Annotated in this window: 94 protein-coding genes and 1 pseudogene (1 of these 95 running past the window's edge); 44 read left to right on the top strand and 51 right to left on the bottom strand. The window is 69.7% G+C overall.

Translation table 11 applies throughout. The annotated features are described in order from the left end of the window. The first annotated feature begins 498 nt into the window (after positions 1 to 498). The gene (gene mprF / locus GGR71_RS06125) at positions 499 to 3063 is read left to right on the top strand and encodes a bifunctional lysylphosphatidylglycerol flippase/synthetase MprF (protein WP_160961141.1); all 2565 of its coding nucleotides are present in this window, start codon (positions 499 to 501) and stop codon (positions 3061 to 3063) included. Positions 3064 to 3797: 734 nt separating this feature from the next. On the opposite strand, the gene GGR71_RS06120 is transcribed toward mprF, so the two are convergent. The 5 genes from GGR71_RS06120 to GGR71_RS06100 all read right to left on the bottom strand — a co-directional run bounded on the left by GGR71_RS06120 (position 3798) and on the right by GGR71_RS06100 (position 7427). Then, a complete protein-coding gene (locus GGR71_RS06120) occupies positions 3798 to 5222 on the bottom strand; it encodes a virulence factor family protein (RefSeq protein WP_184451735.1) in 1425 nt (474 codons plus the stop codon). 123 nt (positions 5223 to 5345) lie between these two features. Continuing rightward, positions 5346 to 5531 carry an oxidoreductase-like domain-containing protein gene (locus GGR71_RS06115; protein ID WP_048490986.1) on the bottom strand — a complete coding sequence of 62 codons (186 nt, stop codon included), beginning with the start codon at positions 5529 to 5531 and terminating at the stop codon, positions 5346 to 5348. 79 nt (positions 5532 to 5610) lie between these two features. Next, a complete protein-coding gene (locus GGR71_RS06110) occupies positions 5611 to 6210 on the bottom strand; it encodes an HD domain-containing protein (protein ID WP_160963132.1) in 600 nt (199 codons plus the stop codon). Beyond that, positions 6207 to 6827: an RNA 2',3'-cyclic phosphodiesterase gene (thpR, locus tag GGR71_RS06105; protein WP_160963130.1), complete on the bottom strand. Its 621-nt coding sequence runs from the start codon at positions 6825 to 6827 to the stop codon at positions 6207 to 6209. Before thpR ends, GGR71_RS06110 begins: the two co-directional genes overlap by 4 nt. Before the next feature lie 144 nt (positions 6828 to 6971). After that, positions 6972 to 7427: a PA2169 family four-helix-bundle protein gene (locus tag GGR71_RS06100; RefSeq protein ID WP_041500455.1), complete on the bottom strand. Its 456-nt coding sequence runs from the start codon at positions 7425 to 7427 to the stop codon at positions 6972 to 6974. Positions 7428 to 8058: 631 nt separating this feature from the next. Between GGR71_RS06100 and GGR71_RS06095 the strand changes: the two genes are divergently transcribed. Next, positions 8059 to 9054 (top strand): tetratricopeptide repeat protein, encoded by a 996-nt coding sequence (locus GGR71_RS06095; protein ID WP_160963142.1) that lies wholly within the window; start codon positions 8059 to 8061, stop codon positions 9052 to 9054. A 79-nt stretch (positions 9055 to 9133) separates the two neighbouring features. Here GGR71_RS06095 and GGR71_RS06090 read toward each other — a convergent pair whose 3' ends face one another. After that, positions 9134 to 10336, bottom strand: a complete 1203-nt coding sequence (locus tag GGR71_RS06090) for an MFS transporter (protein WP_160963128.1) — start codon at positions 10334 to 10336, stop codon at positions 9134 to 9136. 266 nt (positions 10337 to 10602) lie between these two features. Here GGR71_RS06090 and GGR71_RS06085 point away from each other — a divergent pair, with 266 nt between their 5' ends. After that, positions 10603 to 11691, top strand: coding sequence for an alkene reductase (locus GGR71_RS06085; RefSeq protein WP_160963126.1), 1089 nt, complete (start codon positions 10603 to 10605; stop codon positions 11689 to 11691). 41 nt (positions 11692 to 11732) lie between these two features. Here the strand turns inward: GGR71_RS06085 and GGR71_RS06080 are convergent, their stop codons facing one another. Both GGR71_RS06080 and GGR71_RS06075 read right to left on the bottom strand, forming a co-directional pair. Continuing rightward, positions 11733 to 14255 (bottom strand): alpha/beta hydrolase family protein, encoded by a 2523-nt coding sequence (locus GGR71_RS06080; RefSeq protein ID WP_160963124.1) that lies wholly within the window; start codon positions 14253 to 14255, stop codon positions 11733 to 11735. Positions 14256 to 14588: 333 nt separating this feature from the next. Continuing rightward, complete coding sequence (locus GGR71_RS06075; protein ID WP_048490980.1) at positions 14589 to 14930, bottom strand: zinc ribbon domain-containing protein YjdM; 342 nt, start codon at positions 14928 to 14930, stop codon at positions 14589 to 14591. Positions 14931 to 15012: 82 nt separating this feature from the next. Between GGR71_RS06075 and GGR71_RS06070 the strand changes: the two genes are divergently transcribed. The 8 genes from GGR71_RS06070 to GGR71_RS06035 all read left to right on the top strand — a co-directional run bounded on the left by GGR71_RS06070 (position 15013) and on the right by GGR71_RS06035 (position 20988). Beyond that, a complete protein-coding gene (locus GGR71_RS06070; RefSeq protein ID WP_160963122.1) occupies positions 15013 to 15969 on the top strand; it encodes a cation diffusion facilitator family transporter in 957 nt (318 codons plus the stop codon). A gap of 125 nt (positions 15970 to 16094) precedes the next feature. Then, entirely contained in the window at positions 16095 to 16565 is a 471-nt protein-coding gene (locus GGR71_RS06065; protein WP_017908237.1) for an FKBP-type peptidyl-prolyl cis-trans isomerase, read from the top strand. A gap of 121 nt (positions 16566 to 16686) precedes the next feature. Then, positions 16687 to 18045 carry an Hsp70 family protein gene (locus GGR71_RS06060; protein WP_160963120.1) on the top strand — a complete coding sequence of 453 codons (1359 nt, stop codon included), beginning with the start codon at positions 16687 to 16689 and terminating at the stop codon, positions 18043 to 18045. 326 nt (positions 18046 to 18371) lie between these two features. Next, positions 18372 to 18698: a YkgJ family cysteine cluster protein gene (locus GGR71_RS06055; protein ID WP_160963118.1), complete on the top strand. Its 327-nt coding sequence runs from the start codon at positions 18372 to 18374 to the stop codon at positions 18696 to 18698. Positions 18699 to 18714: 16 nt separating this feature from the next. Next, positions 18715 to 18915, top strand: a complete 201-nt coding sequence (locus tag GGR71_RS06050; RefSeq protein ID WP_048490976.1) for a hypothetical protein — start codon at positions 18715 to 18717, stop codon at positions 18913 to 18915. Positions 18916 to 19147: 232 nt separating this feature from the next. Beyond that, positions 19148 to 19942, top strand: a complete 795-nt coding sequence (locus tag GGR71_RS06045; protein ID WP_160963116.1) for an EAL domain-containing protein — start codon at positions 19148 to 19150, stop codon at positions 19940 to 19942. A gap of 94 nt (positions 19943 to 20036) precedes the next feature. Then, on the top strand, positions 20037 to 20615 hold the full coding sequence (locus GGR71_RS06040) for a mechanosensitive ion channel domain-containing protein (RefSeq protein WP_160963114.1): 579 nt from the start codon (positions 20037 to 20039) through the stop codon (positions 20613 to 20615). Positions 20616 to 20724: 109 nt separating this feature from the next. Further along, positions 20725 to 20988, top strand: coding sequence for a DUF2789 domain-containing protein (locus tag GGR71_RS06035; RefSeq protein ID WP_048490973.1), 264 nt, complete (start codon positions 20725 to 20727; stop codon positions 20986 to 20988). Between the two features lie 3 nt (positions 20989 to 20991). On the opposite strand, the gene GGR71_RS06030 is transcribed toward GGR71_RS06035, so the two are convergent. The 3 genes from GGR71_RS06030 to GGR71_RS06020 all read right to left on the bottom strand — a co-directional run bounded on the left by GGR71_RS06030 (position 20992) and on the right by GGR71_RS06020 (position 22988). Continuing rightward, a complete protein-coding gene (locus GGR71_RS06030; protein WP_048490972.1) occupies positions 20992 to 21258 on the bottom strand; it encodes a DksA/TraR family C4-type zinc finger protein in 267 nt (88 codons plus the stop codon). Between the two features lie 106 nt (positions 21259 to 21364). Next, positions 21365 to 22378 (bottom strand): hypothetical protein, encoded by a 1014-nt coding sequence (locus tag GGR71_RS06025; RefSeq protein ID WP_160963112.1) that lies wholly within the window; start codon positions 22376 to 22378, stop codon positions 21365 to 21367. 76 nt (positions 22379 to 22454) lie between these two features. Then, positions 22455 to 22988 carry a DUF2058 domain-containing protein gene (locus tag GGR71_RS06020; RefSeq protein ID WP_160963110.1) on the bottom strand — a complete coding sequence of 178 codons (534 nt, stop codon included), beginning with the start codon at positions 22986 to 22988 and terminating at the stop codon, positions 22455 to 22457. 109 nt (positions 22989 to 23097) lie between these two features. Between GGR71_RS06020 and GGR71_RS06015 the strand changes: the two genes are divergently transcribed. Beyond that, positions 23098 to 23604, top strand: a complete 507-nt coding sequence (locus GGR71_RS06015; protein ID WP_048490970.1) for a YgjP-like metallopeptidase domain-containing protein — start codon at positions 23098 to 23100, stop codon at positions 23602 to 23604. A 71-nt stretch (positions 23605 to 23675) separates the two neighbouring features. Further along, the gene (locus GGR71_RS06010; RefSeq protein WP_160963108.1) at positions 23676 to 24386 is read left to right on the top strand and encodes an rRNA pseudouridine synthase; all 711 of its coding nucleotides are present in this window, start codon (positions 23676 to 23678) and stop codon (positions 24384 to 24386) included. Between the two features lie 94 nt (positions 24387 to 24480). Here the strand turns inward: GGR71_RS06010 and GGR71_RS06005 are convergent, their stop codons facing one another. Further along, entirely contained in the window at positions 24481 to 25287 is an 807-nt protein-coding gene (locus tag GGR71_RS06005; RefSeq protein ID WP_160963106.1) for an SGNH/GDSL hydrolase family protein, read from the bottom strand. Between the two features lie 506 nt (positions 25288 to 25793). Here GGR71_RS06005 and GGR71_RS06000 point away from each other — a divergent pair. Then, positions 25794 to 27395 carry an outer membrane protein assembly factor BamB family protein gene (locus GGR71_RS06000; RefSeq protein WP_160963140.1) on the top strand — a complete coding sequence of 534 codons (1602 nt, stop codon included), beginning with the start codon at positions 25794 to 25796 and terminating at the stop codon, positions 27393 to 27395. A 241-nt stretch (positions 27396 to 27636) separates the two neighbouring features. On the opposite strand, the gene GGR71_RS05995 is transcribed toward GGR71_RS06000, so the two are convergent. After that, entirely contained in the window at positions 27637 to 30549 is a 2913-nt protein-coding gene (locus GGR71_RS05995; RefSeq protein ID WP_160963104.1) for a TonB-dependent receptor domain-containing protein, read from the bottom strand. Positions 30550 to 31280: 731 nt separating this feature from the next. Between GGR71_RS05995 and GGR71_RS05990 the strand changes: the two genes are divergently transcribed. Together GGR71_RS05990 and GGR71_RS05985 are read left to right on the top strand one after the other, a co-directional pair. Then, positions 31281 to 32681: a trypsin-like serine peptidase gene (locus tag GGR71_RS05990; protein ID WP_160963102.1), complete on the top strand. Its 1401-nt coding sequence runs from the start codon at positions 31281 to 31283 to the stop codon at positions 32679 to 32681. Positions 32682 to 32816: 135 nt separating this feature from the next. Next, a complete protein-coding gene (locus GGR71_RS05985; RefSeq protein ID WP_184451731.1) occupies positions 32817 to 32984 on the top strand; it encodes a hypothetical protein in 168 nt (55 codons plus the stop codon). Positions 32985 to 33088: 104 nt separating this feature from the next. Here the strand turns inward: GGR71_RS05985 and GGR71_RS05980 are convergent, their stop codons facing one another. From GGR71_RS05980 to GGR71_RS05970, 3 genes are all read right to left on the bottom strand, one after another. Next, positions 33089 to 33262, bottom strand: a complete 174-nt coding sequence (locus tag GGR71_RS05980; RefSeq protein WP_048490964.1) for a DUF1328 family protein — start codon at positions 33260 to 33262, stop codon at positions 33089 to 33091. A gap of 163 nt (positions 33263 to 33425) precedes the next feature. Next, a complete protein-coding gene (locus GGR71_RS05975; RefSeq protein ID WP_160963100.1) occupies positions 33426 to 34001 on the bottom strand; it encodes a glycoside hydrolase family 108 protein in 576 nt (191 codons plus the stop codon). A 122-nt stretch (positions 34002 to 34123) separates the two neighbouring features. Then, the gene (locus tag GGR71_RS05970) at positions 34124 to 35095 is read right to left on the bottom strand and encodes a lipase family protein (protein WP_160963098.1); all 972 of its coding nucleotides are present in this window, start codon (positions 35093 to 35095) and stop codon (positions 34124 to 34126) included. 324 nt (positions 35096 to 35419) lie between these two features. On the opposite strand from GGR71_RS05970, the gene GGR71_RS05965 reads away from it, so the two are divergent. After that, complete coding sequence (locus GGR71_RS05965) at positions 35420 to 35908, top strand: pyridoxamine 5'-phosphate oxidase family protein (RefSeq protein WP_048491027.1); 489 nt, start codon at positions 35420 to 35422, stop codon at positions 35906 to 35908. A gap of 54 nt (positions 35909 to 35962) precedes the next feature. On the opposite strand, the gene GGR71_RS05960 is transcribed toward GGR71_RS05965, so the two are convergent. Then, entirely contained in the window at positions 35963 to 36850 is an 888-nt protein-coding gene (locus tag GGR71_RS05960) for a hypothetical protein (RefSeq protein WP_184451729.1), read from the bottom strand. A 19-nt stretch (positions 36851 to 36869) separates the two neighbouring features. On the opposite strand from GGR71_RS05960, the gene GGR71_RS05955 reads away from it, so the two are divergent. Then, entirely contained in the window at positions 36870 to 37133 is a 264-nt protein-coding gene (locus GGR71_RS05955; RefSeq protein ID WP_184451727.1) for a hypothetical protein, read from the top strand. A gap of 149 nt (positions 37134 to 37282) precedes the next feature. Here GGR71_RS05955 and GGR71_RS05950 read toward each other — a convergent pair whose 3' ends face one another. From GGR71_RS05950 to GGR71_RS05940, 3 genes are all read right to left on the bottom strand, one after another. Beyond that, positions 37283 to 38341, bottom strand: coding sequence for an HDOD domain-containing protein (locus GGR71_RS05950; RefSeq protein WP_160963094.1), 1059 nt, complete (start codon positions 38339 to 38341; stop codon positions 37283 to 37285). Positions 38342 to 38669: 328 nt separating this feature from the next. Beyond that, on the bottom strand, positions 38670 to 39155 hold the full coding sequence (locus tag GGR71_RS05945; RefSeq protein WP_160963092.1) for a nuclear transport factor 2 family protein: 486 nt from the start codon (positions 39153 to 39155) through the stop codon (positions 38670 to 38672). Between the two features lie 156 nt (positions 39156 to 39311). Continuing rightward, on the bottom strand, positions 39312 to 42905 hold the full coding sequence (locus GGR71_RS05940; RefSeq protein WP_160963090.1) for a methylmalonyl-CoA mutase family protein: 3594 nt from the start codon (positions 42903 to 42905) through the stop codon (positions 39312 to 39314). 218 nt (positions 42906 to 43123) lie between these two features. Here GGR71_RS05940 and GGR71_RS05935 point away from each other — a divergent pair, with 218 nt between their 5' ends. After that, a complete protein-coding gene (locus GGR71_RS05935; RefSeq protein ID WP_237474573.1) occupies positions 43124 to 43441 on the top strand; it encodes a YXWGXW repeat-containing protein in 318 nt (105 codons plus the stop codon). Between the two features lie 673 nt (positions 43442 to 44114). Next, complete coding sequence (locus tag GGR71_RS05930) at positions 44115 to 45215, top strand: Glu/Leu/Phe/Val dehydrogenase (protein ID WP_160963088.1); 1101 nt, start codon at positions 44115 to 44117, stop codon at positions 45213 to 45215. A gap of 113 nt (positions 45216 to 45328) precedes the next feature. Here GGR71_RS05930 and GGR71_RS05925 read toward each other — a convergent pair whose 3' ends face one another. Next, positions 45329 to 48154: a S8 family serine peptidase gene (locus GGR71_RS05925; RefSeq protein WP_456362590.1), complete on the bottom strand. Its 2826-nt coding sequence runs from the start codon at positions 48152 to 48154 to the stop codon at positions 45329 to 45331. A 202-nt stretch (positions 48155 to 48356) separates the two neighbouring features. Between GGR71_RS05925 and GGR71_RS05920 the strand changes: the two genes are divergently transcribed. The 7 genes from GGR71_RS05920 (at position 48357) to GGR71_RS05890 (ending at position 53824) form a co-directional block, all read left to right on the top strand. Beyond that, positions 48357 to 49532, top strand: coding sequence for a thiolase family protein (locus tag GGR71_RS05920; protein ID WP_160963084.1), 1176 nt, complete (start codon positions 48357 to 48359; stop codon positions 49530 to 49532). Between the two features lie 122 nt (positions 49533 to 49654). Then, a complete protein-coding gene (locus GGR71_RS05915; protein ID WP_048490955.1) occupies positions 49655 to 49996 on the top strand; it encodes a hypothetical protein in 342 nt (113 codons plus the stop codon). Between the two features lie 7 nt (positions 49997 to 50003). Beyond that, positions 50004 to 50186 (top strand): hypothetical protein, encoded by a 183-nt coding sequence (locus GGR71_RS05910; protein ID WP_160963082.1) that lies wholly within the window; start codon positions 50004 to 50006, stop codon positions 50184 to 50186. 435 nt (positions 50187 to 50621) lie between these two features. Continuing rightward, positions 50622 to 50975: a hypothetical protein gene (locus GGR71_RS05905; RefSeq protein WP_160963080.1), complete on the top strand. Its 354-nt coding sequence runs from the start codon at positions 50622 to 50624 to the stop codon at positions 50973 to 50975. Between the two features lie 130 nt (positions 50976 to 51105). Further along, entirely contained in the window at positions 51106 to 52815 is a 1710-nt protein-coding gene (locus GGR71_RS05900; RefSeq protein WP_184451723.1) for a sensor domain-containing diguanylate cyclase, read from the top strand. Positions 52816 to 52919: 104 nt separating this feature from the next. Next, a complete protein-coding gene (locus GGR71_RS05895) occupies positions 52920 to 53465 on the top strand; it encodes a bactofilin family protein (protein WP_048490952.1) in 546 nt (181 codons plus the stop codon). Beyond that, a complete protein-coding gene (locus GGR71_RS05890) occupies positions 53462 to 53824 on the top strand; it encodes a hypothetical protein (protein WP_152181262.1) in 363 nt (120 codons plus the stop codon). The genes GGR71_RS05895 and GGR71_RS05890 overlap by 4 nt, the downstream gene beginning before the upstream one ends. 250 nt (positions 53825 to 54074) lie before the next feature. Here GGR71_RS05890 and GGR71_RS05885 read toward each other — a convergent pair whose 3' ends face one another. After that, positions 54075 to 55730, bottom strand: coding sequence for an acyl-CoA dehydrogenase family protein (locus GGR71_RS05885; protein WP_456362599.1), 1656 nt, complete (start codon positions 55728 to 55730; stop codon positions 54075 to 54077). Between the two features lie 96 nt (positions 55731 to 55826). Between GGR71_RS05885 and GGR71_RS05880 the strand changes: the two genes are divergently transcribed. From GGR71_RS05880 to pdeM, 4 genes are read left to right on the top strand one after another with little or no spacing between them, the layout of a single operon-like run. Beyond that, entirely contained in the window at positions 55827 to 56831 is a 1005-nt protein-coding gene (locus GGR71_RS05880) for a ligase-associated DNA damage response exonuclease (RefSeq protein ID WP_160963076.1), read from the top strand. Next, complete coding sequence (locus GGR71_RS05875) at positions 56828 to 58420, top strand: ATP-dependent DNA ligase (RefSeq protein WP_160963074.1); 1593 nt, start codon at positions 56828 to 56830, stop codon at positions 58418 to 58420. Before GGR71_RS05880 ends, GGR71_RS05875 begins: the two co-directional genes overlap by 4 nt. Then, positions 58417 to 60966 carry a ligase-associated DNA damage response DEXH box helicase gene (locus tag GGR71_RS05870; protein ID WP_160963072.1) on the top strand — a complete coding sequence of 850 codons (2550 nt, stop codon included), beginning with the start codon at positions 58417 to 58419 and terminating at the stop codon, positions 60964 to 60966. The genes GGR71_RS05875 and GGR71_RS05870 overlap by 4 nt, the downstream gene beginning before the upstream one ends. Beyond that, positions 60956 to 61606 (top strand): ligase-associated DNA damage response endonuclease PdeM, encoded by a 651-nt coding sequence (gene pdeM / locus GGR71_RS05865; RefSeq protein ID WP_160963070.1) that lies wholly within the window; start codon positions 60956 to 60958, stop codon positions 61604 to 61606. Before GGR71_RS05870 ends, pdeM begins: the two co-directional genes overlap by 11 nt. A gap of 353 nt (positions 61607 to 61959) precedes the next feature. Here pdeM and GGR71_RS05860 read toward each other — a convergent pair whose 3' ends face one another. From GGR71_RS05860 to rlmD, 8 genes are all read right to left on the bottom strand, one after another. Next, positions 61960 to 63228 carry an FAD-dependent oxidoreductase gene (locus tag GGR71_RS05860; RefSeq protein WP_184451720.1) on the bottom strand — a complete coding sequence of 423 codons (1269 nt, stop codon included), beginning with the start codon at positions 63226 to 63228 and terminating at the stop codon, positions 61960 to 61962. A gap of 99 nt (positions 63229 to 63327) precedes the next feature. Continuing rightward, positions 63328 to 63534, bottom strand: a complete 207-nt coding sequence (gene cspE, locus GGR71_RS05855) for a transcription antiterminator/RNA stability regulator CspE (protein ID WP_003488188.1) — start codon at positions 63532 to 63534, stop codon at positions 63328 to 63330. A gap of 88 nt (positions 63535 to 63622) precedes the next feature. After that, complete coding sequence (locus GGR71_RS05850; protein ID WP_160963068.1) at positions 63623 to 64369, bottom strand: S-methyl-5'-thioinosine phosphorylase; 747 nt, start codon at positions 64367 to 64369, stop codon at positions 63623 to 63625. A 96-nt stretch (positions 64370 to 64465) separates the two neighbouring features. Continuing rightward, on the bottom strand, positions 64466 to 65020 hold the full coding sequence (locus tag GGR71_RS05845) for a hypoxanthine-guanine phosphoribosyltransferase (protein ID WP_048492477.1): 555 nt from the start codon (positions 65018 to 65020) through the stop codon (positions 64466 to 64468). Then, on the bottom strand, positions 65020 to 66027 hold the full coding sequence (gene nagZ / locus GGR71_RS05840; RefSeq protein ID WP_160963066.1) for a beta-N-acetylhexosaminidase: 1008 nt from the start codon (positions 66025 to 66027) through the stop codon (positions 65020 to 65022). Before nagZ ends, GGR71_RS05845 begins: the two co-directional genes overlap by 1 nt. Positions 66028 to 66593: 566 nt before the next feature. After that, a complete protein-coding gene (locus GGR71_RS05835) occupies positions 66594 to 67268 on the bottom strand; it encodes a DsbA family oxidoreductase (protein ID WP_160963064.1) in 675 nt (224 codons plus the stop codon). A gap of 81 nt (positions 67269 to 67349) precedes the next feature. Beyond that, positions 67350 to 67856: a CYTH domain-containing protein gene (locus GGR71_RS05830; protein WP_160963651.1), complete on the bottom strand. Its 507-nt coding sequence runs from the start codon at positions 67854 to 67856 to the stop codon at positions 67350 to 67352. A gap of 207 nt (positions 67857 to 68063) precedes the next feature. Further along, on the bottom strand, positions 68064 to 69389 hold the full coding sequence (gene rlmD / locus GGR71_RS05825; protein WP_160963649.1) for a 23S rRNA (uracil(1939)-C(5))-methyltransferase RlmD: 1326 nt from the start codon (positions 69387 to 69389) through the stop codon (positions 68064 to 68066). 144 nt (positions 69390 to 69533) lie between these two features. Here rlmD and GGR71_RS05820 point away from each other — a divergent pair, with 144 nt between their 5' ends. After that, the gene (locus tag GGR71_RS05820; protein WP_184451845.1) at positions 69534 to 70256 is read left to right on the top strand and encodes a response regulator; all 723 of its coding nucleotides are present in this window, start codon (positions 69534 to 69536) and stop codon (positions 70254 to 70256) included. Between the two features lie 297 nt (positions 70257 to 70553). Beyond that, positions 70554 to 72734 (top strand): TonB-dependent siderophore receptor, encoded by a 2181-nt coding sequence (locus tag GGR71_RS05815; RefSeq protein ID WP_237474654.1) that lies wholly within the window; start codon positions 70554 to 70556, stop codon positions 72732 to 72734. Positions 72735 to 73264: 530 nt separating this feature from the next. On the opposite strand, the gene recO is transcribed toward GGR71_RS05815, so the two are convergent. From recO to rpoE, 9 genes are all read right to left on the bottom strand, one after another. Next, positions 73265 to 74128 carry a DNA repair protein RecO gene (recO, locus tag GGR71_RS05810; RefSeq protein ID WP_343160857.1) on the bottom strand — a complete coding sequence of 288 codons (864 nt, stop codon included), beginning with the start codon at positions 74126 to 74128 and terminating at the stop codon, positions 73265 to 73267. A gap of 288 nt (positions 74129 to 74416) precedes the next feature. Beyond that, a complete protein-coding gene (era, locus tag GGR71_RS05805; RefSeq protein ID WP_152237260.1) occupies positions 74417 to 75322 on the bottom strand; it encodes a GTPase Era in 906 nt (301 codons plus the stop codon). Then, on the bottom strand, positions 75319 to 75999 hold the full coding sequence (rnc, locus tag GGR71_RS05800) for a ribonuclease III (RefSeq protein WP_048492489.1): 681 nt from the start codon (positions 75997 to 75999) through the stop codon (positions 75319 to 75321). The genes era and rnc overlap by 4 nt, the downstream gene beginning before the upstream one ends. Beyond that, a complete protein-coding gene (locus tag GGR71_RS05795) occupies positions 75989 to 76366 on the bottom strand; it encodes a DUF4845 domain-containing protein (RefSeq protein ID WP_010340596.1) in 378 nt (125 codons plus the stop codon). The genes rnc and GGR71_RS05795 overlap by 11 nt, the downstream gene beginning before the upstream one ends. Positions 76367 to 76386: 20 nt before the next feature. Continuing rightward, positions 76387 to 77187: a signal peptidase I gene (lepB, locus tag GGR71_RS05790; protein WP_010340595.1), complete on the bottom strand. Its 801-nt coding sequence runs from the start codon at positions 77185 to 77187 to the stop codon at positions 76387 to 76389. A 110-nt stretch (positions 77188 to 77297) separates the two neighbouring features. Continuing rightward, positions 77298 to 79088, bottom strand: coding sequence for a translation elongation factor 4 (gene lepA, locus GGR71_RS05785; protein ID WP_048492482.1), 1791 nt, complete (start codon positions 79086 to 79088; stop codon positions 77298 to 77300). 174 nt (positions 79089 to 79262) lie between these two features. After that, a complete protein-coding gene (locus GGR71_RS05780; protein ID WP_184451718.1) occupies positions 79263 to 80795 on the bottom strand; it encodes a DegQ family serine endoprotease in 1533 nt (510 codons plus the stop codon). A 98-nt stretch (positions 80796 to 80893) separates the two neighbouring features. Then, complete coding sequence (locus tag GGR71_RS05775) at positions 80894 to 81859, bottom strand: sigma-E factor negative regulatory protein (protein ID WP_160963641.1); 966 nt, start codon at positions 81857 to 81859, stop codon at positions 80894 to 80896. Further along, positions 81856 to 82476 (bottom strand): RNA polymerase sigma factor RpoE, encoded by a 621-nt coding sequence (rpoE, locus tag GGR71_RS05770; protein WP_160948332.1) that lies wholly within the window; start codon positions 82474 to 82476, stop codon positions 81856 to 81858. Before rpoE ends, GGR71_RS05775 begins: the two co-directional genes overlap by 4 nt. A 238-nt stretch (positions 82477 to 82714) precedes the next feature. Between rpoE and GGR71_RS05765 the strand changes: the two genes are divergently transcribed. Continuing rightward, on the top strand, positions 82715 to 84778 hold the full coding sequence (locus GGR71_RS05765) for a 3-hydroxyacyl-CoA dehydrogenase NAD-binding domain-containing protein (protein ID WP_160963639.1): 2064 nt from the start codon (positions 82715 to 82717) through the stop codon (positions 84776 to 84778). Positions 84779 to 85169: 391 nt separating this feature from the next. Here the strand turns inward: GGR71_RS05765 and GGR71_RS05760 are convergent, their stop codons facing one another. From GGR71_RS05760 to GGR71_RS05745, 4 genes are all read right to left on the bottom strand, one after another. Further along, positions 85170 to 86189 (bottom strand): cation diffusion facilitator family transporter, encoded by a 1020-nt coding sequence (locus tag GGR71_RS05760; protein WP_160963637.1) that lies wholly within the window; start codon positions 86187 to 86189, stop codon positions 85170 to 85172. Positions 86190 to 86253: 64 nt separating this feature from the next. After that, on the bottom strand, positions 86254 to 87447 hold the full coding sequence (locus tag GGR71_RS05755; RefSeq protein WP_160963635.1) for a zinc-dependent alcohol dehydrogenase: 1194 nt from the start codon (positions 87445 to 87447) through the stop codon (positions 86254 to 86256). A gap of 9 nt (positions 87448 to 87456) precedes the next feature. Further along, positions 87457 to 87990, bottom strand: coding sequence for an SRPBCC family protein (locus GGR71_RS05750; protein ID WP_160963633.1), 534 nt, complete (start codon positions 87988 to 87990; stop codon positions 87457 to 87459). A gap of 73 nt (positions 87991 to 88063) precedes the next feature. Further along, on the bottom strand, positions 88064 to 88588 hold the full coding sequence (locus GGR71_RS05745; protein WP_184451843.1) for a DUF4142 domain-containing protein: 525 nt from the start codon (positions 88586 to 88588) through the stop codon (positions 88064 to 88066). 355 nt (positions 88589 to 88943) lie between these two features. Between GGR71_RS05745 and GGR71_RS05740 the strand changes: the two genes are divergently transcribed. Beyond that, complete coding sequence (locus GGR71_RS05740) at positions 88944 to 89825, top strand: SDR family oxidoreductase (RefSeq protein ID WP_160963631.1); 882 nt, start codon at positions 88944 to 88946, stop codon at positions 89823 to 89825. Positions 89826 to 89855: 30 nt separating this feature from the next. Here the strand turns inward: GGR71_RS05740 and GGR71_RS05735 are convergent, their stop codons facing one another. Continuing rightward, positions 89856 to 90863, bottom strand: coding sequence for a YeiH family protein (locus tag GGR71_RS05735; RefSeq protein WP_160963629.1), 1008 nt, complete (start codon positions 90861 to 90863; stop codon positions 89856 to 89858). A gap of 103 nt (positions 90864 to 90966) precedes the next feature. On the opposite strand from GGR71_RS05735, the gene GGR71_RS05730 reads away from it, so the two are divergent. From GGR71_RS05730 to mutS, 5 genes are all read left to right on the top strand, one after another. Then, positions 90967 to 91860 (top strand): LysR family transcriptional regulator, encoded by an 894-nt coding sequence (locus GGR71_RS05730; RefSeq protein ID WP_160963627.1) that lies wholly within the window; start codon positions 90967 to 90969, stop codon positions 91858 to 91860. A gap of 326 nt (positions 91861 to 92186) precedes the next feature. Continuing rightward, complete coding sequence (locus tag GGR71_RS05725; RefSeq protein ID WP_237474650.1) at positions 92187 to 94889, top strand: TonB-dependent receptor; 2703 nt, start codon at positions 92187 to 92189, stop codon at positions 94887 to 94889. 16 nt (positions 94890 to 94905) lie between these two features. After that, positions 94906 to 96075: a glycoside hydrolase family 53 protein gene (locus GGR71_RS05720; RefSeq protein ID WP_160963625.1), complete on the top strand. Its 1170-nt coding sequence runs from the start codon at positions 94906 to 94908 to the stop codon at positions 96073 to 96075. Then, on the top strand, positions 96072 to 98633 hold the full coding sequence (gene galA / locus GGR71_RS05715) for a beta-galactosidase GalA (RefSeq protein ID WP_160963623.1): 2562 nt from the start codon (positions 96072 to 96074) through the stop codon (positions 98631 to 98633). Before GGR71_RS05720 ends, galA begins: the two co-directional genes overlap by 4 nt. Before the next feature lie 267 nt (positions 98634 to 98900). Beyond that, entirely contained in the window at positions 98901 to 101492 is a 2592-nt protein-coding gene (gene mutS, locus GGR71_RS05710) for a DNA mismatch repair protein MutS (protein ID WP_160963621.1), read from the top strand. A 629-nt stretch (positions 101493 to 102121) separates the two neighbouring features. Here the strand turns inward: mutS and GGR71_RS05705 are convergent. Together GGR71_RS05705 and GGR71_RS05700 are read right to left on the bottom strand one after the other, a co-directional pair. Further along, positions 102122 to 102781, bottom strand: coding sequence for a glutathione S-transferase family protein (locus tag GGR71_RS05705; RefSeq protein ID WP_160962882.1), 660 nt, complete (start codon positions 102779 to 102781; stop codon positions 102122 to 102124). Positions 102782 to 102838: 57 nt separating this feature from the next. Continuing rightward, a complete protein-coding gene (locus GGR71_RS05700) occupies positions 102839 to 103534 on the bottom strand; it encodes a helix-turn-helix transcriptional regulator (RefSeq protein WP_160962884.1) in 696 nt (231 codons plus the stop codon). 350 nt (positions 103535 to 103884) lie between these two features. Between GGR71_RS05700 and GGR71_RS05695 the strand changes: the two genes are divergently transcribed. Further along, positions 103885 to 107190, top strand: coding sequence for an AAA family ATPase (locus GGR71_RS05695; RefSeq protein WP_160962886.1), 3306 nt, complete (start codon positions 103885 to 103887; stop codon positions 107188 to 107190). Positions 107191 to 107494: 304 nt separating this feature from the next. Then, complete coding sequence (katG, locus tag GGR71_RS05690; protein ID WP_160962888.1) at positions 107495 to 109750, top strand: catalase/peroxidase HPI; 2256 nt, start codon at positions 107495 to 107497, stop codon at positions 109748 to 109750. A gap of 124 nt (positions 109751 to 109874) precedes the next feature. On the opposite strand, the gene GGR71_RS05685 is transcribed toward katG, so the two are convergent. Further along, positions 109875 to 110195 (bottom strand): KGG domain-containing protein, encoded by a 321-nt coding sequence (locus GGR71_RS05685; RefSeq protein WP_160962890.1) that lies wholly within the window; start codon positions 110193 to 110195, stop codon positions 109875 to 109877. A gap of 413 nt (positions 110196 to 110608) precedes the next feature. Next, the gene (locus tag GGR71_RS05680) at positions 110609 to 111016 is read right to left on the bottom strand and encodes an RNA-binding S4 domain-containing protein (RefSeq protein ID WP_160962892.1); all 408 of its coding nucleotides are present in this window, start codon (positions 111014 to 111016) and stop codon (positions 110609 to 110611) included. 252 nt (positions 111017 to 111268) lie between these two features. On the opposite strand from GGR71_RS05680, the pseudogene GGR71_RS21005 reads away from it, so the two are divergent. Together GGR71_RS21005 and GGR71_RS05670 are read left to right on the top strand one after the other, a co-directional pair. After that, positions 111269 to 111427, top strand: a pseudogene (locus GGR71_RS21005) (chorismate-binding protein); the annotation flags it as partial. Between the two features lie 382 nt (positions 111428 to 111809). Beyond that, positions 111810 to 113270 carry an MATE family efflux transporter gene (locus GGR71_RS05670; RefSeq protein ID WP_160962894.1) on the top strand — a complete coding sequence of 487 codons (1461 nt, stop codon included), beginning with the start codon at positions 111810 to 111812 and terminating at the stop codon, positions 113268 to 113270. Positions 113271 to 113582: 312 nt separating this feature from the next. On the opposite strand, the gene rplS is transcribed toward GGR71_RS05670, so the two are convergent. The 3 genes from rplS to rimM all read right to left on the bottom strand — a co-directional run. After that, entirely contained in the window at positions 113583 to 113999 is a 417-nt protein-coding gene (rplS, locus tag GGR71_RS05665) for a 50S ribosomal protein L19 (protein ID WP_010342237.1), read from the bottom strand. A gap of 131 nt (positions 114000 to 114130) precedes the next feature. Further along, positions 114131 to 114913, bottom strand: coding sequence for a tRNA (guanosine(37)-N1)-methyltransferase TrmD (trmD, locus tag GGR71_RS05660; RefSeq protein WP_160962896.1), 783 nt, complete (start codon positions 114911 to 114913; stop codon positions 114131 to 114133). A gap of 72 nt (positions 114914 to 114985) precedes the next feature. Further along, positions 114986 to 115343, bottom strand: the 3' portion of a protein-coding gene (rimM, locus tag GGR71_RS05655) for a ribosome maturation factor RimM (RefSeq protein ID WP_160962898.1). Its footprint extends 155 nt past the window's final position; the window shows 358 of its 513 coding nt (coding positions 156–513); its start codon lies beyond the right edge, outside the window — the gene reads right to left on this strand; it ends in the stop codon at positions 114986 to 114988.

The raw sequence follows: 115343 nt of genomic DNA, 5'->3' as shown, positions 1-115343 counted from the left end.
ACAGGCTCCGGAACCGACACAGATCGTCGCCGCAAGCGCCGGCCACGGCCCCTGCCGCGGTCCCGACGCCGTGGCGACGTACGATTCCACTATCATGCGCGTCGCCGGCGTGGCCGGTATAGCCTGGAGCGGGCGATGCACGGCGGGAGGAGCGGCATGGGTAAGGAAGGATGCGGTGCGTGCGCTGCGTGGTACGGCCCGGGATGGCGCCAAGCCCGCCGCGCAGGATCGCCTTCGCGCCACTGATCGTTCCCCTGCCGGGACGTGGCGCGTGGCGTCCCAGCAAGGGCGCTGCGCGGCGTGCCAGGGCAACCTGCCTCGCCCCGGCGCCCACACACCACGTCGTAGCCACCTGTTCGTCGCCTTCTCAATGTTCGTAACACGCTTTCATCCAACCGGTATCGCGATGGCCCGTCTTCGTTCCACCTACAGTTCCGCTCTGGCCCCGTCGCGCACCGCGCGCCGCGCGCCGTCGCGCCTCGCCTACGCCCGCCCGCAATGACCGACACCGCGCCCTCCGCTCCCGCACCCACTCCCGGCTGGCGCCGTGCGCTGCCGGTGCTGGCCAGCCTGGCGATCCTGGCCCTGGCGCTGCATGCGCTGGCCACGGAGTTCAGTACCCACGGCTACAGCGCGATCCGTCACGCCTTCAACCAACTGAGCCTCAGCCAGATCGTGCTGACCCTGCTGCTGGGCCTGAGCAGCTACGCCTGCCTGATCGGCTTCGATGCCGTCGGCCTGCGCCGCAGCGGCCGCAAGCTGCATCCGATGCGGATCAGCATCACCGCGTTCCTGGCGCATGCGGTCGGACAGACCCTGGGCTTCGCCGCGCTGACCGGCGGCGCGGTACGCCTGCGCGGCTACGGCCGGGTCGGGCTGAGCCTGGCCGAGATCGGCCAGGTGGTGCTGATGAGCACGCTGGGCTTCGTGTTCGGCGCCTGGCTGCTGCTGGCGCTGGCCCTGACCCTAGAGCCGGCCGCGGCGGCGCTGGCGCTGCCGGTCGGCGCCACGGCGGTGCGGGCGATCGGCATCGCGCTGCTGGTCGGCTTCGCCACGATGCTGCTGCTGGCCGGCCGCGACGGCCGCACCCTGCGCTGGCGCAGCCATGAGCTGTGGCTGCCGGACCGGCGCACCACCCTGGGCGTGACCGCGCTGAGCGTGGTCGAACTGGGCCTGGCCAGCGCCGCGTTCTACGTGCTGCTGCCCAACGAATCGGGCATCGAGTACATCGGCTTCGTCGGCCTGTATCTGGTCGCGGTGGTGGCGGGCCTGGTCTCGACCGTGCCGGCCGGCCTGGGCGTGTTCGAATGGAGCCTGCTCAAGCTGCTGCCCGGCGTGGCGCCGGCGGCGGTACTGGCGGCGGCGCTGATCTACCGCATCACCTACTACGTGGTGCCGCTGCTGCTGTCGGTGCTGATGGCCTCGCTGTCCGGCCTGCGCCGGCCGCTGGTCGCCGGTGCCGGCGGCGTGCGCGTGGCCTGGCGCACCCTGCGCCCGTGGCTGCCGCAGATCATCGCCCTGGCGGTGTTCGCGGTCGGCGCGGCGCTGGTCATCGACGGCACCCTGCCCACCCCCAAGCGCCGCCAGGACATGGCGCCGCTGTCGATCATGGAGACCTCGCACCTGCTGGCCAGCCTCGGCGGCGTGGTGCTGCTGCTGATCGGCCAGGGCCTGCAGCGGCGCAGCCATGCCGCCTGGGTACTGGCGATCGGCATCTGCGTGCTGCTGCCGCTGCCGGCCTGGCTGCGCGGCGGCCACGTTTCGGTGGCGCTGTCCTCGCTGGTGGTGGCGGTCGGTCTGTGGGGCGCGCGCCGCGAGTTCTACCGCGAGGGCGCGCTGCTCGACGAGGCCTGGTCGTGGCCCTGGCTGCGCAACCTCGGCCTGGTGCTGATCGCCACGATCTGGCTGCTGTTCTTCGTCTACAGCCACGTCGAATACCAGAACGAGCTGTGGTGGGAATTCGCCACCTCGGCCAACGCGCCGCGTGCGCTGCGCGCGGTGTTGCTGGTCAGCGTGGCTGTTGTGGTGTTCGGGCTGGCGCGGCTGCTGCACAGCACCCGCTCGCCGTTGCCGCCGGCCGATGACGCGCAACTGGACGCGCTGGCGCCGGTGCTGGCCCAGGCCACCGACACCCAGGCCTGCCTGGTGCTGACCGGCGACAAGGCGCTGCTGCAGGCCGAGGACGGCCCCGGTTTCGTGATGATGCAGCGCTACGGCGGCTCGCTGGTGGCGATGGGCGACCCGGTCGGCGCGCCGGAGGTGGCCCGCGCGCTGATCTGGCGTTTCCGCGAGGAAGCCGACCGCATGGGCCTGCGCCCGGTGTTCTACCAGGTGGGCGAGCAGCACTGGCAGACGTACCTGGACCTGGGCCTGACCCTGGTCAAGCTCGGCGAGGAAGCGATGGTGTCGCTGGAGGGCTTCCACCTGGAGGGCCGCGACCGCGCCGACCTGCGCCAAGCCTGGAACCGCGGCAAGCGCAGCGGGCTGAGCTTCCGCATCGTCGAAACCGACGCGGTGGACGCGCTGATGCCGGTGCTGGCCGAGGTTTCGCAGCAGTGGCTGGAAGACAAGGCTGGTGCCGAGAAGGGTTTCTCGCTGGGCAGCTTCGACCCGGCCTACCTGCGCCGCTTCCCGATCGCCGTGGTGGAGTTCGAAGGCAAGGTCGTGGCCTTCGCCAACCTGTGGCAGGCCCCGGCCGGCCACGAGCTGTCGGTGGATTTGATGCGGCACATCGCCGACGCGCCGAAGGGCACCATGGATTTCCTGTTCATCGAACTGTTCCTGTGGGGCCGCGACCAGGGCTACAAGCGCTTCTCGCTGGGCATGGCGCCGCTGTCGGGCCTGGCCCAGCACCGCCTGGCCGGCCGCTGGAACCGTTTCGGCAACCTGATCGTGCGCCACGGCGAACGCTTCTACGGCTTCACCGGCCTGCGCCGCTTCAAGTCCAAGTTCGCCCCCACCTGGCGCACCCGCTACCTCGCCGCCCCCGGCGGCATGCACCTGCCCGCCGCCCTGCTGGACGTGACCCGGCTGATCTCGCTGGATCCGCGCAAGCCGGAGTGAGGCGGGGATGGGGGATGGGGGATGGGGGATGGGGGATGGGGGATGGGGGATGGGGGATGGGGGATTGGGGATTGGGGATTGGGGATTGGGGATTGGGGATTGGGGATTGGGGATTGGGGATTAGGGATTGGGGATTGGGGATTGGGGATTGGGGATTGGGGATTTGCCCGGTCACCCCGCGTTTGCTGGAGCATTTCGAGGCTTCGCGCCGTACCCTCATCCGCCCCTTCGGGGCACCTTCTCCCAGTGGGAGAAGGAAAAGCGCTAGCCCCCCTACCCCGGGAGAGGGTTGGGGTGAGGGTACGGCCGCCATGGCGCGCCCGGCGGCATGCACCTGCCCGCCGCCCTGCTGGACGTGACCCGGTTGATCTCGCTGGATCCGCGCAAGCCGGAGTGAGGCGGGGATTGGGGAGTCGGGATTGGGGATTCGCCTGGTCACCGGCGTTGCTGGAGCATTTCGGGGCTTCGCGCCGCCCCCTCATCCGCCCCTTCGGGGCACCTTCTCCCAGCGGGAGAAGGAAAAGCGCTAGCCCCTCTACCCCGGGAGAGGGGTTGGGGTGAGGGTACGGCCGCCATAGAGTCCGGCGACAGCGAGCGGCGCTTATCCCCTCGCGGGACCGACGTTTCAGCGGTCGGCGTCGCGGCTGAAGTCGCTCCTACGACGACGCGAGCGGACATGCCCGGTCACGCGACCAATCCGCCAATCCCGAATCCCCAATCTCCAATCCCGGCCGTCAATCAATGCGCTGCAGGATCTGCTTGGCCAGAGTCGCGTAATCGCCCTGGAAATGATGGTCGCCGGGCAGCTTGACCAGTTGCACCCCGCCCTTGGGCAGGTCCGGGCACAGCGCGTCGTCGTCGTCCTCGCCGTAGAGGCACAGGGTCTGCGCCGGCGGCATCTTCGCCACTTCCGGGGCGATCGGCAGGCCGTCGTCGCCGGAACTGATCCAGTTGGACACGTGGAATTCGTAGTCGGCGGTCTTGCCCACCGACAGCAGGGCGGTGAGCTGCACTTGGTCGCGCATTGCCTCCGGCAGCTGGTTGTAGGCCGCCGGCAGCACGTCGGCGCCCTGCGAGAAGCCGATCAGCACCACCCGTCCGCGCTGCCACAGGTGGCTGTAGTGGCGGTAGATGCGGTCCAGGTCGGTGGCGAAGCCCTGCGGCGTGCGCTCGCTCCAGAAGTAGCGCAGCGAATCCACGCCCACCACCGGGATACCGGCCTTGGCCAGGGCGCCGGCGACCTGCTGGTCGAGTCCGGCCCAGCCGCCGTCGCCGGAGACGAAGATCGCGAACACGTTGCCGTTGTCGGCATCGCCCGCACCGGCGGCTGCCGGCACTTCGACCACCGGCAGCCCGGCAAGGTCGGCCGGGGTCGGCGGCAGGCTGACGCCCGGCCGGTCGCCCAGCGAACGCACTGCCGCGCGCAGGCCGGGCAGCGCGTCGCCGCTGGCGCTACGGCGGAACTGCCGTGCCTGGGCCACCTTCTGCAGGAACGCATCGCTCTGCTGGCTGCAGCGGTCGCGGCGGGTCTTGGCATCGAGCGCGGCCAGCCACGGCACCGGCAGCGCGGTCGGCTTCAACGCACGCGCCGGCGCGGTGATGCCGGCGCCGCAGATCTGGTCGTCGAGCACCTGCACCGGGCAGAAATCCTCGGTCAGCAGGCCCGCCAGCAGATGCTTGGGCGCCTGCGCGGCGACCGCGTAGGCCAGCGCGGCACCATCGCCGTCGCCGATCAGCAACGGCAGGTGGTAGGTCGGCACGTGGAAATAGGCCTGCACGTAGCGCGAGAAGTTCTCCACATCGCCGGCGGAGAAGCCGCAGGTACCGTCGATCTTCGCCAGCACCGCCTGCAGGTGTGCGCTGTCGATCACCGCGACCATGGCGCCGTCGTCGCGCAGCGCCTCGATCTGGCGCATGCGCTCGGCATCGGCGTGCTTGCCGCCGGCGAACCACAGCACCACGCGCTGCGCATTGCCCTTGGGCAGCAGCACCGGCACTTGCTCGAAGCGGCCATGACTGAGCTTTTCCGGCACCGCTGCCGGTGCGCCGGCACGCGGCGCGGCGGCGGCCGTAGCCTCCGGTGCCGCGCCGGCGACGCCGGCCGCGAGCAGTCCGCCCAATGCACATCCCCACATCCAACCGCCACGCTTCTGCATCATCCAGCCATCCTGAAAAGGCGCGTTAAAGATAATCCCGAACGGCGGCGGCGCGAAGCGCGACGCGCTCGGCGGTTCATGCCGGGTACGCCGGACCTGGGCCATCACCTGCGTTGGCGAGGCCCATCACACGTCTGCGTCGGCGCCGGGATGGCGCAGCCGCCAGGCGGCCAGCGCCTGCCGATAGCGCGCCAGTTCCTCGTGGTAGAGGTCGTAGACGCATAGCGGGCAGCCACTGTCGCAACAGTCGCTGGGGCCGGGAGGCAGCGGCGCCTGCGGGCGGGGATCGGCATTGGCGGCAGGGTCGGACATGAGGCTCCGTGGCAGCGGCCGGGGCAGACCGGCGCGGCAGTGTAGAAGAAGGCTGTGCCGGCCGCGGTCACTGGCTCCGTCAGCCGATGGCCTGGCGCAGGTTGGCGCGCGCCGCCGCGTCGTAGCGCGCGTGGAACCGCTCGCTGAGAAAGATGCGCGGCTGCGCCAGCACAGTGCGCAGGAAAGCGCGGCGCTTGCGTCGGTACAACCAGCCCGGCACCACCCCGCGGTACTCCTCGGCGATGGCACGATCGTAGGCGGCAAAGGCCTCCGGCGCGGCGCCGAGGATGGCCATGTCGCAATCCAGGAACAGCGCCGCCTCCACATCCACCGAGTCGACGGTGAATTGCCCGTGGCGCGCGGTGAGTTCGATCAGCGCAGCCACCCGCGCCGCATCCACCGCGGCGTCCGGCAGCCACTGTGCAATCGCGGCCTCGGCCAGGCGCGCCGACTGCGCTTCGTTGTCGCCGCGGCCGGCGCGGTACACCGCATCGTGATAGAGCACGGCCAGGTAGACCTCGCGCGGCTGCTGCCAGCCGGTGTCGGCGGCGACCTCGGCGTAGTGCGCCAGCACCGCTTCGACGTGGCCGAAATGGTGATACGCCCGCGGCGGCTCGGCGTAGGCCGCGCGCAATTGCGCCCATTGCGCGTCGGGCAGGGTCAGCGGCGCCGCGTTCATGCGCCGCGCTGCGCAGGATCGGCGCGCAACGGCCAACGCGCTTCGTGCAGGTAACGGCCCTGGCCCTGTACGCTGCGGATCAGGCTCAGCGATGTCGCCTGCCAAGGCAGCGCCGGCACGTGCTGCGGCGCCAGCGCCTGATCGACATAGGCCATGGTCATGTGCGGCAGATACGCACCGTCGGCGCGGGGCGCCACGCCATGTCGGGCCAACTGCTGCTGCAGCGCCTGACGCAGGGCCAGCAGCGAAGCAGGCTCGCCGTCGCCGCGCAGCACCAGCGGCCGGCTGCGCGCGCGGCTGTCGAAGGTCGCCGCTTGGTCGAATGCCAGTTCGAACGGCGCGGCCGCAAGCGCCTGCCCGGCGGCGCAGGCCTGCTGCAACAAGCGTGGCGGGATACCGGCGTACTCGCCGAGATAGTGCAAGGTCACATGCAGCCGCTCGGGCGGCAGCGCGCGTCCGTGCAATCCATGGTCATGGCAAATTTGCTGGCCGAGATGGTGCACTGCCTGCGCCGTCTGCGCGTCCGGCAACAATGCGAAGAACAGGCTTTCGCGCGCGGCAGGCGCATCGAAGCCAAGCGAAAACTGGGCGCCAGCAGGCGCAGCATCGGGAGACATGAGCAGAAGCGGCAAACGCCGCAATCGGGTCGGGCAGCGGTCGAACACGCATGGTAGCAAGCGCACCGTCCCGCTACAGACCGTCGGCACGCCGACCCGGACAGCGCCGCGATGGCGGCGCGCCGGGTCGGCGGCAGGCAGCGATTACGCCGCGTTCTTCATCGCGTGCTTGCGGGTGCGCATCACGTCGTGGCAGGCGCGCACTTCCGGCAGCAGGCGGGTGGCGGCATCGCGCGCGGCGACCGGGGTGTCGGCGTCGGCGATGGTCTCGTTGAAGGCCTTCAGCAGGCGATCTTCGGATTCTTCCAGCTCGGCGACATAGCCGTACTTGGTGTCGCCCAGCGCGGCACGGACCTTGCCGTACATCTGCTGCATGCTGCCGACCATGGTGCCGTGCTCTTCCGGCTTGCCGCCGACAGACTGCACCACCGCGCTCAGGCTGCTGACAATGTCCGACTTGACGCCGGCGATGCGCAGGAACAGCGCGGACAACTCGGCGTCGCCCACCTTCTTCGCGGCTTCTTCGTAGAAGTCCTTGCCGTCGCGGGAAATGGCGATCAGGTCGTTGAGGCTGTGCGTGGTCTTGCTCTGGATGCTCATGGAAAACTCCTGTAGCGAGGCCGGCGATATCGCGCAACGGGCACACGGGGGGTGAACCTGGATATCGCACGGCGCGGTCGAGAGGATTGCCGCGTTGCGTGGTGGTGGCGATGCTGGGCAGAACGGCATAAAGCGCACGTGAGCCATCGGCGTTGGCTCCTCACGCCGCATTGCCGGTGGTGAACACGCGTTCATTGACGTGGCGCGCAGTCAGGCATGTGGTGAAGTTTTCACCATCCTGTCTGTGCGCATTGCGGCGCCTGGCCGGCAGGGACTTATCCACACGCTTGTCCCATGTTCGTCCACAGCGGCTGTGGATCACCGCCGCCATCGATCGCGTCGGCCGGAGACCGCTTGTCGGCGCTGCCACGATGACCGTCCTGTATCGCCAGCGAGGGCCTATAGTGCAGGCGAGCCCTCGCCACTGCAGGGCACCGCGAGGTGCGTCATGTTCGCCTGGACTGCGTTCGCCCTGCTCGCCGCCGCTACGGCCGTCCCGTCGTCTCCCTCCCCGTCCATCTCGTCATCGCGCCTGGCAGCGGCGGCACAGCGGGAGACGGCACCGCCAGCGCCTGCGACGACCGCCGCGGCAGCCGCCATGCCGACGCCGACGCCGACGCCGGAACAGATCATGCAACTGCCAGCGGCGCTGCACGCGCTGCTGCAGCAACGCATCGACCGCGGCGCCGATGCCGAACACCGCCTGCAGCAACTGGTGGCGCTGGCCTTCGACGCCAAGGGCCTGAACCTGCAGTACGACCCCAAGGCCACCCACAGCGTCGCCGAGAGCTACGCCAGCCGTCGCGTCAATTGCCTGTCCTTCACCCTGTTGTTCGTGGCGATGGCACGCGACGTCGGGCTGCAGGCGCAGGTCCAGGAAGTGCGCCGCGTCCTGAGCTGGTACGAAGACGGCAATGCGCTGTACAACGTCGGCCACGTCAACGCCGGCGTGCGCGTGGACAGCGGCCGCGGCAGCATCGACCTGGACCGCAGCGTGCTGATGGACCGGCGTGGTCCGCAGCCGATCTCCGACCGCCGCGCCCTCGCCCACTACTACAACAACCGCGGCGCCGAACTGATGGTCGACGGCGACCTCGACGGCGCGCGTGCGCATCTGGCGATGGCCCTGCAGATGGATCCGCGCTTCGCCGGGGCCTGGAACAACCAGGGCGTACTGGCGATGCGCGATGGCGACAGCACCGCCGCCGCACGCGACTACGCCAAGGCACTGGAGATCGATCCGGAGCACCTGCCGGCGCTATCCAATGCGGTGGGCCTGGCCCGGCGTGTGGGCGACAGCGCGCGCGAGACCGCATTGCAGCTGCAGATGGAACGCGTGCGCCAGCGCGATCCGTTCCAGCAGTATCTGCTCGGCAACGAGGCGGAGCGGCGCCAGGACTACACCGCGGCGATCGCCTATTACCGTCACGCACTGCACCTGTACGACGGCGCCCACCTGCTGTACTTCGCCCTGGCCCGCGCTTACCTGCACAGCGGCGACACCCGCCGCGCCACTGCGGCGCTGCGCGAGGCCATGGCGCACGCCGATCCGGCCAGCCAACCACGCTACCAGGGCAAGCTGGACGCGCTGCGGCAGCTGTCCTCGACCGTGCGGCCGCCGCGCTAGCGCAGCCTAGGGCAAGTCCTCACTGCCCGAATGCGCCGCGTTGGGTCTGGCAGGCGCGCTCAGGGAGTAAGGGCATGCCCTAGCCGGCCGCGTGCGCGCAGGCAGCACGCCGTGCCGCCTGGCGCGCCCACAGGTAGATCAGCAGGCCGCCCACGGCCATCGCCGCGCCTACATAGCCGGTGGAGGTCCAGCCCAGGCCGGCGCCGATCGCGATGCCGCCCAGCCACGGTCCCAGCGCGTTGGCCAGGTTGAACGCCGCATGGTTGGAAGCCGCCGCCAGGGTCTGCGCATCGCTGGCCACATCCATCAAGCGGGTCTGCAACACCGGCGCCAGCGCGCCCATGCTGCCGACCGCGACCACCGCCGGCAGCACCGCCCACGGCGAGGTCGCCGCCAGCGGGAACGCCAGCAACACCGCCAGCGACCACAGCAGCACCAGCGGCACCGCGCGGAACTGCATGCGGTCGAACAGCCAGCCGCCGGCCAGGTTGCCGAGCAAGCCGCCCAGCCCGAACGCGCCCATCGCCACCGGGATCCAGTGTTCGGACACGCCGGTGACCTCCATCAGGGTCGGCGCCAGATAGCTGAAGACGCAGAACATGCCGGCGAAACCGATCGACCCGATGCCCAGCGCCAGCCACACCTGCGTGCGGTTGAAAGCGCGCAGCTCACGCAACGGCGAGGGCCGCGCCTCCTGCGGATCGGCCGGCAGCAGGCGCCACACCAGCACCACCGTCAGCACCGCGATCACCGCAACCAGGGCGTAGGCGTAGCGCCATTCCGCCACCTGACCGAGCCAGGTCGCCAACGGGTTGCCGACCAGCACTGCCAGGTTGAGGCCGAGCAGCACCCGGCTGACCGCCGCGCCGCGCTGGTCGGGCGGACCGATCGACGCGGCCACCAGGGTCGCCACGCCGAAGTAGGCGCCGTGCGGCAGGCCGGCGACGAACCGCGCCAGCAGCATGCTGTGATAGTCCGGCGCCACTGCGCTGGCGAGGTTGCCGAATGCATAGAAGCCCATCAGCGCCAGCAGCAGATCCCGCCGCGGCCAGCGCGCGCCGAGGATCGCCAGCAGCGGCGCGCCGACCACCACGCCCAGCGCGTAGGCACTGATCAGATGCCCGACCTGCGGCGCATCGATGACCAGGCCACGGCCGATGTACGGCATCAGGCCCATGGTGGAGAACTCGCTGGTGCCGATCGCGAAACCGCCCATCGCCAGCGCGAACAGGATCAGCACGTAGCCGCGCCGCGACAGCGGCGCCGTGGCGGATGAGGTCATGCGCACGTCCCGAAAAGTAAGGGCCGCCCATTATTGTGCATTGCAGCACGTCCTGCAGCCCCCCGCGCGCGCAACGCCGCGTTGCGTGGTGCCGCTGGCGGCACCTGGCGCGGCAATGCCCTCGCGAACACGCCGCGGCAGCAACGCACTGTCCCATCGCACCACCGCGAAACCGCCGCGTGCGTCCCCATGTCCTGCACGCACGCCGCCTTGCAGCGCCACGCTGTAGGGTCGCCCGCCCCACTCCACCACCGAGAGACCCACCGATGACCGACACCGCTTCCCCGCTTTTCACGCCGCTGCGCCTGGGCGCGATCGCATTGGCCAACCGCATCGTGATGGCGCCGCTGACCCGCAACCGCGCCGAAGGCGAAGGCCGCATCCCCTCGCCGCTGGCCGCCGAGTACTACGGCCAGCGCGCCAGCGCCGGCCTGCTCATCGCCGAGGCGACCCAGATCAGCCCGATGGGCCAGGGCTACAAGGACACCCCGGGCATCTACAGCGACGCGCAGGTCGCGGCGTGGAAGACGGTCACCGACGAAGTGCATCGCCGCGGCGGCAAGATCGTGCTGCAGCTGTGGCACGTCGGCCGCATCTCGCACGTCAGCCTGCTGCCGGACGGCGCGGCGCCGGTCGCGCCGAGCGCGCTGCGCGCCGACGCCAAGACCTTCACCGCCGAGGGCTTCACCGATGTCTCCGCGCCGCGCGCGCTGCGCCTGGACGAAATCCCTGGGCTGATCGAGGACTTCCGTCGTGCCGCCCGCAACGCCATCGCCGCCGGCTTCGACGGCGTGGAAGTGCATGCCGCCAACGGCTACCTGATCGACCAGTTCCTGCGCGACGGCAGCAACCACCGCGACGACGCCTACGGCGGCAGCATCGAGAACCGTACGCGCCTGCTGTTCGAAGTGGTGCAGGCGGTGGCGCAGGAGATCGGCGCAGACCGTACCGGCGTGCGTCTGTCGCCGGTGACCCCGGCCAACGATGCGCGCGACAGCGACCCGCAGCCGCTGTTCGAGCGCGCGGTGGAACGGCTGGATCCGCTGGGCCTGGCCTTCGTGCACGTGATCGAGGGCGCCACCGGCGGCCCGCGCGACAACATCGCCTTCGACTATGCCGCGCTGCGCGCCAAGTTCCATGGCCCGTGGCTGGTCAACAACGGCTACGACAAGGCGTTGGCCGAAGAGACCGTGGCCTCCGGCCGCGCCGACGCGGTGGCGTTCGGCCGCCCGTTCATCGCCAACCCGGACTTGGTGGAACGGCTGCGCCGCGACGCGCCCTTGAATCAGGTGGACGCCGACACGCTGTACGGCGGTGGCGCCAAGGGCTACACCGACTACCCGACGCTGGATTGATCACGTCCTGCGGCGGCACCGCCATGGTGCCGCCGCCGCGGTCAGGGCGCCGCCGCGGCAGCGCCCGGTGTCGACGCTGGCCCGCCTTCTGAGCCCGAGAGATGGGTCTGCAGGAAGCCGGCCACGCCGCTCCACAATGCGACGCGATGCTCGACGTCGGCGAAACCGTGGCCCTCGCCCTGGAAGCTCAATCCCACCGGTGGATTGCCGGCCATGTCCAGCATGCGCAACATGCGCCGGGTGTGCTCGTAGTCCACTCGCCGATCCTCCAGGCCATGCGCCAGCATCACCGGCACCTTGATCGCGTCGTAGTGGTACAGCGGCGATGTGTCGATCATCTGTGCCAGTTCCGCCTTGGGATCGCCCAAGTGCTTTTCCAGGTTCGCCCGCCCTTCGGCGCTGCGCGCGCTGTCGCTGGCGGTGTAGAACAGGATGCGATCGGCCACGCCGGCGATGGACACGGCGCAACGGAAGCGTTGCGGCCAGCGGATCGTCATCACCAGCGCCGAATAGCCGCCATAGCTGGCGCCGAGCACGCACATGCGCTGCGGATCCAGCGGATAGCGCGCCTGCGCCTGCACGATTGCCGTATCGATATCGTCCTCGATCAACGTGCCGAAGCTGCCGCGTCCGGCCTCGCGAAACGCGCGACCGTAGCCGTCCGACCCGCGGAAGTTGACCCGCAGCACCGCGTAGCCCAACGAGGCGAGGAACTGCGTCTCCGGGTCGAAGCCCAGCGCATCGGCGACGCCGATCGGCCCGCCGTGCGGGAACACCACCAGCGGCTTGCGTCCGGCGCCGGGCGGCAGGGTCAGAAAGGCTTCCAGCGGCAGTCCGTCGCGGCCCTTGAATCGGAACACCTCGCTGGGGGCGAAGGCCATGCCGTGCAGCCACGGCATGGTCTCGCCGATCGACCGCGCCACGCGCTTGTCCAGGTCGAGATGGTAGAGCTGCGGCGGCTGGTCGGCGGCGTCGGCCCAGAGCACCATCTGCTTGCCGTCCGCATTGCGCGCGGCGATCTGCAGGTTGCGCCCCGGCAAGGCCGCGCTGAGCGCGCGGCCCAGGCGCTCGTCGGCGCTCTCGAAGTAGTGGCTGACCAGGCGTCCACTCTCGTAGTAGGTGACGCCGATCGGCGTGCGCTGCGGGCCCTGGATCATGTCGACCACGTCGACCGCGCTGCGGCTGAACAGCGTTCGGACGATCTTGCGCGTGGCCACGTCGTAGGCGACCAGCTCCCGCTGCGCGCGTCCGTCGTCGGTCACCGCATAGATCTGGTCCGCCGCATAGGACAGGCCCACCGGCTGGAAATCGCGCAGGTGATCGAGCGTCATCACGTCGCGATAGGTCGTTCCTTCGCCGTCGCGGTAGCGCAGCACGTAGCCGTCGTCGCGGCGCACGATGGCCAGGCGCAGCCGCCCTTCCCCATCGGTCAGCCAGCCGACGTCGCGCTCCAGGCCGACGTTCACCCGATCGCGCAGGCGCGGCCGCCAGCGGTCGATCGCCGCCTGGCTGGACACGTCCAGGACCTGCACGGCGTTGTCGCCGTTGCTCAAGGTGGTGGCGTACAGCACCTGGTTGGGGCGTTGTGGCAGGGCGTCGACCAGGAACCCGCCATCGGGCAAGGTCAGCGGACTCCATTTGCGTTTGCCGTCGGCCGCCATATCGGCACGCATGCCGCGCACCACGTCGCGTCCGTTCTTCACCGGCACGGTGAACAGCAACGCGTCGTTGCCGGCCCACAGCATCTGCCGGATCGGTTCGACGCTGGTGGCGAGCAGGCGTTGCTGATCGCTGGTCAGGTCCAGCAATTCGATGCGCCATTCGTCCTTGCGCTCGTGCACCTGCAACGCCAGCAGATCGCCGCGTGGATTCAAGCTGAGGTCGGTGATGCGGCTATCGCGGAACAGCGTGGCCGGCGCGATCGGCAGGGCGCCCGGCGCCGGCGGTGCGCGCAGCGCCACCTGCGCCGCGGGACGTGCGTCGGGGTGCTGCGCCAGCGCCTTGCGGTAGAACTCCGGGAACGGATCCGGGTAGTGCCCGGCGTAACGCAGGGCGTAGCGCGCCCACAGCGCCGGATGGGTCTGCTGCAGCCAGTCCATCGCCGCCAAGGCGCGATTGACCATGCCCATGTCGCCGCTGAAGAACGAGGACGGCCGGAACAGCAGGTCGCCCGGGTAGGTGATCTGCCCCGGTTCGAGCCGGAAGCGGAACTCGTCGTTGTCGCGCAGGTTGTAGCCGAACTGCGAGATCAACAGCACCCGGCGCCAGGCGTAGTCGCCGGCCGGCGCGATGTAGAGCCGGTAGCTGATGCCCGGCTTGAGACCGGACAGGGTGCCGCCACCGAAGACCTTGCCGTCCTTGTTCAACTCCACGCCGCTCAATGCGACGTCGGTGTCCACCGCCACCAGCACCAGGCCTTCGCCCGGCGCCAGCTCCGGCGTCTGTCCCGGCTTGACTTCCTGCATCCGCGCCCAGGCCGGCAGCGCCAGCAGGCATAGCCCCCAAGCCAGGACCAGCGTGCGCGCCAGACGGCCGGCAGCCGTCGCCCGTGTGTACGTGTGCATGTGCATCCCCTGTTCCGTGTCTGCGCCGGTCCGGCCGACGCCCCCCGGCGCCGTTGCACATGATAGCCGCCGCACCGCGCACGCTGGGCGTCGGGGGCGACGACGGCCACGCCGCGGGTGATCGCCTCTCTCCCTTCGCGGGCAGGACGCACGCCGTGCGCGGCTGGCGCCCGGACGGCAGCCTCCATCGGCTAACGGAAGCATCGCGTGTAGGAGCGGCTTCAGCCGCGAAGGGCGGTCCTGATGACGTCAGTCGCGACTGAAGCCGCCCTACGGGACATCTGCCTCCCTACAGGCGCCGAACGCCGCCGGCGCGCGGCACCGTCGCCAGCATCACGCCTTGCGCAAGAAGCAGGTCTTCAGCACCAGGCCCTTGATCTTGTCCGAGTTGCCTTCGATGTGTTCGGCATCGTCCTCGACCAGGCGGATGCCGCGGATCACCGTGCCCTGCTTCAGCGGGATCGATGAACCCTTGACCTTCAGGTCCTTGATCACGACCACCGTATCGCCGGCCTGCAGCACGTTGCCGTTGCTGTCGCGTACCACCGTCGCCGCGTCGTTGGCGGCTTCGGCCGCGGCCGGCCACTCGTGGCCGCAGTCCGCGCACACCCAGTTGGCGCCGTCGACATAGGTGTTTTCCAGGGTGCATTGCGGGCAGGCGGGTGCGGCGGGCATGGGAGTCCTTGATACGGCGACGACGGCGAGCCGCCTATTGTAGCCGCCCGCCCCGTGCCGCCGTGCCAGCCGCAGGAATCTCATGTCCGCTTCGTCCGGGTCGCGCCTCGCGATCTACGCCGCGCTCGCCGGCAATCTGGCCATCGCCATCGCCAAGTTCGTCGCCGCGGCACTCTCGGGCAGTTCGGCGATGCTCAGCGAAGGCGTGCATTCGCTGGTGGACACGGTCAACGAGCTGTTGCTGCTGTACGGCCTGCGCCGTGCCGCGCGCCCGGCCGACGCCACCCATCCGTTCGGCCACGGGCGCGAGCTGTACTTCTGGAGTTTCATCGTCGCCCTGCTGGTGTTCGCGCTCGGCGCCGGCGTGTCGCTGTACGAGGGCATCGCCCACATCCGCGATCCGCAGCCGGCCAGCGACCACACCCTCAACTACATCGTGCTGGGGCTGTCGCTGCTGTTCGAGGGCGCCTCGTGGTGGATCTCGCTGCGCGAGTTCCGCGCGCGCAAGGGCCGCCTGAGCTACGTACAGGCGTTCCGCGAGAGCAAGGACCCGAGCCTGTTCACCGTGCTGGTGGAAGACAGCGCGGCGTTGATCGGCCTGTTGATCGCGCTGGCCGGGCTGCTCGCCGCGCAGTGGCTGGACATGCCGGAACTGGACGGCGTCGCCTCCATCGGCATCGCCGCGGTGCTGGCCTGCTCGGCGTTCGTGCTGGCACGCGAGACCAAGGGCCTGCTGATCGGCGAGCCGGCGGCGCGCCCGCTCGGCGACGCGCTGCGGCGCATCGCCGCCGCTGATCCGGACGTGCGCGCGGTCAACGGCGTGCTCAGCGTGCAGATGGGGCCGGACCAGGTGGTCGCTGCGCTCAGCGCCGAGTTCGAGGACCAGCGCAGCACCGCGCAGATCGAAGCGTGCATCGAACGCATCGAGGCCGCCGCGCGCGCCGAGTACCCGGAACTGCAGGCGCTGTTCGTCAAGCCGCAGACCCCGGAGACCTGGCTGGCCCGGCGCACCGCGCTGCGCCAGCCGCCGGCGCCCTGAATGGCGGCGCGCCAGCGCGACTTGCGGCCCTGCGCCGCTTTTCGTTAGGGTAGCCGGGTAGCACCCCTCTCATCGCGCTGTGACTGTGCCGGCGTATCCCCCTTACTCACTGAACGAGGTTTCCCATGGAGATCGCCAACGGGCTTGTCGCCACCATCCACTACACCCTCACCGACGACGCCGGTGAAGTGATCGACCAGTCCTCGCCGGACAATCCGCTGAGCTACCTGCACGGCGCCGGCAACATCGTGCCGGGCCTGGAGAAGGCGTTGACCGGCAAGCGCACCGGCGAGTCGGTCACCGCCGACGTGATTCCGGCCGAAGGCTACGGCCCGCGTCACGAGCAGTTGGTGCAGCAGGTGCCGCGCGGTTCGTTCCCGGATGCCGGGTCGCTGGCTCCTGGCATGCAGTTCCAGGCGCAGACCGACCAGGGTCCGCTGCTGGTCACGGTCACCGAGGTCGGCGAAGAACTGGTGACCATCGACGGCAACCACCCGCTGGCCGGGCAGGTGCTGCATTTCGCGGTGGAAGTGGCCGGCGTGCGCGAGGCCACCGAGCAGGAAAAGAATCAGGGCCACGCCGGCGCCGCACTGTAAGCGGCCCGGTTTCCTGTTCCGACGAGGCCCGCCGATGCGGGCCTCGTGCGTTCCGGGCGGCGCTTGCGTCGCGCCGCGGCTTGCCCCACAGTGCGCGGCCCTTCCGCCGCCCGGCCCCGTCATGCGCCTCGGTATCGACTTCGGCACCAGCAATTCCGCCGCCGCCGCGGTGATCGACGGCCGTGTGGTGCCGATCGATTTCGGCGCGCAACAGCAATTCCGCACCACGGTGTACTTCCCCGAGGTGATGCGCGACCCGGCCGAATTCGACCTGACCCCGGCGATGGAACGGCAGGTGGACGAGCTGATCGAATCCGGCCGCCGCGATGCGCTCGCCGCCGGGCGCGAACGCAGCCCCGAGGCGTTGCGCCGCGATGCGATCCGGGTGGTGCGCCGGCAGTGGATGGAAGCGCAGATGCGCGAACCGCGCAGTTCCGCGGCGCTGCTGCAGAACGCCGTCTACGGCGATGACGCGCTGGACGCCTACTTCGTCGAGGGCGAAGGCAACCTCGTGCAGAGCCCCAAATCGATGCTGGGCTACAACCTGCATCCGCGCGCGCGCCAGACCATCACTGGCATCGCCGCGCACATCCTCGAACACATCCGTTTGACCGCCTCGCAGCAATTGGGCATGCAGGTGCGCCGCGCGCTGCTCGGCCGTCCGGTGCAGTTCCGCAGCTCGATCGGCGAGGCCGGCAACGCGCAGGCGCTGGAGATCCTGCACAGCGCCGCGATCACCGCCGGCTTCGACGACGTCGCCTTCCTGGAGGAACCGGCCGCCGCGGCGATGCACTACCACGCGGTCAGCCGCGAGCGCCACGCCGCGGTGGTGGTGGACATCGGCGGCGGCACCACCGACATCGCCCACGCCAGCGTCGGCGGCGACGCCGCACCGCAGGTGCACCGCGCCTGGGGCATCCCGCGCGGCGGCACCGACATCGACCTGGCGCTGAGCCTGGCCGGGTTCATGCCGCAGTTCGGCCGCGGCATCACCCGCGTGCCTTCGCACCACTACGTCGAAGCGGCGATGGTGCAGGACACCACCCGCCAGCGCGATTTCCGCCAGCACCGCTACGACGCCGTGCCGGCCCCGTACGAGGCGCGCCTGCAGGCGCTGCAGGAACCCGGCAACACCGCGCGCCTGTACCGTGCGGTGGAGCGCAGCAAGATCCGCCTCAGCGATGCCGAGCGGCATGCCGAGACCCTGGACTACATCGAGGCGGGGCTGCAGGTGCAGGTGCAGGCCGAGGAACTGGTGCAGGCCGCACGCAGTTACCTGGAGGCGCTGCAGGAGCTGCTGGCGCAGGTGCGCCAGGACATCGGCGGCGATCCGGCCGCGGTGTTCCTGACCGGCGGCATGTCGCGCGCCGGCTACCTGCAGCGCCTGGTCGCCGCGGCCTTCCCGCAGGCGCGCCTGGTCCACGGCGACCCCTCGTTCGGCGTGGTGCAGGGCCTGGCGCTGGCCGCCGCGCAGGATTAGCGCAGCACGGGCAGCCCAGGCGCCGGTGCCACGCACCCGCCTGGCCGCTCCAGGCCGGCGCAGCGGCTGCGGCCAGCATTGTTCATGCAGCGGGCGCGCGACTGGCGTAGCATGGGTGCACACTTCAGCGTCACGTCGCTACGCGCGTCTCGTCCGGCCGTTCCTGGCGCCCGACTCGCTTCCTTCTCGCGCCAACCTCCGTCCTTCGCAGGCCGGATCCTTCGGAGCGCCATGTCCCCCGCCCCTGCCACGCTCCAGCTCGAGCGCCTGGCGTCGCCGCTTCAGCCACCTCGCCGGCCGACAGGTCCGGATCGCGGCGGCGACGCATGAGCGAAAGCGCGCGGGACGCGACCGACTCCGGCATCGCCTGCGACCGCTGCGACGCGATCTGCTGCCGCCTGACCGTGCTGGTGATGCCGGACGACCACGTCCCCGAACATCTCACCGAGTACACCCGCGAAGGCCTGCACGTGATGGCGCGCGACGAGGACGGCTGGTGCGTGGCGGTGGACGGCGCACGCATGTGCTGTTCGATCTATGCGCAGCGCCCGGCGGTCTGCCGCAAGTTCGCGATGGCCGGCCCGTACTGCCGCGAGATCCGCCGCACCCACCACGAGCAACTGACCCGTGGCATTCCCCTGACGATGTACTGACTGCAGGAGTTCCAGCATGGCACGACCCACCGGCAACACCGCTTCGCCCAACGCCAGGAACGCACGCGGCGCCAGCGCCGCCGACAAGGCGCAAAAGGGCCTCAGCCGCGAGCGCATCGAGGCCGACCTGGCCGCCTTCCACCAGGCCGGCGGCCGCGTCGAGGTGCTCGGCACCACCCGCGTGCTGAAGAAGGTCGACGTCGCCGACGCGGGCTGACGCCCGCCGCGGCTTCCCGCGCGGCCAGCGCGGGCGCCCGCGGCACGCAACCACGCGTGCCCTGCGCCGACGCGGCGCCGGGCGCAACGTCGGCGCTTCGAGTTGGGTTCGGGCAGCCGCACCGACCATGCCCATTACGGCGTCCTCGGGGTGCCAGCGCCGGCCCTGAAGCGCGGCGCCGTCTTCACAGCGAAAGCGCATACTGCGATCTCGTCCACGGTCTCGCCTCGGCATGCTCCTGCGCTCCCTGTCCGCCGAACTCGGCCAGCCCGCCTGCGGCAACTGTCGCGATGGCGAGCCGCTGGATTTCGCCGTGCGCATGGCGTTCCAGCCGATCGTCGATGCGGTCACCCGCTCGATCTACGCCTACGAGGCGCTGGTGCGCGGCGAGGACGGCAGCGGCGCGGCGGCGGTGCTGGCGCGGGTACGCCCGCAGCAGTTGTATCGCTTCGACCAGACCTGCCGGGTGCAGGCCATCGCCACCGCCGCGCAGCTGGGCCTGCGCACGCGCCTGTCGATCAACTTCATTCCCAATGCGGTGTACGAGCCGGCGACCTGCATCCGCCTGACCCTGAAGGCGGCCGAGCACTTCGGCGTGCCCACCGGCGACCTGATCTTCGAAATGAGCGAATCCGAACGCGTCGCCGACCTGCCCAAGGTCGTGCGCATCCTGCGCGACTACGCGCAGCGCGGCTTCCTCACCGCGATCGACGACTTCGGCGCCGGCCACTCCGGCCTGAACCTGCTCGCCGATTTCCAGCCGCACCTGATCAAGCTGGACATGGCGCTGATCCGCGGCATCGACGATAGCGTCGCGCGCCGCCACATCGTCGGCGGCATCGTCGCGATGGCCGCGCCACTGGGCTGCCGCATCCTCGCCGAGGGCGTGGAGACGCCCGCCGAGTACCACGCACTGCGCGCGCTGGGCATCGATCTCTACCAGGGCTATCTGTTCGCCAGGCCGGCGCTGGAGGCGCTGCCGGAGATCGCCCAGACGCAATGGGACGCGCTGGAGCACGCGGGCTGAGCGATGCGCTGCCGCAGCACGCGGCATCAGCGCGACTTGCCCACAGCGGCCACGCTTGCGACCATCGCATTCCCCCTGCGTTTTCCGATGTGCGATGCCCCCGCTCCATACCCTGCTGCCGCCATGGACGCACCGCTGGCTCGACGTGATCGTGCCCGGCGCGCAGATCGTGCTGATCGTGCTTGGCGCGTGGTTGCTGCGGACCTTGCTGCGGCGGCTGATCCGGCGCCTGGGCGAGCACCATGCGCTGCCGCCGGAACTGGTGCTGATGGCACGTCGCGGCAGCGGCTTCGTGATCTACGCCGCGGCGCTGCTGCTGATCCTGGACCGCTTCGGCGTGTCCGGCACGGTGCTGTGGACCGCCTTCACCGGCTTCGCCGCGGTCGCGGCGGTGGCGTTCTTCGCCGCCTGGAGCGTGTTGTCCAACATCTTCTGCACACTGCTGATCTTCACCACGCGTCCGTTCCGCCTGCACGACCACATCGAGCTGCTGGAGAACGGCGAGAAACCCGGCCTGAAGGGCCAGGTGATCGACATCAACCTGATCTACACCACGCTGCGCGAGGAACGCGACGGCGACGGCGAGAGCGTGCTGCAGATCCCCAACAGCCTGTTCTTCCAGCGCAGCACGCGCCGCTGGCGCGGTCACCCGGTTCCATCCGGACTGGGTTGAGCGCCGCCACGCGTCCCACGCCGATGCTGACGCCATGCACATGGCACAGCCGCTATGGTCGACGCCAGCCGCCTCGTGCGGCGCTCCTCTCTTCCAGACCAGGTACTGCATGGAACCCGTCATTCCCCCGTTCGCCGATCTCTTCGCCCAGCTCGGCCTGCCCAACAGCGAAAGCGAGATCCGCCAGTTCATCGCCCGGCACGCACCACTGCCCGATGCCATGCGCCTGGAAGAAGCACCGTTCTGGACCCCGGCGCAGGCGCAGCTGCTGCGCGAGGAACGCCTGGAAGACGCCGACTGGGCGATCGTGGTCGATCAGCTCAACATCGCGCTGCACGCAAAGCCAGCGCTGGATACCGATCGCGCCGGCTGAGCCTCAACGCAGCTGGCTGTCCTTGCTGCCGCGGCGGTTGTAGCCGCTGTGCTCGTGTTGCGCGCGGTCCTGCGCCTCCTGGCAGGCCACGCACAGACGCACGCCCGGCACCGCCTTGCGCCGCGCTTCGGGGATCGGCGCGTCGCAATCTTCGCAGTGGCTCAATCCAGGGCCTTGCGGCAACTGGCTGCGCGCCCGCTTGATCGCATCTTCCACGGTCGCATCGATCTGGTCCTGCACCGCGCCGTCGCCGGCCCACCCAGTGGCCATGGTCGTCTCCCAATGGTGGCTACGTCCCGATGATGCGGCCTCGCCCGGTCATTGCAATGCACGCGCACGTCACATTCGCCTGCGCCTTCAGATCGGCCGGCCGCCACTACTCCCGTACCGGCATCGGAAGATGGCCGTCGTAGCCGCTGTCGCGCAGGATCCGCTCGGGATCGCGCAACGTCAGCAGCGTATCCAGCGCCGCGCGTTTGTCGGCCTGCCGCAGGTAATAGGCCAACAGCACGCGCTGCCCGATCCAGTAGCCCAGTTCCGCCGGCCGGTCTGGTGGCGCACTGCCGTTGTTCCAGAACCAGCGCAGCGCGGCCTGCTGGCCCAGCGCATCCGGCTCCGTATGCGCCGGCCAGTGCTCCAGCAGGATCTGCCGATCGCAGCGGAACTGCCGCCATAGCCGGGCTTCACGCGCCATCGCCCAGGCGTTGTCGGTACCGCCCGGATCGACGCCGGTGACCAACGCGGCGACGAAGTTGGCGGCGCCTTCGCGCAACGCCCACACCAGCAGATCGCGCCGCGCCGGGTCGTCCTCGGCCAGCGGAGCCTGCAGCGCGTGCAGGGTCTCGTGCGCGAACAGATGCCGCAGACGCGCACGAAATGCCTCCGGCTGGTCGATGCCGGCGCAGGCGCTTTCCAGGCCGATCACCTGCGCGCGTGCATCGGCGCTGCCGGCCGAGTTGCCCGCGCCGAACAGCGCCACCACCGGTGGCAGGCGCAGCTGCGGCCACAGGCCGGCGTACGCCAGGTAGATCGCGCGCAGGTCGGCGTCGGCGCGGCGCGCCTGGGGCAGGCAGACCGCGATCGCATGCCGGTACTTGCCGGGATCGGCGGCGATCGCGCGCGCCAGGTGTTCGGCATCGACGATCCGGTCCGGCGTGAAGACCGCCACGCCGATGCCGCCGGGCGCCAGATAGGCGTCCTGCAACTGGCGCGCGCTCGGCCGGCCGTCGGCCGCCTGAAACACCCGCACGAAACGCGCGGCGTCGTCGGTGTCCACGCGCGCGGTCAGCGGATCCACGGCGGGCTGGGCGCATGCCGCGTTCGCCGTCGCCGCGAGCGCCAGCAACCACGACAGGTACCGCACGCACGGCCATGCATGACAGCGGTTCATCGGCACTCCTCCCTCTGGAAAACGGCAGGCAACGGGTCGCGCATCGGCGGTCCGCGGCCTGCGGGTTCGCCCCCTGCTACCAGATCAGGTCGTCCGGCACCTGGAACTGGCTGTAGTACGGATCGTCCTCGCCGCTGGCCGGCGTCGCCGCCAGCGCATCGAACACGATGGCCTGCGGATCGCGGGCGACGATCTTTTCCACGATCGCACGCGGCACCGGCACGTAGCCGGCATCCAGCCGCGCGATCACCACGCTGCCGGCGATCAGTTGCGCGCGCAAGGCCGCATCCACCCGCAGCCGCTGGATCTTGCCGGCATCGGTGAAGTGGTAGTCGATCTCGCCGTCGGCCTTGAGCTTGTGGCTCTCGACCAGTTGCCGTGCCTGCACGCGCTGCTCCTGCGCGCGGGCCTGCGCGTTGCGCTCGGCCGACAGCGCACGATCGCGCTCCACCCGCTCCTGCCGCAGCCGCTCGCTCTCGAGCTGCTCGGCGCGGGGCGGCGGCGGGGTCTTGCCCTGGCGCGCCTTGGCCTGCTCGCGCGCGACCTGCGCCACCTGGCTCTTCTTCACCAGGCCGGCCTTGAGCAATTGCTCCTGCAGGGGATTGCGCATCGGAAGCGTCCACGGACTCGGAATCGGGAGGCGCATGATACCCGCAGCGCCCGTATCCGCCCGCGAAAGCCGCCACCGCGGACGGCACGTGGCACGCTAAGGTAGCGGCATGGACACCCTGCGCTATCTCGTCGGCTACCCGCCCCAGGTCCTGGACCAGGTGCGCGAGTTGATCGCGCGCCAGCGCCTGGGCGACTGGCTGCGCAGCCGCTACCCCGAGGCCAATGCGGTGCGCACCGATCGTCAGCTGTACGACTACACGCAGGCGCTGAAGGACCGCTGCATGCGCAGCGCCGAGCCGCTGCACAAGGTGATCTACGACAACCGCCTGCAGGCGGTGAAGCACGCGCTGGGCACCCACACCACGGTGTCACGGGTGCAGGGCGGCAAGCTCAAGGCCAGCCGCGAGATCCGCATCGCCGGCGTGTTCCGCGATGCGCCGGCGGCGTTCCTGCCGATGATCGTCGCCCACGAACTGGCACACCTGAAGGAAAGCGCGCACAACAAGGCCTTCTACCAGTTGTGCGCGCACATGGTGCCGGACTACCACCGGCTGGAATTCGACCTGCGCCTGTACCTGACGCAGTTGGAGCTGGTCGGCGGCGCCGACCGCTGAGGCGGCGCCGCGCGTGGCAGCGCAGCGGCGGCAGCACGTACACTGCGCTGCCCTGATCGCCGAGCGTTTCGATGTCCGCCCCCACTCGCCTCGACAAATACGTGGCCGCCATGCTGCCGTGCTCGCGCAGCGAAGCGCAGCAATACATCGAGGGCGGCTGGGTCAGCGTGGACGGCGTGGTGGTCGAGGAGCCGCAAGCCGCGGTGACCACGCAGCAGGTGACCCTCGCCGCCGACGCGGAACTGGGCGCGGTCGAACCGGCCACCCTGCTGCTGCACAAGCCGGCCGGCCTGGAGCTCGACGCGGCGCTGGCGCTGGTCAGGCCGGACACGCGCAGCGCCCTGGACACGAGCGAGGTGCGCGTCCTGAAACGCCACTTCCTGCGTCTGAACGCGCCGCTGGCGTTGGAGCCGGCGGCCAGCGGCCTGCTGGTGCTGAGTCAGGACGGCCGCGTGCTGCGCCGCCTGACCGAGGACGCGAGTGCGATCGAACAGGAATTCGTGGTCGAAGTGCGCGGCGAATTGCGCCCCTACGGCATGCTTCGGCTGGCGCATGGCCTGGTCTACCAGCAACGCAGCCTGCCGCCGTGCAAGGTCAGTTGGCAGAACGAGGACCGCCTGCGCTTTGCGATCAAGCATGTGCAGCCCGGCCAGTTGCAGGCCATGTGCGCCGAGGTGGGACTGGAGGCGATCAGCCTGCGCCGCCTGCGCATCGGTCGGATCCCACTGGGCAAGCTGGCGCCGGGCGAGTGGCGTTATCTGCCGAGCGGCGAGCGGTTCTGAGGTTGCGAGCGCTCGACGACCATCTTTAGCGGCGCCCGTACCCTCACCCCAACCCCTCTCCCGGGGGGAGAGGGGCTAGAGCGCGCGCGGTGGCTCAGGGCTGCGCCAGCGCGCGCTGGATCGCCTGCTCGGCCAGCGGCGCCATCACCGCATAGCCGGCGTTGTTGGGGTGCACGCCATCGATGGCCACGGTCTTGTCCATGCCGCCATCGCGGTTGCTCAGCTTGCTGTAGTAGTCCAGGTACACCGCGCCGTGCTGCTGCGCGTACTGCTGCATCCAGGCATTGAGCGCACGCACCTTCTGCGCCGGCTGCAGGCCCGGCCGCCACGGATAGTCGGTGACCGGCAGCACCGAGGCCAGCACCACCTTGATGTGGTGGGCCTGGGCCAGCTCGGTCATCGAACGCAGGTTGTCCTCGATCATCTCCAGCGTGGACAGGCCGGTGTTGCCGGCCAGATCGTTGGTGCCGGCCAGGATCACCACCACCGCCGGTTTCAGCTCGATCACGTCCTGGCGAAAGCGCACCAGCATCTGCGCGGTGGTCTGCCCGGAAATGCCGCGGTTGACGTAGGCCGACTTGCCGGGGAAGAACGTGGTGCCTTCGCGACGGCCCCAGGCATCGGTGATGGAGTCGCCGTAGAACACCACGCGCGGTGCGTCCGCGGCCGGCGCAGGCAGCGCGGCATTGTCGGCGCGATAGCGCTGCAATTGCGCCCAGTCCAGCAGGCGCTGCTGCATGGCCTTCACTTCGTCGGACTTGAGCGTGTCCGGCGCCCGCGTGTACAGCGCATCGACCTTGCCCTCCAGCGCCGCGGTGGACGCGGGCGTCGCCGCCTGCGCGGCGCCGGCGGCAGTGGCGCACAGCGCGATGGCGAGGGACAACAGCGAGAGACAGTTCATCGAGGCATTCCTTGTGCGGACAACGGTGATCGCACAGTGTAACCAACCGCTCGCGTCGCCCCTGCGGCGTTGCCGGAGCGGTGCCGACATCGCCTGCTTCGCACCGCGATTCAGCCAGCGCTCACGCCACGGATCCTGCGCGCAGCATCGATCCCGCATATCGCTACGCGCCAGCGAGGCATGCGTCGCAGCACCCGCTGGATGCGCAGCAACACACTGCTGCGACGGCGATCGCAGCGACCCTCGGCGTGCGTCACGCACATGCCGGCACGATGACCGGGCGATGCCACAGCCATCGTTTCTTGCTATCGCCGCAACCTTTTGCGAACGCCCTAACTTTTTCGTAAGTACATGACACAAAAGGATTTCCACTTCTAGGATGGCCGCGGACGTGACGGGGGGATCCTCACTCCCAAGCCCGAAGGACATCCATGAAAACGCGTGATGCACACCAGAACCACTCCCGCCTGCGGCTGGCGTTGATTCCCGGCTTGATGTTCAGCGCAATGGCGATGGCGCAGTCCGCAGGCACCGCAGCGGCGACCACCGACACCACCGCTGCCAGCGCGCAATGGCGCAGCACCTTCTCCGGCGGCACGCCGTTCGCCACGCACAGCCTCTGGGACAGCGCCGGCGGCGGCTTCCTCAACACCCGCTTCGCGCCCGGCGAATGGCAGATCACCCCGTTCAACGCGGCGCGCCTGAAGACCGCGTGGACCTTCACCACGCAAGGCGACGTCTCGGCCACGCCGACCGTGCAGGGCACCGCGCTGTACGTACCGGACTGGGGCGGCCAGCTGTATCGCATCGACACCGACCTGGGCAAGGCGGTGTGGCAGGTGAAGCTGGCCGACTACACCGGCATCGCCGGTTCGCTGTCGCGCAACAGCCCGGCGATCGCGCGCGACAGCGTGCTGGTCGGCGACCAGGCCAGCGGCACGGTGCTGGCGATCGACAAGGCCACCGGCAAGCTGCTGTGGAAGACTCTGGTCGAGTCCAACCCGCAAGCGCGCATCACCGCCTCGCCGGTGATTTACGGCGACCGCGTCTACGTCGGCGTGTCCTCCGGCGACTGGGGCGGCCTGACGCCGGGCTACAAGTACTCCTTCCGCGGCAGCGTCGCCGCGCTGGACCTGAAGACCGGCAAGCTGCTGTGGAGCTTCCGCACCACGCCGGAGGGCTACACCGGTGCGTCGGTGTGGGGCACGCTGGCGATCGATCCGCTGCGCCAGCGCGTCTACGCCACCACCGGCAACAACTACTCGGTGCCGACCGAGGTGGCCAGCTGCGTCAAGAACGCCAACGGCGACAAGACCGCGCAACTGGCGTGCATGGCGCCGGACAACTACGTCGATTCGGTGCTGGCGCTGGACATGCGCAGCGGCAAGCCGGTGTGGACGCGCCGCCTGCAGGGCGCCGACGCCTGGTCGCTGTCGTGCCTGGTGGCGCCGACCAACGGCCTGTGCCAGGACCCGCAGGGGCCGGACTACGACTTCAGCGGCGGTGGCGCCAACCTGTTCACGGCGATCCGCAACGGCAAGCCGCAGGCGCTGGTCGGCGCCGGCCAGAAGAGCGGCGTCTACTGGGCATTCGATGCCGACACCGGGCAGACCGTGTGGTCGACGCAGGTCGGCCCGGGCGGTACCGCCGGCGGCATCGAATGGGGTTCGTCGGTGGATCCGTTCTCCGCGCGCGTGTACGTGGCGATCAACAACAACGAGCATAAGCCGTACACGCTGGCGCCGGGCAACACCGAGACCTGGAACGCCGGCTCCTGGGCCGCGCTGGATGCGACCAGCGGCAAGATCCTCTGGCAGGTCAAGGTGCCGGGTACCGACCCGGTGCAGACAGCGTTCGGCGCCGGTGGCCGCGGCCCGCTCGCGTCGTCGCCGGGCTTGGTCTATGCCGGCTCGATGTCCGGCGCGATGACCGTGCTCGATGCCAAGACCGGCGCCACGCTGTGGAGCTTCGACGCCGGCGGCTCGGTGTCCAGCGCACCGGCGATCGTCGATGGTGCGGTGTACTGGGGCGCGGGCTACAGCCGCTTCAACTTCGGCACCGGGGTCAACAAGCTGTACAAGTTCGTGCCGTCGAACCGGCGCCGCTGAGCGCACACGGCATCGTCTCTGTGGTGGCATCGCCTCTCCTGCGCAAGCGGGAGAGGCTTTGTTGCTTCGTGCTAGAGCGCATCGCCTCGCGAAACGCCAGCCTCTGGCGAGAATCACCCGACGTCCGGACGCTTCGCACGGCACGCGTTGCGATGAGAGATAGCACGACGCAACGCCAGACCCCTGAAAACCCAGGCGGGTTCCGTTTCTCGCGGAACCCGCCGGCCTATCAGCCGATCGCTCAGTCGAACGTGTAGTCCAGCGTCAGGAACATTTCCCGGCCGTTGTATTCGCTCGCGGTCTGCCCGGTGGTGACGAACTCGAAGCCGCCGGCGTAGTAAGGAATCGCGCCGACCTTGTCGAAGATGTTCGACACGGCGAGCTTTGCGTGCAGATCCGGGGTGATCTGCAGGCCGACCGAGCCGTTCCAGGTGATCCAGGCCGGCGCATGGCCCCGATAGGTGGTGTCCTGCACGGTGACTTGGTTGCCGTCCTGGGTGACCTGGCAGACACCGGTGGAGACCGTCTCGCCGCCATTGGCCACCGTGACCATGCCGGGCTGGATGCCGTTGGGCAGCACGTCGCAGCCGGCGTAGTTGGGAGCGCGCATGCGGCCGTTGCGCACGCCGGAGATCGACACGTTCCAGCGGCCCTTGGTCCAGTCGGCGATCCAGGTCATGCGGCTGGCCACGTTCTGGTAGCGGGTGTTCTGCAACGGATCGGACGCCAGCACGCGCTGCTTGTACGACAGGTTGTTGGTGTAGTTGATGCCGGCGCGGAAGTCGCCGTAGCCGTCGGTGTGGAACTTGTAGTCCAGCGTCGCGTCGACGCCGGCCACGTACAGCGAGGCTTCGTTGATCGGGCCCGATTGCACCGAGACGATCTGGCCGTTGGCGTCGCGCTTCACCATCTGGGTGACCATCTGGCAGTACTCCGATCCCGCCACGTGCGCCGTGTACGGCGACAGGCCCGAGGTGCCGTTCGGCTTCAGGCCGGTCAGGCAGCCTGCCTCGTCGGCGAGCACGGTGTCCTGGCCGAGGTACTGGATGGCGTTGTCCACGCCCATGTTCCAGTAGTCGGCCGACACCGACAGCCCCTGCACGCCCGGCACCTGCCAGACGAAACCGTAGGTCCAGGAGTGTCCCGTCTGCGGCAGCAGCAGGCGGCTGCCGTTGGTGTAGAGCGTGTAGTACTGCGACCCGGGGCGCTGCACGCTGTTGCACCAGGTGTTGTTGTTCTGCCCGGCCTTGATCGCGTTCACGCACTGCAGCGGATCGGCATAGAAGCCCACCGGCGAGGTCGAACCGGTCAGGTAGATGGCCTGCATGTCCGGCGCCTTGAAGTTGGTGCCGTAGCTGCCGCGCAGCAGCAGGCCGTCGTACGGACGCCACTCCAGGCCCGAACCCCAGGTGCGGGCGATGTCGGCACGGCTGGCGTCGTTGTACTTGTCCAGGCGACCGGAGAGCGTCCAGGTCACCGACTCCAGCACCGGCACGCGGAACTCCGTGCCCAGCGAGAAACGCTGGCGGGTGCCGGCACCGGTGAGATAGGCACCGAACGGGTTCTGGAACGTGGACGGATCCGCCGCGCGTGGATCGGGCGATAGCTTGAAGCCGTTGTGCGCGGCTTCGAGCACCGCGGCCCAGCCTACCGACCGATCGGCCCAGGGCAGCTTGAACAGGTCGCCGTTGACGCGCAGCTGCGCCTGGTCGAGCCAGGACGACGCCGTGTTCACGCCGGTCACCGCGAACTGGTCGTACTGCTGCGGCGTGATCGGGTTCCAGAACTGCTGCCAGTTGAACGCGTAGATCGGCAGGCCGTTCGCGGTGCTGCCCTGCTGCTGGCCAAGGAAGAAGGTGTTGGTGGCCTGCGCGTTGTAGCCGGTGAACTCCTCGCGGACGATGTACTTCTGCGTGTTGAGGTTGAGGTCCCAGTTGAAGCGACCATCGAACACGGTGCCGCGCAGGCCCGCCTGCAGGTTCCAGTTGAGTTCGCGGTCGTAGGTATTGGCGCTGACGCCGATCTCTTTCTGGGTGAGCTGGCGGATCACCTGGTTGACCGTCTGCCCAGTGGTCTGGTCGTAGAACGGACCGGCACTGAACACATTGAGCTGCGTGTTGGAGATGCCCACGGTCTGGTACAGCGCGGCCGAGCCATAGAACTGCAGGCCGTTCTGGAAGTCGTACTCGCCCGACAGATAACCGTTATTGCTGCGGCTGCCCGGGGTCAGCACCCAGTTCTGGAACAGCGCCGGCTGCGCGCAGTAGAAACCGTTGTCGGTGACGCCGGTGACCTGGGTGCCGTTGGTGGTCACCGAGTGCGACTGGGCCAGGCGCGAGTTGGTGAACTTGTCGCAGGTGCCGGCGGGCGGGGTGATGTAGCGGCCGTTGGCGTCGGTGGCCGACAGCGCGATCGCGCCGGCGGCGTCGTACTGATAGCCGAACATGCGCGAGGCCGGTCCCCATGCGCCGTAGCCCGCATCGGCCACGGAATCCTGGTAGGGCCGGTCCATGCCCCACAGCGCGCTGCGGTTGGAGTGCTCCAGGTTGTAGGTCACGTGCCAGTTGCTGCCCGCACGGCCGCCGAAGTAGTTGATGTCGCCGTAGTCGCGGCCACCGCGCGTCGCGCCGCCCGCGGTGACCTGCAGCTGGTCGCCCTGGTAGTTCTTCTTCAGGATCACGTTCACCACGCCGGCGACCGCGTCCGAGCCGTAGATCGACGAGGCGCCGGAAGCGAGCACTTCGATGTGATCGATCATCCCGGTGGGGATGTTGTTGAAGTTCTGGAAGTTGCTCTGCTTGTTGAGCGGCTGCGGGTAGTCGACCACGCGATGGCCGTCGATCATCAGCAGGCTGAAACCGGGGCCGAGCCCGCGCAGGTTCACCGAGCGCGCGTTGACCGAACTGGAACCCCACGACGCCGGGTCGGACACCTGCTGGCCCACCTGCGGCAGCGAGTCGAGGAATTCCCACAGCGTGGTGTAGCCCTGCTTCTTGATCTCCTCGCCGGTGATGGTGACCACCGGTGCGGGGCCTTCGACCTCCACGCGCGGGATCATCGAGCCGGTGACCGTCACCGCCTTGAGGTCGACCGGCTTGTCGGCCTTGCCGGCGCCACTGGGTGGAGCCGCGCTGTCGGGCGCGGATTGCGCCATGAGAGAAGGCGCCCACAGCGCGAGCGCAACGGAACTGGCGATGAGTCCACGCCGGAAAGCGGTTCTATTCACTGGTCTCCCCCCACAGGAGCGATCGATGTTCGAAGTGATGCCGAGCCCGCCCGATTCCCCTGACCTTGCGCGGGCCATCCGCAAGGCGGTGCATACACGAACGAAAAGTTCATATATGTAACGCCAGCGTTATAGGCTGAATTTGAATCGATGCAAGCTGCATCGCAGCACGCCACGGTTCGATTTAAGTAATTGAATCTACTGAAATTTGTCGGAAAGATTAGAGAAAGGTCGCTACCGGTCCGCGGCTGCCTGACCCCACACCGTCAGCAGGTTCGTCAGGCGGGAATCGGGTACCTGCGACGTGGGCGCGCCAGGTGGCTGCAAGGCAGCGATATCGCCCGGCGAACGCGTGTCGCGTCGATCCGCCCCGCGTCGCAAGGCCGCCACTGTGGCTTTTCCGGATGCAGAGGGACAGGATCCACAGCCACTTGCGACACATGCCGAAACGCGTCGACTTATCGGCAGCGCCGCGCGCTTCTTTCGCGCCATCACACGCAATGTGAGCAGCTGTCTACGAATCCGGCCTCCTGAGCGTGACGCCTGGCACGCAATCGTCGTGGCGTCGCCCGTAGCCTCGGCAGGCACTCTGAACTCGAGTGCAATGGCATCCGGTCCCCTGCCGGATGGTCTCGTCCCTCTTCACAGAAGGAAGATCGATGAATCGCAAGCACGCGTTGTATGTGGCGTTGCTCGCCGGCATTGCCGGCATGTCCCCCGTCGCCATGGCTGCCATTCCCCCAGCAGCCGAGATGGACTCCGCCCCGGTCGAAGCACGCCCGGATGCCGCCGCGCTCGGTGGCGCGGAACTGCGCAGCCTTCCCCCGGGCAGCGCGCACGCACCGCGCCTGATCGAATTGGCCGCGCCCGACAGCAGCAAGGCCGCAGCGATGAAGCAGGCGCGCGGACAACAGGTCAAGAACGGCCAGCCTCTGCAGATCGGTTTCTCCCGCGACGTCGCCAAGCCCGACATCAACCTGCGCCGCCTACGCTGGCAGACCCTGCCAAACGGCGCGCAGGTCACCAGCTTCGAAATCGTCTCGACCAATGCGCAGGCGTTGCGCGCGGCGCTGCAGCTCAGTGGCAGCGGCGCCCAGCCCGGCGATCCGCGCAAGGCGACGCTGCGCTTCGCTGGCGAGGACGGCCGCGTGTTCCAGCAGAGCGGCGCCGATTTCACCGGCAGCCAGCCCGGCTGGTCGGCGGTGATCGCCGGCGCACGCATGGTGGTGGAGATCGAATTGCCGGCGGGTCAGTATCCGCAGGGCTTCGCGCTGAAGATCCCGCAGCTCTCGCACCTGGACATCAGCCCGGTCGCCAGCGACACGATGATGCGGCCGATGATCGGCGAGAGCGACTCGTGCGAGCGCGACATCGTCTGCCGCGCCAATCCGACCTCCGGCTTCACCTCGGCGGCCAAGTCGGTGGCACGCATGACCTTCACCACCAGCGGCGGCACCTACCTGTGCACCGGCACCCTGCTCAACAACAGCAACTCGCCGAAGAAGGCGCTGTTCTGGACCGCGGCGCACTGCATCAGCACCCAGACCGTGGCCAACACGCTGCAGACCTACTGGTTCTACGATGCCACCACCTGCGGCGGCTCCACGGTCAATTCCAACTACACCACGCTCGGTGGCGGCGCCTACCTGCGCCACGCCAACACCACCCGCGACACTTCGCTGCTTGAGCTCAAGAGCGCTCCGCCCAGCGGCGCGTTCTATGCGGGCTGGAGCAGCTCGGCGATCGGCTCGACCGGCACCGCGATCGAAGGCATCCACCACCCCGCCGGCGACGTGAAGAAGTATTCGCTGGGCAAGGTCACCGCGCTGTCCACCTCCACCGACGGCAAGTCGCCGCTGTACCGCGTGCAGTGGAGCACCGGCGTCACCGAAGGCGGCTCCTCCGGCTCCGGCCTGTTCACCGTCAGCAGCAACGGCACCTACCAGTTGCGCGGTGGCCTGTATGGCGGCACCTCGTACTGCAGCGCGCCGAGCGATCCGGACTACTACTCGCGCTTTGCCGACGTGTATTCGTCGATCCAGCAGTATCTGAGCCCGTAAGCCAAGGTCCGGGAGGGCCGTACTCCCGCACCTGCGCCTAGGACAGGCCGTCTCACACGGGCGGCCTGTCCGTTTCGCACGCCGATGGCGCACACCGGCTACACTCGACGCACTCCCCTTACCGGCAGATGCGCATTGGCCAAGCCCAACTACTCCTTCGAAAAGCGTCAGCGCGAGCTGGCCAAGAAGAAACAGCAGGAAGAAAAAGAGGCACGCAAGCGCGAGGCGCGCGCCGCAGCGGCCAAGCCTGCCTCCGACGACAGCGCGGCAACGAACGACGCGGACACCGCCAACGACGCCTAGGCCGTCGGCGGCACAGCAGGCTCCTTGCGGTCACGGTAGAGCTTGCGCCCACGGACCCAGTCGCGCGAGGCACCCGCGTCGACGCGACACGCCCGGCGGTGCGCTCAGCTGACCTTCTTGGCCAGCATCGTGCCCAGCACGAACAGCAGCAGGGCGATGGCCAGGCCGGCCCAGAACAGGAACTTGGCGACGCCCATCGCCGCGCCCGCCACGCCGCTGAAGCCGAGCGCGCCGGCGATGAGTCCGATGATGGCGATGATGATGGCCCACTTGATCATGATGCGGTCTTCCCGAAACGAGGACAGGCGCACGCCATGACGGCATGCGATGGCGCCGCACACGGCCGACGCTCGCCGGGCAGACTAGCCAGCGCCGCATGCGCACGCGGTGAAACGCAGATGCACGCGCCGTGCACGTACGCCGCGGCGCAGGGCCGATCGCTCAGGCGATGCCGGTCTGCGTCGGCGCCGACGCATCGGCCGGCAGGCTCGCCGGGAACCATTCGGCGCGGCGCAGCCAGCCGGCCAGGAACTCGGCATCGACCGGACGCTCCGCCACCAGGCGCTGGTAGTAGTCGATGCGTTGCTGCCGGTACAGCGCGTAGACCTGCGCCGCATCGGCGCTGGCCAGGGCCGCCAGCGTCGCTGGCCCCATCTCGCCATCGACCGCCAATCCGCTCGCGCCCAACTGCTGCAGGACGCGCTGCAGCAGCGAGATGGCGACATCGCCGGCATTGACGTAGAAATCGAACACGAGCTCGGCCAACGTCTGCGAGGCGATCTGATCGGCGCCGATCCTGTCCCAGGATTCGTGCTGGTAGATCGTCGCGGCCTGTTGCACGGTCAATGCGCGCAGGTTTTGCAGCGTGGGCGCTTCGCCCAGCAGCGCTTGCGCGCAGCGCTGGAAGGTGGCCAGGGTGATGCCGTAGTTGGTGGCGCCGCCCGGATCGTTGGGGTCATCGACGAAGCCGCCCTCGAACCGCAGCAGCTGTGGGAGATACAGATCGAACGATGCCATGGCGACCTCCTTGGGAACGATGTGCACCGGCAGGATGACACCAGCGGCGACGCCGCGCAGTGCTCCGGGGCATGACGCTGCACCGGCGCGGCCGCGGCACGCTGCCCCGGCCGCGCGGGCCTTCATGGCGCGGCCACTGGCGGCGCCGCTGCGCCCTCCGGAAAGCCCAGCGCCTGCTCGGCCGCACGCGCGGTCAACGCCATGTCCGCCCAGGCCGGATGCGGCGTGGTGGGCGGGATCTGGCTGCGCATCAGCCGCTGCGGATCGGTCTGGTCGGCGAAGGTGCCGCTCCAGGCCTGCGGCGTTTGCCATAGCGCATGCTGCAGCACCACCTGCATGTTGGCGATGGAGTGCCGCGGCAGCAGATGCGGGAACCAGGCGCCATTGACGTCGTAGGCGGTCCGGAACGCCTGACCCACCGGCGCATAGCCGAAGGTGGACGGCGGCAGCGACGGCACGTAGTCCCAGTAGTTGTAGCAGCGCGTGCTGTCGGCTGCGGCGATATGCGCCACATAGGCCTGTTGCCAACTCGCGTCGCCGACCATCGGGCTGCAGAAGTTGATGTTGCGGCTGGGCAACGCCGGCCGGCTCAGCGCCAGGTCCAGCGAGAACAACTGGCTCAGCGCGCCGCCCAGGCTATGTCCGGTGACATAGACCTGGGTCGGCGCGAAGTGCTCCAGCAGCGCGAACAACTGCTCGCGCATCGAAGCACGCATGGCGCCGCCCCTGGCGTTGTAGATGCCGTAGAACCCGGCCGACACCTGCGGCATCGGCGTGACGGGACCGGCGCTGGGCACGAAGGCGGTGGTGGAGAAGTCCAGGTCCTCGTAGATGTCCAGGTCCGAATCGGTGCCGCGGAACGCGAACAGATAGGTACCGGCGGCGACGGTGGACCGGAACAGCAGGCCGAACAGCTCCTCGCTGCCGCCCACCGGATCGCCGTCCCAGCCGGACCAGCGGGCGACCAGGCGATAGTCGGACGGCGCCGAGACCGGCTTGCCTTCGTAGGCCGCGTAGGCGGCGATGCTGGCGGCGGCCATCGCCAGGGTCAGTTGCGGCGGCAACAGCGGTTGCGTCGCGGGAATCGCACTCATCGTTGAACGTCCTGTCAGACGGTGCGGCATGCGCCGCCAAGGGTCGGCACACGCCTTCCCTGCGGAACCGTGTTCCGTCCGCCACGCGTCCACGTCCATCGGGCGATGGACGCAGCAGGGCGAGGCGTATCGCTTGATAGCACTGCCGATCGCGGTAATGCTTCGATGCGCATCGCAGCGCACGTCGCACCGCAGCGTTTGTCTACGGCGCTCCGCGCGCAGCCCGCACCGCCTGTGCACACCGCTTGCACCCTTCCATCACGGACCGCGCGCGCCTCTCCCGGCACAGTGCAGGCGGGCACTGTCGCCCGCTCGGAGATCCGCATGGCCAGCCCGCAGGAACTGGAAGAGAAATTCTGGAAGGCATTGAAGTCCGACCGTACCGTGATGCTGGGCCTGGATGGCGTCGAGGACGGCCACGCCCGTCCGATGACCGCGCAGTTCGAGGGCGATCGCGGCGGCCCGATCTGGTTCTTCACCTCCAAGGACAACGCGCTGGTGCAGAAGCTGGCGCAGAGCCAGCGGGTGATCGCGGCGTTCAGCGCCAAGGGCCACGATCTGTTCGCCAGCATCAGCGGCACGCTCAGCGTGGACAACGACCAGGCCGTGATCGAGCGCCTGTGGAACGGCTATGTCGCAGCCTGGTACGAAGAGGGCAAGGAAGATCCCAAGCTGGCATTGCTGCGCCTGGATCCGGATCATGCGCAGATCTGGCTCAACGGCTCCAGCCTGATGGCCGGCATCAAGGTGTTGTTCGGCATCGATCCCAAGCGCGACTATCAGGACAAGGTCGCCGACGTGCCGCTGCGCTGAGCGGCGCGCGGCGCAATGCACGCCAGCCGGCCGCACGCCGGCTGGCAGACACGATCAGGCCTCCGTGGGCACCTGCAGACGCTGACGGATTGCCTGGCGCAGTCCGCATTCGCACTGCCGCGTCGCCGCGTCCACATCGTTCTCTGCCAATCCTTCGGCGCGCGCCAATGCTGCCAGTGCGGCACGGTGGTCGCCGCGCCGCGCCGCCATCAGCGCCTGGCAGCGCGGCCGCAACGCCGGCACCGACCAGTCGAGATCCGCCGTCAGCGCCGCGTCCAGGGGATCGGCTTCGCCGTCGCCGGCCATGGCCCGCGAGAATGCAAGTTCGCAGCGCAGTAGCGCGATCAGGCTGTGCCAGGATTCGGCGACCGGTCCAGGCAGCGTCGCGACCTGCGCTTCGAAAACCGGCTGCAAGGCGGCGGCGTGTGCCCACTCGCCACGGATCTGCATGGCTTTCAGTGTGAACCAGACGTAGAAGAACCATCCCTCACCGTCCGCGAGCAGCGCCAGGCGGTGTTCCGGCAGCTTGTCCGCGGTGACGCCGCGAAGCGAGAGGCCATTGAGTTCGGCCAGCACCTCCGACAGGGCGTCCGGATCGCGCCGCCGCGCATGCTTGAGCAACTTCAGACCGTCGCTGCCGCCCAGCGCGCTCTGCAACGGCACCAGGTTGCCCAACCCGACTGCCAGATTGAACGCGGCTGCACCGGTGCAGAACGCGCCGCTGCTGCTGCCCAGTCCCAGGTGCCATGCCAGCAGTCCGCACCCCGCCGCTGCCAGCAGGTTGGCCAGCGGACCGCCGGCGATCAGCGCCAAGTACTGCCGGCGCACTGCCGCGTATGGGTTCGGCACCGCCAGCACGACGCCCGAACTGTCGTCGCGGCGCACGCGCTGCCAGCGGATCCGCCAGCCGCGACGGCGCGCAAGCAACTGCAGCGGCCCCACGTGCACCCGGCACACGGTCATGCCCATCGCACGCGCCGCCAATGCGTGCCCGCCTTCGTGGATGGCGATCGTGGCGAACGCCGCCAGCGGGAAGATCAGCAACATCGCCAGAAAAGGCGCCAGCGAGGACGTGACCACGTGCGCCAGGGCAATGCAGCCGGCGAGCATCGTCAGGCTGCCGACGATCATCAGCACACCGCGCACGCCTTTGAGCACGGTGTCGAGCCAGGACCGTGCGGTCCGCGGCGTGCCCGGCTGGTCTACGGCAGTCATCCGTGCCTGACCTCGTGGAGCGCGCCTGGCCCCGCCTCGCGCAGCAGTTCACTGCGATCACGTTCGCCGCGCCCACCTCCTGCGCCGCAGCGCTTGCGTCGCGATCTGCCGAGAGCTTGCACGGTTCGCCTGTGCCGTCTAATGGTCTGCCTGCCGCGATCAGCGACGATAGCGCACCGCCAGCTGCGCGGCCGCGGCGGCGCGATGCCGGCGCAGGGCCAGGCCGAGCGGACTCATGCCTGCCACATCGGCATCGCCCGCCTGCTCCTCCAGGGCGCGCTGCACGCGCGGCGACAGCCCCCAGTCCGCAGAGATGGCCTTGGCGCAGTGCGCCGACCAGGCCTCGAGCATCTCGGTGATGGCCGCCGGCGTGGGTGCTGCTTCGGCGTGGCGTGCGTGGACATCGCGCAGCACCTGCACCACCGAGACCGCGCCCAGCCCGCACAGCAGCGCCAGCAGTTGCGCCGCGTTCGCATCCTCGCGGTCGGGCACCTGCGAGGCGGCGTGCGCCGACAGCAGGGTGTGTTCCCACAGGACCGCCGCACAGCGGCCGAAGACGCTGCCGTCGTCGACGATGACCGGCTGCAGCAGCGCCGCCAGCACGATCTGGCGCAGGCCCTCGGTGCCCAGCAAGGCCACCGCCCGCTCCAGGTTCTCGATCGGCTCGGGATGGCGGCGGTAGACGACGCTGTTGGCGATGCGCAGCAGGTTGCCGGCCAGCGCCGGATCCTGGCCCAGGATCGTGGCGATGGAATGGGCGCCAGCGGTCGGATCGTTGATCGCACGGGTGAGCTGCGGCAACAGGTGCGGACGCCGCGGCGTGTACCGCGGATGCGCGTCGATGCGCGCCAGCACTGCGGTGGCATCGGCCATGACCGCCGGCGCGGCCGCTGCCGACGCGCTCACCGGGCGACCGGCGAATGCCAGTTCACACAGGTGCGCCAGGATCGCGGCATCCGGCACCGGTTCCAGGTCGATCAGGGCGGGATCGGCGAACGGGTCGAGGCCCGGCTCCGCTGCGGCAGCAGGCGCGGCCGGAACGGCGCGTGCAGGCGTTGCCGGCGCCGCGGGCAGATCGGCCTCCTCGGCAACGGCACGCGCCTGCGGCGCCTCCGCCGCATCGCCGCTGCCACGGCGCAGCCACCACCACAGTCCGGCCCCCAGCACCAGCGCACCCGCGCTGATGGCAATCCACATGATCGGCACGATCGTCGTCATCCGCAAAACATCGCCAGGTCCCCGCGCCCGGCCACCGGTGCGCACCCACGCGGCACGCCGTGTCATTCAAGCACGTCGCGCAGGTTTCTGCGCAACGCCGACATGATGCGGTCGCCGACCTCCGTGAGGCGGTCATGGACAACGCGCGATCGCGCCACTCAACAGCAAGCAAGCGGCGTGCCGACAACAACCCTCACCACGCCGCGGGCCTGCGGCGCCCGCCACTCGCCACTCGCTGCACGCTGCCCGCTGCGTACGACGCATGGCGGATCTGGCCGAGGCGATGGGGCTTGACCGCCGCTCTCTCGGTGGCAACCGCCCCGCACGCTCAGTGCGGCGCGGGTGCGGGCGCGGTGCGGTGCCCGTAGCTGAGTACCCGCGTCAATTTCCAACCGTCCGGGTCCTGACGCCACACCATCACGAACTTGGCAATGCCATCGCAACGGCCGCTGGCCAGTTCGCAAAAGCGGTGCTCGCCTTCCTCGATCGCCCCGAAGTCCTTGATCGGATAGACCCGCAAGGTGCCGGGCAGCAACGCGCGGCGGACCTTGCCGCAGATCCATTTGCGCGTGTTGTCGACGACGCTCGCGCGGTCCCAGGTGACGCCGCCGGTGTCGTGGTAGAACTCCACGTCCGGCACGAACAAGGACGCGAACGCGTCCAGGTCGCAGCGGTTGTAGGCATCGAACAGGCGCTGGTCCAGCGCCGCGACGGTGTCGAACAGCGGTCCCGCCGCGCCGTCCTCGGCCGGTTCCGCCGCGTGGGTCGCCGCCGCGCACGCCATCAACACTGCCAATGCTCCCCAGGCTTTCATCGGCACCCTCCGCGTGAATCGATGGGACACTATGAGACCGCCGAGGCAGCGGCCGCAAGATCGCCGCATGCGCTGGAGCGTCGCCGCAGCGGCAGGCGCGGCAGTCGCCCTCGCCGCCCCCGGCACGCCGCCATCGGCATCTACCGCCGTCGGCGCCTACATGTTGCGCCGATACTCGCCGCCCACCTCGTACAGCGCATGGCTGATCTGCCCCAGGCTATGGGTCTTGACCGCCTCCATCAGCGCCGCGAACACGTTGCGGCGCTCGCGCGCGGTGCGCTGCAGCGTCCCAAGCCCGGCATCGTCGGCGACCAGCGCCAGGGCGTTGCGGCGCTGCTGCCAGTCGCGCACGTTGCCGATCTGCTGGTCCTTTTCCTGCTCGGTGGAGCGGATCAGCTCGATCTCGGTCGCGGTCTCGCCGGCGTGCTCCTTGGGCAGGAAAGTGTTGACCCCGACCAGCGGCAGGCTGCCGTCGTGCTTCTTGTGCTCGTAGTACAGGCTCTCTTCCTGGATCTTGCCGCGCTGGTACATGGTGTCCATCGCGCCGAGCACGCCGCCGCGCTCGCTGATCGCCTCGAACTCCTTGTACACCGCCTCCTCGACCAGGTCGGTGAGCTGCTCGACGATGAAGCTGCCCTGCCAGGGGTTCTCGCAGAAGTTCAGCCCCAGCTCCTTGTTGATGATCATCTGGATCGCCACCGCGCGGCGCACGCTTTCCTCGGTGGGCGTGGTGATCGCCTCGTCGTAGGCGTTGGTGTGCAGGCTGTTGCAGTTGTCGAACAGCGCGTACAGCGCCTGCAGCGTGGTGCGGATGTCGTTGAACTGGATCTCCTGCGCGTGCAGCGAGCGGCCCGAGGTCTGGATGTGGTACTTCATCATCTGGCTGCGCTCGTTGCCGCCGTAGCGCTCGCGCATCGCCCGCGCCCAGATCCGCCGCGCCACCCGGCCGATCACCGTGTACTCCGGGTCCATGCCATTGCTGAAGAAGAAGCTCAGGTTCGGCGCGAAGTCGTCGATGTGCATGCCGCGCGCCAGGTAGTACTCGACGATGGTGAAGCCGTTGCTGAGGGTGAAGGCGAGCTGGCTGATCGGGTTCGCCCCGGCCTCGGCGATGTGGTAGCCGGAGATCGACACCGAGTAGAAGTTGCGCACCTTCTGCTCGACGAAATACTGCTGGATGTCGCCCATCATGCGCAGTGCGAACTCGGTGCTGAAGATGCAGGTGTTCTGCGCCTGGTCCTCCTTGAGGATGTCGGCCTGCACCGTGCCGCGCACACTGGACAGGGTCTGCGCCTTGATCTGTGCGTACGTCTCCGCGTCCACCAACTGGTCGCCGCTGACCCCGAGCAGGGCCAGGCCGAGGCCGTCGTTGCTCGGCGGCAACGCGCCGTGATAGCGCGGGCGTTCGCGGCCTTCGAACAGCCGCGCCAGGGTCTGCTCGGCCTGCGCCCAGCGCTGCGCGTCGGCCTTGAGGTATTTCTCCACCTGCTGATCGATGGCGGTGTTCATGAACATCGCCAGGATCATCGGCGCCGGGCCGTTGATGGTCATCGACACGCTGGTGGTCGGCGCGCACAGGTCGAAGCCGGAGTACAGCTTCTTCATGTCGTCCAGGGTCGGGATGTTGACTCCGGAGTTGCCGATCTTGCCGTAGATGTCCGGGCGTGGCGCCGGATCCTCGCCATACAGGGTGACGCTGTCGAAGGCGGTGGACAGGCGCGCGGCCGGCTGGCCGACGCTCAGGTAATGGAAGCGCCGGTTGGTGCGCTCGGGCGTGCCCTCGCCGGCGAACATGCGGATCGGGTCCTCGCCGGTGCGCCGGTACGGATACACGCCGCCGGTGTAGGGATAGCTGCCGGGCAGGTTCTCCTTGCCGAGGAAGGTCAGCAGTTCGCCCCAGCTCTTGTAGCGCGGCGCGGCGATCTTCGGAATGGACTGGTGGCTCAGCGACTCCCGGTAGTTCTCCACCCGAATCGGCTTGCCGCGCACCGCATATTCGGTGACCGGATCGGTGATCGACTTCAGCCGCTGCGGCCACTCGCGCAGCAGCTTCAGCGACTCGCTGGACAGCGACTGCAGCGCATCGTTGTAGCGCTGGCGCAGCAATAGCAGGCTCGCGTCCGCGACCGTGTCGGCCGCAGCATCATCCGCGCGCGACGCCGGCAGCAGGTCCTGCGCCGCATACAGTTCCAGTTGCGCCGGCAACTGCGGATCCTGCAGTTCGTGCAGCGCCTGCCAGAACGCCTGCGCGCGGTCGGCGGCCTCGGCCTGGCGCAGCACCCCGGCATTGATCGCCCGCCCCTGCTCGGCGATCTCGGCCAGGTAGCGCACGCGTGCGCCGGGAATCAGCACGGTGGCGCGCGGCTCCTTCAGCGTGGTGTCGAGTTGCGGACGGAAATCGCAATTGGCCTGCGAACCCGGCGCGTTTGCCGCGGCGTCCGCGTGCGCCGCCAGCTTCTCGCGCAACAGACGGCACAGATTGACGAACATCCAGCTCACGCCCGGGTCGTTGAACTGGCTGGCGATGGTCGGATACACCGGCACCGCCTCGTCCTCCAACTGGAACGCCGCGCGGTTGCGCCGCCACTGCTTGCGCACGTCGCGCAGCGCGTCCTCGGCGCCGCGCCGGTCGTACTTGTTCAGCACCACCAGTTCGGCGAAGTCGAGCATGTCGATCTTCTCCAGCTGGCTCGGCGCACCGTAGTCGCTGGTCATCACGTACACCGGAAAATCGACCAGGTCGACGATCTCCGAGTCACTCTGGCCGATGCCGGCGGTCTCCACGATCACCAGGTCGTAACCGATGCCCTTCAGCAGCGCGATGCAGTCCTTCAGCACCCGATTGGTGGCAGCGTGCTGGCGCCGCGTGGCCATCGAACGCATGTACACGCGCGGGCTGCGCAGCGCGTTCATGCGGATGCGGTCGCCGAGCAGCGCACCGCCGGTGCGGCGCCGGCTGGGGTCCACCGACACCACCGCGATGCGCATCTGCGGGAAGCTGGCCAGGAAGCGGTTGAGCAGTTCGTCGGTGACCGAGGACTTGCCGGCGCCGCCGGTGCCGGTGAGGCCGAGTACGGGCGCTACACGCCCGCTGCGGGACCCGGGACCCGGGACCCGGGACCCGGAGACGCCTGACAGACCGGATTGCCATTGTTTGCGCAGCAGGACGAGTTCCGTTTCGGTAAAAGCTCCGTCCTCGATGGCCGACAGCATCTTGCCGATGCCGATCTCGTCGTCGATGCCGGGAAGCGAGGTGCCGGCCTGTTCCGGGTCCCGGGTCCCGGGTCCCGCGTCCCGCCCGCGCCCGGCCCGCGCCACCACGTCCTCGATCATCTCCACCAGGCCCATCTTCATGCCGTCGTTGGGATGGTAGATGCGCTCCACCCCATAGGCCTGCAGCTCGGCGATCTCCTCGGGGGTGATGGTGCCGCCACCGCCGCCGAACACCCGTACATGGCCGGCGCCGCGCTCGCGCAGCATGTCCACCATGTACTTGAAGTACTCCACGTGGCCGCCCTGGTAGGAGGACAGCGCGATCGCGTCGGCATCCTCGTGCAGCGCCGCCCGCACCACGTCCTCGACGCTGCGGTTGTGGCCGAGATGGATCACCTCGGCGCCCTGCGCCTGGATCAGGCGACGCATGATGTTGATCGCCGCATCGTGGCCGTCGAACAGGCTGGCGGCGGTGACGAAACGCAAGGGACTAGCGTCCGTCTGCGGCAACGGAACGCGGGACGCGGGAAGGCTCATCGTACGGACATCGAAAAGAGAATGCCGCGATTCTAGGCGCGCAGCGCGACACGGGCAGGTTGCGCTGCAGCATCCGCGCCTGGTCGACGGGCCACCTGCACGACGTCGGGCCTGGCTATCCGCTGCATGAATACGCCCTTGGGAACGCGTCAACACCCGAACCGGTCGCGACGTTTCCTCCCGCGTCGGCACCCCGCCGATGCCTTCGGAGAACTCGCATGTTCGCTCGTCCCTTGTTGCTGGCCACCCTGCTCGGCGGCGCGCTCGCCGGCGGCATGGCCGCCGCACCCGCGCAGGCGCGCGAGGTGGTGGAACTGTCGGTCCGCACCGCGCCGCCGCCACCGATCGTGGAACGGGTGGTGGTGCGGCCCGGCTACGTCTGGATGCCCGGCTACTGGCAGTGGAACGGGCGCCGCCACGTCTGGGTCGCCGGCCGCTACGTGGTGGAACGGCCGGGCTACGTCTACGTCGGTCCGCGCTGGGAGCACCACGGCCCCGCCTATCGCTTCCACGCCGGGTACTGGGTCCGCCGCTGATTCAGCGTCCAGCAGCGCCGCGCGCGATCGCCGTGCTGGCGGCGCGCGCGGCGGCGTTCCCATGCATGCATGGCCGCCGGCACGCGCACCGCCCCCAGATCCACGCCGCCGGCGTTCGGCCGCTCCCACAGGCGCTTGCGGCGAACTCGCCGGGTGCACTGTGGGAGGGACTTCAGTCCCGACGCATTGCGCCATCGAAAAAGCACGCCACTTCGCGCACCCCGACTGCATGACAATTGACTCCAGCTGCGCTGCTCCTTGGAGACTTCAGTCCCGGCGCGTGCGACTGAACACCGTCGGGGTTGAAGCCCCTCCCACACTGCGATCGCATTTGTCGGCGGCCACCACGGGTGGACAAGGTCCCGACCGGCACCGTTCGCCCGCTCGTTCTCGTGTGGCGGCCGCCGTCTCCGCCGAGGGCCACCCTGCCCGCGATCTCAGGCATCGCCCTGGGCAAACGGGCGCGCTGCTGCCCCCTGGCGTCGCACGGAGCGGCGAGATGCCCATGCCGCGGGCCGCGACGGCGTCGCGCGGGCGGCCGGCAATTGCTTTAAAATGCCGCCATCGCGACGCTCAGGGCCTGTTCCGGAACCGTCGCGTTTTTGTTTTGCGCCACCCCCAGGCACGTTCCTGGACCATGGTGTCCGACACCTGCAATGCCAGCGGAGCCCCCATGCTTTTCGAAACGCTAGCCAACACCGGCCACGAACAGGTCGTCTTCTGCCACAACCGCGACGTCGGACTGCAGGCGATCATCGCCATCCACAACACCGTGCTCGGCCCTGCGCTGGGCGGCGTGCGCATGCGCCCCTACGCCAACACCGAATCGGCCTTGCAGGACGCGCTGCGGCTCAGCCGCACCATGACCTACAAGAACGCGCTGGCCGGTCTCAACATCGGCGGCGGCAAGGCGGTGATCATCGGCGACCCGAAGAGCGACAAGTCCGAAGCGCTGTTCCGCGCCTTCGGCCGCTATGTCGATTCGCTGGGTGGCCGCTACATCACCGCCGAGGACGTCGGCACCGACGTCAACGACATGGAACAGATCTACCTGGAGACCGAGTACGTCACCGGCGTGCACCAGGTGCACGGCGGCTCCGGCGACCCGGCGCCGTTCACCGCCTACGGCGCGCTGCAGGCGCTGATGGCCTCGCTGCAACGCAAGTTCGGCCACGAGGAGATCGGCAAGACCAGCATCGCCGTGCAGGGCCTGGGCCACATCGGCATGGAACTGGTGAAGCTGCTCAAGGAACGCGGCGCCAAGCTGTTTGTGACCGACCTGGACCCGGCGCTGGTCGCGCGCGCCGTGGCCGAATACGGCGCCGAAGCGGTGGACCCGGATGACATCTACGACGTCGCCGCCGACGTGCTGGCGCCATGCGCCATGGAGAGCGCGCTCGACGAGGCCAAGCTGCCGCGGCTCAAGGTCAAGATCGTCTGCGGCACCGCCAACAATCAGCTGGCCAATCCCGCGGTCGGCGAGGAACTGCACCGCCGCGGCATCCTCTACGCGCCGGACTACGCGGTCAACGCCGGCGGCGTGATGAACGTGTCGCTGGAGATCGACGGCTACAACCGCGAACGCGCGATGCGGCTGATCCGCAGCATGTACCACAACCTCGGCAAGATCTTCGACCTGTCCGAACGCGAGAACATTCCGCCGCAACAGGCCGCCGACCGCATCGCCGAGGCGCGGATGCAGGCGATCGGCAAGCTCAAGCTGCCGCTGGGCCGCACCGCGCCGCGCTCGATGGGCCATCTGCGCGGCGAGTGACGCGCGCGCCGCCTGCGCCGCAGGCGGAATGCCGCAGGGCCTGAGATGTCCTGGCCCTATGTGACCGATCGACCCGGATCCGGCGCAGCACGCGCCGGACCGGGTACCCGGACTCAGAAACCCAGGCGATAGCGCAGCGACACCGCGCGGTCGTCGCCGCGCGGGCCGAACCGCTGGTCGTAGCCCAGCCCCAGCAACGCCCCGTTCCAGCGCGTCTGCAGGCTGGCGCCGAGAAGCCCGCCCGAGCGCGCCGGCTGCAGGTCCACCAGCGGCGCCCAGGCGTTCACGCCGACGAAGCTGGCCTGCCGGTCCAGTCCCTGCGCAGCCAACGTCTGCTGCCACTCGGCATAACCCTGCAGCGACCAGCTGCGCCCGCCGAATCCGCCCCGCAGGCCGGCCAGCGCCTGGCTGCGCGAGGAACTGGCCGCGTCGGCCATCAGCCCGAAGCCGTCGCCGCCCTGCTCGCGGAAGCCATCGCTGTCGATGCGGCTGTAGTCGGCACCGGCATACGGGGTCAGCCACGCCGGGCCACGCCCGAATCGATAGCCGACCTCGACGCTGGAGGACAGGAAGCGCCCGGCGTAGCGGCTGGAGGCGTCGGCGACGGTGTCGCCGAGCAGCAAACTGCGGTCGAGCTGGCGCTGGTACTGGCCGCTGCCCAGTTGCGCCAGCGCATAGGCATTGCCGGCCATCGCACCCAGATATGCCTGGCCCTGCACCTGGCGGTTGCGGCTGCGGTCCAGGCTGCCGGCGTCGCTGGCGCGGCTCTCGCCGAACGCAACGCCGCCGACGAGGTGATCGCTCAGGCGCAGGTCCTGGCCCATCAGCCAGCCATCGAGCTGGAACTGGCTGCCGGCGAAACTGCCCTGCCCGGTCTCGCCCAGGCGCTGGCTCCAGGCGCCAACCGCGCGCGGTTGATCGACCAATACGTCAAAGCGGCTGGACAGCGCGCGCCGCTGCAGGTCCATGGTGTCGAAGGTCATCGCGGTGGCCGCGGCATGCGCCTCGCCGGACAGGCTGCGCAGCGTGGCCGACGCCGCCGCCACGCTCGGCGACTGCTGCACCGCGGCGGCCGCCTTGAGCAGGGCGCCATCGACCGTGGCCGGGTCGTGGCTCAGTTGCGTGTTGAGCTGCGCGAACGCCGCGTCCACGCGCGTCGCCGACGCCAGGGTAGCCGCGGTGATGTTGCCGAAACTGGCCGCGGCGGCGGTGACGCTCAGCGACTGCACGGTGATCGAGGCGCTGGTGGCGTCGTAGGACAGGAACGAGGTCAGGAACACGTTCGACGGCGTGGTCACCGACGCGAACGTGCCGGTGAGTCCACCGCTGGCCTCCAGCACCTTGTAGGCGGTGTTGTTGACCACGTAGTCGCGCTTGCCCAGCACGTACAGCGAACCGCCCTGCAGAGCGGCGCTGCCGCCGACCGAGAGCTTGTCGCCGACCAGCAGGGCCAGCCGGCCGCTGCTGCTCTGCACGTAGTTGCCGCTCAGGCTCAAGGTGGCCACGCCGACCTGGAAGGTGCCGGCGTTGGCGACGCTGCCGCCGAGCGCGCCGGTGCCGACGAAGGTAGCGCCATTGCTGATCGCCACGTTCGAACTGCCCAGGCTGGCCGCACTGAGCGTGCCGCCCTGCACCTGGGTGTCGCCGCTGTAGGTGTTCTGGGTGCCGCTCAGGGTCAGCGTGCCGCTGCCCTGCTTGATCAGGCCGCCGCTGCCGGCGATGTTGTTGGCCCAGGTCGAGCTGCCGGTGAACCCCACCGTCACGTCGCCCCAGTCGAAGCGGCCCGGTCCCTGCACCGCCTTGCCAACGTTGAGCAGGCCGTAGCCGAAGGTCGCGTCCACGCCGGGCGTGCCCAGGTCGGTGGCCGTGCCGAGCAGGGTCTGCCGGACCAGGTCGTTGCTGAAGTACGGGAAGGCCTGCCAGACCAGTGCCGCCGCGCCGGACACCAGCGGCGCCGCGAACGAGGTGCCGCTGCCGTAGTAGTAATCGGGGTTGCTGGTGGAGGTGGTCGCCTTGGGATCGACGAACACCTCGGTGCCGGGTGCGACCAGGCAATAGCGCATCGCCGCGCCGCAGGCGTTGGAATACGAGGCCAGTTGCGTGCCGGTGCTCGAATCGGTCGCCGCCACCACCAGCCAGCCGCGCTCCAGATCCGCCGCCGGCAGCGTGCCGTTGGGGCCGGACTTGCTGGGCAGCGAGGCGATGTCCGAGGGCGTGGACTTGGATTCGTTGCCGGCGGCGAACACCACCAGGCCGCCGTTGCCGATCACGAACGGGCGGTACTCGGCGGCAATGGCGTTGGTCGAGTTCAGGTCGGTCCAGTAGATCCCGCCCCAGGAGTTGTTCATCACCTTGACCCCGGCATTGATCAGGTCCTGGTGCACCTGGGTCAGGCCCAGTCCGCCACTGACCTGGTTGCCGCTGCCGCTGCCGTCGTCCTTGGGCGGGGTGTCGGAAATGATGCGCGCCGACACGATCTGCGCGCCCGGCGCGATGCCGCCCGGCCACTGCCCGACCGACTTGCCCGCCGCCAGCTGCGCCACGGTGGTGCCGTGGCCGTCGACGTCGTCGACCTGGGTGTTGTTCTGGCTGGGATCGACGTAGACCAGGTTCGACACCACCCGCCCGGCCAGCGCCGGATGGTTGCGGTTGACGCCGGTGTCGACCACGCCGATGCGGTAGCCGCTGCCGTCGTAGCCGGCGTTGTGCGCGGCCAGCGTATTGGTCAGGGTCAGATGCGCGTCGAACGCCGGCTGTGGCGGCGGCGGCGAGGTCGGCGGCGGTGAGGTCGGCGGCGGCGGCGGGGGCGGTGGGGGTGACGTCGGCGGCGGCGAGGTCGGCGGCGGACTGCCGTGGACCAGATTGCCGCCACCGCCACCGCCGCCACCGCACGAGGTGAGCGCAACCGCCACCGCGGCCGCCAGCAGCGACCGTGCCATCAATACCCGCATGTCCTTCCCCTCTGCCTTGATCTGCCGCACCGGCCGGTGCCATTCCCATTCATCGGCCGTCGGCGACGGCGATGACCCGAAGCCAATCTACACCGAAACCGTATTCGCGGGACGCCCGCCCAGGACCCTGCGATTGGCAGAATCTGCGCCGCGGCCGATAATCGGCGCACCTCTTTCGTAAGGGTTTGCCATGACCGAGATCGTCATCGCCGCGGCCAAGCGCACCGCCATCGGCGCGTTCCTGGGCCAGTTCAACGGCGTGCCCACGCCGACGCTGGGCGCCGCGGCCATCCGCGCCGCGCTGGAGCAGTCCGGCATCCCCGCCGCCGACGTCTCCGAAGTCATCATGGGCTGCGTGCTGCCGGCCAATCTCGGCCAGGCCCCGGCGCGCCAGGCCGCGCGCGCGGCCGGCGTGCCCGACGGCACCGGCGCGACCACCATCAACAAGGTCTGCGGTTCGGGCATGAAGGCAGTGATGCTGGGCCACGACCTGATCAAGGCCGGTTCGGCCAGCATCGTCGTCGCCGGCGGCATGGAATCGATGAGCAACGCGCCGCACCTGCTGCCGAACTCGCGCACCGGCAACCGCTACGGCAACTTCCAGGCGGTCGACCACATGGCCTGGGACGGCCTGACCAATCCCGACGACGGCCAGGCGATGGGCGTGTTCGGCGAGGCCACCGCGGAGAAGTTCGGCTTCAGCCGCCAGGACCAGGACGCGTTCGCGATCGCATCGGTGAGCCGTGCGCAGGCCGCACAGCGCGAGGGCGCCTTCGCCGACGAGATCGTTCCGGTCGCCGTCGCCACCCGCAAGGGCGAAGTGCGCGTCGACAGCGACGAGCAGCCGGGCAAGTCCGACGTCACCAAGATCCCGGCGCTGAAGCCGGCGTTCAAGAAGGACGGCACGGTCACCGCGGCCAGTTCCTCGAGCATCTCCGACGGCGCCGCCGCGCTGGTGCTGCTGGGCGCCGACGAGGCTGCACGCCGCGGCGTCGCGCCGCTGGCGCGGATCGTCGGCCACGCGACCTTCTCGCAAGCGCCGGAATGGTTCACCACCGCGCCGGTCGGCGCGATCGGCAAGTTGCTCGATCAGGTCGGCTGGAGTCTGGACGACGTCGACCTGTTCGAGATCAACGAAGCCTTCGCCGTGGTGGCGATGGTGCCGATCAAGGAACTGGGCCTGGACCACGCCAAGGTCAACGTCCACGGCGGTGCCTGCGCGCTCGGCCATCCGATCGGCGCCTCCGGTGCGCGGCTGCTGGTGACATTGCTAAATGCGTTGCGCAGCCGTGGCGGCCGCCGCGGAATCGCGACGCTGTGCATCGGTGGTGGCGAAGCGACAGCAGTCGCCATCGAATTGATTTGATTGGGATTAACCCCTGAAACACAAAAATGAATGCGCGTGCGCTTGACAGCCGACTTTGGCTTGTCATCATGTTGAGGGCGCGCATTCGCGCGTTGCCTAACTAAACGACGAGGATAGACACAATGAGCATCAACAAGCTGCTGATCGCAATGGCCCTGGGCCTGGCCCTGGCCGCGTGCTCGAAGCAGGAGCAGGCCCAGGACGCCGCCGCTTCGGCTAACGAAGCCGCCACCGACGCGCAGGCTGCTGCCGACCAGTCGGCTGCCGCCGGCGCCCCGACCGCCGACGCCGCTCAGGCCGCTGCCGACACCGCCGCGACCGCCGCCAACACCGCTGCCGACGCTTCGGCCGCTGCCGCCGCTGCCCCGACCGATGCCGCTGCCGACAAGGCTGCCGACACCGCCAAGGCTGCGGAAGACACCGCCGACAAGGCGAAGGACGCTGCTCAGGAAGCCAAGAAGTAATCACTTCTTGCTTTTTGCAGTCCTGAAAGAGCCGCTGGTCCGCCAGCGGCTTTTTCTTTGCCTGACGTTTGTCAGGGAGCGCGGCAACGAGGCCACCACCGTGCCGGTGCAGCATGTCTCCGAACGGCGGGCGGGCAACGACACATCCATGCTCCGCTCGCGCGAATGCCGCGCCGTCGTCCGCCGCTGACACCGCCTCGCAACGCGCGCCTGTGCAGGCTTTCACCCGCGCCATCGCCTCGCCACCGCGTTGCGCCCATGCAGTCCTCCGCATGAGTGGACGACGCATCGCACTGCCGGCAGCGGCCACGCGACCTGCCGGACGCCAGCGGTGAGCGACGCGTTCGATGCGCATCACCGCCACACGCCACGCAAGTGCAGGCGCGTACGCGCCGAAGCAGAAGCCGAAGCAGAAGCCGAACATCAGCATTGCCCGCGTGACCGGACCGGCGCCCGCCCGCGGACACGCGCTTCGCAGTGTCGGGGGCCTACACCCGCGGCGCCTCCTCACCGACGATAGCGCTTTCCTGAACATTGCCCCGCGCCACGGCTCCGCCTTGACGCAGGCTGCATGCGCCCCCGCCTAGGCTGCGCGGCGTCACCCACCCGTGGACGGAGAAGCCGCATGAACAAGACCCCGATCGTGGCCCTGCTGGGCGCCCTCGCACTGGCCGGCTGCCAGGGTCCCGAATCGCAGCAGGCGCAACGCGACGCCAAGGTCGCCGCCGAACAGACCGGCGAAGCCGCCAAGGAAGCCGCGGGCCAGGTCGCGCAGGCCGGACGCGAGGCCGCCGCCGATGCGCGCGACGCCGCACACCGCGCCGCCAATTCCGAGGCCGTGCAGGATGCCTCGGCGGCGGCCAAGGAGATGGCGGCCGATGCCAGCGAGGCCACCGCGAATGCGGCGCAGAAGGTCGCCGACAAGGCCCGCGAGAACGCCAACGAAGATCCGCACAACGGCGACCGCGAGCAGCATTGAGTCATCGGCCGTCCCCACGCATGCGGGGCGGTCCCCTGCCGCGCAGCGCGTGCCGCGTGCTGTGCCGGCGTGGCGGGTCTTTTTGTGACGCCGGTCCAGGGCTTTTGCGGCGTCACAGTAGACTTTCGCGATGCCGATTCTCCAACGTGTGCGGGCCAGGACCCGCCTAGCCCTGTTGTTCTCCGCCGCGGTCTTCGTGCTGGTCGGCGCCGGCGTGTTCTACGGCGCGCAGCGCGCGATCTACGACGCCGCGCGTGTCGCCCACACCCACGAAGTGCTGCGCAACATCGACGAGGTGCAGTCCACCTTGCTGATGACCGAATCCTCGCTGCGCGGCTACGAGTTGACCAACAACCAGGCCTATCTGAGCCTCTACTACGACAGTGCCGAACGCGTGCCGCGGCAGTTGGCGCAGTTGCGTACGCTGGTCTCCGACAATCCCGTGCAGATCGCCAATGTCCAGATGCTGCAGCAACTGGCGAACACGCGGCTGGTGCAGATGCGGCAGATGTTGGCGGTGTACCAGCGCGACGGTCTGGAAGCGCTGCAGCGGGCGATGGCGCCCAGCGTGTACCAGAGTTCCAGCGCGGTCCGCGACCAGGTGCAGCAGATGACCGACGTGGAACTGCAACTGCTGCAGAGCCGCGACACGTCCAACCAGCGCAGCGCCGACATGCTGCTGGCGCTCGCCCTTGCCGGCATCCCGTTCGGCCTGGGCAGCGTCGGCGTGGTGTACGCGCTGCTGTTGCGCGAACTGCGCAACCGCAGCAACGCCGAACAGGCCGCCTCGGTCGCCAACGAGAAGATGGAAGCCAGCATCAACGAGCTGGAGCGCACCAGCGCGGACCTCAACGCGCTCAGCCGCTATACCGGCCTGCTGCAGAGTTGCGTGGAGCCGGCCGAGGCACTGACGGTGACCGCGCGCCTGCTCGCCGCGCTGATGCCCGACGCCGGCGGTAGCGTCTACCTGCTGCGCGCCTCGCGCGACCGCGCCGAGGAGATCGTCAGCTGGGGCCAGCCGCCGGTCGGCAGCGAGCCGGCGGTGGCGCCGCAGGACTGCTGGGCCCTGCGTCGCGACAAGAGCCATTTCGTGCACGCACAGGGCCACGACTCGACCTGCGCGCATCTGCGCGAGGATCCCTACGCCGCCGGGGCCAGCACCGCCTGCATTCCCCTTTCCGCGCAGGGCACGCAGTTGGGCTTCGTGTTCCTGGCCGGGCGCGGCACCGGCCCGCTGCCGCGCATCGCCATCGCCGAGGCCGCCGCCGAGCAGCTGTCGCTGGCCTTGAGCAACCTGCGCCTGCGCGAGTCGCTGCGCCTGCAGTCGATCCGCGACCCGCTCACCGGCCTGTTCAACCGGCGCTACCTGGAAGAATCGCTCAACCACGAACTGGCCCGCTGCGGGCGCCGGCAGATGCCGCTGTCGCTGCTGATGCTGGACGTGGACCACTTCAAGCAGTTCAACGACCTGCACGGCCATGGAGGCGGCGACAGCCTGCTGGCCGCGGTCGGGCAGATGCTGTCGACGCGGCTGCGCGGCGAGGACATCGCCTGCCGCTACGGCGGCGAGGAGTTCACGGTGATCCTGCCGGAGACCGGGCCGGAACAAGCGCTGGCCATCGCCGAACAGATCCGCGGCGCCGCCCAGCAACTGAGCGCCAGCGTGGACGGCAAGGCGCTGCCCGCAGTGACCATGTCGATCGGCGTGGCCAGTTATGCGCGCGACGGCGTGGTCGCCACCACCCTGCTGCGCAAGGCCGATGCGGCGCTGTACCGGGCCAAGCGCTGCGGCCGCAACCAGGTGCAGGCCTACGACCCGGCGCTGGACGGCATGGGCTGAACCGGCGGCGGTCGCGATCGGGCCGCCGTTTTGAAGAAAGCGTCACAAAACCGACGCGATAGAGCGGCGATAGTCGCGCTTCCCCCGACTGGAGACGACAGCCCATGTCCATCTGGAAAGACCAGGGTCCCGCGCGCAAGGATGGCCTGCCGCCCGTTCCCGGCAACGGCGCATTGCCGCCGGAGCCGCGCCCGCCGGGCGATGCCGCCGCGGGCGAACCGCTCGCCGCGGTCGCCGCCGCCGCTCCTGCCGCCCGCACCGCCGCGCCCGCCCCGGCCGCGAAGGAATCGCTGATCGCCGCCGACATCAGCATCGAAGGCAAGATCGAGGGCACCGGTCACATCCGCATCGCCGGCAAGTTCAAGGGCGACGTCAACGTGCAGGGCGATCTCACCATCGAGACCGGCGCCAAGCTCAGCGGCGGCGTGCGCGCCGACAAGGTGGTGATCGCCGGCGAGCTGGAAGGCAACATCGAATCGGCCTCGCGGGTGGAACTGCTCGCCTCCGGCGCGCTGATCGGCGACGTCAAGGCCGGCTCGCTGACCGTGGCCGCCGGATCGCGCATGCGCGGCCAGGCGGACTTCGGCTGGGACGACGACAAACATGCCCGCAAGGGCGGCAAGCCCGCGGAGTCCGACGCCGGCGCATGAGCAGCCCGCGTCCCGGCAGTCCGGGGGCGACCCGGACCTGCCCGCACTGCAAGGCCACCATCCTCGAAAGCGCCAGCGTGTGCCCGGCGTGCAAGCACCACCTGCGCTTCGATTCGGCGGTGCTGCAGCAGTCGGCGCCGTCCGCGCTGGTGCCGCTGCGCGTGGAGGGCAGCATCCGCCATCCCGCAGACGGCAGTGCCTGGGAGTACACCGTGCTGGTGAGCATCCGCAACGGCCGCGGCGAGGAGATCAAACGCCAGTTGGTCGGCGTCGGCGCCATGCTCGACGGCGAGGAGCGCAGCTTCACGCTGTCGGTCGAGGCGACGCCGGTGCGGGGCGGAAAGCGTGGGAGGCACTAGCGGCTTGCGGCGCGGGATTGGGGATTGGGGATTGGGGATTCGTGGAAGCCTAGCCCCTCTCCCACCGGGAGAGGGGTTGGGGTGAGGGTACGGCCGCGCGAGGTCTGCGATGCTGCATTTGCTGCGTGGCTCTGCTGGCCGTCGCACCCTCATCCGCCCCTTCGGGGCACCTTCTCCCGATGGGAGAAGGAAGCGCCGGCCCGCTCATTCCCCGCTTGGCGACGGCGCGCTGGGTCGCCAGGCCGCAGGCCTACGGCAACGCACGCACCAGCAGTTCCTCGACCGGCACACCCGCCTCCAGCGTGCCGAACGCCAGTCCATGTGCGCCGGCCAGGCGGCTGCGCACGAATGCGGCGGCGGCCGGGCTGGCACTGCGCAGGAGGAGCGCGGCCTGCAAGGCCAGTGCGATGCGTTCGGCAAGGCTACGTGCACTGAACTCGTCCACCTCGGCGTTGCCGGCCAGCGGCGTACGCAGTGCGTCCAGCGCCGCGTCGTAGACCGGGTCGATACCGGCTGCCATCTGCAGCTCCGCCAGCACTGCGGCGGCAGTGGCCGGTTCGCGCGCCAGCGCGCGCAGCACGTCCAGGCACTGGATGTTGCCGCTGCCCTCCCAGATCGAATTCAGCGGCGCCTGCCGATACAGCCGCGGCAGGATCGACTCCTCGACATAGCCGGCGCCGCCCAGGCATTCCTGCGCCTCGTTGACGAAGGCCGGCGCGCGCTTGCACAGCCAGTACTTGCCCAGCGCGGTGGCGATGCGCGCGAACGCCGCTTCCGATGCGTCGGCGTCGGCCGCGTCTACCGCGCGTGCCACCCGCAGCGCGAAAACGGTGGCGGCTTCCGATTCCAGCGCCAGATCGGCCAGCACGTTGCGCATCAGTGGCTGCTCGACCAAGCGCTTGCCGAACGCGACGCGATGCCGCGCGTGGTGCAACGCCTGCGCCATCGCCATGCGCATCTGCGCGGCGGCGGCGAGCATGCAGTCGAGCCGGGTCAGCATCACCATGCCGATGATCCGCGCCACCCCGCGTCCCTCCTCGCCGACCCGCTGCGCCCAGGCTCCGGCGAACTCCACTTCGCTGGACGCGTTGGACCAGTCGCCCAGCTTGTCCTTCAGCCGCATCAGCCGCAGCGCGTTGAGCCGGCCATCAGGCAGGCGCCGCGGCAGCAGGAAGCAGGTCAAACCGGCGGGCGCCTGCGCCAGCACCAGAAAGCCGTCGGACATCGGCGCGGAGAAGAACCACTTGTGCCCGACCAGGGTGTAGGCGTCGGCGCCGTCCAGCGGCGTGGCGACGGTGGCGTTGCTGCGCACGTCCGAGCCACCCTGCTTCTCGGTCATGCCCATGCCCAGGGTGATGCCGGCCTTGTCGGCGATCGGCACGTCGCGCGGGTCGTAGTGCGGCGCGGCGGCCTTGTCGGCCCAGTCGCGTAGGGCCGGCTCCTGCCGCAACACCGCGACCGCGGCATGGGTCATGGTCAGCGGGCAACTGGTGCCGGCCTCGGCCTGGTGGTGCAGGTAGCTCAGCGCGGCGCGCGCCACGTGCGCACCCGGCTGCGGGGTGTGCCAGGACAACCCGGCCACGCCATGGCGCTTGGCCGCGTCCAGCAACTGGTGATAGGCCGGGTGGAACTCGACCGTGTCGATGCGGTGGCCGTAGCGGTCGTGCGTGCGCAGCCGCGGACGGTCGCGGTTGGCGTCGAAGCCGAGCCGGTACAGCGCATCGCCGGCCAACGCGCCGTACTGCGCCAGCGCCGCGGCGAAGGCGGCGGCGCCTTCGCGTGCGCAGGCCTCACGCAACACCGCGTCGTCGGCCCACAGATCGCGCGGTTCGAACGGCGGCGGCTGGTTGTCGACCGTATGCGTGGCGAACGCCGGCAGGTCCGTGTGCATGCATCTCCCTCCCAGAAGCGCTGCCCGCATTGTGGCCGATCCGTCCTCCGACCGCGAACGCGCGTGGCGGATTCTCATCTCCTGCACACCGGCTTGGACACAGTGGCGCCCATGCCGACTGTCGCTTCCCAGGACCTGGTGGTGCTGCGCCCGGAAGGGCTGTACTGCCCCGCCGGCGACTTCCATATCGATCCCTGGCGGCCGGTGCCGCGCGCGGTCATCACCCATGGCCACGGCGACCACGCGCGCTCGGGCATGGGCGAATACCACTGCACCGCCGTGGGCCTGCCGATCCTGCGCTGGCGACTGGGCGAGCAGGCCTATCGCGCCTACGACTACGGCACCCGCTTCACCCTCGGCCGCGCGCAGGTGTCGCTGCATCCGGCCGGCCACGTGCTCGGCTCGGCGCAGGTGCGCATCGAAGTGGATGGCGAGGTCTGGGTGGCCTCGGGCGACTACAAGCGCCAGCCCGATCCGACCTGCGCGCCATTCGAGGTGGTGCGTTGCGACACCTTCATCACCGAGGCCACGTTCGCCCTGCCGGTGTACCGCTGGCCGGACACCAGCGGGGTGGCGCGCGAGATCGTCGCCTGGCGTCGCGAGTGCGGCGCGCGCGGTGAGGCCGCGGTGTTGTTCTGCTACGCGTTGGGCAAGGCGCAGCGCGTGTTGGCCGAACTGCAGCCCTGGGACGATCAGCCGGCGCTACTGCACGGCGCGGTGGCGGCCGGCGTGGCGGTGTACCGCGAGGCCGGCGTGGCGATGCTGGACACGCGCACGGTGTCCGAACTGGACAAGCGCGCCGACTACGCCGGACAGTTGGTGCTGGCGCCGCCGTCGGCCGCGGGCAGCCCGTGGCTGCGCCGCTTCCGCCATGCGCAACTCGGCTTCGCCTCGGGCTGGATGCGGCTGCGCGGCAACCGCCGCCGGCGCAACTACGATCGCGGCTTCGTGGTCTCCGATCATGCCGACTGGCCCGACCTGCTGCGCACCATCGACGACACCGGCGCGCGTCGGGTGATCGCCACCCACGGCAACACCGACGCGATCATCCGCGCGCTCAACGAACGCGGCGTCGCCGCCGAAGCGTTCCGCACCGACTACAGTGGCGAGGAATGAAGCGCTTCGCCGCGCTGTACCGGCAACTGGACCAGAGCACCGCGACGCTGGACAAGCGCGCCGCGCTGGTCGCCTACTTCGAGCAGGCGCCGCCGGCCGATGCGGCCTGGGCGATCTGGCTGCTCAGCGGCGGCAAGCTGCGGCGCATCGCCAATACGCGCGAACTGCGCGAATGGATCGCGCAGGAAAGCGGCCTGCCCGGCTGGCTGGTGGACGACAGCTACGACCATGTCGGCGATCTCGCCGAGACCCTGACCCTGCTGCTCGACGATCCGGCGGAAACCCCGGACCCGGCGCCGCTGCGCGACTGGATCGAAGAGCGCCTGCTGCCGGTGGCCGCACAGGACGACGCCGCACGCCGCGCCGCGGTGGTCGCCGGCTGGCACAGCCTGGCCTTCGACGAGCGCCTGCTGTTCAACAAGCTGCTGACCGGCGCGCTGCGCGTGGGTGTGTCGCAGCGACTGGTGCAGCAGGCGCTGGCGGCGATGTCCGGCATCGACATTGCGCGCATCGCCCAGCGCATGCTCGGCGCCTGGTCGCCGACGCCGCAGGCACTGGAGCAGTTGCTGTCGGACGAGGTGCTGCCCAGCGACCGCCAGCAGCCCTACCCGTTCTTCCTCGCCTCACCGCTGGAAGCCGAGGCTGCCACGCTCGGCGCGCTCGACGACTGGCTGCTGGAATGGAAGTGGGACGGCATCCGCCTGCAACTGATCCGCCGCGACGGCGAGGTGGCGCTGTGGTCGCGCGGCGAGGAACGCCTGGACGGGCGCTTCCCGGAAATCGAAGCGGCCGCGGCGACGCTGCCGCGCGATGCGGTGATCGATGGCGAACTGCTGGTCTGGCGCGAGGGCGAGCCCGCGCCGCTGCCGTTCACCGCGCTGCAGACCCGCATCCAGCGGCGCAAGCCCGGCGCCAAGACCTTGGCTGATACGCCGGCACGCGTGCTCGCCTACGACCTCTTGGAACTGGATGGCCAGGATCTGCGCGAGCAACCGCTGCAGCAGCGCCGCGCGCAGTTGCAGGCGCTGTTGGAGGCGCACGCCGATCCGCGCCTCACGCTGTCGCCGCAGGTGCAGGCCGCAACGTGGGAGCAGGCGGCGATGCTGCGCGAAGATTCGCGCGTGCGCGGCGTGGAAGGCCTGATGCTCAAGCGCGCCAATTCGCCCTACCAGTCCGGCCGCCGCCGCGGCGACTGGTGGAAATGGAAGGTGGCGCCGCTGACCATCGACGCGGTGCTGCTGTACGCGCAGGCCGGCCACGGCCGGCGCAGCACGCTGTACACCGACTACACCTTCGGCCTGTGGGACGGCGAACAGTTGGTGCCCGTCGCCAAGGCGTACTCGGGGCTGGACGACAGCGAGATCCTGGCGCTGGACCGCTGGATCCGTGCGCACACCACCGAGCGCTTCGGCCCGGTGCGCGCGGTGACGCCGTACCAGGTATTCGAGCTCGGTTTCGAGGCGGTGAATCGCAGCAGTCGGCACAAGTCCGGGATCGCCGTGCGCTTCCCGCGCATCCTGCGCTGGCGCCACGACAAGCCGTTCGCCGAAGCCGACCGCTTGAGCACGCTGCAGGCGCTGGCGCGATGAGCGCAGCGGCGGCGCGCCGGCGCCCGGCCGATGCGCCACTGTACGCCTGGTTCGCGCAGCAGGGCTGGCAGCCATTGCCGTTCCAGCGCGCGCTGTGGGGGCACTACCTGGACGGCGGCTCCGGGCTGCTGCACACGCCCACCGGCAGCGGCAAGACTCTGGCCGCGTTCGGCGGCCCGTTGCTGGAGGGCTTGCGCGCGCAGACCGCGGCGCAGGCGGCGGCAGCCACCAGGAAACCCGCACGCGGCGGCAACACCGCCAGCACCTCCGCCAAGGCTGGCGCACCCGTGCGTACGCGCCGTCAGGCGCAGCGCGATCTGAAGGTCCTGTGGATCACCCCACTGCGCGCGCTCGCCGCCGATACCCTGCGCGCATTGCGCGAACCGGCACAAGCGCTGGGCCTGGACTGGCAGATCGGCCTGCGCACAGGCGACGCCAGCGCGCGCGACAAGCGCCTGGCACGCAGTGGCAAGCTCGACGTGCTGGTGACCACGCCCGAATCGCTGGCGCTGCTGCTGTCCTATCCCGACACTGCGCCGCAGCTGGCGACGCTGCGCTGCGTGATCGTCGACGAGTGGCACGAACTGCTCGGCAACAAACGCGGCGTGCTGCTGCAGCTGTGCCTGGCGCGGCTGCGCGGCTGGGCACCGGCGCTGCGCACCTGGGGCCTGTCGGCCACACTCGGCAACCTGGACGAGGCGCGCGACGTGCTGCTGCCGCACCTGCCGCAGGCGCCGATCGTGGCCGGGGTCAAACCACGCACGCTGACCCTGGAGACGCTGGCACCGGCGGTCGGCGAGCGTTTCCCCTGGGCAGGCCACCTGGGCCTGGCGCAATTGCCGCGGGTGCTGGAAAAACTCTTCGCGGTACGCACCAGCCTGTTGTTCACCAACACCCGCGCGCAGGCCGAACTGTGGCACCAGGCGCTGACCTCGGTGTGGCCGGAAGAGGCGCATACGCTGGCCCTGCACCACGGCTCGCTGGATCCGGCGTTGCGTAGCGCCGCCGAACAAGGGCTGCGCGACGGCAGCCTGCGCTGCGTGGTGGCGACCTCGAGCCTGGACCTGGGCGTGGATTTTCCCGCCGTCGATCAGGTGCTGCAGGTCGGCAGCCCCAAGGGCGTGGCGCGGCTGCTGCAGCGCGCCGGCCGCGCCAAGCACCGTCCCGGCGAGGCCGGCCACGTGCTGTGCGTGCCCTCGCACGCGCTGGAGCTGGTCGAATACGCCGCGGCGCGGCGCGCCATCGCCCATGGCCGCATCGAATCGCGGCCGGCGCCGCGGCTGTCGCTGGACGTGCTGGCCCAGCACTGCATCACCTGCGCGCTGGGCGGTGGCTTCGCTGCCGACGCGCTGTACGCCGAAGTGCGCGGCACCGCGGCCTTCGCCATGCTGGACGCGCCGACCTGGCAGGCAGTGCTGGAGTTCGTCGTGCAGGGCGGTCGCGCGCTGGCGCAATATCCCGATTACCGCAAGGTGGTGCTGGACGAAGACGGCCTGTACCGCGTGCACGACCGCCGCATCGCCCTGCGCCACCGCCTGTCGATCGGCACCATCACCAGCGACGGCAGCGTCGCGGTGCGCTTCCTGCGCGGCGGTCGCCTCGGCGCGGTGGAGGAGCAGTTCGTCGGCCGCCTGCGCCGCGGCGACCGCTTCCAGTTCGCCGGGCGCCTGCTGGAACTGGTGCGGCTGGAGGACATGACCGCCTACGTGCGCCTGGCCAAGGGCGGCGACGGCAGCGTGCCGAAATGGATGGGCGGGCGCATGCCGCTGTCCTCGGAGCTGGGCCGCGAGGTGGAAGCGGTGTTCGCCGATCCGCGCGGCGAGGCCGAACTGCGCGCGCTTGCGCCGCTGCTTGGCTTGCAGCGCGCACTGTCGGATCTGCCGGCGCCGCAGCGGCTGTTGGCCGAGCGCGTGCGCGCCCGCGACGGCCAGCATCTGTTCGTGTACCCGTTCGCCGGACGCCAGGTGCACGAAGGCCTGGCCGCGCTGCTGGCGCTGCGCTGGGGCCGACGGCAGCGCAATACCTTCAGCTTCGCCGCCAACGACTATGGCTTCGTACTATCGCCGGCGGAGGACGCGCCGATCGATGCGATACTGCTGCGCGAGCTGCTGACTCCGGCGCAGTTGTTCGAGGATCTGCGCGAGAGCCTCAACCTGGGCGAGCTGGCGCGCCGGCAGTTCCGCGAAATCGCCCGCGTCGCCGGCCTCCTGCCGCCCAGCCTGCCCGGCCGCCTGCCGCGCAGCCTGCGCCAGTTGCAGGCGTCCAGCGGACTGCTGTACGACGTGCTGAGCCGCTTCGATCCCGAGCACCTGCTGCTGGCGCAGGCCGAGCGCGAGGTGTTGCAGGGCCAGATGGAGCTGACCCGGCTCGCTGCCACCCTGGACGATTGCGCCGCGCGCGAGCTGGCGCTGCACAGCCCGCGCAGCCTCACCCCGCTGGCGTTCCCGCTGTGGGCCGAGAGCATCCGCGGCCAGCTCAGCACCGAGGACTGGAAGGCGCGGGTGATGCGCGCGGCGGCGCAACTGGAGCAGCGCCATGCGCGCTGAACTGGACTGGCGGCTGGCCGACGAACCGATGCGCCTGCTCGGCGATCGTGCGCTGTACTGGCCGGCGCGGCGACGGCTGCTGATCGCCGACCTGCACCTGGGCAAGGCGGACGTCTTCCGCCGCGCCGGCATCGGCCTGCCGCGCGGCGGCACCGCGCTCGACCTGGCGCGGCTATCGGCCTTGCTGCAGGCGCAGGATGCGGCGGAACTGTGGATCCTCGGCGACGTGCTGCACGGCGCCGCACCCGATGCCGACTGGCAACGCCAGTGGCATGCGTGGCGCGCGCAGCATCCGCAACTGCGCGTGGCGGCGATCAACGGCAACCATGACCGCGCCCTCGCCGGCGCCGGGCTGGACATCGCCCTGCTCGGCGCGCAGGTGGAGGACGGCCCGTTCGTGCTACGCCACGATCCGGCCACCGATGCGCAGCGCCACGTGCTGTGCGGGCACCTGCACCCGCTCGTCAAGCTGCCCGGCCTGCGCCCGCGCTGGCCCGCGTTTTGGCTGCGCGAGGGCATGACGGTACTACCGGCGTTTTCGCACTTCACCGCGGGTGTCGCCCCGGTGCTGGCGCCGGGCGAGCGCCTGATCGCCTGCGTCGAAGGCGCGGCCTTGGCGCTGCCGGTGGCGGCGGCGTAGGCCGGGCGCGGCGGCGCTCGTCGAGCGGCGACAGACACTTCAAGAACGCATCCCTTGCGGGAGGGACTTTGGTCCCGACGCTTCGGCCATCACCGCGTCGGGGCTGAAGCCCCTCCCACAGTGCAATCGCACTGCGTTGCGTGAGTACGTACATGGCAACGCTGACGCACGAAGCTTCGGTACCGCACCGGGTAGCCCATGGTCGCGAGCGAAGCGGCAGATGCGCTGCCGTATTGTGGGAGGGACTTCAGTCCCGACGCGACCAACTGACAGGCGTCGTGGCCCCGCCACACTGCGATAGCGCGTCGCGGCATGCGAGGGATGCCTTCGGCTGGATCGTCGCTGCCGTCTCGCTACGAAGACGCAGCGTCGGTCTGCACCGACGCAGTCCGCGCTGCCAGCTCCTGCAGCGTTTCCAGAAACTCCGGCGCCAGCGGCAGCTTGCCGAACCAGCCATGCTGGGTGCCGCTGAGCACGCGCAGCATGTGCCCGCGGCCACCCGGCATGCGCCCGGCCGGCAACATGCCCACGTCGCGCAGCCGCGCCGCCAGGTCGCGCTCGGATTGGAACAGCGGGGTCAGCCAGCGGCTCCAGAAGTGATACACCGCTACATGCGCCTGCCGCTGCGCCTGGTAGCGCGCCAGCGCCGCGTCGATGTCCGCGGCGGTGCGCAGGCTTTCGCTCAGCGCCCAGGCATCCATCAGCGCCATGTTGACGCCCTGCCCCAGCTGCGGGCTCATCGCATGCGCGGCATCGCCGGCCAGCACCAGGCGGCCGCGGTACCAGTGCCGCTGCACCGCATCGCGGTAGCTGGCCCGCGCCAGTCGCGCCGGTGCGTCGATCTGCGCCAGGCGTTCGCGCGCCTGCGGCCACAGCTGCGCGATTTCCTCCAGCCACGGCGGCATGCCACGCGCCTGCCAGGCGTCGAACTCGGCGGTCGGCAGGCTCCAGAAGAAACTCACCCGCGGCTGGGCATCGCCGGGGCGCGTCCCCACCGGCAGCAGGCCGATCATCTTGCGCGCGGCCACGTAGCGCTGGCGCAACTCGTCGGCGAAAGCCCAGTCGCCGCGCGGCAACAGGCACCACAGCGCGCCCCACGGGTAGACCCGGTCCAGCCGCGTCGCCTGCACCTGCGCGCGCAGCGCCGAGGCCGAGCCGTCGCAGGCGATCACCAGGTCGAACGGCCCATGCCAGCGGCCGTGCTGGTCCTGCACGCGGCGCAACGTGTCGTCGATGGCGACGATGTGGGTATCGCGCTGCAACGTGGCGTAGCCGTCCCACGCCTGCGCCAACAGGGCGAACAAGGCGCCGCGCTGCATCCCCAGCCCGAACAGCCGTGCATCCAGATCGCGGTAGCGCATGTCCATCACCGCGCGTCCGCACGGGGTCTCGCCGTACAGGCGGTGCACCGGCGCGCCGTAGGCCAGGGCCTGCTCGAGCAGGCCGATCCGCCACAGCACCTGCAATCCGGTCGGCTGCAGCAGGAAGCCGGCACCGACCGGCCCGGGCTGCGCCGCACGCTCGAACACCTGCACGCGGTGGCCGTCGCGCGCCAGCAGCAGCGCCAGCGTCTGGCCCGCCGTGCCGTAACCGACGATCCCGATCTGCAGTCCTTGCTTCATCGCAATCCACTGTCTGCGGACGCCGCCACGGCGGCGGCGTCTCCCACAAAAAACCCCGCCGAAGCGGGGTTCAAGGCACAACCGAGTCAACGCGAGCGCTTACTCGACCGGCGTGATATTCGAGGCTTGCGCGCCCTTCGGACCCTGGGTCACGTCGTAGCTGACACGCTGTCCTTCCTGCAGGCTGCGAAAGCCCTTGGAGTTGATCGCGGAGAAGTGCGCGAACACATCGGCGCTACCGTCTTCCGGAGAAATAAAACCAAATCCCTTGGCGTCGTTGAACCACTTGACGGTACCGTTCGGCATGGTGATGCGAGACCTTTTGCAGTGAATGGGTGGTGGTTGTGCGGCAGCCGCACCGGCGGAGTATGCAAAGCTTGCGCAGCGAAGACAATCACCCGCGCGCCAGTTCCCCCACCAGCTCCGGCAGCCCGACCGAGGCCGCCTCGACGTTGGCCAGCACCTCGGCCAGGGTGATCTCCTCGGCGTCGCCGCAGCCGGCCGCCCAGTTCGCCACGATCGCCAGGCAGGCGTAGTCCAGGCCCAGCTCGCGCGCCAGCCCGGCTTCGGGCATGCCGGTCATGCCGACCAGGTCGCAGCCGTCGCGGCGCAGCCGCGCGATCTCGGCGATGGTTTCCAGGCGCGGCCCCTGGGTGGCGGCATAGCAACCGCCGTCGACCAGGGCGGTGCCGGTGACGCGCGCGGCGGCGAGGATCTTGCTGCGCAGCAGCGGCGAATACGGATGGCCGAAATCCACGTGCAGCACCTCGCTGCCCGGCTCCTCGCACAGGGTCGAGATGCGCCCCCAGGTGTAGTCGATCAGCTGGTCCGGGCAGGCCAGCACGCGCGGGCCGAAGCGCTCGGTGATGCCGCCGACCGTGTTCAACGCCAGCACGCGCGTGGCGCCGGTCTGCTGCAGCGCAGCAAGGTTGGCGCGGTAGTTGATCTTGTGCGGCGGCAGCGAATGGCCTTCGCCGTGGCGGGCCAGGAAGGCGACACGGTGACCGAGCAAGGTGCCGACCCGCACCGGACCGGAGGGCGCGCCGTAGCGCGTCTCGACCTGGTGGGTCTGCACGTCGTCCAACTGTGCGAGCTTGTAGACGCCGGTGCCGCCGATGACGGCCAGTGCGATGTTGTCCATGCGGATCCTCGAACGGAAGGGAACGCCTGCGCCGGCGACGCGCACCGGCGGCGGGGAAACGGCAGCGGCGGAAGCGAGGCGGGCTCGCCTGCCTGCTTACTCCTTCATCGCGTAGATCGCCGGCAGGTTGCGCAGGGCCTCGTTGACGTCCATGCCGAAGCCGAACACATAGCGGTCCGGCACCTCGACGCCGATGTAGTCGGCGCTGACCCCGGGCACGCAGCGGTCGTGGCGCTTGACCGTCAGCGCGGCGATGCGCACATCGGTGGCGCCCTGCTCCAGGCACCACTCGCGCACCGCCTTCAGGGTCAGGCCTTCGTCGAGGATGTCGTCGAGCAGCAGCACGCGGCGGCCGTACAGCGCGGTGGCCGGGCGGTGCTTCCACACCAGTTCGCCGCCGACGGTCTCGCCGCGGTAGCGGGTGGCGTGCAGGTAGTCCAGTTGCAGGTCCTGGCCGCGGCTGCCCAGTTCCAGCGCCAGCTGGCCGGCGAACGGCAGCGCGCCGTGCATGATGGTCAGGTAGACCGGGGTTTCGCCGCGATAGTCGGCGGCGATGGTGTCGGCCATGTGGGCGATGGCCTGGTCGATGCGCGAGCGATCGACCAGCAGGTCGGCCTGGGCCAGGGCCTGGGCGATGGTGGGAGTGGACATCAGGCGGTTTTTCCGAAGGTGGAGAGCAGATGGGATTGGGTATGGCCGTAGCGGGCGTCGGCCAGCAGGCCGTCCCAGCCGAGGCCGCCGCGGCCGATCAGGCCGAGCAGCGCGGCGGTGTTGAGCGGGCGGTCGCGCACGGCCTGCAGCGAGTCGTCGACCAGTTCCGGGTGGCAGACCAGGACCACGTCGCAGCCGGCGTCCAGGTGTGCGGTGACCCGCGCGGCGACGCCGCCGGCGGCGAACGAGGCGGCCATGCCGATGTCGTCGGAGAACACGACGCCGCGGAAGCCCAGCTCCTGGCGCAGGATCTGCTGGATCCAGCGCGGCGAGTAGCCGGCCGGTTCCGGTGCCACCTGCGGATAGACCACGTGCGCCATCATCACCGCGTCGGCGCCGGCGGCGATGCCGGCGGCGAACGGCACCAGGTCTTCCTGGCGCAGGGTCTCCAGCGGACGCGGGTCCTCGGCGCTGTCGACGTGGGTGTCCTCGAGCACGGTGCCGTGGCCGGGGAAATGCTTGAGGGTCGCGCCCATGCCCACGCTGTGCATGCCGCGCACATAGGCCGCGGCGAAGGCCGCGACCACCTGCGGGTCGTCGCTGAAGGCGCGGTCGCCGATGGCGCGGTTGCCGCGGGCCAGGTCCAGCACCGGGGCGAAGCTCAGGTCGACGCCGCTGGCGCGGATCTCGCTGGCCATCAACCAGGCATGCTGTTCGGCCATCTGCAGCGCCGCGGCCGGATCGCGCGCGTACAGCGCACCGAAGCCCTGCAGCGGCGGCAGCGCGCTGTAGCCCTCGCGGAAGCGCTGCACGCGTCCGCCTTCCTGGTCCACGCAGAGCAGCAGCGGCCGCGGCGCGGCGGCACGGATCGCCGCACTCAACTCGGTCACCTGCGCGCGCGAGGCGAAATTGCGCTTGAACAGGACCACGCCGGCCACCGCATCGTGCTGCAGCCAGTCGCGCTCCTGCGCGGTGAGTTCGGTACCGGCAACGCCGATCGCGAGCATGCGGGGGATTCCTCCTGCCGGCGCGGTTGAGGCGCCTGTGGGTCGGCATTGTCGCAGATGCCGGCGTCGGCGGCAGGTCGGCGCGTGGCATGCCGGGCGCAGGCCTGGCCCGTGGCGGTGACAGCGTGCAACGGATTGGGCGCAGGACCGCCGGCGCGGCCACCGAGAAATGCCGCAAGGCGCCGGCAGCGCGCGACGAACGAGTCCAAGCGCGGCAGCGTGAGCTCCCCGGACTGCGTGGCGGGCGACGCCGCCTGGTCCGGCGCGCGCGGCGACGCGGCGTCTCCGACTGGCCTCTCGACACGCCCTGCTGACGCGAGGCCGACACAGGCCAGTCATGAAACGCATGCGGAGCGGCCTGTGGCATGCCGGAACAGCCGATGTCCGTCACTCGGAAGGCCGGCTGGCACGGTGCAGCCGCCCTCCGCGTCCGTCAGCGGGGCGCTCTACCGATCGCCGCAGCCGCGTCGCAGCGCAAGGAACGATGTCCCGTCGCCACACTGGCGTGGACCGCGGCGACTCGTTGTGCGCCGCAGGCAGTCATTGTCTCTCGCCGGGATGGCACGCTAGACCGCGCACCCGTCCGGACCGCAATCGCGGCCCGCCTGGGCGTCGGCCAGCAGGCCACGCACGGTCGCCGCAATCACTTCCGGTGGCTGCGCGCCCTGCAGCGCCTGGCGGCCATCGATGACATAGGTGGGCACTGCACGGATGCCCATGGCCTGCGCCTGTTGCAGCTCCGCCTCGATCTCGTCCAGCCCTTCGTCGCCATCCAGCAGTGCCTGCACCCGTGCCGCCGACAACCCACCTGCAGCGCCGGCATCGCACAGCGTCTGCGTATCGGCCAGGTTACGGCCCTCGGCGAAGTGCGCATGAAACAGTGCTTCGGCGACCGCGTCCACGTCGCCCTCGCGCGCCGCCAGCCACAGCAAGCGGTGCGCCGGCAGCGTGGTCACCCGCACCTGGCCGCGGCCGAAGTCGAACGGCAAGCCTTCGGCGCGCGCGGTGGCCTGGGTCTGCGCCAGGATCTGCTCGGTGCGTGCCGCCCCGCCGAACTTGGCCGCATAGGCCTCGCGCAACGGCACCGGCTCGGTGCCCGCGTCCGGATCCAGTTGGTACGGATGCCAGTGGATCTCCAGCGGAGGCGCGTCCGCGCCGAGCGACGCAAGACCTTGCTGCAAGCGGCGCTTGCCGATCCAGCACCAGGGGCAGACCACGTCGGACCAGATATCGATGCGCATGAGCGGGGATTGGGGATTGGGGATTGGGGATTCGCAAAAGCATAAGCCCGATTGCTGCAGCTGGCCCGCTTTTGCCAATCCCTAATCCCCACTCCCCAATCCCTGCCACTCGCAGAACGGACAGCTTGCCAGCGCCACGTTGTAGTACCGCGGATCGTCGGTGACTTCGGCGCCGAGCCAGTCCGGCCTGGCGAACGCCTCGTCGGCGCTGTCCAGTTCGATCTCGGCGACCACCAGCCCGGCATTGTCGCCGAGGAACTCGTCCACTTCCCACAGGTGGCCCTGGTGCTGCACGAGATGCCGGCGCTTGTCGACCAGCCCGCCCACGCACAGCGCCAGCAGCGCGCGCGCATCGGCCAGCGGAATCGGATACTCGAACTCCTGGCGGGTATGCCCGAGCTCGCGCGACTTGAGGTTGAGGAAGGCCTCTTCGCCCTGCACCCGCACCCGCACCGACGCCTTCTGCGCCCCGCTGGCCAGCGCCGCCTGGTCGTTGAGATAGCCCTGCGCCATCGGAATCACCGCATGCGCCGCCGCGCGCCAACCGTCGCCGATAACGAGGAATTTGCGTTCGATTTCGATGGCCATGGGAGGTGCGCTCGTTGGGGTCGGGACCCGGGACCCGGGACCCGGGACCCGGGAAGCATGTGATCGGCAGCCGAATCGCCGTCAAGCGATCCTATGGAAAAGTGGTTGTTGTTTCCTGTGAGAGCGGCGGTCCTACAGATAAAGTACAAATGCCGCGCACTCGAGGAAAATCCGGGTCCCGGGTCCCGGGTCCCGGTCCCGAAAAAGCTACCGCTCAAACACCGCAATGCTCTCCACGTGCGCGGTATGCGGGAACATGTCCATCGCGCCGGCGGCCTTGAGCACGAAGCCCTGTTCGTTGACCAGGTAGCCGGCGTCGCGCGCCAGCGAGCCGGGATGGCAGCTGACGTAGACGATGCGCTGGAACTGCTTCAGCGGCAGTTGCTGCAGCACCTCCAGCGCACCGGAGCGCGGCGGGTCCAGCAGCAGCTTGTCGAAGCCCTGGCGCATCCACGGCGCCTGGCGCTGGTCCTGGGTCAGGTCGGCGGCGAAGAACTGCGCGTTGTCCAGGCCGTTGCGCTGCGCGTTCTCCCGCGCGCGCGCCACCAGCCCGGCGTCGCCTTCCACGCCGACCACCTCGCGCACGGTGCGCGCCAGTGGCAGGGTGAAGTTGCCCAGGCCGCAGAACAGGTCCAGCACGCGATCGCCGGGCTGCGCATCGAGCAGCGCCAGCGCGTGCGCGATCATCTTCTCGTTGAGCGCGGCATTGACCTGGATGAAGTCCAACGGCCGGAACGCCAGCTCCACGTCCCACTGCGGCAGCCGGAACGACAGCGGCACCTCCTGCGGATACAGCGGATGCACGCTGTCCACGCCGCCGGGCTGCAGGAAGATGGCGAAATCGTGCTCTTGCGCGAAGGCGATCAGCGCGTCCTGGTCGCGCGCGCTCAGCGGCTGCATGTGGCGGAAGGTCAGCGCCACCGCCGCGTCGCCGGCGATGAACTCGATCTGCGGGATGTCGCGCTTGCCGTCCAGGCTTTCGACCAGGTCCGCCAGCGCGGTCACCTTGAAGCCGATCTGCGGGATCACCGTGTGGCACACCGACAGGTCGGCGACGAAGCGCGGATCCTGCTCGCGGAAGCCGACCAGGGTCTTGTCCTTCTTCTCCACCCGGCGTACCGAGAAGCGGCCCTTGCGCCGGTAGCCCCAGGGCGCACCGGTCAGCGCCGGCAGCACCGCCTGCGGGGCCACGTGGCCGATGCGCTCCAGGTTCTCGGTCAGCACCCGCTGCTTGGCGACGATCTGCTGGTCCTCGGCCAGGTGCTGCAGCACGCAGCCGGCGCAGACCCCGAAATGCGGACAGCGCGGCGTCACCCGCTGCGGCGAGGCCTGCAGCACCTGCACGGTGCGCGCCTCGTCGAAGTGGCGGTTGCGCGCGGTGGGTTCGGCCAGGACGGTCTCGCCGGGCAGCGCGCCGGCGACGAAGGCGACCTTGTCGCCCTCGCGGCGGGCGACGCCGCGGCCGTCGTGGCTGAGGTCGGCGATGTCGGTCTGGAAGGGCGTACGGTCGAGACGGTTTCTGGATCGGGCCACGTGGCAACAGGCTGCGGGCGGAAAAGGGCGGCCATTGTCGCAGAAGGGCCGTGCCCGGGCCGGCTTGCGATTGCCGCGCCGGCGAGGCAAAGTGGCGCACGCACGCGCGCCACCGCGCGGGATGCGACCACGCCGCATGGAGGCATCAGCATGGCATCGACCCAGGACCCGGTAACGCGACTGCTGCTCGTCGAAGACGACCCGATCAGCCGCGCCTTCTTCGACGCAACCCTGCAGGCGCTGCCGGCCCAGGTGGATCTGGCCGACTCGGTCGCCAGCGCCCTCGCCCTCGCCCGCGCGCAGACGCAGGCGCACGACCTGTGGCTGATCGACGCCAACCTGCCCGACGGCAGCGGCAGCGACCTGCTGCGCCAGTTGCAGCGGCAACGCACCGGCACCCTGGGGCTGGCGCATACCGCCGACGCCAGCGCCGCGGTCCGCGCGCAGTTGCTCGACGCCGGGTTCGCCGACGTGCTGCTCAAGCCGCTCAGCAGCGAGCGCTTGCTGCAGTCGGTGCGCCGGCTGCTGGCACGCGGCCGCCTCGGCGCCACGCACGGTGCCGCCGAGCCGACCCTGGACTGGGACGAGACCACGGCGCTGGCCGCACTCAACGGCGAGCGCGCGCACCTGATCGCCCTGCGCGAACTGTTCCTGGCCGAGCTGCCCGGCACCCGCGACGCGGTCGCCTCGGCCCTGCAACTCAGCGACGACCAGGCGGTGCGCAACCACCTGCACCGGCTGCAGGCCAGCTGCGGCTTCGTCGGTGCCGCCAGACTGGCGCGTGCCGTGCGCCAGTTGCATGGCGATCCGGCGTCCTCGCAGGCCCGCCACCAGTTCAGCGAGGCCGTGGCGGCGTTGTTGCACTGAAGGCCGGGATTGGGGAGCGGGGATGACTTCCCGTCTTCTGCGAGAATCGGCGTAGGCGCGGTTTCAGCTGCACCCTGTGGTTTGGACGTTGCCATCGCGGTCGCGACCAATCGCCTCCTCGGCCCAGCTATCAACACGACCCGGCCTGCAACGGTGACGAAAACGACGGCGCCGCCATGGCGCTCGCCCCACGGCGAGACTTGAAAATAAGATTCGTTCTCGAATAAATTAACGCCCCGACAACATCTTCGGACCAGCCATCGCCCCGTCCGGTCACTACCGCAACAGGGGCTTCTCATGTTTCAGACCTCATACCACCGGCAAGCGCCGGCCATGGGCGTGCTCGCCCGCGCGCTGTTGGCCGCCCTCGTGGCCGTCGCCTCCACCTCGGCCAACGCCCAGGACGCCACCGCCAATGACGGCACACGCGATGCCGGGTCATCGTCCGACGCCACGCAACTGGACACGGTCATGGTCAAAGGCCAGCGGCTCAGCCTGGACCTGCAGCAGGACGCGGCGGTCGGCGCGCTGGGCAATGCCCGCCTGCTGGATACGCCGTTCTCGGTCGCGTTGGTCGAAGAACCCGAGATCGCGCGGCGCCAGGCCACCACGCTCGGGCAGATCTTCATCAACGATCCGTCGGTGTTCGCCGCCGAACCGCCAGCCACCACCAATTGGTGGGGCACACAGATCCGCGGCATCGAGGTGCGCAATTTCTACGTCGACGGCGTGCCGATGCTGATGGAATGGGGCGGCGAGTTCCCGCTGGAAGCGGTGCAGTCGGTGCAGGCGCTGAAAGGCCTGGGCGGCTTCATGTACGGCTTCGGCACGCCCGGCGGCATCGTCAGCTACCAGACCAAGCGCCCCACCGACACCGCGCTGCTGGCCACCACCTTCGGCTATCGCAACGACAGCGCGTTCTCGGCTCAGGTCGACGCCGGCGGGCGTGCCAACGGTCCGGATTCCTTCGGCTACCGCCTCAACGCCGGCATCGAACGCGGCGATGCGTACAACGGCGCCGGCATCGACCGCAAGACGCTCGCCCTGGCGGTCGAGCAACCGATCGTCGAGGGCCTGACCTGGCATGCGGAACTGGTGCACGAACGCAACACACTCGAACACGAGCCGCTGTACTTCTACTGGGATGCCTACCAGGGCACGCGCCTGCCTCGGCCAACCGACGACGACGCCAAGCTCCGCGTCGACGGCGCCTACTACAGGACCGCACTGCTGCACGCGACCACTGGCCTGAACTGGCGCATCGACGAGCGCTGGAGCGCGGCGCTGAGCCTGGGCGGCAGCCGACGCCGGCACGAATCGCACAAGATGTTCGCCAATCTGCTAAACGAAGCGGGCGACTACGCCGGTTTCGCCTATGACTTCGGTGCGGTGCTGCGCAACAGCGTGGTGCAACTACTGGTCAACGGCCGCGTCGACACCGGCCCGGTGGCGCACGAACTGGTGTTCGGCACCTCGGTGCAGCGCAGTTGGGACCAATGGAGCAAGGCGTTCTACTGGAGCCACGACTTCGACGGCAACCTGTATCGACAGCAGTCCTTCCGCCCGACCCGCCGGCCGGACTACAGCCTGGCGCCGGTCAGCGCCGACCTGCGCCAGAAGGCGGTGTTCGTCAGCGACACCATGCAGTTCGGCGACCACTGGCGCGCCATCCTCGGCGCACGCCACGTGGATTATCAGCAGCGCGACCTGGATGGCGACGCAGCGGTGGACAGTGGTTACCGCACCTCGGTGACGACCCCGACCATGGCGCTGATCTACAAGCCCATCGACGACGTGTCGCTCTACGCCAGCTACGTCGAGGCACTGGAGCCTGGCAGCCGCGTCGGCGCCGATGCGGTGCCTGCCTACGCCAACGCCGGCAGCGTGCTGCAGCCGACGGTGAGCAAGCAGTACGAACTCGGGGCCAAGCTGCAGAGCGGGCGCTTCGCCCTGACCACCGCCGCGTTCCGCATCGAGCGCGGCGCGCAGATCGACGCCTACCGCGACGGCCTGCGCTACCTGACCCAGGACGGCCTGACCCTGTATCGCGGGCTGGAAGTGATCGGGAGCGTCGGCGTGACCGACGATCTGGAACTGGGCGTCGGCGGACTGTGGATGGACCCGCGACTGGAGGAGCTGTCGCCGGACAACGCGGCCTTGCGCGGCAACCGCCCGGCCGGCGCCGCACGCCGGCAACTGCTGGCCAATGCCACCTGGCGCGTGCCGGGCATGCGCGGCCTGAGCCTGCACGGCAACCTGCGCTACTCCGGCGATGCCTACTACGAAGACCAGAACCGCGTGCTCATCCCCGGGCATACCGTCGCCGCGGCCGGCTTCCAGTACGCCACCACGCTGGGCGGCTACGACGCACTGCTGACCGGCAACATCAACAACCTGTTCAATCGCACCTACTGGAACCAGCACACGCTGGGCGAGGCGCGCAATGCCGCGCTGAGCCTGCGCATCGATTGGCGCTGAGCGAGCCTGCCGCTGCCGTCGCCGCACGCGACGGCGGTGGATGGCACCGCGGCGCCGGCGCCTGGGCGTCTCCGATGACGACGCAGCACCTGTAGGAGCGGCTTCAGCCGCGATGCGTTCCCACGCGGCGGCCGCGACTGCAGCCGCTCCTACCACCGCATGAGCAAGACCCGACTGCGTCGGTGCTCAGCACCACGGAACAACGACGCGTCGTTGCAGAGCAGGTGGTTTGACCGGCCGCACGGCGCATCTCGTTTGGGGGGAGCTCCAGCCCCGACGCATGCCGCTAGAAGCGTCGGGACTGAAGTCCCTCCCGCAACGAGCGACACTGCTGATGCGCTGAACTCACAGCACGCCTCAGCACGCGACGGACCTGCAGGAGTGGCTTCAGCCGCGACAGGCGTAGCCGGGACAGCCCGTCACGGCTGCAGCCGCTCCTACGGGCAACCTGGATCCGGTGGAGGCGTGACGAACGCAGGTCGCTCGGGTCCCCACGTGCCGGCTCCCCTCGCGCCGCCGATCCGGTGCGATCACGACGCCGCGGACGGCGGCGCCTTTGCCCCTTCCACGGTGGACTCCGACGTCGACTCGGATGTCGACTCCGTGTCGGATCCCGAATCCGTCGCTGCTGCGCGCGCTGCCGAATCCGGTGCCGCGGCGCTGGCGCTGCGCTGCCGCGCCAGATCCTCGACCATTTCCCAGGATTTGAGGCCGCGCCCGCCGAGGTGGTGCAGCAGCACCACGCGCATGCCGCGGCGCAGGCCAGGCAGATCGTCGGCAGCCGGTTCGGTATCGTCGGCCAGCGCCAGCAGCGCGCGGCCGGTGGCCATGCCGCTGCGCTGGTCGTGGCCGCGGTCGCTCAACAGCCGGCGCGGCCCATGCTCGGCATCGAGCACGTAGCGCGCGGCCGGGTCGATCGGCTCGCCGTCGCCGTCATGGCGCAGATCGAATCCCACGCCCAGCGCCTCCAGCAGGTCGCGCTCGAAGCAACGCAGCGACCAGGCCAGCGGCGCCTCGGCGGCCAGTCGCGCACGCACCCGCGCATAGGCCAGATACAGGTCCGGCGCCGGATCGTCGCGCGGCGCCAGACGCAGGGTCAGTTCGTTGATGTAGAACCCGGCCAGCATCGCCTCGCCGCTCAGCCGCGGCGCCGTGTCCACCGCCTCGGCCGCGCGCAGCTGCGCCAGCTCGCCACGCCGTTGCGCGCTGAAGCGGATCGACTGCAGCGGCTGCAGCGCCGCGCGCAAGGCCTGCTTCTTCGGCCCCTGCACGCCGCGCGCGAGCACGCCGAGCCGGCCGTGGTGCACGCTCAGCACCTCCACCAGCAGGCTGGTCTCGCGCCAGGGCCGGGCATGCAGAACGAAACCGGGTTCGTGCTCGATCAAGGCGGGGATTGGGGATTCGGGAGTGGGGAATCGTAGAAGCGGCGATCCATGGGCGGAACGCTTTGCGAGAAATCGTGGATGCTTGGATCGAGAACTCGCGATTCCCGCAAGTTCGCAAGCCATATCGCCTTCCTGTGGGAGGGGCTTCAGCCCCGACGCTTTAACGGTAGGGCGTCGGGGCTGAAGCCCCTCCTACAGAAAACCTTGCAACAGCCAGCCATCCGCGAAACATCCCGAATCCCGGCCTCCAACAGCCGAAGGCTGGTCATCGCCAATCCCTAATCCCCAATCCCGGCTTCACTCCCCGTAGCCGAACGCCTTCAGCGCGGCCTCGTCGTCGGACCAGCCCTCGCGCACGCGCACCCAGGTCTCCAGGAAGACCTTGGCGCCGAACAGGCGCTCCATCTGCTGGCGGGCCTTGGCGCCGATGTCCTTCAGGCGGGTGCCGCCCTTGCCGATCACGATCGCCTTCTGGCCTTCGCGCTCGACCCAGATCACCGCGCCGATGCGCAGCAGCGCGCCGTCCTCGGCGAAGCGCTCGATCTCCACGGTGGTCGCGTACGGCAGTTCCTCGCCGAGCTGGCGCATCAATTGCTCGCGCACCAGTTCGCCGGCCAGGAAGCGCTGGCTGCGGTCGGTGATCTCGTCCTCGCCGAACATCGGCGGCGCTTCCGGCACCAGCGCCAGCAGGTCGCGCACCAGCGCCTCCAGGCCCTTGCGCTTGAGCGCGGAGATCGGGTGCACGGCGGCGAAGCTGCGGCCCTCGCTGACCTGCTGCAGGAACGGCAGCAGCGCGGTCTTGTCCTTGAGCCGGTCGACCTTGTTGACCACCAGCACCACCGGGATGCCGGCGTCGCTGAGCACGTTGAACGCCAGCGTGTCCTCCTCGTCCCAGCGCCCGGCCTCGATCACCAGCAGGCCGGCGTCCACGCCTTCCAGCGAGCCGCGCGCGGCGCGGTTCATCACCCGGTTCATCGCGCGCTTCTGCTCGCGGTGCAGGCCGGGGGTATCGACCAGCAGCAACTGCCCGGCCGGAAAGCTGGCGATGCCCAGCAGCCGGTGCCGGGTGGTCTGCGGCCGGTTGGAGACGATGCTGACCTTGGCGCCCACCAGGGCGTTGGTCAGGGTGGACTTGCCCACATTGGGGCGGCCGATCACGGCCACGCTGCCGCTGCGGTAAGGGGTTGTCGCTTGTTCGTTCACTTGCTCGAATCCAGTTGCTCGATGGCGGCGGCGGCGGCCTGCTGCTCGGCCAGGCGTCGCGAGGTGCCCTCGCCCTCGGTCACCAGGGCGGGCTCGGCGAGTACGCAGCGTACCCGGAATAGCTTGGCGTGGTCGTCGCCGGTCTCGCTGATCAGTTCGTAGGCCGGCAGGGTCCGCTGCCGGGCCTGCAGCCATTCCTGCAGGCGGGTCTTGGCGTCCTTCTCCACCTTGCCGACCGGCAGCGCCGCCAGTGCGGACTCGAACCAGGGCAGGATGGTGGCGCGGCAGGCCTCGAAGCCGGCATCCAGGTAGATCGCCGCGACCACGGCCTCCACCGCATCGGCCAGGATCGAGTCGCGGCGATGGCCGCCGGACTTCATCTCGCCCGGCCCCAGGGTCAGGCGTTCGCCCAGTTCCAGTTGCCGGCCGATGGCGGCCAGCGAGGCCTCGCGCACCAGCTCGGCGCGGGCACGGGTCAGCGCGCCCTCGTCGGCCTTGGGCCAGCGCTGGTACAGCGCCTCGGCGATCAGCAGGTTGACGATGCCGTCGCCGAGGAATTCCAGGCGTTCGTTGTGCGGCGCGCCGGCGCTGCGATGGGTCAGCGCCTGTGCCAGCAACTGCGGCTCGGCGAAGCGGTGACCGATGCGGTCACCGCGCAGGATGGTCTTACTGGCCACCACGCGTCGTCAGGTCCTGGGTCGCGTCGAACTTGCCGACCACGTCCAGATTGGCGATCAGCGGGCGGCGCACTTCGTAGGCCACGTGCATCTTCACACCGGTATCGGTGCGCTCGAAGGTGACGTCGCCGGGCTTGACGTTGTCCGAATTGTTGATGTCCAGGCGCCGGAACAGCGAGGCCTTGGCCTGCGACGGGTCCATCTCGGCGCTGCCGGCTTCGGTCGCCAGGCCCTTCATCGCCGAGCGTACCGCGTAGAACTCCATGTACATCGGGAACAGCTTCATGCCGATGTAGACGAAGAATCCGACCACCGCCAGCACGATCACGAACGAGGTCAAGGTCATGCCACTTTGCTTGTGCTTCATCGCGCTTCCCCTCACGCAAGTCACTGAATGGTCGTCCCGATCCGCGACGGATCGAAACTGCCGCTGCAGAACCACCCTTCGCAATTGAGCCAGATCAGGAACGCCTTGCCGCGCAGGTTCTCTTCGGGCAGGAAATGGGTCTGGGTCCAGAACCGGCTGTCTTCGCTGTTGTCGCGATTATCGCCCATCACGAAGTACTTGCCCGGCGGCACCACCCAGTCGCCCTGGCCGGCCGGGTTGTTGCGGTCGATCCATTCCAGTTCGGTGTGGGTGCGGCCCGGCAGGTACTCGGTGAGCAGCGTGGCGCCGGTCATCTCGGCGCCCTTGCCCTTGCCGACGTACTCGCCCATGACCTTGTACTTCATCGGCGTGCCGTTGATGTACAGGGTGTCGCCGTGGAAGCCGATGCGGTCGCCCGGCAGGCCGATCACGCGCTTGATCCAGTTCTCGTCCGGCTTGTGCGGCGGCTTGAACACCACCACGTCGCCGCGCTTGGGCTCGCCCACCGGAATGATCTTCTGGTTGGTGATCGGCAGGCGGAAGCCGTAGGAGAACTTGTTGACCAGGATGAAATCGCCGACCAGCAGGTTCGGCATCATCGAGCTGGACGGGATCTTGTACGGCTCGGCGATGAAGCTGCGCAGGATCAGCACCACCGCCAGCACCGGGAAGAACGCCCGCGAGTAGTCGACGATCACCGGCTCGCTGTCGAGCAATCCGGCGCGCGCGGCGCGCCGCTTGGCGAAGAACAGCTTGTCCAGCAGGGTGATGATGCCGGTGGCGAAGGTCAGCACCACCAGCGCGATTTCAAACCATTTCATTCGTGTTCCTTCGGAACGGGATTTGGGATTGGGGATGAGGGGATTCGGCAAAGCGGGATCGGGCAGGCTTGCGCTCTAGCCAATCCCCAATCCCGAATCCCCAATCCCGGCTACTTGTCCATCTGCAGCACGGCCAGGAAGGCTTCCTGCGGGATTTCCACGCGGCCGACCTGCTTCATGCGCTTCTTGCCTTCCTTCTGCTTTTCCAGCAGCTTCTTCTTGCGCGAGACGTCGCCACCATAGCACTTGGCCAGCACGTTCTTGCGCATCGCCTTGACCGTGGTGCGGGCGATGATCTGCGAGCCGATCGCGGCCTGGATCGCCACGTCGAACATCTGCCGCGGGATCAGGTCCTTCATCTTCTCGCACAGCTCGCGGCCGCGGCGGTCGGCGTGGCTGCGGTGGGCGATCAGCGACAGCGCATCGACCTTGTCGCCGTTGATCAGCACGTCCACGCGCACGAACGGGCCGGCGTCGAAACGCACGAAGTGGTAGTCCAGCGAGGCGTAGCCGCGGCTGACCGACTTGAGCTTGTCGAAGAAGTCCAGCACCACCTCGGCCATCGGCAGCTCGTAGCTGATCTGCACCTGGCTGCCCAGGTAGTTGATGCCGATCTGGCTGCCGCGCTTTTCCTCGCACAGCTTGATGATGTTGCCGATGTATTCCTCGGGGGTGAGGATGTTGGCGCGAATGATCGGCTCGCGGATCTCCTCGACCATGTTCAACTGCGGCAGCTTGGCCGGGTTGTCCATGCTGATGATCGAGCCGTCGGTCTTCAGCACCTCGTAGACCACGGTCGGCGCGGTGCTGATCAGGTCCAGGTTGTACTCGCGCTCCAGGCGCTCCTGCACGATCTCCATGTGCAGCATGCCGAGGAAGCCGCAGCGGAAGCCAAAGCCCATCGCCTCGGAGCTTTCCGGCTCGAAGCGCAGCGCGGCATCGTTCAGGCGCAGCTTGTCCAGCGCCTCGCGCAGGTTGGTGTAGTCCTCGGCGTCGACCGGGAACAGGCCGGCGAACACGCGCGGCTGCATTTCCTGGAAGCCGGGCAACGGCTTGCTGGCCGGGTCGCCGGCCAGGGTCAGGGTGTCGCCGACCGGCGCGCCGTGCACGTCCTTGATGCTGGCGGTGACCCAGCCCACCTCGCCCGCACGCAGCGCCGGCAGCACCTTGCGCTTGGGCGTGAACACGCCGACGCTGTCGACTTGGTGGGTGCGGCCGGTGGACATCACCAGCAGCTTGTCGCCGGCCTTGATCTCGCCCTGCATCACCCGCACCAGCGAGACCACGCCCAGGTAGTTGTCGAACCAGGAGTCGATGATCAGCGCCTGCAGCTTGTCGGTGTCGCGCGGCACCGGCGGCGGGATGCGCTGCACGATCGCCTCCAGCACGTCGCGCACGTTCAGTCCGGTCTTGGCGCTGACCGCGACCGCGTCGGTGGCGTCGATGCCGATCACCGCCTCGATCTCGGCCTTGGCGCGGTCGATGTCGGCGGTGGGCAGGTCGATCTTGTTCAGCACCGGCACCACTTCCAGGCCCTGCTCCACCGCCGTGTAGCAGTTGGCGACCGACTGCGCTTCCACGCCCTGCGCCGCGTCCACCACCAGCAGCGCACCCTCGCAGGCGGCCAGCGAACGGCTGACCTCGTAGGAGAAGTCGACGTGGCCGGGGGTATCGATGAAGTTCAGGTGGTAGACCTGCCCGTCCTGCGCGGTATACGGCAGCGACACGGACTGGGCCTTGATGGTGATGCCGCGTTCGCGCTCGATCGGGTTGGAGTCGAGCACCTGCGCTTCCATCTCGCGCGCCTGCAGGCCGCCGCAGAGTTGGATGATGCGATCGGCCAGGGTCGATTTGCCGTGGTCGACGTGGGCGATGATGGAAAAATTGCGGATGTTCCGCATCGAATCAGAGGACATGAGGTGGGCGGCGGCCAGGACCGTCGTCAGGATAACGGGCCATTATCGCATGGCCGGCGGCCGCTGGTGACGGCCGCCGGATTCGCCCCTGCCCCGGGGGCGCCGACCCGGCTGGATCGGCGCCCGCGCCAGCACCCGGCCATGGCCGGGCGCGCGGGATCAGCCGCCGGCGCGCACCGCGACGAAGCTGGTGGTGTCGCGGACGCGGATCAGCAGCATCACCACGTCGCCCTTCTTGTAGGCGCCCAGCTGCTGGTTCAGGGCCGCCACGCTGCCGACCGGGGTACGCCCGACCTGCAGGATCACCATGCCCGGCACCAGCTGCGCGTCGCGCGCGGCACGGCCGGTCACCGCGGTGATGCGCACGCCCTTGCCCGGCTCCACGCCCAGTTGCTGGCGGGTGGCGGCATCCAGGTCGGCCACTTCGATACCGAGCAGTGCGTTGGCGCCGGTGGCCGGGGCGGCATTGTCGCCGACCACCGGGCCTGCATTGGCCTGGGCGTCGTCCGCCAGCGCGGTGAGCTGCACGGTCAGCTCGCGCGGCTTGCCGTCGCGCAGGATGCCCAGGCGTACCTTGGCACCGGGCTGCATCGCGCCGATCATCGGCGGCAGGTCGCTGGAGGCGCCGATCTCGGTACCGTTGACCGTGCGGATCACGTCGCCGACTTCCAGTCCGGCCTTGGCTGCCGGGCTGCCCTGGACCAGCTGGTTGACCAGCGCGCCGCGGGTGTCCGGCAGGCCCAGGCCCTGCGCCTTCAGCGAATCGATGGCGCCGACCATCACCCCGAGCTGGGCACGGGTGACCTTGCCGGTCTTCTTGATCTGCTCGACCGCGCTCATCGCCAGGTCGATCGGGATCGCGAAGCTGATGCCCATGTAGCCGCCGGAAGCGGAGAAGATCTGCGAGTTGATGCCGACCACCTCGCCGCGGGTGTTGAGCAGCGGGCCGCCGGAGTTGCCCTGGTTGATCGCCACGTCGGTCTGGATGAACGGCACGTAGCGCTGGTCGGCGTAGGGGTTGCTGCGGCCGGTGGCGCTGACGATGCCGGCGGTGACCGAGTGGTCCAGGCCGAACGGCGAACCGATCGCCACCACCCACTGGCCGGGCTTGAGCAGGTTGGAGTCGCCGATGCGCACCGTCGGCAGGTTCTTGCCGTCGATCTTCAGCAGCGCCACGTCGTATTGCTGGTCGCTGCCGACCACCTTGGCGGTGAATTCGCGGCGGTCGGTGAGCTTGACCTTGACCTCGCTGGCACCATCGACCACGTGGTGGTTGGTCAGCACGTAGCCATCGGGCGAGATGATGAAGCCCGAGCCCATCGAGCGGCCGGCGGGGCCATCGTCATCCGGCGCGCCGCCGCGCGGCTGCCCGGGCATGCCCGGCATGCCGTCCGGGCCGAAGAAACGGCGGAAGAACTCGGGCATCTGGTCGTCGTCGGGCATGCCGCCGCCGGAGCGCGCGGCCGCGGCGCGGCGGCTGATGGTGGTCTCGACATTGACCACGCCCGGGCCGACCTGCTCGACCAGGCGGGTGAAGTCGGGAAGATTGCCGACCAGTTGCGGCGCAGGCGCGGACTGCGCGGCCGGCGGCGTGGCGCTGGCGGCGCTGGGGCTGGGCTGCTGCGCGCAGGCGGCCAGCGGCACGGTCAACGCCAGCAGGCCCAACAGATGGTGGCGGATACGGTGAGTCATCGGACGCAAGCCTCCGGTTCGGAAAGGGGAACAACGTGGGGACGAAGCAACGGGACCACGCGCCGGAATGAGGCACGGACGCCTGCCGGCGCGCGGGGTCAGGGCTGCGGATGCAGCGGCGGGTTGGCCGTGGCGTCGGCAGGCAATCGGGGTTCGAACGGATAGAACGCCGCCGGATCCGCGCCGCTGCGCGGGAAGCTGGCGGTGAATTCGCTGCCGGTATCGGCGGCCGGCAGGGTCGAGCGCGGCCACGGCCGGGCCTGCAGCGGCGTCGCCGGATGCCCGAACGGATCGCTGGCGCGCTGCACGACCATCGTGGGCGGCGCGACCGGCGCCACGAACGGCGTCTGCGTGGATGCCTTGGCTTGCGGCTTGGCGGGCGCCGCGGATGCGTAGGCGCGCTCGGCCGGGGCGTTGCGGGGGCGCGCGGCCTGTTCGCTGCGCGTGGCGTCGCGTCGCGCTGCTGCGTCCTGGCGGCGATTGGCGGCGATCGCCATCGCCGGCGCGGCAGCAACGGCCGCGGCGAGGTCGCCCTGCGGATCGGCCGGCGCTGGCGCAGGCGTCGGGATCTGCGGCGTGACAGCGGCCGGCGTCGGGGTCGGGGTCGGTACGGTGGCATCGGCGACCTGCGCCGGCGGCAGCGCCTCGGGGGTCTGCGGCAGGCGCTGGGTCACGAACAGCGCGAGCAGCGCGACCGAGGCGGCCAGGGCCGCACTGCCACCCCAGCGCCAGGTGCGGCGCTTGCCGGCGGCACTGGCCGCCTGCGCGCGCACGGCCTGCTGCGCTTCGGCGGCCACCGCCTGGCGCACGCGGGCACTGAAATCACTGGGCGCCGGCACGCTGACACGGCCGCGCAGGATGTCGCCGCACAGCTGCCAGCGCTCGTGGCAGCCGGACAATTCCTCGTCGTGCTGCAGCCGGCGCAGCACGAAGCGCGCTTCGTCGGCCGGCAGTTCGCCGTCGATCAGGGCGGACAGTTGCTGCCGGTAGTGCAGCTCGAACTTGTCCGGCGCGGCGCTGTCGGGCGCCGGCACTGGCTTGGGAAAGGGCGTGCTCTCGGTCATACGCGGTGTCGCTCACGGGTGGCGCTGTCGGTATCCAGCAGGGGACGAAGTTCGGCGTCGATGGCCTCGCGGGCGCGGAAGATCCGCGAACGCACGGTGCCGATCGGGCAGCCCATCTTCTGCGCGATGTCCTCGTAGCTCATGCCCTCCACCTCGCGCAGGGTGATGGCGGTGCGCAACTCTTCCGGCAAGGCGTCGACCGCCTTCATCACCGTGCGTTCCAGCTCCTGGCGCATCAGCTCGCGCTCGGGCGTGTCGGTGTCGCGCAGCCGGGTGCCGCTGTCGAACTGCTCGGCATCGAGCACGTCGACATCGTCGGTGGGCGGCCTGCGGTTGTGCGCGACCAGGTAGTTCTTGGCGGTGTTCACGGCGATCCGGTGCAACCATGTGGAGAACTGGGCGTCGCCGCGGAAGCTCCCCATCGCGCGGTAGGCGCGGATGAAGGTGTCCTGGGCCACGTCCTGACATTCGCTCCAGTCGGCGATGTAGCGCCCGATCAGGCCGACGATCCGATGCTGGTACTTGCGCACCAGCACATCGAACGCCGCGCTTTCGCCGCGCTGCACACGCCGGACCAGTTCCAGGTCCAGCTCCTGGGGTGTTTCGACATCGGCCATAGCGGGCCGCACTCCTGTCAGCCCAACCTACGTCGGACCCTCTGACCGCCAATTCGGAAAAAAGTTCAGCGCCCCTCAGCGGATCGCCGCCCCACGACGTTAACCGGCGTTCCGTTAGGCTGGCGCAAGGCCAGCGGTCGCGGGACGCGCCTCAATTCCCTGGATTGGGATTTGACGCGACGGAAACAACCTCTGGATGATAACGATCTTCTCCATACACAAGCGGATGGTCCTCCCCATGCTTTCAGGCTTCGACGGGCTCCGATTCAGTCACTGGCAAGCGGATATCCGCGGCGACGGCGTCGTCGTGCTCAGCCTCGACCGTCAGGACGCGCCCGTCAACGCGCTGTCGCAGGACGTGCTGCTGGAGTTGGGCAATCTGCTCGAGCGCATCGCCATCGATCCGCCCAAGGGCGTGGTGATCCGTTCGGCCAAGGACAATGGCTTCATCGCCGGCGCCGACCTCAAGGAATTCCAGGAGTTCGACCGCCGCGGCACCGTCAACGACGCTATCCGCCGCGGCCAGGCCACCTTCCAGAAGCTGGCGGAACTGCCCTGCCCCACGGTCGCGGCGATCCACGGCTTCTGCATGGGCGGCGGCACCGAGATCGCCCTGGCCTGCCGCTACCGCGTCGCCTCCAGCGATGCGGTCACCCGCATCGGCCTGCCCGAGACCAAGCTCGGCATCTTCCCCGGCTGGGGCGGCAGCGCGCGCCTGCCGCGGCTGATCGGCGCGCCGGCGGCGATGGACCTGATGCTCACCGGGCGCACCGTGTCTGCTTCGGCGGCACGCGCGATGGGCCTGGTCGACAAGGTCGCCGCGCCGGCCGTGCTGACCGACACCGCGGTGGCGCTGGCGCTGTCCGGCAGCGCCCGTCCCTTCAAGCAACGCGCCACCGCCTGGGCCACCAACACCTGGCCGGCGCGCAAGCTGCTGGCGCCGCAGATGCGCAAGCAGGTGGCGCGCAAGGCGCGCAAGGAACACTACCCGGCGCCGTACGCGCTGATCGGCGTGTGGGAGCGCAGCGGCGGCAGCGGCATCCAGGCGCGCCTGGATGCCGAGCGCAAGGCGGTGGTCAAGCTGGCCAGCACGCCGACCGCGCGCAACCTGATCCGCATCTTCTTCCTCACCGAACGGCTCAAGGCGCTGGGCGGCAAGGAGCACGGCATCCGCCACGTGCACGTGGTCGGCGCCGGGGTGATGGGCGGCGACATCGCCGCCTGGTCGGCCTACAAGGGCTTCGAGGTGACCCTGCAGGACCGCGAGCAGCGCTTCATCGATGGTGCGCTGAGCCGCGCCGGCGAGTTGTTCGCCAAGCGGGTGAAGGACGACAGCAAGCGCCCGGCGGTGGCGGCGCGGTTGAAGGGCGACCTGGCCGGCGACGGCGTGCCGAGCGCCGACCTGGTGATCGAGGCGATCATCGAGAACCCGCAGGCCAAGCGCGAGCTGTACCAGTCGCTGGAGCCGCGCATGCAGCCGACTGCGCTGCTCAGCACCAACACCTCGTCGATCCCGCTGACCGAACTGCGCGAGCACATCCAGCGCCCGGCGCAGTTCGGTGGCCTGCACTACTTCAATCCGGTGGCGCAGATGCCACTGGTGGAGATCGTCTGCCACGACGGCCTGGCGCCGGAGAACCAGAAGCGGCTGGCCGCCTTCTGCAAGGCGATCGACAAGCTGCCGGTGCCGGTCGCCGGCACGCCCGGCTTCCTGGTCAACCGCGTGCTGTTCCCGTACATGCTGGAAGCGGCCACCGCCTACGCCGAAGGCATCCCCGGCCCGGCGATCGACAAGGCCGCGGTCAAGTTCGGCATGCCGATGGGCCCGATCGAACTGATCGACACGGTAGGCCTGGACGTGGCCGCCGGCGTCGGCGCCGAACTGGCGCCGTTCCTGGGCCTGCCGATCCCGGCGGCGTTGCAGACGGTGGAGCCGGGCAAGCGCGGCAAGAAGGACGGCCAGGGCCTGTACGCGTGGGAGAACGCCCGCGCCAAGAAGCCGGAACTGGCCAAGGACTACCGCGCGCCGGACGACCTGGAAGACCGCCTGATCCTGCCGCTGCTCAACGAAGCGGTCGCCTGCCTACACGAAGGCGTGGTCGCCGATGCCGACCTGCTCGATGCCGGCGTGATCTTCGGCACCGGCTTCGCCCCGTTCCGCGGCGGCCCGATCCAGCACATCCGTGCGGCTGGCGCCGACGTGTTGCTCGCCCGCCTGCGTGCCCTGCAGGCGCGCTACGGCGAGCGCTTCGCGCCGCGCCCGGGCTGGGAGTCGCCGGCGTTGCGCGAACCGGTGGTCTGAGGCGCGCACGCGCCTTTCTGTAAGCGTGCGTCAGGGCACCTCCCACGACGACGGTTCGTGCCGCCTTTGGGAGCGGCTTCAGCCGCGACGGGCGTTTCCCGGTAAAACCCGTCGCGGCTGAAGCCGCTCCCACGCACTCTTGCGGCGAACTCGCAGGGTGCACTGTGGGAGAGATTTAAGTCCCGACCCAGTACGCCATCGGAAAGTGTGCCGCTTCGCCCGTCGCGGCTGCATGCCAGGTGGCTCCCACAAAGCAAGCCGCCCTAGCTCGATTGTGGCGAAAGCAGATCGCTGCAGGCGCCCTTCAGCCGCACTCGGCATTCTGGGTCCGCGCCAACGGCAAATCCCGAACCACCGCACCTGCACGAACGCCATCACGCAGCAGCGTTGCTTACGGGTGCGAATGCCCACGCATGTGGCCGTGCCCGTGTGCGGGATGAGCATGACCATGATCGTGGCCCTCATGCCCATGCCCATGCCCATGATGACCATGACCACCACCCTCGCCCGCCGCGGCCGGCGCGCCGCACGGCGTGGCGCCGCAATGGCCGGCTTCCATCTGCAGGGTGATGTGGTCGATGCCGAAGCGCGCATGCAGGCCATCGCACAGCGCAGCGCGCAGGGCATCGGCGTCGCCGCCCTCGGCCACCACCACGTGCGCGGTCAGCGCCGGCGTGCTGGAGGCCAGCGCCCACACGTGCAGGTCGTGCACGCTGGCCACGCCGGGCGCCGACTGCAGGTAGCCGCGCACCGCATCCAGGTCCACGCCCTTGGGCACGCCTTCCAGCAGCACGTTGATCGCCTCGCGCAGCAGCACCCAGGTCCGCGGCAGCACCCACAAGCCGATCAGCACCGCCAGGATCGGATCGATCAGCTTCCAGCCGGTGACGCGGATCGCCAGCGCACCGACGATCACCGCGACCGAGCCGAGCATGTCGCTCCACACTTCCAGGTAGGCGCCCTTCATGTTGAGGCTCTCGCCGCTGCCGGCCTTGAGCAGGCGCATCGAGATCAGGTTGATCAGCAGGCCGAACGCGGCGATGCCGAGCATGCCGACGGTGGCGATTTCCTGCGGCTGGCGGAACCGCTGCACCGCCTCCCACAGGATGTAGCCGGCGACCACGAACAGCAGTGCGCCATTGACCAGCGCGCCCAGCGCCTCCAGCCGCGCGTAGCCGTAGCTGCGCCTGGCATCGGGCGGGCGCCGGCTCAGCCGCACCGCCACCAAGGCGATCATCAGCGCCAACGTATCGGTGGCCATGTGCGCGGCATCGGACAGCAGCGCTAGGCTGTTGGTGACGAAGGCGCCCGCTACCTCCACCACCAGGAACAGCGCGGTGAGGCCGAGCGCCCACCACAGAGGCTGCTCGTGACGGATTTCGGCGGGGGCGTGGCTGTGATCGTGTCCCATGGGGCGACCGGCGACGATGCGGAGGAGATGCCGCCACCTTAAGCCGCCGCCTGCGCGGAGACTATTACACCGCCGGCGCGGCCGCCTGCCCCGGGACGAACACCGCGCGCACGCAGCCGTCGTGCTTGTGCTTGAACATCTCGTAGCCGCGCGCCGCTTCGTCCAGCGGCATGCGGTGCGTGGCCAGGAAGCGCGTCTTGAACGCACCGCTGCGGGCCAGGTCGAGCAGGCGCGGCACGTAACGCTGGCCATGCTGCTGCGCGGTGCGCACGGTCAGGCCCTTGTTCATCACCGCACCCAGCGGGAACTTGTCCATCAGGCCGTAGACGCCGAGGATCGACAGCGTGCCACCCTTGCGGCAGGCCAGGATCGCCTCGCGCAACGCCTGGCCGCGATCGGTGTGCAGGTGCAGCGCCTGCTTGACCCGGTCATAGGCGTAACCGAGACCGGTGCCGTGCGCCTCCATGCCGACCGCGTCGATGCAGGCATCGGGGCCGCGTCCACCGGTCATTTCGCGCAGCATCTCGACCACGCTGTCGACGGCGCTGTAGTCGATCACCTCGTTGCCCAGCACGTCGCGCGCCAGCGCCAGGCGCTCGGGCAGGCGGTCGATGGCGATGACCCGCTCGGCGCCAAGCAGCCGTGCGCTCTGCTGCGCCATCAGCCCAACGCCACCGCAGCCCCACACCGCCACGGTGGCGCCGGGCTGGATGGCGCAGAAGTCGGCGCCCATGAAACCGGTGGGGCCGGCATCGGACAGGAACAGCGCATCCTCATCGTCGACCTCGTCCGGGATCGGGAAGCAGCCGACATCGGCATGCGGCACGCGGATGAACTCCGCGTGCGAGCCGGCGTAGCCGCCGAAGGCGTGGGTGTAGCCGTAGATGCCGGCGGTCGGATAGCCCAGCAGCGGCTCCTGCATTTCCCAATTGGGGTTGGTGTTGTCGCACAGCGAGAATTCCTGGCGTCCACAGTGCCAGCACTCGCCGCAGGAAATGAACGACGGCACCACCACGCGTTGGCCGACGCGCAGGTTGCGCACCTGCGGTCCGACCTCGACCACTTCGCCCATGAATTCGTGGCCGATGATGTCGCCTTCGCGCATCGTCGGCAGGTAGCCATCGATGAAATGCAGATCCGAGCCGCAGGTGGTACTCAGGCCGACCTTGAGGATGGCATCGCGCGGATTGACGATACGCGGGTCGGGGACTGTCTCCACCCGCAGATCGTTGACGCCGTTCCAGCACAGTGCGCGCATGGCAAACCCCTAGTGTTCGTGGTGATCGAGTCCGCGCGCGGACGGGTTGTCGCGCAGCGTCGGCACTTCGCCGCACTCGATCCAGGCCTTGAACCGGTGCAGCACCTTGCCGACCAGCGCATCTGGCGCGGCACCGACCAGCTTGGCCACGGCCTGGGCGACGATGCCGCCCTCGACGCGATATTCCACCGCCAAGGTGGTTTCGCAGCCAAAGCCATTCGGCGCCGCACGCACGCTCAGCGTGGTCTGCAACTGCAACCCGTGCTCGCCACTGCCGTGGTAACGCACCGATTCGCCAAGGCACGCCTCGCCACGCCGGTAGTCCAGCTCAAGGTGGCGCTCCAGCGGCAGGTGCAGGCGCCACCGGGAGGCGTAGCCATCGCCGGACTGCAGTTCGGCCAGTCCAGACAGGACCTGCTGCTGCACGCTCACGTCGCACCAGGCATCGAGGATCTGATGGGGTTCGCCCAGCATGCTGAGCGTGCGCACCAAGCGCGTGCCGTCCAGGGTGACGACCGCGTCGGTTGCCGGGGATTCGCGCATGGGAAAGCTCCTGGCAGGACCGGAATGATCGCGGTACGGGTCGCGGCACCTCGGCCGCGACCCGTCGCGCGGCTCAGCGGGTGGAACCGGCCGGCGCCGCGCCGGCGCTCTGCAGCTGCTGCGCCTTGGCCAGGTGCTCGGCCACATGCGTGCGCGTGGTGCGCAGATGCGCGGCCACTTCCGGGGTCTTGGCCGCGGGGATCAGGGTGCTGTCGAGCATCTGCAGGGCGGCCTGGTGATCCTTGACCATCGCCGCCACGTAGGCCTGCTCGAAGCGATCGCCGTCCAATGCCTGCAGCTTGCCGGCTTCCGCCTTGCCCTTCTGCATCTGCTGCTGCGCGGGCCCGGCCTTGGTGTCGGGCCCCCAGGGCGCGATCTTGGCGTTGTTGTCGGAATGCTCCTTCACCATCTGCATCGCGTAGTCGCGCACCGGACCCTTGACCTGCTTCTGCAAGGCCAGATTGCCGGCGCCGATCTCGCTGGTATTGATCGCCGACAGCACGCCGAGCGCCTGCTTTTCGTTGAGCGCCGCCGAACGCGCACCCTGCATGCTGGTCGACGCCGGCGATGCCGTCGTCGACGGGGTGTTCTGCTGCATCGCGGCGGGATCGCGCGTGCCGGCCTGGCCGGAGGTGTCGGTCTGCGCGTGGGCCAGGCCGATGCCGAGGACCGACAGCAGCGCCAGGGAGAGACCGGAACGGTAAGAACGCATGACAATTTCCTTTTGCGTGACAGGTGCAGCCATGCTCTGCCGCCCCTCGTGAGCGCATGGTTGAACGCGGGTGCAGGCGATGCGAAATGCTGCGCACGCGAAGGAATCAAGGCACCCGCACCATCGCTGTGCAGCAATTCTTGTGATGCCTGCACCGATTGACGCCACCGCGATCCGCACCTCACACCGCACAACGCGCCGCGGCCCACGCTGGGACGACACCACGTCCGGAGCACAGCCCATGGCACAGCGACATCTTCCGCTCGCACAACAGGTGATCGTGATCACCGGCGCCTCCAGCGGCATCGGCCTGTGTACAGCGCTGCTGGCCGCCGAACACGGCGCCCGCCTGGTGCTGGTGGCGCGCAGCCAGGGCGTTCTCGACGCGACCGTGCAGACCATCCGCGATGCCGGCGGCGAGGCGATCGCCGTCGTGGCCGATGTCGCCGAGCGCGCGCAGCTGGACGAGGCCGCGGCGGCGGCGATCCGGCACTTCGGCCGCGTCGATACCTGGGTGAACAACGCCGGCGTGGCGATCTACGGCAAGCTCGCCGACGTGGACGAGGGCGACAGCCGGCGCCTGTTCGACGTGAACTTCTGGGGCGTGGTGCATGGATCGATGGCCGCGCTGCCGCATCTGCTCGCTTGGCGCGGCACCCTGATCAACCTGGGCAGCGAGGCCTCCGAGGCAGTGCTTCCGCTACAGGGCATGTATGCGGCGTCCAAGCATGCGGTGAAAGGCTTCACCGATACCTTGCGGATCGAGTTGGAACATCTGGATGGCGCACCGGTGTCGGTGGTGCTGATCCAGCCAACCGCGGTGAACACACCGTATCCGCAGCATGCGCGCAACTACCTGCGCGAGGAACCGACCCTGCCCAAACCGACGATCGCACCGCTGCGCGTCGCCGAGGCGATCCTGCATGCGGCCGAACACGGCGGCCGCGACGTCAAGGTGGGCCTGCTGGCCAGCGCCAACGTGGCGATGGCCCACCTGCTGCCACGCCTGGCCGACCGGCTCTCAGCGCTGCGCAGCGAACAGCAGCGGCAGGCGCAGCCGGCGCGCGACCCGCAAGGCACGCTGTACCGCGCCGGCGAGAGCGGCCGCATCCACGGCGATTGACCACGAATGCGTCGCGCTGGGCCGCGGCACCTACGGCAACCAGCGCAGCAGCAGCACGCTGAGGCTGGCCAGCGCCAGCAGCGACAGGGTGCCGGCCGCCAGCACACGGCCACCGGAGGCGAGCACCGTGCGCAGGTTCACCGACAGGCCCAGCGCGGCCATCGCCACCAGGGTGAACAGCAGCGACAGCGTTTGCGCCGCTTCGATCACCGGTGCCGGCAGCACACCCAGCGCGCGCAGGCCCATCATGCCGACGAAGCCGAACACGAACCACGGCACCAGTGCATGTGCCGGACGCCGCTGCGCCGGCGCTCCGCCACGGACCAGACCCAGCAGCAGCATCACCGGCCCCAGCATCAGCACCCGCATCAGCTTCACCAGCGCACCGACCTGCGCGCTCAGCGCACCCACCGGCACGGTCGCCGCCAGCACCTGCGGCACCGCGTACACGGTCAGACCGGCGAGGATGCCGTAGTGGCGCTGGTCCAGGCCCAGCAAGGGCACCGCCAGCGGCAGCAGCAACACCACCAGCACGCCCAGTGCAGCGGTGAACGCGATCGCCGCGGCGACGTCGTCGGAGTCGGCGTCGATCACCGGCGCTGCCGCCACGATCGCCGAATTGCCGCAGATCGCGTTGCCACAGGCCACCAGCGTGGCCAGCCGCGACGGCAGCCCCAGCGCGCGACCGATACCGTAGCCGAGCGCGATCGCCAACAGCACCACCGCGGCGATGGCGCCCAGCAACAGGCCACCGGCCGCGCCGATGGCGCCGATCCCGACCGACGCGCCGAGCAGCACGATGGCCACTTCCAGCGGCAGCTTGGCGGCGAAGGCGATGCCGGCGTGGCTAGACGGCGGCAGTCGCCATGCCGTGCGCAGCAGCGTGCCGAGCACGATCGCGAACACCAGCGCATCGATCCAGCGCCGGCCCAGCCACTGCAGTTGCGCGCGCTCGGCTAGCCAGGCCAAAGCGGCGACACCGATGGCCAGGGCCAGCCCGGGCAGCAGGCTGGAAAATCTGTGCAGTGGCGCGTGCATGGGAGCGATCCGGATCGAGGTGGCGACAGGCTGCGCCTGCAAATCGTTTCGCTCCATCGCATAATTACGCACACTTCATTCGACAAACCAGAACGGTAGCCGTATGACCCTGGAACAACTCGCACTGTTCGTGGCGGTGGCCGAGCGCCAGCACCTGACCCTGGGTGCGCAGGCCGCGCATCGCACGCCCTCGGCCGCCAGCGCCGCGATCAAGGCGTTGGAGCGGCAGTACGGGGTGGCGTTGTTCGACCGGGTCGGCCGCGGCCTGGTGCTGACCGCGGCCGGTGCGGCGTTCTGCGAGGACGCCAAGGCGATCCTAGCGCGCAGCCGCGCCGCCGAACTGGCGTTGAGCGAATGGCGCGGCGTGCTGCGCGGCACGCTCGACCTGCACGCCAGCCAGACCGTGGCCAGCTACTGGCTGCCGACCCGGCTGATGGCGTTTCATGCGCGCTATCCGCAGATCGAGATCCGCCTGAGCGTGGGCAACACCGACAGCGTGGCGCGCGCGGTGCGCGAGGGGCGCGCCGAACTGGGCTTCGTCGAGGGGCGCGTGCAGGTCGCGGAACTGCTGAGTTCGCCGCTGGACCACGACCGGTTGCGCGTGGTGGCCGCACCGGACCACCCGCTGGCCGGGCGCCGCCGCCTCGGCTTGGCACGGATGGTCGCGGACAGCACCTGGATCATGCGCGAGCCCGGCTCGGGCACGCGCTCGGCGTTCGAGGCGGCGCTGCGCGATGCCGGCATCGCCCCGGAACGCCTGCGCGTGGCGCTGTCCCTGCCCTCCAACGAAGCGGTGCTGTCGGCGGTGCAGGCCGGGCACAGCCTGGCGGCGATCTCGCAGCTGGCCGCGGCGCCGTGGCTGGAGAGCGGCCGCCTGCAGGGCATCGAGGTGGCCCTGGCCAAACGCACCTTCCATGTCCTGCGCCACCGCGAACGCGGCCTCGGCGCGGCAGCCGCCGCCCTGCTCGACTTGCAGGCGCTGCCCTCCGCGGCCTGAGCGTCGCGCGGGGAGGACGTAGACGCAGCGCGCGACATCCATTCCAAAACGAGATAGCCCTCGGCAAATGCTTCATTGGAATGGAATGCCTGTCGCTTCTATGCTCGCTCCCGGTCTCTCGCGCGCCAAGGCGGCGAAAGGGGATGTCCGCGGTGTCGCCGCCGGACATGCCACGCACGCCCTTCCACGCCGATAGACACGACATCGAGGACAACGAACAGGACAGCCTGCAGCCACGCACGCCAGCCTGCCGATGCCCACCCAGGACCGGACCCCCGGCCTGCGCCAACTTGCTCGGTCACTTTTTGTCCTGGGAGGGAACAAAAATGCCTTTGGAACAGTCCCGTCGCCCGCTCGGCCGGCGCGCGCACCGCCCTGCTGCCCGCAACCTGCTGGGCGCGGCCATCGTCCTGGCCCTGTCCGCCAGCTTCGCCGCGCACGCACAGAGCGCCACCGCCGATCCGGCGACCACGCCACCCGCAAAGACCGATGCCACGACCGACACCAAGAATGGCCAGCAACCGGTCACCCTGGACAACGTGATGGTGGTCGGCCAGCGCGCCAGCCTGGAACAGGCGGTGCAGGCCAAGCAGCTCGACGACCACGTGGTCGAGGTGATCTCCGCCGACAACATGGGGCAGATGCCCAACGTCACCGTGGCCGAGGCGCTGGTGCGCCTGCCCGGCGTCAACGGCACCCGCGACCGCGGCAACGAAAGCCTGGCCACGGTGCGCGGCCTCGGCCCGCGCATGACCATGGGCACGGTCAACGGCCGCGAGATCGCCTCTTCCGAACCCAACCGCGCGGTGCGCTGGGAAGTCTTCCCCACCGAGATCGTCTCCACCGTCAAGGTCTACAAGACCCCGTCGGCGGACCTGATCGCCGGCGGCATCGCCGCCACCGTGGACATCTCCACCATCAACCCGCTCGACCACACCGGCCCGACCTTCGTCGCCACCGCCGGGCCGGTCTACTACGACGAGGCCAAGGACGCGCGCGACTACTCGCCGTGGGGCCAGCGCCTGGGTGCGAGCTGGATCCACCGCATCAACGACAACCTGGCGGTCGCGCTCGGCGCCACCTACCAGAAGCAGAAGAACGCCGGCGTCTCGATCGGCAGCTGGGGCTACACCGACGCCAGCAACGCGCGCGATGTGGATGGCGACGGCAAGGTCGACTACACCCCCTGGGGCGCGGCCGACCAGCTCAAGCTGACCGAGCAGACCCGCACCGGCGCCATGGGCACCGTGCAGTGGCGCTCGGGCAACCTGGAACTCAAGCTCGACGGCCTGTACTCGCGTATCCGCATCGACGAGGACCAGCGCCAGAACTGGTTCAACAACCTCGGCTACAGCATCTACTCGGCCAGCAATCCGTACACCACACCCGGCTCGTCCTACACCATCGTCGACGGCGACGTGGTCGCCGGCACCCTGGCCAATTCCAAGCTGCAGGTGGACCACGTCATCGCCAACTACAACGAGGTCAAGACGCTGGCGGCCGGCGGCCTCAACGCCAAGTGGCGCGGCGACGTGTGGACGCTGGGCAGCGACCTGTCGTTCTCACAGGCCAAGCGCGACAACGACTGGCGCGCGGTGCGCTTCGGCAGCAATCCGGACACGGTGTCGTTCGACTTCCGCCATGGCGTCACCCCCACCATCGGCACCAGCTCCGACGCGCCGGAATGGGGCATCAGCGGCCAGACCGAACCGCAGGCGCTGCGCGACCGCATCGCCGCCTTGGCGCTGAGCGCCAGCCGCGCGATCGAGGATTCGCCGGTCACCGCGCTGGAGTTCGGCGCGCGCGCCGCGCGCCGCGAGAAGCAGAACCGCCACTTCACCAGCTTCCAGTCCGGCTACAGCCAGCCGATCTCGGCCTACCAGGACCTGATCTACCCGGTGACGATGCCGGATCTGAACGTGCCGACCCTGACCGGCGGCGACCTGGACGCGATCGCCAAGCTCGGCTTCGGCGGCTTCGATCCCAGCCTGGCCACCGAACAGCGCCTGGACCACTGGAACGTCGAGGAGAACGTGCGCGAGGCCTTCGCCAAGGCCGTGTTCAGTTCGCAGTGGTTCGGCGTCGACGTCACCGGCAACGCCGGCGTGCGCGTGGTCCACACCGACACCGACAGCCATGGCTACGACACCGTCGGCGGCGTGGTGCAGCCGAGCAGCGCCGGCAAGACCTACACCGACGTGCTGCCCAGCGCCACGGTCAACTTCCTGATCGATCCCGAGCGCATCCTGCGCGTGTCGGTGGCCAAGGTGATGGCGCGGCCGCCGCTGGACGAACTGCGCACCGGGCGCGCGCTCGACGACCCCAACACCACCGTCGGCCAGCTCACCGGCAGCGGCGGCAATCCGCAGCTCAACCCGTTCCGCGCCACCCAGCTCGACCTGTCCTACGAGTGGTACTTCCACAAGGAGGCGCTGGCGGCGCTGGCGCTGTACCGCAAGTGGGTGGATTCGAGCATCGGCTACAAGACCCAGCACGAGACCATCGACGGCCGCGACTACCTGATCAGCGGCCCGTTCAACGGCGGCGGCGGCTACATCAACGGCGCCGAGCTGACCTTCCAGACCCCGTTCTTCTTCATCCCGCACATGGAGAACTTCGGCATCTACTCCAACTATTCGTACGTGGAATCCAACCTGGACGAGTTCTCGCCGGCGGACAATCCGCTGCCGCTCAGCGGCCTGGCGCGCAACACCGGCACGCTGGACCTCTGGTACAACAACCGCAGCTTCGAAGCGCGGATCGGCTACAAGTACCACAGCCCCTACACCGTGGTGTACGGCTGGAACGCGGCGCGGCTGGCGCGGCTGGAAAGCGAAGGCACGGTGGACCTGAGCCTGGCCTGGCGCTACAGCGAGCACCTGGGCTTCAAGTTCCAGGTCGGCAACCTGACCAACGAACCGCTGCGCGCCTACAGCGACAACAAGCGCAACCGGCTCGCCAACCAGGACGACGGCGGCTACCAGTTGTTCGGGCGCCGCTTCGCGCTGGAAGCGACCTACACGTTCTGAGCCGGTGGAGACCCGCATGCGATCCAAACGCACCTGGCTGCCGGCGCTCGCGCTGGCCCTCGCCGCCGCCCTCGCCGCGCCCCTGGCCGGCGCGGGGACGCTGTACCTGGGCGCCGACCTGTCCTACGTCAACGAGATGGAGGATTGCGGCGTGCAGTACCGCGACCACGGCACGGTGCGCGACCCGTTCGAGCTGTTCCACGCGCACGGCGCCAACCTGGTGCGCGTGCGCCTGTGGAACGATGCGCGCTGGACCCGCTACAGCGACCTGAGCGACGTCAAGAAGACCATCCGCCGGGCGCGCGCGCAGGGCATGCAGGTGCTGCTGGACTTCCACTACTCCGACGACTGGGCCGACGGCGACAAGCAACTGATCCCCAAGGCCTGGGCCTCGATCACCGACCAGGACGAACTGGCGCGCACGCTGTACGGCTTCACCTACGACACGCTGAGCGCGCTGGACCGCGCCGGGCTGATGCCGGAACTGGTGCAGGTGGGCAACGAGAGCAATTCCGACCTGATGGACAGCCAGCCGTGGGACAAGCGCCGGCCGATCGACTGGACCCGCAACGCCAAGCTGTTCAACGCCGGCATCCAGGCGGTGCGCGATGCCGGCGCACGCTCGACGATCAAGCCCAAGGTGATGCTGCACATCGCCCAGCCGGAGAACGTGGAGCCGTGGTTCGCCGCCGCGGCCAAGGCCGGCGTGCGCGACTTCGACTTCATCGGCATCAGCTATTACCGCAAGTGGTCGCGCGAGACCATGGACCAGCTCGGCGCCACCATCAAGCGCCTGCGGCTGCGCTATCCGGCCGAGGTGATGGTGGTGGAGACCGCCTATCCGTGGACGCTGGAGAGCGGCGACGCCTCGCCCAACCTGCTCGGCGCCGACTCGCTGATCAAGGGCTACCCGGCCACCCCGCAGGGTCAACTGAACTACCTGGTCGACCTCACCCAACTGGTGGTCGACAACGGCGGCAGCGGCGTCGTGTACTGGGAGCCGGCCTGGACCAGCAACACCTGCAAGACCCGCTGGGGCGTCGGCTCCTCGTGGGAGAACGCCAGCTTCTTCGACTTCCGCCACGGCAACGAGCTGCTGCCCGGCATCGGCTTCATGCAGCACGCCTACCGACCGGCACCGGTCACCGACAAGGCCGCCGCGCCCGCAGCGGACGTGCAGCCATGATCGAACTGAGCCGCCGCGACCTGCTGCGCTCGCTGGTCGCCGGCGGCGTGCAGGCGGCAGTGCCCGGCGCCACCGCGGCGCTGGCGCCGGCCGCGCTGGCCGCCACGCCCGCTGGTGGCAATGCCATTGCGCCGCTCTCGCTGGACCTGGACGACGACGCGCCACGCCAGCGCCTGCTGTGCGATACCGGCTGGCGCTTCCATCTCGGCCACGCCGACGACCCGGCGCGCGACTTCAACTTCGGCACCTTCCAGCGCACCTACGCCAAGGCCGGCAAGGACACCGCCGATGCGGCCCTGCTCGGCTTCGACGACAGCGACTGGGAGCGCGTCGACCTGCCGCACGACTGGGCGGTGGCGCTGCCACCGCGCCAGGACCCGACCTCCGCCCTGGTCAACGGCGAAGACCCGGCCGCCGCGCACGGCTACACGCCGCTGGGCCGCACCGATCCGCAGACCAGCATCGGCTGGTACCGGCGCGTGCTGGAGATTCCGGCCGAGGACCTGGGCAAGCGGATCAGCCTGGAATTCGACGGCGTGTTCCGCGATTGCATCGTGTTCTGCAACGGCCACATCGTCGGCCGCAACGGCAGCGGCTACTGCGGCTTCGAGGTCGACCTCAGCGACGTGCTCGACTATGGCGCCAGGAACATCATCGCCGTGCGCGTGGACGCCACCCTCGGCGAAGGCTGGTTCTACGAAGGCGCCGGCATCTACCGCCACGTCTGGCTGCGCACCACCGACGCGCTGCACGTGCCGATGGACGGCGTCTACGTGCGCAGCGCCTGGGACGGCGGCGACGCGCAGGCGCTGGTGGAGACCGAACTCGGCAACCACGGCGCGACGCCGCGCCAGTGCAGTGTGGTCTCGGTGATCCGCGCCCCGGATGGGCGCATCGTCGCCCAGGCCAACTCCGTTCCGATCACTGTGGAACCGGGCGTGGTGCAACGCGTGCAGCAGACGCTGGACCTGGGCACGCCCGCGCCGTGGTCGCCCGAGAACCCGCAGCGCTACACGCTGTCCACGCGTCTGCTCGGCGACGACCGCACCTGCGATGCGACCACCACGCACTTCGGCGTGCGCCGCCTGCAGTTCGACCCGCAGCGCGGCCTGCTGCTCAACGGCGCGGCCTACAAGCTGCACGGCACCAACAACCACCAGGACCATGCCGGCGTCGGCACCGCCATTCCCGACCGCCTGCACGAATGGCGCCTGCGCCAGCTCAAGTCGATGGGCTGCAATGCCTACCGCAGCGCACACAACCCGGCCTCGCCGGCGGTGCTGGAGCTGTGCGACCGGCTGGGCCTGCTGCTGATCGACGAGACCCGGCGCATGTCCTCCGACGACGAGGCCATGGCCGAACTGACGGCGATGGTACGGCGCGGCCGCAACCATCCCTGCGTGATGCTGTGGTCGCTCGGCAACGAAGAGCCGCAGATGGTCACCGCGCGCGGCGCGCGCATCGTCGCGCGCATGCAGTGCCTGGTGCGGCGCCTGGACCCGAGCCGCCCCACCACCTTCGCCATGGACAAGGGCTTCGACGACGGCGTCGGCCAGGTCGTGGACGTGGTCGGCTTCAACTACCGCACCACGCAGATGGACGCCTTCCACGCGCGCCATCCGCAGATCCCGGTTTACGGCAGCGAAACCGGCAGCACGGTCGGCGTGCGCGGCAATTACCGCACCGACGACGTGCGCGGCTACGCCCGCGCCTACGATCTCGACTACCCCTGGTGGGCCAGCAGCGCCGAAGCCTGGTGGAGCTATGTCGCGCAGCGCCCGTACATCGCCGGCGGCTTCGTCTGGACCGGCTTCGACTATCGCGGCGAGCCGACTCCGTACAACCGCTGGCCGAACGTGGCCTCGCAGTTCGGCATCCTCGACAGCTGCGGCTTCCCCAAGGACAACTACTGGTACTACCGCGCGCAGTGGACCGCCGAGCCGGTGCTGCACCTGTTCCCGCACTGGAACTGGGACGGCCTGCTGGGGGAGCGCGACAACGGCATGGTCGACGTGTGGTGCCACAGCAACCTGGACGCGGTGGAACTGCTGGTCAACGGCGTCAGCCAGGGCCTGCAGCAGGTGCCGGCCTACGGCCACGTCGAGTGGCGCGTGCGCTACGCGCCCGGCCGCATCGAAGCGCGCGGCTACCGCGGCGGCAAGCAGGTGCTGACGCAACTCCGCGAGACCGTCGGCGCCCCAGCTGCGGTGCGTCTGCGCTGCGAACGCGCCAGTCTGCTGGCCGACGCCGAGGATGTCGCCGTGGTCGCGGTGGAAATCGTCGATGCGCAAGGCCGCATCGTCCCGACCGCCAGCGACGCCGTGCACTTCGCCGTCCACGGCCCCGGCCACCTGATCGGCGTGGGCAACGGCGACCCGTCCAGCCACGAAAGCGACAAGGCCGACCATCGCCGGGCCTTCAACGGCCTGTGCATGGCCTTGCTGCAGACCACGCGCACAGCGGGCACGCTGACCGTGGAGGCCACGGCGCCAGGGCTGGCGTCGGCGCGACTGGTGCTGCGGGTCGAACGTACCCGCTCGCGTCCGTTCGTGACCTGAAGAGTGCCACGGCCATGGCGAAGCATGGCCGTCCTCCAATGCTTTACCGGCAATCAGCGCAAAAGGGGCGTGGCCTGTCCTTGCATGCCCGATCATGGCGCCCGCCGCGCTTCACCTGATCTCGTCGGAAGCAACGCGGGCAGGTCGCCCGCCACCCCAATCCACTAAACTTGCCTGCCCCACGGGCCGGCCCCGCCGCCCCATGCCCCTGTCGCACCGGCGGCGCGTCCCATGCGCCGCCGCCCCGCACGTCCGCACGAAGGCGCCATGACCTCCGAGAAAGTCCCCGAACACACCCCGCTGATGAAGCAGTTCTTTGCCGCCAAGTCCGAGTACCCGGACCTGCTGCTGTTCTTCCGCATGGGCGATTTCTACGAGCTGTTCTACGACGACGCGCGCAAGGCCGCGCGGCTGCTGGACATTACCCTGACCCAGCGCGGCAGTTCCGGTGGCGCGCCGATTCCGATGGCCGGGGTGCCGGTGCACGCCTACGAGGGCTATCTGGCGCGGCTGGTGGCGCTGGGCGAGTCGGTGGCGATCTGCGAGCAGATCGGCGATCCGGCGCTGGCCAAGGGCCTGGTCGAGCGCAAGGTGGTGCGCATCGTCACCCCGGGCACGGTGACCGACGAGGCGCTGCTGGACGAGCGCCGCGACACCCTGCTGATGGCCATCGCGCGCACCAAGCAGGGCTACGGCCTGGCCTGGGCCGACCTGGCCGGCGGCCGTTTCCTGGTCAACGAGGTGGACAGCGAGGACGCGCTGGAAGCGGAACTGGCGCGACTGGAGCCTGCCGAACTGCTGGTGCCCGACGAGGACCAGTGGCCGGAGTTCCTGCGCGAGCGCCGCGGCGTGCGCCGCCGGGCGCCGTGGCTGTTCGACGCCGACAGCGGCCGTCGCCAGTTGCTGGCGTTCTTCCAGTTGCACGATCTGAGCGGCTTCGGCATCGACGACAAACCACGCGCCACCGCCGCCGCCGGCGCCCTGCTCGGCTACGTGGAGGAAACCCAGAAGCAGCGCTTGCCGCACCTGACCGCGATCGCGATGGAGACCGCCAGCGAGGCGATCGCGATGAACGCGGCCACCCGCCGTCATCTTGAATTGGACACGCGCGTCGACGGCGACACCCGCAACACCCTGCTCGGCGTACTCGACAGCACGGTCACGCCGATGGGCGGGCGCCTGCTGCGGCGCTGGCTACACCGTCCGTTGCGCCTGCGCGAGGTGCTGGTGCAGCGCCACCACGCGGTCGGCACGCTGATCGACCGCGGCGCCGATGCCGACCTGCGCGAGGCCTTCCGCGCGCTCGGCGACGTCGAGCGCATCCTCACCCGCGTCGCCCTGCGCTCGGCGCGCCCGCGCGACTTCTCCACCCTGCGCGACGGCCTGGGCCTGTTGCCGAAGGTGCGCGCGGTCCTGGCGCCGCTGGATTCGCCGCGGCTGGCCGCGCTGGCGGCGGAGCTGGGCCAGCACGACGAGATCGCGCACCTGCTGGCATCGGCGATCGCCGAGCAGCCGCCGCTCAAGCTCAGCGACGGCGGCGTCATCGCCGCCGACTACGACGCCGAGCTGGACGAACTGCGCCGGCTCAGCACCCACGCCGACCAGTTCCTGATCGACCTGGAAGCGCGCGAGCGCGCCAGCAGCGGCATCGCCACGCTGAAGGTCGGCTACAACCGGGTGCACGGCTACTACATCGAGATCAGCAAGGGCCAGGCCGACAAGGCGCCGGTGCACTACAGCCGGCGGCAGACCCTGACCAACGCCGAGCGCTACATCACCGAGGAACTGAAGAACTTCGAGGACAAGGTGCTGTCGGCGCGCGAGCGCGCGTTGTCGCGCGAGAAGCTGCTCTACGAAGGCCTGCTGGACACGCTGGGCGAGCGCCTGGAACCGCTCAAGCGCGCCGCCGCCGCACTCAGCGAACTGGACGTGCTGGCCGGCTTCGCCGAACGCGCGCAGGCGCTGGACTGGACCCAGCCGGAGCTGGACAGCGGTGCCTGCCTGCGCATCGAACGTGGCCGCCACCCAGTGGTGGAAGCGGTGCGCGAGCAGCCGTTCGAACCCAACGATCTCGACCTGCATCCCGACCGGCGCATGCTGGTGATCACCGGCCCGAACATGGGCGGTAAATCGACCTACATGCGCCAGAACGCGCTGATCGTGCTGCTCGCGCACATCGGCAGCTACGTGCCGGCGCGGCGCGCGGTGATCGGCCCGATCGACCGCATCCTCACCCGCATCGGCGCCGGCGACGACCTGGCCCGCGGCCAGTCGACCTTCATGGTCGAAATGGCCGAGACCAGCTACATCCTGCACCACGCCACCGCGCAATCGCTGGTGCTGATGGACGAGATCGGCCGCGGCACCTCCACCTACGACGGCCTGGCGCTGGCCGATGCGGTGGCGCGCCATCTGGCGCATCACAACCGCTGCTACACGCTGTTCGCCACGCACTATTTCGAGCTGACCGCACTGGCCGACGAATCGGTCGAAGGCGGCCCCAGCGGCATCGCCAACGTGCACCTGGACGCGGTCGAGCACGGCGACCGCCTGGTGTTCATGCACGCGGTCAAGGATGGCCCGGCCAACCGCAGCTTCGGCCTGCAGGTGGCGGCGCTGGCCGGCCTGCCCAAGGCCACCGTGGCGCAGGCACGGCGGCGCCTGGCGGAACTGGAACAACGCGGCGGCGAGAGCCACGCCTCGCAGATGGCACCGCAGGCGCTGGACGCGCCACAGCAGTTCGGCCTGTTCGCCGCCGCACCCTCCGCCGCGCAGGACGCGCTGGCCGCGCTGGATCCGGACGAGCTCACGCCCAAGCAGGCACTGGAAGCGCTGTACCGGCTCAAGTCGCTGCTGTAGCGCGGCGTGCGATTCAGCCCCTTTCCCATCGGGGCGACTGGGCACGGCTTGCGCGCAGTTGGCGCGTGTGCCCTGGAACGCCTGCGCCGCAAGCGCGGGCCGGGGCGCGGAGCGGGGGTTGGGGTGAGGGGCCGGCGCGAAGCGGCCGCAGTATTAGGACGCACGAGGCTGCGCCCGGACCCTCATCCGCCCCTGCGGGGCACCTTCTCCCGAGGGGAGAAGGAAAAGCCGTTAGCCCCTCTCCCACCGGGGCGACTGGGCACGGCTTGCGCGCCACTGGCGCGCGTGCCCTGGAGCGCCCGCGCCACAAGCGCGGGCCGGGGCGCGGAGCGGGGTTGGGGTGAGGGTTCGGCGCGAAGCGGCCGCAGTAATAGGGCGCACGAGGCTGCGCCCGCACCCTCATCCGCCCCTGCGGGGCACCTTCTCCCGACGGGAGAAGGGAACAGCCGAACCCCTCTCCCGCCGGGGCGACTGGGCACGGCTTGTGCGCCACTGGCGCGCGTGCCCTGGAGCGCCCGCGCCGCAAGCGCGGGCCGGGGCGCGGAGCGGGGGTTGGGGCGCGGAGCGGGGGTTGGGGTGAGGGTCCGTCCGCGCGGCGGCATACCCAGCCGCCAGTGGTCCACATTCCGCTAGGCGGTCGCCGGGACGGCGCTCGGACGCGGCATGAACGGGTTCGGATGCGCCGCCAACAGCGCATCGTCGATGGCCGCGGCACGCTGCGCCGCCGGCCGCGCCATGTGCCGCTGCACGAACGCGACAAACGCCGGCCGTGCCTGCAGCACGCCGATGCGCGTGTAGAAGCCGAGGAACGCGGCGGCATACAGGTCGGCCGCACTGAAGCGGTCGCCGGCCAGGTGCTCGCGACCGGCGACGCCCTGCTCCAGCATGTCCAGCAGGTCCTCGCCATGGCCGTAGCCGGCGCTGTGCGCCGGCGCCAGCGTGCCGTGCTGCTTGGCGGTCAGAAAGGCCTCGGCCGGCCCGGCCAGCAGGAACAGCCAGCGGTAGTAATCGCCCCGCGCCGGCGATCCCAGTGGCGGCGCCAGCTGCCGCTCCGGCACCAGATCGGCCAGGTAGGCGCAGATCGCCGCATTCTCGGTGACGGTGGTGGTGCCGTGGGTCAACGCCGGCACCTTGCCCATCGGGTTGATCGCCAGGTACGCCGGCGCCTTCATGCCGGTGCCGTAGTCGAGGATCTGCGCGCGGTACGCCAGGCCGGTTTCTTCGAGCATCCAGCGCGCGATGCGGCCGCGCGACATGGGATGGGTGTAGAGCACAAGATCGTGGGACATGGTCGGACTCCGTGGTGGACGCCGTGCAGTCTGCGCCGCCCCTGCTGACAGCCGCTGTCAGGAGCCGACGCGGTGCCCGGTAGCGGCGCGCCAGCGCCGGATCAGCAGATGCCTGCGGTCCGGATAGCGTTCGCCATCGTCGTGCAGCGCCAGCACCCGGTCGGCACGGAAATGGCGGAAGTCGCCGCGCAGTTCGCACCACGCCGCGATCATGCCGAAACCGCCCAGAAAGGCCATTGCGAACGGCCAGATGCGTCGTTGCGAGGCGGTGCCGACGGCATCGGCGTAGTCCATGTGCAGCACGTGTTCCAGGCGGATGCCGCGGCGCAGGACCGGCAGCCACGGCGCCGCCGGTTGCGCGGGTGGGGCCGCGGGCACCAGCAGCCCACTGGTCTCCAGCGCCAGCCGCAACGGCGCCGGCAACGACGCCCCGATCCGGGCGATGGCGCGCTGCGCGGCCTGCGCTAGTTCCGGATCGGCCTGGCTCGCTACCCAGCGCGCGCCCAGGGTCAGCGCTTCCAGCTCGTCCTCGCTGAAATTCAACTCCGGCAGCAGGAAGCCCGGGCGCAGCACGTAGCCCACGCCGGGGTCGCCGAGGATGTCGGCGCCCTGCCCGCGCAGGCTGGCGATGTCGCGGTACAGCGTGCGCAGGCTCACCCCCAGGTCGGCGGCGAGCTGCGCGCCGGCCACGGGGCGGCGACGCCCGCGCAGGGCATCGAGCAGGCGCAGCAGACGGGTGGCGCGTTGGGTCATCGCGACAGGATAGTGGGGAGGCGCCGACGACGGGAGCCGCGGTTGCGCCAGGCAGCGTCGGCCTGCCGCTGCATTCGGATCGGTGTCGTCCTGCGCAGCGACGCTGTCGCCTGGAGGAAACAGGGCCTCCTATACTCGACGGCGAACGCGCCGCCCTGCTCACCGCAAATGGACCGGCGACACCAGCACAGGCCGCATGCGTCCGCTGCGGCCATATCCAACGAGGGACCGCATGCAGCCACGCTCGCGAACGTCGTCACGCCCCCCTGTCGGCCGCGCCGCGGCAGGCGCCATGCACGCGCCGCACCCGCGCAGCGGCCACCGCGGCATTTGGGACTGAGGCGGCGACGATGGAATTTGCCCTTTTCGCCATCGGCGTGGTCGTCGGCGCGGTGCTGTTGCACCTGGCGCGCCCTCGCGGACACAGCGCCTCCGCGCAACGGCCTGCACCGGCAACCGACACCAGCGACAACAACCACACCGCGCCCGAGGTGACGCAGGAGACTCCGGCGCAACATCTGCAGCGGCTGCGCCAGCAGGTGGAAGCGCAGGACGAGCAGATCCACAGCCCTGCCGATCTGGCGCAGATTCCGCAGTTCCAACAGGGCGTGGCGCTGCTGGCGGGCTCGGAATTCTCCCACCAGGAACTGGTCGAGGCGCTGGGCAGCCCAGGCTACGTGCTGCCGTGCATGGCGGCGCAGGCCTTGGCGCAGCGCCGCCACCCGGATGCGGATGCGGTCCTGGACGTGCTCCCGCACCTGGGCTCGTATCCGCTGAGCTTCCTGTTCGACTACCTGCAGCGCCTGCCGGATGCCGACCATCTGCACGCGCTGCTGCGCCACGCACGCGACTGGTGGTGGAACATCGTCCCGTTCCGGCAACGCCTGCGCGCCTATCTGCAGTGGGCCGCAAGCAAGGCCCCGGCGGACCGCCCGGTGGATTTCGACGAACTCGACGATGCAGCGCTCACCGCGCTCGGCGACACCCTCGCACAGTTCAAGGAACCCGTGCTGGAACCGTTCCTGCAGCGCCTGCACGACGCACGCACGCAGCGTCGCGAGCAGCGCGTGCTCGGCGGCTTCGGCCGTGTCGTCGCAGCGGTACCGGCGCGCCTGCGCCTGCGCCACCCGGGGCTGGACGCGGCCTTGCAGCGCGCCTACGAGCACGTGGTGGCCACGCCTCCGCAGCCGGTGCTGCTGGTCGGCGAGCACGGCGTGGGCAAGAGCGTACTGATCGACCTGCTCAGCGAACGCCTGCTCGCCGAAGGGTGGCGCGTGTTCGAGGCGTCCGCTGCGGAGATCCTGGCGGGGCAGAGCTACATCGGCGAACTGGAGGGACGCATCCGCGAGATGTTGGCGGTGCTGCACCGTGAGCGCGCCCTGTGGCGCGCGCCGGATTTCTACGACCTGCTGCACAAGGGGGCGCATTCGCGCGATCCGCGCGGCATCCTCGATCTGGTGCTGCCGGCCCTGGAGCGCGGCGAACTGCGCCTGATCGGCGAGATCACCCCGCGGCAACTGGCGCAATTGCAGGTGGCGCGGCCGACCACGCGTTCGCGCTTCGAGGTGGTGACGCTGGAACCGGCCGCGCCCGCCGCGCTGGCACAGATCGGCGCACAGTGGGCGCAGGCCCAGGCACAGGCGCTGCAGACCGACGTGATCGATACGCGTGCCCTGGTCGAAGCCGAACGCCTGGCCGCGCAGTATTTCCCCGACCAGCACGAACCCGGCCGCCTGCTGCAACTGCTCGACGAGACCCTGCAGGCCGCGAAGGACGGTGACGGCGCGCGCTTGCCGCTGGACGACGATGCCCTGCTGCAGGCGGTATCCAGGCGCAGCGGCCTGCCGCTGGAGGTGATCGACGATCGCCAACGGCTGGAACTGGATGCGCTGCGCCGCTTCTTCCGCAAGCGCGTGCTGGGCCAGGACGAGGCGGTGGAGACCCTGCTCGACCGCATCGCCATGCTCAAGGCCGGACTGATCGACAGCCGCCGCCCGATCGGCGTGTTCCTGTTCGCCGGCCCGACCGGCACCGGCAAGACCGAACTGGCCAAGGCACTGGGCGAACTGCTGTTCGGCACCCCCGAGCGCCTGCTGCGCCTGGACATGAGCGAGTTCCAGGGCGAGGACGCGCTGTACCGGCTCACCGGCGACGACAGCGTCGGGCAGCGCACGCTGATCGCACGTATCCGCGAACAGCCGTTCTCGGTGGTGCTGCTGGACGAGTTCGAGAAGGCCCACCCCAAGGTCTGGGACCTGTTCCTGCAGGTGTTCGACGACGCTCGCCTGAGCGACCGCAACGGCAACACCGCCGACTTCCGCCACAGCATCATCATTCTCACCAGCAACGTCGGCGCCACGCTGGCCCGCGGCGCCGGCCCCGGCTTCGCCACCGTCGCCGGCGGCTACTCGCGCAGCGCCGTGGAAAAGGCGGTGTACGAGACCTTCCGCCGCGAGTTCGTCAACCGGCTCGACCGCGTGGTGCTGTTCAACCCGCTGGATCGCGCACTGATGCGCGAGATCCTGCACAAGGAGCTGGATCGCACGCTGACCCGACGCGGCCTGCGCAATCGCGCCTGGGCGGTGGAATGGGAGCCGTCGGCGATCGAATTCCTGCTCGACCGCGGCTTCACCCCGGACCTGGGCGCGCGGCCGCTGCGCCGCGCGATCGACCAGCATCTGCTCGCGCCGCTGGCCCGCAGCATCGTCGAACAACGCGCCCCCGAAGGCGACCAGTTCCTGTTCGTGCGCGGCGCCGGCGACCGCCTCGACGTGCGCTTCATCGCGCCGGACGCGCCGCCGACGCCAGAGCCCCTGCCCACCGCGGTCGACACCGCCGCGCCGACGGATCTGCGCGACCTGGTGTATGCGCCCAGCGCAGACAGCGCTGTCCTGCCGCGCCTGGACGCAGTCTTGCGCAGCCTGCAGGACCTGCATGCCGCGCCGGCTTGGCAGCAGGCGCGCGAGGCCGACTTCGCCACCATGGGCGAGCGCGATTTCTGGTCGCAACCGGGCCGCTTCCAGGTGCTGGACCGGATCGAGCGCCGCGACCGCATCGAAAGCGCGCAGGCGACCGCGGTGCGCCTGCGCGCGCGGCTGGACAGCGCGCAACGCGACAGCGAGTTCGTGGGGCGCCTGACGCAGTTGCTGTGGCTGCTGCGCCTGGCCAGCACCGCGCTGCAGGAGCAGCGCCCGCAGGATGCGCTGCTGGACCTGCGCATCGGCCCCAGCGAATTGCACCGGCATCCGGCCGAAGCGCGGCAGTGGTGGCAACGCCTGCTGCAGATGTATCTGGCCTGGGCCGAGCAGCGCAACATGCGGGTGGAAGTATTGGCGCAGGATCCGCAGCAGGGGCATGCCTGGCTGGCCATCGCCGGTTTCGGCGCGCTCGCATTGCTGGAAGCGGAAGCCGGCATGCACGTGCAGGAACAGGAGGTCGACGAACCCACCCTGCGCCGGCTCGCGGTACAGGTGCGGGTCGCCCCGGACCTGCCCGGGCAGGCGCGACGCGCGCCCATCGGCGAGGACGAACTGCGGGTGTGCCGACGCTATCGAATCGCGCCTTCGCCGCTGGTGCGCGACAGCGTCCGCGGTTGGCGCAGCGGACGGCTGGAACGGGTCCTGGGGGGAGACTTCGACGTGATGCCTGTGGCCTGAGTCCCGGCGCCCGCGCATCGACCCTTGCGCAAGGGCCGATGGCCCCATCGAATCGTCTTGGCGGATGGGCACGCGGGCGACCACTGTGCGGCACCCACCACCCGCTGGCGGCGGTCGATACGGCAGCTCGGAGTGGCACATCGCCATCGAACCGATAGTCACCTCCTATCGATTGATTAGAAGAATTCGAATTCTATATATCCCCGCTTGCGCCTATCGTGTCACCAGTTTCATCGTCACCCCGCCGCACCATCGCGGCGCCGAGCCACCCCATCTCGTCCACCAAGAGCCAAGGCAGCCTCCCATGACCAGCGAATCGAAATGCCCGTTCCACCAGGCTGCCAGCGGCAGCGGCACCAGTAATCGCGACTGGTGGCCCAAGCAGTTGCGCGTGGACCTGCTCAACCAGCACTCGGCCCGCTCCAACCCGCTGGACCCGCAGTTCGATTACGCCAAGGCGTTCCAGCAACTCGATCTGGAAGCGCTCAAGCGCGACCTGCACGCGCTGATGACCGATTCGCAGGACTGGTGGCCAGCCGACTTCGGCCACTACGGCCCACTGTTCGTGCGCATGGCCTGGCATAGCGCCGGCACCTACCGCACCGGCGACGGCCGTGGCGGTGGCGGCCGCGGCCAGCAGCGCTTCGCCCCGCTCAACAGCTGGCCGGACAACGTCAGCCTGGACAAGGCGCGGCGCCTGCTGTGGCCGATCAAGCAGAAGTACGGCCAGGCCATCTCCTGGGCCGACCTGCTGATCCTCACCGGCAACGTCGCGCTGGAATCGATGGGCTTCAAGACCTTCGGCTTCGCCGGTGGCCGCGCCGATACCTGGGAACCGGACCAGGACGTGTACTGGGGTCGCGAGACCAAGTGGCTGGGCGGCGACGACCGGTACTCGCACGGCTCGCCGGGCGTGGACGAGGCGCACGGCGTGCTGGTGAAGGACGACGACAGCGAAGTGCGCCACAGCCGCGACCTGGAAAACCCGCTGGCCGCGGTGCAGATGGGCCTGATCTACGTCAATCCGGAAGGCCCGGACGGCAATCCCGATCCGCTGCTGGCGGCCAAGGACATCCGCGACACCTTCGGCCGCATGGCGATGAACGACGAAGAGACCGTGGCGCTGATCGCCGGCGGCCACACCTTCGGCAAGACCCACGGTGCCGGCCCGGCCGACCACGTCGGCGCCGAGCCGGAAGCGTCCGACCTGGAGAGCCAGGGCCTGGGCTGGTCCAACAGCTTCGGCAGCGGCAAGGGCGGCGACACCATCACCAGCGGCCTGGAGGTCACCTGGACCACCAAGCCGGCGCAGTGGACCAACGAATTCTTCGAGCACCTGTTCAAGTTCGAGTGGGAACTGAGCAAGAGCCCGGCCGGCGCGCACCAGTGGGTGGCCAAGAACGCCGAGGCGGTGATTCCGGATGCGCACGATCCGTCCAGGAAGCACCTGCCGACCATGCTCACCACCGACCTGGCGCTGCGTTTCGACCCGGCCTACGAGAAGATCTCGCGCCGCTTCCTGGAGAACCCGCAACAGTTCGCCGACGCCTTCGCCCGCGCCTGGTTCAAGCTGACCCACCGCGACATGGGTCCGCGTGCGCGCTACCTGGGCCCGGACGTGCCGGCCGAAGAACTGCTGTGGCAGGATCCGATCCCGGCCGTGGATCATCCGTTGGTCGACGCGCAGGACATCGCCGCGCTCAAGAAGACCCTGCTCGACTCCGGATTGAGCGTGGCGCAACTGGTGTCCACCGCCTGGGCGTCGGCGTCCACCTTCCGCGGTTCGGACATGCGTGGCGGCGCCAATGGCGCGCGCATCCGCCTGGCCCCGCAGAAGGATTGGGAGGTCAACCAGCCGGCGCAACTGGCGCAGGTGCTGGCCACGCTGGAACGCATCCAGGCCCAGTTCAACGGCGCGCAAGGCGGCGGCAAGAAGATCTCGCTCGCCGACCTGATCGTGCTCGGCGGTGCCGCCGCAGTCGAGCAGGCGGCCAAGCTGGCCGGGCAGACCGTCGAGGTGCCGTTCGTGCCGGGCCGCATGGACGCCTCGCAGGAGCAGACCGATGTGGAATCGTTCGCGGTGCTGGAACCGATCGCCGATGGGTTCCGCAATTACGCCAAGCGCCGCTACGCGCTGTCGGCCGAGGCGCTGCTGATCGACAAGGCGCAGTTGCTGACCCTGACCGCGCCGGAGATGACCGTGCTGGTCGGCGGCCTGCGCGTGCTTGGCGCCAACAGCGGCCAGTCCGCGCATGGCGTGTTCACCGATCGCCCGGGCGTGCTCAGCAACGACTTCTTCGCCAACCTGCTGGACATGGGCACCGAGTGGAAGGCGACCTCGGAGATGAAGGACGTCTACGAAGGCCGCGACCGCAAGAACGGCGCCGTGAAGTGGACCGGCACCCGTGCCGATCTGGTGTTCGGCTCCAACTCGGTGCTGCGCGCGGTGGCGGAGGTCTACGCCAGCGCCGACGCCCAGAAAAAGTTCGTGCACGACTTCGTGGCGGCGTGGAGCAAGGTGATGGAACTGGACCGCTTCGATGTGAAGCTGTCGGCCTGATCATGCCAAGGCCCAGGCCGCGAACGCATCGCGGCCTGGGCCTGCAGCACGCGGCGCCACGTACTGAGCGTCGCTGGTCAGTGGGCCAGACCGGCAACCCGCCGTCAACGCAACACATCGCAGCCTAGCGCTGCCCGCCTTTACGCCCGGCCTCTGCAGCTTCCTTCGAGTCGAACTCGTGCGCATTGCCGCTCGCATGGGCCGCCTTGCCCCCCTTGCTACCCGCCTCCGCCGCCTCTTGCGAATTGAATTCGTGCGCATTGCCGCTCGCGTGCGCGGCCTTGCCGCCCTTGCTGCCGGCCTCCGCCGCCTCCTGCGAATTGAATTCGTGCGCATTGCCGCCCTCGTGTGCGGCCTTGCCGCCCTTGCTGGCGATCTCGCGCTGCTTGTCGTCGTCCATCGAAGCGAATCCGCGATTGCTGGTGTTTTGGTTCTGATTGGCCATGATGCGTTTCCTCTTGGAATAGCCCGAAACAGGAGTGTTGCGGGCAAATCCAAGCTACGCAGCGGCGCGGAAATGCCGCGTGCCGACGCTGCGAATGGCGTGTCGATGAGCTCGCGCTTGCGCTTGGCGCTGCCTCCACCGACAGCCTGTGCGCGTGGCCGATTCGATTCACGGCGACCCCTACTCCTCGACCTCTCAGCATTGCGCTGCTGCATCGGAGCGTCCGCGCACGCAAGCCGTGGCGGCACATCGGATGACGCGTTGACGGAACACCATCAGCAGCGACGCCACAGGATCCGCTCGCGACGTTCGCCCCAGACCAGCGACTACGATACGCGGAGCGAGACAGAGGTGGGGACGCGGCTACGCGGCAACGGCACGCGTTCGCGATGCGCGCCCAGCGCGATGCACGCCTAAAGCATGTCGATGTCGCCCAGCGCGCGGATCAGCCGCCGCGCGCGCTTGTCCGGCTTGCCCTCCGGCGCCTGGTAGCCGTTGCGCTCGGCGCTGCGTTGCGCGCGCAACTGCACGCGGCGTTCGCGCGAGGCCTCGCTCTCCTGGTACAGCGTCTGCGCCACGCTGGCCGGGCCGCGCATATCGCTCAGCCCCAGCACCTGGATCTCGAACACCTCCTCGCCGCGCTGCACGCGCACCTGCTCGCCCACGCGCACCGCGCGAGAGGACTTTGGCCGTTGCCCGGCCACGTCCACCTTGCCGGTTTCCACCGCCTGCTTGGCCAGGCTGCGGGTCTTGAAGAAGCGCGCGGCCCACAGCCAGACATCCAGGCGCACCGCGGCGGCTTGCATACCAGATTCATTCATTGCGTTGCTCGACATCCACTTGCGTTGAGGTTGGCAGGCAGCCAAGGGCGACACCGGACGGCAAGCACGGCGCCGACCGAAGGCATGCGTCGGCGCACATGTCTCCCCGCACACATGGCGATGCGACCGCGCCAATGCAAGCACCGCGCCGGAACCCGTTCCCACCGAGGTGAATGGGTTGGCGGCGAAGATGGGCGGGCTGGCCCACCGGCCACAAGGCGGGCTGGCCCGGGCGCGGCGTGCACAGATCGACGATCGCCGGCGGGGACGCGCTCCGGGGCGATCCGCGCCACCTTCCCCGGCGGCACCATCACCGGCTGCCCCCAGGTGCGCTGCATGCAGATCATCGCCGAGCTGGAGCAGACCCCGCGCGGCGCCTACACCGGTGCGGCTCGCGATGGTTGGGTGCACGAGGCTGCGTCCGCCCCCTCATCCGCCCCTGCGGGGCACCTCTCCCGAGCGGAGAAGGGAGAAGCCAAAGCCCCTCTTCCACCGGGAGAGGGGTTGGGGTGAGGGTGCGGCGCGCAGCGGCTCGCCGTGTTTGGGTGCATGAGGCCCAAGGCCCGTACGACGCGATCTATGCCGAACGCGCGTCCATCCCTCGCCGCAAGTGCACGACCGCGCGGCTCGGGTGGGACTGGCCATCGCCCGCGACGGCGCGCTCGCCATGGCGCGGCGCAAGCCAGCCCCATGCAGGCCCGCTGCACCAACGCTGCAGCCCCCGGTCCGTCCATCGCCCAACCGCCATCGGTCGGTGCTAGTGTGGCCGGCTCACGCTCGATCCCGACCCGCGATGCCCAAGCCCGCCGTGCTCACCGAAGGCCCGATCGGCCGCCAGTTGCTGCTGTTCTCGCTGCCGATCATGGCCGGCAACATCGCGCAGTCGCTCAACGGCTCGGTCAATGCCGTGTGGATCGGCCGCTATCTCGGCGAAGCTGCGCTCACCGCCGCGGCCAATGCCAACAGCATCATGTTCTTCCTGATCGGCTCGGTGTTCGGCATCGGCATGGCCTCCACCATCCTGATCGGCCAGGCGATGGGCCGCGGCGACGTGGCCCAGGCGCGGCGGGTGATGGGCACCAGCGCCACGTTCTTCATCGGCATCTCGGTGCTGATCGCCGCCGGCGGCTGGTGGCTGGCGCGGCACCTGCTGGCGGCGATGGGCACGCCAGCGGCGTCGCTGCCGCTGGCCGAGGCCTACCTGCGGGTGATCTTCCTGGCGATGCCGCTGCTGTACACCTTCGCCTTCCTGTCGGCGGCGCTGCGCGGCACCGGCGATTCGCGCACGCCGTTCCGCTTCCTGCTGCTGTCGGTGGTGCTGGACATCGGCTTCAATCCGTTGCTGCTGTTCGGGCTGGGGCCGTTCCCCAAGCTGGGCATCGCCGGTGCGGCCTGGGCCACGCTGATCGCACAGGCGGTATCGCTGACCGGGTTGCTGCTGTACCTGCGCCACAAGCGCCATGTGCTGTGGCTGGGCCGCCGCGACGCGCGGCTGTTCCGGCTCGACCTGCCGATCCTGCGTGCGCTGATCGTCAAGGGCGTGCCGATGGGCCTGCAGATGGTGCTGATCTCGCTGGCGATGATCGTGATGATCGCGCTGGTCAACGGCTATGGCACCGCCACCTCCGCGGCCTACGGCGCGGCGCTGCAACTGTGGGCCTACCTGCAGATGCCGGCGATGGCGATCGGCGCGGCCTGTTCGTCGATGGCCGCGCAGAACGTGGGCGCACAGCGCTGGGACCGGGTCGCGGCGACCGCGCGCAAGGGTGTGCTGTTCAACTTCCTGCTGACCGGCGCGCTGATCGCGCCGCTGATCCTGTTCGATCGCTGGACCCTGGCGCTGTTCCTGCCGCCGCACAGCGCAGCGCTGGAGATCGCGCGCCATCTCAACCACATCGCGGTGTGGTCGTTCCTGTTCTTCGGCGTCACCTTCGTGATCTCCGGCGTGGTCCGCGCCACCGGCGCGGTGATCCCGCCGCTGCTGATCCTGGCGCTGTCGCTGTGGGGCATCCGCGTGCCGTTCGCGCAACTGCTGCAGCCGCAGCTGGGCGTGGACGCGGTGTGGTGGAGTTTCCCGACCAGCGCCACCTGCGCGATGCTGCTGTCGCTGGCGTATTACCGCTGGGGCAACTGGCGCAAGGCCAGGATGCTGGCGCCCTCGCCGCCGGAGACGGTGGCGCATCCGGCGGAAGTGCCGGCGCAACCGCCGGCACCGGTCGCCGATGTGGCGGTGGCGCAGGATCCGGCGCGCTGATTGCCGCGCTCGTGGCGATCCACAAGCGCCCTCGTCTGTTGCGGGAGTCGACCCTCGTGCCGCCGCGGCGAGCGCAGCACTACATCGCGCCTGACACCCTCACGCGTCGGGACTGAAGTTCCCTCCCACAACGGCGCGCGCACAGCCCATCACCCTATGGGGAGCCGCTGGAATGACTTCCACACCAAATGGCCAGACCCGCCACATCGAACACGATGGCGCAGCTTCGCGATTCGCTACCGCACGCCCCCACAAACGCAAACGGCCGCCCGAAGGCGGCCGTTGCGGCAACGACCCGAGGGTCGCCGGGGATTACTCGGCCTTGGCGGCAGCAGCAGCGGCCTGGCGCGCGACCTTGGCCTGCGCAGCGGCGGCCAGATCTTCCTTGATGCGGGCGGCCTTGCCTTCCAGGCCACGCAGGTAATACAGCTTGCCGGCGCGGACCTTGCCGCGGCGCTTCACTTCGACCGAGTCGATGGTGGCGCTGTGGGTCTGGAACACGCGCTCGACGCCGTAGCCGTGCGAGATCTTGCGCACGGTGAACGAGGAGTTCAGGCCGGCGTTCTTGGTGCCGATCACCACGCCTTCGTAGGCCTGCACGCGCTCGCGGTTGCCTTCCTTCACCTTGACGTTGACGACGACGGTGTCGCCCTGGTTGAACTCCGGCAGCTTGCGCTGGATCTGGGCGGCTTCGAAGTCGGCCAGGATGGTCTTGTTGAGCTTGCTCATGGTGGGCACCGCTTGTGTCTGGTGAGGTGGTCCGGCAGTCGCCGCACGGCGATTGCGCGATATCGGATGGGCCAAGCGCGGAACGCACTGGCCGGAAAGCCGGGCATTTTAACCCAGCCCGGCGGCCATGGCTAGGGCCTGGGTGGATTTTCCTGATCGGCGGCCCGCGCCGCCTCCCGCTCCTGGCGGAATTCCTGCAGCAGGCGCCGGTCGGCCGTGCTCAGCGCCGCCTCGTCCAGCAGTTCCGGGCGCCGCAGCCAGGTCCGCCCCAGCGCCTGCATGCGCCGCCAGCGGGCGATCGCGGCGTGGTTGCCGGAGCGCAGCACCGCCGGCACCTCGCCCAGCGCGTGTTCGCGCGGATGGGTGTAGTGCGGGCAATCGAGCAGGCCGTCCGGACCTTCGAAACTGTCCTGGGCGGCGGATTCGGCGTCGTTCAGCGCCCCCTCCTGCAGTCGGGTCACCGCATCCACCAGCACCGCCGCGGCCAGTTCGCCGCCGGACAGCACGTAGTCGCCGATGGAGATTTCCTCGTCCACCGCGGCGGCGACGAAGCGCTCGTCCACGCCCTCGTAGCGCCCGCACAGCAGCAGCAGCCGCGGCAGCGCGGCCAGTTCGCGGGCCTTGGCCTGGGTCAACGGCCGCCCCTGCGGGCTCAGGTAGATCAGCGGCGCCGGCTGCGGATCGGCCGCCCGCACCGCCTCAAGGCAGGCCTGCAGCGGCTCGATCATCATCACCATGCCCGGGCCGCCGCCGAACGGGCGGTCGTCGACCTTGCGGTAACCGCCGGTGGCGTAGTCGCGCGGGTTCCAGCCGTGCAGGTCCAGCAGCGCGCGCTCCTGCGCCCGCCCGACCACGCCGAAGCCGGCGCACTGGGCGACGAACTCGGGGAACAGGCTGATGACGTCGATGCGCATGAGGCGGGGATTGGGGAGTCGGGATTGGGGATTCGTAAACGCAACAGCGGGGCCGGCGCGTGCCGGCATCGCTCAGAACTCGGGGTCCCAGTCGACCACGACCAGGTTGGCCTCGAAATCCACCGACTTGATGTAGTCCGGCTGCACGAACGGCACCAGCCGTTCGCGGTCGCCGCGCACCACCAGCACGTCGTTGGCGCCGGTGGAGAACAGGTGCGACACCTGCCCCAGCGCCACGCCGTCGACGGTGCGCACGTCCAGGCCTTCCAGGTCCACCCAGTAGTACTCGTCCGGGCGCGGCGGCGGCAGGCTGCTGCGCGCCACGTAGATCTCGGTGCCGCGCAGGGCTTCCACGGCGTCGCGGTCGGTGACATCGGGCAGCGTGGCGATCAGGTACTTGCCGGACTCGCGGCCGCGCACGCCAGTGAGG

The sequence above is a fragment of the Xanthomonas sp. F1 genome, assembly GCF_014199855.1.
This window is presented reverse-complemented; position numbering and strand designations above follow the sequence as displayed.

Coding starts and splice junctions, on each gene's coding strand:
- mprF (WP_160961141.1), top strand. CDS start 499: ATGACCGACACCGCGCCCTCCGCTCCCGCACCCACTCCCGGCTGGCGC.
- GGR71_RS06120 (WP_184451735.1), bottom strand. CDS start 5,222: ATGATGCAGAAGCGTGGCGGTTGGATGTGGGGATGTGCATTGGGCGGA.
- GGR71_RS06115 (WP_048490986.1), bottom strand. CDS start 5,531: ATGTCCGACCCTGCCGCCAATGCCGATCCCCGCCCGCAGGCGCCGCTG.
- GGR71_RS06110 (WP_160963132.1), bottom strand. CDS start 6,210: ATGAACGCGGCGCCGCTGACCCTGCCCGACGCGCAATGGGCGCAATTG.
- thpR (WP_160963130.1), bottom strand. CDS start 6,827: ATGTCTCCCGATGCTGCGCCTGCTGGCGCCCAGTTTTCGCTTGGCTTC.
- GGR71_RS06100 (WP_041500455.1), bottom strand. CDS start 7,427: ATGAGCATCCAGAGCAAGACCACGCACAGCCTCAACGACCTGATCGCC.
- GGR71_RS06095 (WP_160963142.1), top strand. CDS start 8,059: ATGCAACTGCCAGCGGCGCTGCACGCGCTGCTGCAGCAACGCATCGAC.
- GGR71_RS06090 (WP_160963128.1), bottom strand. CDS start 10,336: ATGACCTCATCCGCCACGGCGCCGCTGTCGCGGCGCGGCTACGTGCTG.
- GGR71_RS06085 (WP_160963126.1), top strand. CDS start 10,603: ATGACCGACACCGCTTCCCCGCTTTTCACGCCGCTGCGCCTGGGCGCG.
- GGR71_RS06080 (WP_160963124.1), bottom strand. CDS start 14,255: ATGCACACGTACACACGGGCGACGGCTGCCGGCCGTCTGGCGCGCACG.
- GGR71_RS06075 (WP_048490980.1), bottom strand. CDS start 14,930: ATGCCCGCCGCACCCGCCTGCCCGCAATGCACCCTGGAAAACACCTAT.
- GGR71_RS06070 (WP_160963122.1), top strand. CDS start 15,013: ATGTCCGCTTCGTCCGGGTCGCGCCTCGCGATCTACGCCGCGCTCGCC.
- GGR71_RS06065 (WP_017908237.1), top strand. CDS start 16,095: ATGGAGATCGCCAACGGGCTTGTCGCCACCATCCACTACACCCTCACC.
- GGR71_RS06060 (WP_160963120.1), top strand. CDS start 16,687: ATGCGCCTCGGTATCGACTTCGGCACCAGCAATTCCGCCGCCGCCGCG.
- GGR71_RS06055 (WP_160963118.1), top strand. CDS start 18,372: ATGAGCGAAAGCGCGCGGGACGCGACCGACTCCGGCATCGCCTGCGAC.
- GGR71_RS06050 (WP_048490976.1), top strand. CDS start 18,715: ATGGCACGACCCACCGGCAACACCGCTTCGCCCAACGCCAGGAACGCA.
- GGR71_RS06045 (WP_160963116.1), top strand. CDS start 19,148: ATGCTCCTGCGCTCCCTGTCCGCCGAACTCGGCCAGCCCGCCTGCGGC.
- GGR71_RS06040 (WP_160963114.1), top strand. CDS start 20,037: ATGCCCCCGCTCCATACCCTGCTGCCGCCATGGACGCACCGCTGGCTC.
- GGR71_RS06035 (WP_048490973.1), top strand. CDS start 20,725: ATGGAACCCGTCATTCCCCCGTTCGCCGATCTCTTCGCCCAGCTCGGC.
- GGR71_RS06030 (WP_048490972.1), bottom strand. CDS start 21,258: ATGGCCACTGGGTGGGCCGGCGACGGCGCGGTGCAGGACCAGATCGAT.
- GGR71_RS06025 (WP_160963112.1), bottom strand. CDS start 22,378: ATGAACCGCTGTCATGCATGGCCGTGCGTGCGGTACCTGTCGTGGTTG.
- GGR71_RS06020 (WP_160963110.1), bottom strand. CDS start 22,988: ATGCGCAATCCCCTGCAGGAGCAATTGCTCAAGGCCGGCCTGGTGAAG.
- GGR71_RS06015 (WP_048490970.1), top strand. CDS start 23,098: ATGGACACCCTGCGCTATCTCGTCGGCTACCCGCCCCAGGTCCTGGAC.
- GGR71_RS06010 (WP_160963108.1), top strand. CDS start 23,676: ATGTCCGCCCCCACTCGCCTCGACAAATACGTGGCCGCCATGCTGCCG.
- GGR71_RS06005 (WP_160963106.1), bottom strand. CDS start 25,287: ATGAACTGTCTCTCGCTGTTGTCCCTCGCCATCGCGCTGTGCGCCACT.
- GGR71_RS06000 (WP_160963140.1), top strand. CDS start 25,794: ATGGCGATGGCGCAGTCCGCAGGCACCGCAGCGGCGACCACCGACACC.
- GGR71_RS05995 (WP_160963104.1), bottom strand. CDS start 30,549: ATGGCGCAATCCGCGCCCGACAGCGCGGCTCCACCCAGTGGCGCCGGC.
- GGR71_RS05990 (WP_160963102.1), top strand. CDS start 31,281: ATGAATCGCAAGCACGCGTTGTATGTGGCGTTGCTCGCCGGCATTGCC.
- GGR71_RS05980 (WP_048490964.1), bottom strand. CDS start 33,262: ATGATCAAGTGGGCCATCATCATCGCCATCATCGGACTCATCGCCGGC.
- GGR71_RS05975 (WP_160963100.1), bottom strand. CDS start 34,001: ATGGCATCGTTCGATCTGTATCTCCCACAGCTGCTGCGGTTCGAGGGC.
- GGR71_RS05970 (WP_160963098.1), bottom strand. CDS start 35,095: ATGAGTGCGATTCCCGCGACGCAACCGCTGTTGCCGCCGCAACTGACC.
- GGR71_RS05965 (WP_048491027.1), top strand. CDS start 35,420: ATGGCCAGCCCGCAGGAACTGGAAGAGAAATTCTGGAAGGCATTGAAG.
- GGR71_RS05955 (WP_184451727.1), top strand. CDS start 36,870: ATGCCCATCGCACGCGCCGCCAATGCGTGCCCGCCTTCGTGGATGGCG.
- GGR71_RS05950 (WP_160963094.1), bottom strand. CDS start 38,341: ATGACGACGATCGTGCCGATCATGTGGATTGCCATCAGCGCGGGTGCG.
- GGR71_RS05945 (WP_160963092.1), bottom strand. CDS start 39,155: ATGAAAGCCTGGGGAGCATTGGCAGTGTTGATGGCGTGCGCGGCGGCG.
- GGR71_RS05940 (WP_160963090.1), bottom strand. CDS start 42,905: ATGAGCCTTCCCGCGTCCCGCGTTCCGTTGCCGCAGACGGACGCTAGT.
- GGR71_RS05935 (WP_237474573.1), top strand. CDS start 43,124: ATGTTCGCTCGTCCCTTGTTGCTGGCCACCCTGCTCGGCGGCGCGCTC.
- GGR71_RS05930 (WP_160963088.1), top strand. CDS start 44,115: ATGCTTTTCGAAACGCTAGCCAACACCGGCCACGAACAGGTCGTCTTC.
- GGR71_RS05925 (WP_456362590.1), bottom strand. CDS start 48,154: ATGGCACGGTCGCTGCTGGCGGCCGCGGTGGCGGTTGCGCTCACCTCG.
- GGR71_RS05920 (WP_160963084.1), top strand. CDS start 48,357: ATGACCGAGATCGTCATCGCCGCGGCCAAGCGCACCGCCATCGGCGCG.
- GGR71_RS05915 (WP_048490955.1), top strand. CDS start 49,655: ATGAGCATCAACAAGCTGCTGATCGCAATGGCCCTGGGCCTGGCCCTG.
- GGR71_RS05905 (WP_160963080.1), top strand. CDS start 50,622: ATGAACAAGACCCCGATCGTGGCCCTGCTGGGCGCCCTCGCACTGGCC.
- GGR71_RS05900 (WP_184451723.1), top strand. CDS start 51,106: ATGCCGATTCTCCAACGTGTGCGGGCCAGGACCCGCCTAGCCCTGTTG.
- GGR71_RS05895 (WP_048490952.1), top strand. CDS start 52,920: ATGTCCATCTGGAAAGACCAGGGTCCCGCGCGCAAGGATGGCCTGCCG.
- GGR71_RS05890 (WP_152181262.1), top strand. CDS start 53,462: ATGAGCAGCCCGCGTCCCGGCAGTCCGGGGGCGACCCGGACCTGCCCG.
- GGR71_RS05880 (WP_160963076.1), top strand. CDS start 55,827: ATGCCGACTGTCGCTTCCCAGGACCTGGTGGTGCTGCGCCCGGAAGGG.
- GGR71_RS05875 (WP_160963074.1), top strand. CDS start 56,828: ATGAAGCGCTTCGCCGCGCTGTACCGGCAACTGGACCAGAGCACCGCG.
- GGR71_RS05870 (WP_160963072.1), top strand. CDS start 58,417: ATGAGCGCAGCGGCGGCGCGCCGGCGCCCGGCCGATGCGCCACTGTAC.
- pdeM (WP_160963070.1), top strand. CDS start 60,956: ATGCGCGCTGAACTGGACTGGCGGCTGGCCGACGAACCGATGCGCCTG.
- GGR71_RS05860 (WP_184451720.1), bottom strand. CDS start 63,228: ATGAAGCAAGGACTGCAGATCGGGATCGTCGGTTACGGCACGGCGGGC.
- cspE (WP_003488188.1), bottom strand. CDS start 63,534: ATGCCGAACGGTACCGTCAAGTGGTTCAACGACGCCAAGGGATTTGGT.
- GGR71_RS05850 (WP_160963068.1), bottom strand. CDS start 64,369: ATGGACAACATCGCACTGGCCGTCATCGGCGGCACCGGCGTCTACAAG.
- GGR71_RS05845 (WP_048492477.1), bottom strand. CDS start 65,020: ATGTCCACTCCCACCATCGCCCAGGCCCTGGCCCAGGCCGACCTGCTG.
- nagZ (WP_160963066.1), bottom strand. CDS start 66,027: ATGCTCGCGATCGGCGTTGCCGGTACCGAACTCACCGCGCAGGAGCGC.
- GGR71_RS05835 (WP_160963064.1), bottom strand. CDS start 67,268: ATGCGCATCGATATCTGGTCCGACGTGGTCTGCCCCTGGTGCTGGATC.
- GGR71_RS05830 (WP_160963651.1), bottom strand. CDS start 67,856: ATGGCCATCGAAATCGAACGCAAATTCCTCGTTATCGGCGACGGTTGG.
- GGR71_RS05815 (WP_237474654.1), top strand. CDS start 70,554: ATGTTTCAGACCTCATACCACCGGCAAGCGCCGGCCATGGGCGTGCTC.
- GGR71_RS05795 (WP_010340596.1), bottom strand. CDS start 76,366: ATGAAGCACAAGCAAAGTGGCATGACCTTGACCTCGTTCGTGATCGTG.
- lepB (WP_010340595.1), bottom strand. CDS start 77,187: ATGAAATGGTTTGAAATCGCGCTGGTGGTGCTGACCTTCGCCACCGGC.
- lepA (WP_048492482.1), bottom strand. CDS start 79,088: ATGCGGAACATCCGCAATTTTTCCATCATCGCCCACGTCGACCACGGC.
- GGR71_RS05780 (WP_184451718.1), bottom strand. CDS start 80,795: ATGACTCACCGTATCCGCCACCATCTGTTGGGCCTGCTGGCGTTGACC.
- GGR71_RS05775 (WP_160963641.1), bottom strand. CDS start 81,859: ATGACCGAGAGCACGCCCTTTCCCAAGCCAGTGCCGGCGCCCGACAGC.
- rpoE (WP_160948332.1), bottom strand. CDS start 82,476: ATGGCCGATGTCGAAACACCCCAGGAGCTGGACCTGGAACTGGTCCGG.
- GGR71_RS05765 (WP_160963639.1), top strand. CDS start 82,715: ATGCTTTCAGGCTTCGACGGGCTCCGATTCAGTCACTGGCAAGCGGAT.
- GGR71_RS05760 (WP_160963637.1), bottom strand. CDS start 86,189: ATGGGACACGATCACAGCCACGCCCCCGCCGAAATCCGTCACGAGCAG.
- GGR71_RS05755 (WP_160963635.1), bottom strand. CDS start 87,447: ATGCGCGCACTGTGCTGGAACGGCGTCAACGATCTGCGGGTGGAGACA.
- GGR71_RS05750 (WP_160963633.1), bottom strand. CDS start 87,990: ATGCGCGAATCCCCGGCAACCGACGCGGTCGTCACCCTGGACGGCACG.
- GGR71_RS05745 (WP_184451843.1), bottom strand. CDS start 88,588: ATGCAGCAGAACACCCCGTCGACGACGGCATCGCCGGCGTCGACCAGC.
- GGR71_RS05740 (WP_160963631.1), top strand. CDS start 88,944: ATGGCACAGCGACATCTTCCGCTCGCACAACAGGTGATCGTGATCACC.
- GGR71_RS05735 (WP_160963629.1), bottom strand. CDS start 90,863: ATGCACGCGCCACTGCACAGATTTTCCAGCCTGCTGCCCGGGCTGGCC.
- GGR71_RS05730 (WP_160963627.1), top strand. CDS start 90,967: ATGACCCTGGAACAACTCGCACTGTTCGTGGCGGTGGCCGAGCGCCAG.
- GGR71_RS05725 (WP_237474650.1), top strand. CDS start 92,187: ATGCCTTTGGAACAGTCCCGTCGCCCGCTCGGCCGGCGCGCGCACCGC.
- GGR71_RS05720 (WP_160963625.1), top strand. CDS start 94,906: ATGCGATCCAAACGCACCTGGCTGCCGGCGCTCGCGCTGGCCCTCGCC.
- galA (WP_160963623.1), top strand. CDS start 96,072: ATGATCGAACTGAGCCGCCGCGACCTGCTGCGCTCGCTGGTCGCCGGC.
- mutS (WP_160963621.1), top strand. CDS start 98,901: ATGACCTCCGAGAAAGTCCCCGAACACACCCCGCTGATGAAGCAGTTC.
- GGR71_RS05705 (WP_160962882.1), bottom strand. CDS start 102,781: ATGTCCCACGATCTTGTGCTCTACACCCATCCCATGTCGCGCGGCCGC.
- GGR71_RS05700 (WP_160962884.1), bottom strand. CDS start 103,534: ATGACCCAACGCGCCACCCGTCTGCTGCGCCTGCTCGATGCCCTGCGC.
- GGR71_RS05695 (WP_160962886.1), top strand. CDS start 103,885: ATGGAATTTGCCCTTTTCGCCATCGGCGTGGTCGTCGGCGCGGTGCTG.
- katG (WP_160962888.1), top strand. CDS start 107,495: ATGACCAGCGAATCGAAATGCCCGTTCCACCAGGCTGCCAGCGGCAGC.
- GGR71_RS05685 (WP_160962890.1), bottom strand. CDS start 110,195: ATGGCCAATCAGAACCAAAACACCAGCAATCGCGGATTCGCTTCGATG.
- GGR71_RS05680 (WP_160962892.1), bottom strand. CDS start 111,016: ATGAATGAATCTGGTATGCAAGCCGCCGCGGTGCGCCTGGATGTCTGG.
- GGR71_RS05670 (WP_160962894.1), top strand. CDS start 111,810: ATGCCCAAGCCCGCCGTGCTCACCGAAGGCCCGATCGGCCGCCAGTTG.
- rplS (WP_010342237.1), bottom strand. CDS start 113,999: ATGAGCAAGCTCAACAAGACCATCCTGGCCGACTTCGAAGCCGCCCAG.
- trmD (WP_160962896.1), bottom strand. CDS start 114,913: ATGCGCATCGACGTCATCAGCCTGTTCCCCGAGTTCGTCGCCCAGTGC.